General features: G+C 59.9%; 108 protein-coding genes and 1 other RNA gene (2 of these 109 running past the window's edge). 40 read left to right on the forward strand and 69 right to left on the reverse strand.

The features are described 5' to 3' along the window. Nucleotides 1-465, reverse strand: partial view of a dihydrofolate reductase gene (locus tag AOA61_RS10295; protein WP_099601705.1) — the 5' portion only. The gene continues 48 nt to the left of window position 1, outside the view; only the first 465 of its 513 coding nucleotides appear in the window; it begins with the start codon at nucleotides 463-465; its stop codon lies off the left edge, out of view. Nucleotides 466-534: 69 nt separating this feature from the next. On the opposite strand from AOA61_RS10295, the gene AOA61_RS10300 reads away from it, so the two are divergent. After that, nucleotides 535-1914 (forward strand): DUF2868 domain-containing protein, encoded by a 1380-nt coding sequence (locus AOA61_RS10300; protein ID WP_099601706.1) that lies wholly within the window; start codon nucleotides 535-537, stop codon nucleotides 1912-1914. Continuing rightward, the gene (locus AOA61_RS10305) at nucleotides 1907-3274 is read left to right on the forward strand and encodes a DUF3482 domain-containing protein (RefSeq protein WP_032884183.1); all 1368 of its coding nucleotides are present in this window, start codon (nucleotides 1907-1909) and stop codon (nucleotides 3272-3274) included. Before AOA61_RS10300 ends, AOA61_RS10305 begins: the two co-directional genes overlap by 8 nt. On the opposite strand, the gene AOA61_RS10310 is transcribed toward AOA61_RS10305, so the two are convergent. The 7 genes from AOA61_RS10310 to AOA61_RS10340 form a co-directional block, all read right to left on the reverse strand. Next, nucleotides 3271-3825 (reverse strand): phosphonate degradation HD-domain oxygenase, encoded by a 555-nt coding sequence (locus AOA61_RS10310; protein WP_099601707.1) that lies wholly within the window; start codon nucleotides 3823-3825, stop codon nucleotides 3271-3273. The two genes, AOA61_RS10305 and AOA61_RS10310, sit on opposite strands and share 4 nt — an antisense overlap. After that, nucleotides 3825-4958 carry a TIGR03364 family FAD-dependent oxidoreductase gene (locus tag AOA61_RS10315; RefSeq protein ID WP_095185148.1) on the reverse strand — a complete coding sequence of 378 codons (1134 nt, stop codon included), beginning with the start codon at nucleotides 4956-4958 and terminating at the stop codon, nucleotides 3825-3827. Before AOA61_RS10315 ends, AOA61_RS10310 begins: the two co-directional genes overlap by 1 nt. Nucleotides 4959-5093: 135 nt before the next feature. Then, a complete protein-coding gene (locus tag AOA61_RS10320) occupies nucleotides 5094-6116 on the reverse strand; it encodes a putative 2-aminoethylphosphonate ABC transporter substrate-binding protein (protein ID WP_099601708.1) in 1023 nt (340 codons plus the stop codon). A 19-nt stretch (nucleotides 6117-6135) separates the two neighbouring features. Beyond that, nucleotides 6136-7842, reverse strand: coding sequence for a putative 2-aminoethylphosphonate ABC transporter permease subunit (locus AOA61_RS10325; protein ID WP_099601709.1), 1707 nt, complete (start codon nucleotides 7840-7842; stop codon nucleotides 6136-6138). A gap of 1 nt (nucleotide 7843) precedes the next feature. Next, the gene (locus AOA61_RS10330; RefSeq protein WP_032884191.1) at nucleotides 7844-8908 is read right to left on the reverse strand and encodes a putative 2-aminoethylphosphonate ABC transporter ATP-binding protein; all 1065 of its coding nucleotides are present in this window, start codon (nucleotides 8906-8908) and stop codon (nucleotides 7844-7846) included. 237 nt (nucleotides 8909-9145) lie between these two features. Further along, nucleotides 9146-10009, reverse strand: a complete 864-nt coding sequence (locus AOA61_RS10335; protein ID WP_099601710.1) for a LysR family transcriptional regulator — start codon at nucleotides 10007-10009, stop codon at nucleotides 9146-9148. Nucleotides 10010-10025: 16 nt separating this feature from the next. Beyond that, a complete protein-coding gene (locus AOA61_RS10340; RefSeq protein ID WP_032884194.1) occupies nucleotides 10026-12284 on the reverse strand; it encodes a heavy metal translocating P-type ATPase in 2259 nt (752 codons plus the stop codon). A gap of 85 nt (nucleotides 12285-12369) precedes the next feature. Between AOA61_RS10340 and cadR the strand changes: the two genes are divergently transcribed. Further along, nucleotides 12370-12810, forward strand: a complete 441-nt coding sequence (gene cadR / locus AOA61_RS10345) for a Cd(II)/Pb(II)-responsive transcriptional regulator (RefSeq protein WP_032884195.1) — start codon at nucleotides 12370-12372, stop codon at nucleotides 12808-12810. A 55-nt stretch (nucleotides 12811-12865) separates the two neighbouring features. On the opposite strand, the gene AOA61_RS10350 is transcribed toward cadR, so the two are convergent. From AOA61_RS10350 to AOA61_RS10360, 3 genes are all read right to left on the reverse strand, one after another. Next, on the reverse strand, nucleotides 12866-13699 hold the full coding sequence (locus tag AOA61_RS10350) for a thymidylate synthase (RefSeq protein ID WP_015886389.1): 834 nt from the start codon (nucleotides 13697-13699) through the stop codon (nucleotides 12866-12868). A gap of 55 nt (nucleotides 13700-13754) precedes the next feature. Further along, the gene (gene lgt / locus AOA61_RS10355; RefSeq protein WP_032884196.1) at nucleotides 13755-14567 is read right to left on the reverse strand and encodes a prolipoprotein diacylglyceryl transferase; all 813 of its coding nucleotides are present in this window, start codon (nucleotides 14565-14567) and stop codon (nucleotides 13755-13757) included. A 65-nt stretch (nucleotides 14568-14632) separates the two neighbouring features. Continuing rightward, nucleotides 14633-15415 (reverse strand): sulfite exporter TauE/SafE family protein, encoded by a 783-nt coding sequence (locus tag AOA61_RS10360; RefSeq protein ID WP_032884198.1) that lies wholly within the window; start codon nucleotides 15413-15415, stop codon nucleotides 14633-14635. Between the two features lie 121 nt (nucleotides 15416-15536). Between AOA61_RS10360 and AOA61_RS10365 the strand changes: the two genes are divergently transcribed. Next, entirely contained in the window at nucleotides 15537-16283 is a 747-nt protein-coding gene (locus AOA61_RS10365) for an NRDE family protein (RefSeq protein ID WP_099601711.1), read from the forward strand. A gap of 126 nt (nucleotides 16284-16409) precedes the next feature. On the opposite strand, the gene ptsP is transcribed toward AOA61_RS10365, so the two are convergent. Next, on the reverse strand, nucleotides 16410-18689 hold the full coding sequence (ptsP, locus tag AOA61_RS10370; protein ID WP_032884201.1) for a phosphoenolpyruvate--protein phosphotransferase: 2280 nt from the start codon (nucleotides 18687-18689) through the stop codon (nucleotides 16410-16412). Nucleotides 18690-18711: 22 nt separating this feature from the next. After that, nucleotides 18712-19191, reverse strand: a complete 480-nt coding sequence (locus AOA61_RS10375) for an RNA pyrophosphohydrolase (RefSeq protein WP_003176750.1) — start codon at nucleotides 19189-19191, stop codon at nucleotides 18712-18714. Nucleotides 19192-19334: 143 nt separating this feature from the next. Here AOA61_RS10375 and AOA61_RS10380 point away from each other — a divergent pair, with 143 nt between their 5' ends. Then, nucleotides 19335-19994 carry an HAD family phosphatase gene (locus tag AOA61_RS10380; RefSeq protein ID WP_032884204.1) on the forward strand — a complete coding sequence of 220 codons (660 nt, stop codon included), beginning with the start codon at nucleotides 19335-19337 and terminating at the stop codon, nucleotides 19992-19994. 149 nt (nucleotides 19995-20143) lie between these two features. Here AOA61_RS10380 and AOA61_RS10385 read toward each other — a convergent pair whose 3' ends face one another. Both AOA61_RS10385 and ilvA read right to left on the reverse strand, forming a co-directional pair. Next, on the reverse strand, nucleotides 20144-20557 hold the full coding sequence (locus AOA61_RS10385; protein WP_099601712.1) for a DUF2269 family protein: 414 nt from the start codon (nucleotides 20555-20557) through the stop codon (nucleotides 20144-20146). Between the two features lie 42 nt (nucleotides 20558-20599). Further along, nucleotides 20600-22114, reverse strand: a complete 1515-nt coding sequence (ilvA, locus tag AOA61_RS10390; protein ID WP_099601713.1) for a threonine ammonia-lyase, biosynthetic — start codon at nucleotides 22112-22114, stop codon at nucleotides 20600-20602. A gap of 136 nt (nucleotides 22115-22250) precedes the next feature. On the opposite strand from ilvA, the gene rpiA reads away from it, so the two are divergent. Continuing rightward, nucleotides 22251-22922, forward strand: coding sequence for a ribose-5-phosphate isomerase RpiA (gene rpiA, locus AOA61_RS10395; protein ID WP_017253881.1), 672 nt, complete (start codon nucleotides 22251-22253; stop codon nucleotides 22920-22922). 51 nt (nucleotides 22923-22973) lie between these two features. On the opposite strand, the gene AOA61_RS10400 is transcribed toward rpiA, so the two are convergent. From AOA61_RS10400 to AOA61_RS10415, 4 genes are all read right to left on the reverse strand, one after another. Then, a complete protein-coding gene (locus AOA61_RS10400; protein ID WP_032884208.1) occupies nucleotides 22974-23888 on the reverse strand; it encodes an SdiA-regulated domain-containing protein in 915 nt (304 codons plus the stop codon). 120 nt (nucleotides 23889-24008) lie between these two features. Then, the gene (locus AOA61_RS10405) at nucleotides 24009-24935 is read right to left on the reverse strand and encodes an SdiA-regulated domain-containing protein (RefSeq protein WP_032884211.1); all 927 of its coding nucleotides are present in this window, start codon (nucleotides 24933-24935) and stop codon (nucleotides 24009-24011) included. 251 nt (nucleotides 24936-25186) lie between these two features. Further along, nucleotides 25187-25852 carry a fumarylacetoacetate hydrolase family protein gene (locus AOA61_RS10410; RefSeq protein WP_032884213.1) on the reverse strand — a complete coding sequence of 222 codons (666 nt, stop codon included), beginning with the start codon at nucleotides 25850-25852 and terminating at the stop codon, nucleotides 25187-25189. 23 nt (nucleotides 25853-25875) lie between these two features. After that, a complete protein-coding gene (locus AOA61_RS10415) occupies nucleotides 25876-27270 on the reverse strand; it encodes an FAD-binding oxidoreductase (RefSeq protein WP_032884215.1) in 1395 nt (464 codons plus the stop codon). Between the two features lie 205 nt (nucleotides 27271-27475). On the opposite strand from AOA61_RS10415, the gene serA reads away from it, so the two are divergent. Then, nucleotides 27476-28705: a phosphoglycerate dehydrogenase gene (gene serA / locus AOA61_RS10425; protein WP_003176761.1), complete on the forward strand. Its 1230-nt coding sequence runs from the start codon at nucleotides 27476-27478 to the stop codon at nucleotides 28703-28705. Nucleotides 28706-28773: 68 nt separating this feature from the next. Here serA and AOA61_RS10430 read toward each other — a convergent pair whose 3' ends face one another. Then, entirely contained in the window at nucleotides 28774-29214 is a 441-nt protein-coding gene (locus AOA61_RS10430) for a DUF4399 domain-containing protein (protein ID WP_032884216.1), read from the reverse strand. A gap of 134 nt (nucleotides 29215-29348) precedes the next feature. Between AOA61_RS10430 and AOA61_RS10435 the strand changes: the two genes are divergently transcribed. Continuing rightward, nucleotides 29349-29873 carry a transporter substrate-binding domain-containing protein gene (locus tag AOA61_RS10435; protein ID WP_099601714.1) on the forward strand — a complete coding sequence of 175 codons (525 nt, stop codon included), beginning with the start codon at nucleotides 29349-29351 and terminating at the stop codon, nucleotides 29871-29873. On the opposite strand, the gene AOA61_RS10440 is transcribed toward AOA61_RS10435, so the two are convergent. Then, complete coding sequence (locus tag AOA61_RS10440) at nucleotides 29824-30306, reverse strand: DUF523 domain-containing protein (RefSeq protein ID WP_099601715.1); 483 nt, start codon at nucleotides 30304-30306, stop codon at nucleotides 29824-29826. The genes AOA61_RS10435 and AOA61_RS10440 overlap by 50 nt on opposite strands. Nucleotides 30307-30308: 2 nt before the next feature. Beyond that, a complete protein-coding gene (locus AOA61_RS10445) occupies nucleotides 30309-30941 on the reverse strand; it encodes a 2OG-Fe(II) oxygenase (RefSeq protein ID WP_095185157.1) in 633 nt (210 codons plus the stop codon). Between the two features lie 131 nt (nucleotides 30942-31072). Between AOA61_RS10445 and AOA61_RS10450 the strand changes: the two genes are divergently transcribed. Beyond that, a complete protein-coding gene (locus tag AOA61_RS10450) occupies nucleotides 31073-31825 on the forward strand; it encodes a DUF2059 domain-containing protein (protein ID WP_078050614.1) in 753 nt (250 codons plus the stop codon). Between the two features lie 104 nt (nucleotides 31826-31929). Here AOA61_RS10450 and AOA61_RS10455 read toward each other — a convergent pair whose 3' ends face one another. Further along, nucleotides 31930-32871, reverse strand: a complete 942-nt coding sequence (locus AOA61_RS10455) for an alpha/beta hydrolase (RefSeq protein ID WP_095185158.1) — start codon at nucleotides 32869-32871, stop codon at nucleotides 31930-31932. Nucleotides 32872-32975: 104 nt separating this feature from the next. Here AOA61_RS10455 and AOA61_RS10460 point away from each other — a divergent pair, with 104 nt between their 5' ends. Continuing rightward, on the forward strand, nucleotides 32976-33551 hold the full coding sequence (locus AOA61_RS10460) for a DUF6436 domain-containing protein (RefSeq protein ID WP_099601716.1): 576 nt from the start codon (nucleotides 32976-32978) through the stop codon (nucleotides 33549-33551). A 27-nt stretch (nucleotides 33552-33578) separates the two neighbouring features. Then, nucleotides 33579-35933 (forward strand): penicillin acylase family protein, encoded by a 2355-nt coding sequence (locus tag AOA61_RS10465; RefSeq protein WP_099601717.1) that lies wholly within the window; start codon nucleotides 33579-33581, stop codon nucleotides 35931-35933. Nucleotides 35934-35962: 29 nt separating this feature from the next. Here AOA61_RS10465 and AOA61_RS10470 read toward each other — a convergent pair whose 3' ends face one another. Then, the gene (locus AOA61_RS10470; RefSeq protein WP_099601718.1) at nucleotides 35963-36934 is read right to left on the reverse strand and encodes a GlxA family transcriptional regulator; all 972 of its coding nucleotides are present in this window, start codon (nucleotides 36932-36934) and stop codon (nucleotides 35963-35965) included. A 292-nt stretch (nucleotides 36935-37226) separates the two neighbouring features. On the opposite strand from AOA61_RS10470, the gene AOA61_RS10475 reads away from it, so the two are divergent. Beyond that, complete coding sequence (locus AOA61_RS10475; RefSeq protein WP_099601719.1) at nucleotides 37227-37865, forward strand: HD domain-containing protein; 639 nt, start codon at nucleotides 37227-37229, stop codon at nucleotides 37863-37865. Nucleotides 37866-37984: 119 nt separating this feature from the next. Here AOA61_RS10475 and AOA61_RS10480 read toward each other — a convergent pair whose 3' ends face one another. The 8 genes from AOA61_RS10480 to AOA61_RS10515 all read right to left on the reverse strand — a co-directional run bounded on the left by AOA61_RS10480 (nucleotide 37985) and on the right by AOA61_RS10515 (nucleotide 46673). Next, on the reverse strand, nucleotides 37985-38869 hold the full coding sequence (locus AOA61_RS10480; RefSeq protein ID WP_032884233.1) for an ABC transporter permease subunit: 885 nt from the start codon (nucleotides 38867-38869) through the stop codon (nucleotides 37985-37987). Then, the gene (locus tag AOA61_RS10485) at nucleotides 38866-39786 is read right to left on the reverse strand and encodes an ABC transporter permease subunit (protein ID WP_032884234.1); all 921 of its coding nucleotides are present in this window, start codon (nucleotides 39784-39786) and stop codon (nucleotides 38866-38868) included. Before AOA61_RS10485 ends, AOA61_RS10480 begins: the two co-directional genes overlap by 4 nt. Next, nucleotides 39783-40925 (reverse strand): ABC transporter ATP-binding protein, encoded by a 1143-nt coding sequence (locus AOA61_RS10490; RefSeq protein WP_003195240.1) that lies wholly within the window; start codon nucleotides 40923-40925, stop codon nucleotides 39783-39785. Before AOA61_RS10490 ends, AOA61_RS10485 begins: the two co-directional genes overlap by 4 nt. Nucleotides 40926-40992: 67 nt before the next feature. Beyond that, nucleotides 40993-42087 carry a polyamine ABC transporter substrate-binding protein gene (locus tag AOA61_RS10495; RefSeq protein ID WP_032884236.1) on the reverse strand — a complete coding sequence of 365 codons (1095 nt, stop codon included), beginning with the start codon at nucleotides 42085-42087 and terminating at the stop codon, nucleotides 40993-40995. Nucleotides 42088-42295: 208 nt separating this feature from the next. Continuing rightward, nucleotides 42296-43390 (reverse strand): polyamine ABC transporter substrate-binding protein, encoded by a 1095-nt coding sequence (locus AOA61_RS10500; RefSeq protein WP_032884518.1) that lies wholly within the window; start codon nucleotides 43388-43390, stop codon nucleotides 42296-42298. A gap of 181 nt (nucleotides 43391-43571) precedes the next feature. Continuing rightward, complete coding sequence (locus AOA61_RS10505; protein ID WP_032884238.1) at nucleotides 43572-44936, reverse strand: aspartate aminotransferase family protein; 1365 nt, start codon at nucleotides 44934-44936, stop codon at nucleotides 43572-43574. Between the two features lie 58 nt (nucleotides 44937-44994). Next, on the reverse strand, nucleotides 44995-46353 hold the full coding sequence (locus AOA61_RS10510; RefSeq protein WP_032884240.1) for a glutamine synthetase family protein: 1359 nt from the start codon (nucleotides 46351-46353) through the stop codon (nucleotides 44995-44997). Between the two features lie 80 nt (nucleotides 46354-46433). Then, nucleotides 46434-46673: a hypothetical protein gene (locus tag AOA61_RS10515; protein ID WP_099601720.1), complete on the reverse strand. Its 240-nt coding sequence runs from the start codon at nucleotides 46671-46673 to the stop codon at nucleotides 46434-46436. A gap of 278 nt (nucleotides 46674-46951) precedes the next feature. On the opposite strand from AOA61_RS10515, the gene AOA61_RS10520 reads away from it, so the two are divergent. After that, nucleotides 46952-48328, forward strand: a complete 1377-nt coding sequence (locus AOA61_RS10520; RefSeq protein ID WP_003213894.1) for a glutamine synthetase family protein — start codon at nucleotides 46952-46954, stop codon at nucleotides 48326-48328. 220 nt (nucleotides 48329-48548) lie between these two features. After that, nucleotides 48549-49178, forward strand: coding sequence for a TetR/AcrR family transcriptional regulator (locus tag AOA61_RS10525; protein ID WP_032884245.1), 630 nt, complete (start codon nucleotides 48549-48551; stop codon nucleotides 49176-49178). A gap of 128 nt (nucleotides 49179-49306) precedes the next feature. Here AOA61_RS10525 and AOA61_RS10530 read toward each other — a convergent pair whose 3' ends face one another. The 6 genes from AOA61_RS10530 to ssuE all read right to left on the reverse strand — a co-directional run bounded on the left by AOA61_RS10530 (nucleotide 49307) and on the right by ssuE (nucleotide 53980). Continuing rightward, nucleotides 49307-49522, reverse strand: coding sequence for a molybdopterin-binding protein (locus AOA61_RS10530; protein ID WP_003176783.1), 216 nt, complete (start codon nucleotides 49520-49522; stop codon nucleotides 49307-49309). A 28-nt stretch (nucleotides 49523-49550) separates the two neighbouring features. Further along, nucleotides 49551-50357, reverse strand: a complete 807-nt coding sequence (ssuB, locus tag AOA61_RS10535; RefSeq protein WP_032884247.1) for an aliphatic sulfonates ABC transporter ATP-binding protein — start codon at nucleotides 50355-50357, stop codon at nucleotides 49551-49553. Further along, a complete protein-coding gene (gene ssuC / locus AOA61_RS10540; RefSeq protein ID WP_032884249.1) occupies nucleotides 50354-51142 on the reverse strand; it encodes an aliphatic sulfonate ABC transporter permease SsuC in 789 nt (262 codons plus the stop codon). Before ssuC ends, ssuB begins: the two co-directional genes overlap by 4 nt. Before the next feature lie 9 nt (nucleotides 51143-51151). After that, a complete protein-coding gene (ssuD, locus tag AOA61_RS10545; protein ID WP_099601721.1) occupies nucleotides 51152-52300 on the reverse strand; it encodes an FMNH2-dependent alkanesulfonate monooxygenase in 1149 nt (382 codons plus the stop codon). Nucleotides 52301-52325: 25 nt separating this feature from the next. Then, the gene (locus AOA61_RS10550; protein ID WP_032884251.1) at nucleotides 52326-53294 is read right to left on the reverse strand and encodes a sulfonate ABC transporter substrate-binding protein; all 969 of its coding nucleotides are present in this window, start codon (nucleotides 53292-53294) and stop codon (nucleotides 52326-52328) included. A 92-nt stretch (nucleotides 53295-53386) separates the two neighbouring features. Further along, nucleotides 53387-53980: an NADPH-dependent FMN reductase gene (ssuE, locus tag AOA61_RS10555; protein WP_032884253.1), complete on the reverse strand. Its 594-nt coding sequence runs from the start codon at nucleotides 53978-53980 to the stop codon at nucleotides 53387-53389. Here ssuE and AOA61_RS30880 point away from each other — a divergent pair. Continuing rightward, nucleotides 53979-54176 carry a hypothetical protein gene (locus tag AOA61_RS30880; RefSeq protein ID WP_143521203.1) on the forward strand — a complete coding sequence of 66 codons (198 nt, stop codon included), beginning with the start codon at nucleotides 53979-53981 and terminating at the stop codon, nucleotides 54174-54176. The genes ssuE and AOA61_RS30880 overlap by 2 nt on opposite strands. 124 nt (nucleotides 54177-54300) lie before the next feature. On the opposite strand, the gene AOA61_RS10560 is transcribed toward AOA61_RS30880, so the two are convergent. Together AOA61_RS10560 and AOA61_RS10565 are read right to left on the reverse strand one after the other, a co-directional pair. Beyond that, on the reverse strand, nucleotides 54301-54939 hold the full coding sequence (locus tag AOA61_RS10560; RefSeq protein WP_099601722.1) for a peroxiredoxin: 639 nt from the start codon (nucleotides 54937-54939) through the stop codon (nucleotides 54301-54303). A 293-nt stretch (nucleotides 54940-55232) separates the two neighbouring features. Then, nucleotides 55233-56633 carry an OprD family porin gene (locus AOA61_RS10565; RefSeq protein ID WP_099601723.1) on the reverse strand — a complete coding sequence of 467 codons (1401 nt, stop codon included), beginning with the start codon at nucleotides 56631-56633 and terminating at the stop codon, nucleotides 55233-55235. A 370-nt stretch (nucleotides 56634-57003) separates the two neighbouring features. Between AOA61_RS10565 and tauA the strand changes: the two genes are divergently transcribed. Continuing rightward, on the forward strand, nucleotides 57004-57990 hold the full coding sequence (tauA, locus tag AOA61_RS10570; protein WP_095185165.1) for a taurine ABC transporter substrate-binding protein: 987 nt from the start codon (nucleotides 57004-57006) through the stop codon (nucleotides 57988-57990). A 132-nt stretch (nucleotides 57991-58122) separates the two neighbouring features. Here the strand turns inward: tauA and argA are convergent, their stop codons facing one another. Then, on the reverse strand, nucleotides 58123-59424 hold the full coding sequence (argA, locus tag AOA61_RS10575) for an amino-acid N-acetyltransferase (protein WP_099601724.1): 1302 nt from the start codon (nucleotides 59422-59424) through the stop codon (nucleotides 58123-58125). Nucleotides 59425-59559: 135 nt separating this feature from the next. Next, nucleotides 59560-60708, reverse strand: coding sequence for an acetylornithine deacetylase (gene argE, locus AOA61_RS10580; protein WP_099601725.1), 1149 nt, complete (start codon nucleotides 60706-60708; stop codon nucleotides 59560-59562). A gap of 158 nt (nucleotides 60709-60866) precedes the next feature. On the opposite strand from argE, the gene AOA61_RS10585 reads away from it, so the two are divergent. Continuing rightward, nucleotides 60867-62234, forward strand: a complete 1368-nt coding sequence (locus AOA61_RS10585) for an inorganic triphosphatase (RefSeq protein ID WP_099601726.1) — start codon at nucleotides 60867-60869, stop codon at nucleotides 62232-62234. Between the two features lie 88 nt (nucleotides 62235-62322). Here the strand turns inward: AOA61_RS10585 and AOA61_RS10590 are convergent, their stop codons facing one another. Continuing rightward, nucleotides 62323-62787, reverse strand: a complete 465-nt coding sequence (locus AOA61_RS10590; RefSeq protein WP_032884266.1) for an Lrp/AsnC family transcriptional regulator — start codon at nucleotides 62785-62787, stop codon at nucleotides 62323-62325. 127 nt (nucleotides 62788-62914) lie between these two features. Between AOA61_RS10590 and AOA61_RS10595 the strand changes: the two genes are divergently transcribed. From AOA61_RS10595 to AOA61_RS10620, 6 genes are all read left to right on the forward strand, one after another. Next, the gene (locus tag AOA61_RS10595) at nucleotides 62915-63253 is read left to right on the forward strand and encodes a hypothetical protein (RefSeq protein ID WP_032884268.1); all 339 of its coding nucleotides are present in this window, start codon (nucleotides 62915-62917) and stop codon (nucleotides 63251-63253) included. 83 nt (nucleotides 63254-63336) lie between these two features. Then, nucleotides 63337-65016 carry a GspE/PulE family protein gene (locus AOA61_RS10600; protein ID WP_099601727.1) on the forward strand — a complete coding sequence of 560 codons (1680 nt, stop codon included), beginning with the start codon at nucleotides 63337-63339 and terminating at the stop codon, nucleotides 65014-65016. A gap of 77 nt (nucleotides 65017-65093) precedes the next feature. Beyond that, on the forward strand, nucleotides 65094-66014 hold the full coding sequence (locus tag AOA61_RS10605; protein WP_032884271.1) for an SPFH domain-containing protein: 921 nt from the start codon (nucleotides 65094-65096) through the stop codon (nucleotides 66012-66014). Between the two features lie 10 nt (nucleotides 66015-66024). Next, the gene (locus AOA61_RS10610) at nucleotides 66025-66471 is read left to right on the forward strand and encodes an NfeD family protein (protein ID WP_095185168.1); all 447 of its coding nucleotides are present in this window, start codon (nucleotides 66025-66027) and stop codon (nucleotides 66469-66471) included. Between the two features lie 69 nt (nucleotides 66472-66540). Next, the gene (locus tag AOA61_RS10615; RefSeq protein ID WP_003176799.1) at nucleotides 66541-66855 is read left to right on the forward strand and encodes a DUF2388 domain-containing protein; all 315 of its coding nucleotides are present in this window, start codon (nucleotides 66541-66543) and stop codon (nucleotides 66853-66855) included. A gap of 164 nt (nucleotides 66856-67019) precedes the next feature. Then, nucleotides 67020-68159, forward strand: a complete 1140-nt coding sequence (locus AOA61_RS10620) for a DegT/DnrJ/EryC1/StrS aminotransferase family protein (protein WP_099601728.1) — start codon at nucleotides 67020-67022, stop codon at nucleotides 68157-68159. Between the two features lie 46 nt (nucleotides 68160-68205). On the opposite strand, the gene gcvH is transcribed toward AOA61_RS10620, so the two are convergent. The 9 genes from gcvH to AOA61_RS10665 form a co-directional block, all read right to left on the reverse strand. After that, nucleotides 68206-68589, reverse strand: a complete 384-nt coding sequence (gcvH, locus tag AOA61_RS10625; RefSeq protein ID WP_032884276.1) for a glycine cleavage system protein GcvH — start codon at nucleotides 68587-68589, stop codon at nucleotides 68206-68208. A gap of 51 nt (nucleotides 68590-68640) precedes the next feature. Next, nucleotides 68641-69723: a glycine cleavage system aminomethyltransferase GcvT gene (gene gcvT / locus AOA61_RS10630; RefSeq protein ID WP_032884277.1), complete on the reverse strand. Its 1083-nt coding sequence runs from the start codon at nucleotides 69721-69723 to the stop codon at nucleotides 68641-68643. A gap of 156 nt (nucleotides 69724-69879) precedes the next feature. After that, nucleotides 69880-71496 carry an iron ABC transporter permease gene (locus tag AOA61_RS10635; RefSeq protein ID WP_099601848.1) on the reverse strand — a complete coding sequence of 539 codons (1617 nt, stop codon included), beginning with the start codon at nucleotides 71494-71496 and terminating at the stop codon, nucleotides 69880-69882. A 164-nt stretch (nucleotides 71497-71660) separates the two neighbouring features. Beyond that, complete coding sequence (locus AOA61_RS10640; protein WP_032884279.1) at nucleotides 71661-72665, reverse strand: extracellular solute-binding protein; 1005 nt, start codon at nucleotides 72663-72665, stop codon at nucleotides 71661-71663. Nucleotides 72666-72760: 95 nt separating this feature from the next. After that, complete coding sequence (locus tag AOA61_RS10645; protein WP_163033280.1) at nucleotides 72761-73978, reverse strand: 2-octaprenyl-3-methyl-6-methoxy-1,4-benzoquinol hydroxylase; 1218 nt, start codon at nucleotides 73976-73978, stop codon at nucleotides 72761-72763. A gap of 9 nt (nucleotides 73979-73987) precedes the next feature. Next, entirely contained in the window at nucleotides 73988-74473 is a 486-nt protein-coding gene (locus tag AOA61_RS10650) for a DUF4442 domain-containing protein (RefSeq protein ID WP_099601729.1), read from the reverse strand. Next, nucleotides 74466-75653 (reverse strand): 2-octaprenyl-6-methoxyphenyl hydroxylase, encoded by a 1188-nt coding sequence (ubiH, locus tag AOA61_RS10655; protein WP_099601730.1) that lies wholly within the window; start codon nucleotides 75651-75653, stop codon nucleotides 74466-74468. Before ubiH ends, AOA61_RS10650 begins: the two co-directional genes overlap by 8 nt. Continuing rightward, nucleotides 75650-76972, reverse strand: a complete 1323-nt coding sequence (pepP, locus tag AOA61_RS10660) for a Xaa-Pro aminopeptidase (protein WP_099601731.1) — start codon at nucleotides 76970-76972, stop codon at nucleotides 75650-75652. Before pepP ends, ubiH begins: the two co-directional genes overlap by 4 nt. 20 nt (nucleotides 76973-76992) lie before the next feature. Then, nucleotides 76993-77550, reverse strand: coding sequence for a YecA family protein (locus tag AOA61_RS10665; RefSeq protein WP_015886444.1), 558 nt, complete (start codon nucleotides 77548-77550; stop codon nucleotides 76993-76995). 139 nt (nucleotides 77551-77689) lie between these two features. On the opposite strand from AOA61_RS10665, the gene AOA61_RS10670 reads away from it, so the two are divergent. From AOA61_RS10670 to AOA61_RS10685, 4 genes are all read left to right on the forward strand, one after another. Next, nucleotides 77690-77899 (forward strand): TIGR02449 family protein, encoded by a 210-nt coding sequence (locus tag AOA61_RS10670; RefSeq protein WP_007982902.1) that lies wholly within the window; start codon nucleotides 77690-77692, stop codon nucleotides 77897-77899. After that, nucleotides 77896-78213, forward strand: coding sequence for a cell division protein ZapA (locus AOA61_RS10675; protein ID WP_027608375.1), 318 nt, complete (start codon nucleotides 77896-77898; stop codon nucleotides 78211-78213). Before AOA61_RS10670 ends, AOA61_RS10675 begins: the two co-directional genes overlap by 4 nt. Nucleotides 78214-78243: 30 nt before the next feature. Further along, a non-coding RNA gene (gene ssrS, locus AOA61_RS10680) (6S RNA) lies at nucleotides 78244-78422 on the forward strand. Between the two features lie 58 nt (nucleotides 78423-78480). Further along, the gene (locus AOA61_RS10685; RefSeq protein WP_032884520.1) at nucleotides 78481-79110 is read left to right on the forward strand and encodes a 5-formyltetrahydrofolate cyclo-ligase; all 630 of its coding nucleotides are present in this window, start codon (nucleotides 78481-78483) and stop codon (nucleotides 79108-79110) included. Nucleotides 79111-79117: 7 nt separating this feature from the next. Here AOA61_RS10685 and AOA61_RS31540 read toward each other — a convergent pair whose 3' ends face one another. Further along, the gene (locus AOA61_RS31540; RefSeq protein WP_010207387.1) at nucleotides 79118-79267 is read right to left on the reverse strand and encodes a hypothetical protein; all 150 of its coding nucleotides are present in this window, start codon (nucleotides 79265-79267) and stop codon (nucleotides 79118-79120) included. Between the two features lie 194 nt (nucleotides 79268-79461). On the opposite strand from AOA61_RS31540, the gene AOA61_RS10695 reads away from it, so the two are divergent. From AOA61_RS10695 to AOA61_RS10710, 4 genes are all read left to right on the forward strand, one after another. Then, nucleotides 79462-79911 (forward strand): EVE domain-containing protein, encoded by a 450-nt coding sequence (locus tag AOA61_RS10695; protein ID WP_099601732.1) that lies wholly within the window; start codon nucleotides 79462-79464, stop codon nucleotides 79909-79911. 136 nt (nucleotides 79912-80047) lie between these two features. After that, on the forward strand, nucleotides 80048-81013 hold the full coding sequence (locus AOA61_RS10700; RefSeq protein WP_095185174.1) for an HlyD family secretion protein: 966 nt from the start codon (nucleotides 80048-80050) through the stop codon (nucleotides 81011-81013). After that, nucleotides 81010-83727: a ribosome-associated ATPase/putative transporter RbbA gene (rbbA, locus tag AOA61_RS10705; RefSeq protein WP_099601733.1), complete on the forward strand. Its 2718-nt coding sequence runs from the start codon at nucleotides 81010-81012 to the stop codon at nucleotides 83725-83727. Before AOA61_RS10700 ends, rbbA begins: the two co-directional genes overlap by 4 nt. Next, nucleotides 83727-84845, forward strand: coding sequence for an ABC transporter permease (locus AOA61_RS10710; RefSeq protein WP_099601734.1), 1119 nt, complete (start codon nucleotides 83727-83729; stop codon nucleotides 84843-84845). Before rbbA ends, AOA61_RS10710 begins: the two co-directional genes overlap by 1 nt. A 17-nt stretch (nucleotides 84846-84862) precedes the next feature. On the opposite strand, the gene AOA61_RS10715 is transcribed toward AOA61_RS10710, so the two are convergent. Beyond that, nucleotides 84863-85270, reverse strand: a complete 408-nt coding sequence (locus AOA61_RS10715) for a flagellar basal body-associated protein FliL (RefSeq protein WP_032884296.1) — start codon at nucleotides 85268-85270, stop codon at nucleotides 84863-84865. Nucleotides 85271-85420: 150 nt separating this feature from the next. On the opposite strand from AOA61_RS10715, the gene AOA61_RS10720 reads away from it, so the two are divergent. Both AOA61_RS10720 and glpT read left to right on the forward strand, forming a co-directional pair. Continuing rightward, nucleotides 85421-86398: an NADPH:quinone oxidoreductase family protein gene (locus AOA61_RS10720; protein WP_099601735.1), complete on the forward strand. Its 978-nt coding sequence runs from the start codon at nucleotides 85421-85423 to the stop codon at nucleotides 86396-86398. A 291-nt stretch (nucleotides 86399-86689) separates the two neighbouring features. Further along, a complete protein-coding gene (glpT, locus tag AOA61_RS10725) occupies nucleotides 86690-88027 on the forward strand; it encodes a glycerol-3-phosphate transporter (protein WP_032884299.1) in 1338 nt (445 codons plus the stop codon). Here the strand turns inward: glpT and AOA61_RS10730 are convergent. Continuing rightward, nucleotides 88024-88677, reverse strand: a complete 654-nt coding sequence (locus AOA61_RS10730) for a gamma-glutamylcyclotransferase (RefSeq protein WP_099601736.1) — start codon at nucleotides 88675-88677, stop codon at nucleotides 88024-88026. The genes glpT and AOA61_RS10730 overlap by 4 nt on opposite strands. 27 nt (nucleotides 88678-88704) lie before the next feature. Continuing rightward, complete coding sequence (locus AOA61_RS10735) at nucleotides 88705-91092, reverse strand: TonB-dependent siderophore receptor (RefSeq protein ID WP_032884301.1); 2388 nt, start codon at nucleotides 91090-91092, stop codon at nucleotides 88705-88707. Between the two features lie 343 nt (nucleotides 91093-91435). On the opposite strand from AOA61_RS10735, the gene AOA61_RS10740 reads away from it, so the two are divergent. Beyond that, entirely contained in the window at nucleotides 91436-91918 is a 483-nt protein-coding gene (locus AOA61_RS10740; protein ID WP_099601737.1) for a sn-glycerol-3-phosphate transporter, read from the forward strand. A 76-nt stretch (nucleotides 91919-91994) separates the two neighbouring features. Here the strand turns inward: AOA61_RS10740 and AOA61_RS10745 are convergent, their stop codons facing one another. From AOA61_RS10745 to AOA61_RS10765, 5 genes are all read right to left on the reverse strand, one after another. After that, entirely contained in the window at nucleotides 91995-92960 is a 966-nt protein-coding gene (locus AOA61_RS10745; protein WP_032884304.1) for a CDP-6-deoxy-delta-3,4-glucoseen reductase, read from the reverse strand. After that, on the reverse strand, nucleotides 92960-94426 hold the full coding sequence (ubiD, locus tag AOA61_RS10750; protein ID WP_032884305.1) for a 4-hydroxy-3-polyprenylbenzoate decarboxylase: 1467 nt from the start codon (nucleotides 94424-94426) through the stop codon (nucleotides 92960-92962). The genes AOA61_RS10745 and ubiD overlap by 1 nt, the downstream gene beginning before the upstream one ends. A 155-nt stretch (nucleotides 94427-94581) precedes the next feature. Continuing rightward, complete coding sequence (gene rho / locus AOA61_RS10755) at nucleotides 94582-95841, reverse strand: transcription termination factor Rho (protein ID WP_003176825.1); 1260 nt, start codon at nucleotides 95839-95841, stop codon at nucleotides 94582-94584. Nucleotides 95842-96076: 235 nt separating this feature from the next. After that, the gene (gene trxA, locus AOA61_RS10760) at nucleotides 96077-96406 is read right to left on the reverse strand and encodes a thioredoxin TrxA (RefSeq protein ID WP_015886460.1); all 330 of its coding nucleotides are present in this window, start codon (nucleotides 96404-96406) and stop codon (nucleotides 96077-96079) included. Between the two features lie 121 nt (nucleotides 96407-96527). Then, a complete protein-coding gene (locus AOA61_RS10765) occupies nucleotides 96528-97223 on the reverse strand; it encodes a FadR/GntR family transcriptional regulator (protein ID WP_032884308.1) in 696 nt (231 codons plus the stop codon). A gap of 265 nt (nucleotides 97224-97488) precedes the next feature. Here AOA61_RS10765 and AOA61_RS10770 point away from each other — a divergent pair, with 265 nt between their 5' ends. The 4 genes from AOA61_RS10770 to AOA61_RS10785 are packed head-to-tail and all read left to right on the forward strand — an operon-like array spanning nucleotide 97489 to nucleotide 100331. After that, nucleotides 97489-98274, forward strand: coding sequence for a transporter substrate-binding domain-containing protein (locus tag AOA61_RS10770; protein ID WP_017530859.1), 786 nt, complete (start codon nucleotides 97489-97491; stop codon nucleotides 98272-98274). 17 nt (nucleotides 98275-98291) lie between these two features. Beyond that, nucleotides 98292-98960 (forward strand): amino acid ABC transporter permease, encoded by a 669-nt coding sequence (locus AOA61_RS10775; RefSeq protein WP_017736949.1) that lies wholly within the window; start codon nucleotides 98292-98294, stop codon nucleotides 98958-98960. Then, entirely contained in the window at nucleotides 98957-99607 is a 651-nt protein-coding gene (locus AOA61_RS10780) for an amino acid ABC transporter permease (protein WP_095185177.1), read from the forward strand. The genes AOA61_RS10775 and AOA61_RS10780 overlap by 4 nt, the downstream gene beginning before the upstream one ends. Next, complete coding sequence (locus tag AOA61_RS10785; RefSeq protein WP_032884313.1) at nucleotides 99594-100331, forward strand: amino acid ABC transporter ATP-binding protein; 738 nt, start codon at nucleotides 99594-99596, stop codon at nucleotides 100329-100331. Before AOA61_RS10780 ends, AOA61_RS10785 begins: the two co-directional genes overlap by 14 nt. A 4-nt stretch (nucleotides 100332-100335) precedes the next feature. Here the strand turns inward: AOA61_RS10785 and AOA61_RS10790 are convergent, their stop codons facing one another. The 5 genes from AOA61_RS10790 to AOA61_RS10810 form a co-directional block, all read right to left on the reverse strand. Continuing rightward, nucleotides 100336-100908 (reverse strand): hypothetical protein, encoded by a 573-nt coding sequence (locus tag AOA61_RS10790; RefSeq protein ID WP_143499371.1) that lies wholly within the window; start codon nucleotides 100906-100908, stop codon nucleotides 100336-100338. Then, nucleotides 100865-103258, reverse strand: coding sequence for a fimbria/pilus outer membrane usher protein (locus AOA61_RS10795; RefSeq protein WP_099601849.1), 2394 nt, complete (start codon nucleotides 103256-103258; stop codon nucleotides 100865-100867). Before AOA61_RS10795 ends, AOA61_RS10790 begins: the two co-directional genes overlap by 44 nt. Nucleotides 103259-103375: 117 nt before the next feature. Continuing rightward, nucleotides 103376-104092: a fimbria/pilus chaperone family protein gene (locus AOA61_RS10800; protein ID WP_099601738.1), complete on the reverse strand. Its 717-nt coding sequence runs from the start codon at nucleotides 104090-104092 to the stop codon at nucleotides 103376-103378. A 98-nt stretch (nucleotides 104093-104190) separates the two neighbouring features. Next, entirely contained in the window at nucleotides 104191-104889 is a 699-nt protein-coding gene (locus AOA61_RS10805; RefSeq protein WP_032884320.1) for a DUF1120 domain-containing protein, read from the reverse strand. A gap of 87 nt (nucleotides 104890-104976) precedes the next feature. Beyond that, nucleotides 104977-105621, reverse strand: coding sequence for a DUF1120 domain-containing protein (locus tag AOA61_RS10810; protein WP_099601739.1), 645 nt, complete (start codon nucleotides 105619-105621; stop codon nucleotides 104977-104979). 504 nt (nucleotides 105622-106125) lie between these two features. On the opposite strand from AOA61_RS10810, the gene ppx reads away from it, so the two are divergent. Further along, nucleotides 106126-107628 (forward strand): exopolyphosphatase, encoded by a 1503-nt coding sequence (ppx, locus tag AOA61_RS10815; RefSeq protein WP_032884523.1) that lies wholly within the window; start codon nucleotides 106126-106128, stop codon nucleotides 107626-107628. Between the two features lie 127 nt (nucleotides 107629-107755). Here ppx and ppk1 read toward each other — a convergent pair whose 3' ends face one another. Together ppk1 and hemB are read right to left on the reverse strand one after the other, a co-directional pair. Then, nucleotides 107756-109978, reverse strand: coding sequence for a polyphosphate kinase 1 (gene ppk1, locus AOA61_RS10820; RefSeq protein WP_032884322.1), 2223 nt, complete (start codon nucleotides 109976-109978; stop codon nucleotides 107756-107758). Nucleotides 109979-109996: 18 nt separating this feature from the next. Beyond that, complete coding sequence (gene hemB / locus AOA61_RS10825) at nucleotides 109997-111010, reverse strand: porphobilinogen synthase (protein ID WP_032884324.1); 1014 nt, start codon at nucleotides 111008-111010, stop codon at nucleotides 109997-109999. A 207-nt stretch (nucleotides 111011-111217) separates the two neighbouring features. Between hemB and AOA61_RS10830 the strand changes: the two genes are divergently transcribed. Beyond that, on the forward strand, nucleotides 111218-111853 hold the full coding sequence (locus AOA61_RS10830) for a DedA family protein (protein ID WP_032884326.1): 636 nt from the start codon (nucleotides 111218-111220) through the stop codon (nucleotides 111851-111853). On the opposite strand, the gene AOA61_RS10835 is transcribed toward AOA61_RS10830, so the two are convergent. Then, a protein-coding gene (locus AOA61_RS10835) for a sterol desaturase family protein (RefSeq protein WP_099601740.1) crosses the window boundary here: on the reverse strand, nucleotides 111834-112505 show its 3' portion. The gene runs 564 nt beyond the window's last position; 672 of the gene's 1236 nt are visible here — the last part of the coding sequence; the start codon falls outside the window, past its right edge; it ends in the stop codon at nucleotides 111834-111836. The genes AOA61_RS10830 and AOA61_RS10835 overlap by 20 nt on opposite strands.

Consider the following 112505-nt stretch of genomic DNA (forward strand, 5'->3'; position numbering starts at 1 on the left):
GGCTGGGTTTGGCAGATTGGAAACCAACGTCCACTGGTCCGCATCAAACTCCGGAAACCACGCATCCCCTTCCGGACTCAGCGCCACGCGCGTGAGATATAACCGATCCGCCTGCTCCAGCCCCTGCGCATACAGCTGCGCGCCACCGATCAGCATCAACTCATCCACGCCCTGCTCCAGCGCCCAAGCTTCAGCCCGCGCCACGGCGGCATCGAGTGACGGAAAAACTTCCGCACCTTCAAGCTTAAGATCGGTCTGACGGCTGACCACCAGGTTCAAGCGCCCAGGCAGCGGTCGACCCAGAGAATCCCAGGTCTTGCGCCCCATGATGATTGGCTTGCCAAGGGTGGTGGCCTTGAAATATTTGAAATCCCCCGGCAAATGCCAGGGCATGCTGTTATCGACGCCGATCACGCGGTTTTCACCGAGGGCTGCGATCAGGCTTAAAGGGAGAGTTTTTTTCATGGCGACGAGAATACCAGAGCCAAGACCTAGCGGTTATGCTCCAACCTCACTTGCTCAACAGGACGGCGCGTGACTGCACTGAACCCGCTGCAAAAACTCTGGCTGACAGAAACCGTGCGCCTGCGTGAAGAACACGCAGGCGCTCTGGAAGACTTGGAAGCCAACCGCCTGGCCCGCACGGCTGGCGGCGATCTGCCGACGCGCATCCAGCATCGCGCCTTGCATCTGGCCGAGCGCGATGGGCTGACTGCCGCCCTCACCCGCTGGCTGCAAGGTGCGCGTTTGGCACTGGTGCTGCTGGCGCTAGTCGCCGTTATCAGCGGCGCCGGGCTGGCCTTCGCGGCACTGGGCAACGGCTTGACCCCGGTGAATGTGTTCTGGGCCCTGGGCAGCCTGCTCGGTTTGAACCTGATCCTGTTGATAAGCTGGGCACTGGGCCTGCTGTTTGCTGGAGAGCACAGCGCCAGCCTTGGTCGCTTATGGCTGTGGCTCAGTGAAAAACTCGCCCGTGACGCCAAGGCCGCGCAATTGGCCCCGGCGTTATTGCTGTTGTTGCAGCGCCAGAAACTCAATCGCTGGGCAGTCGGTGTGCTGGTCAACGGACTGTGGCTGCTGGCATTGCTCAGCGCGCTGGTCATTCTGCTGACACTGCTCGCCACAAGGCGCTACGGCTTTGTGTGGGAAACCACCATTCTCGGTGCCGACACCTTCGTCGCCGTCACCCAGGCCCTCGGCGCCCTGCCCGCTGTGCTTGGTTTCAATGTACCGACCGTCGAGATGATCCGCGCCAGCGGCGACTCCGCCCTCAATATCGAAAGCGCCCGCCAAGCCTGGGCCGCTTGGTTGGTGGGCGTGTTGCTGGTCTACGGCCTGCTGCCCCGACTCATCCTCGCCCTGTTGTGCCTGTGGCGTTGGAAAGCAGGACGCGCGGCCTTGCGTCTGGACCTGAACCTACCGGGCTATAGCCAACTGCGTGAACGCCTGATGCCAAGCAGTGAACGCCTCGGCGTCAACGACGCCGCGCCCGAGCAACTGCACCAGGTTACCGGCGGCGTCAGCGAGCTGGAAAGCGACGGCGCCCTGCTGGTGGCCATCGAGCTGGACGACCAACACCCCTGGCCGCCCAAGCTACCAGCCCAAGTGAAAAACGCCGGCATCCTCGACAGCCGTGAATCGCGCAACAAGCTGTTGGAACAGCTCACCCGCTTCCCGCCCGCGCGCCTGGCCATCGCCTGCGACCCGCGCCGTTCGCCGGATCGCGGCAGCCTCGCGCTGATCGCCGAACTCGCGCGCAGCGCCGCAGCCACCCGCGTCTGGCTGCTGCAAGCGCCGCCCGGCCAAGCGCTGGATGCCGAACGCCTCGGCGATTGGCACACCGCGCTGCATCAGCTGGAGCTGCCCTTCGCCGACTGCGCGCCGTTGAACTGGCTGGAGACCGGTCATGACTAAACCGCTGAAACTCGCCGTGGTCGGCCACACCAACGTGGGCAAAACTTCGCTGCTGCGCACCCTGACCCGGGATGTGGGCTTCGGTGAAGTCTCCCATCGTCCCAGCACCACGCGGCATGTGGAAGGCGCGCGCCTGTCGGTGGACGGCGAAGCCCTGCTGGAGCTGTACGACACACCCGGCCTGGAAGATGCCATCGCCCTGCTTGATTACCTGGAACGTCTCGACCGACCTGGCGAACGCTTGGACGGCCCGGCGCGCCTGGCGCGGTTCCTCGAAGGCAGCGAAGCGCGCCAGCGTTTCGAGCAGGAAGCCAAAGTGCTGCGCCAACTGCTGGCCTCGGACGCCGGTCTGTATGTGATTGATGCCCGCGAGCCGGTGCTGGCCAAGTACCGCGATGAGCTGCAAGTGCTGGCCAGTTGCGGCAAACCCTTGCTGCCGGTGCTCAATTTCGTCAGCAGCAGCGACCACCGCGAACCGGACTGGCGCGAAGCCCTGGCCCGCCTCGGCCTGCATGCGCTGGTGCGTTTCGACAGCGTCGCGCCGCCGGAAGACGGCGAGCGCCGTCTGTATGAAAGTCTGGCCCTGCTGCTGGAAAACGCACGACCGCAGTTGGAACGCTTGGTCCTTGATCAGCAAGCCCAACGCCAGGCCCGCCAGCAAAGCGCAGCGCGGTTGATCGCCGAATTATTGATCGACTGCGCCGCGTGCAGGCGCAGCGTGGTCACTGAAGATGAGCAGCAAGCCATCGGCGATTTGCGCAAGGCCGTACGCCAGCGCGAACAAAAATGTGTGGAAGCCCTGCTCAAGCTGTTCGGTTTCCGCCCACAAGACGCGGCCGCCAGCGACTTGCCGCTGCTGGATGGCCGCTGGGGCGACGACCTGTTCAACCCGGAAACCCTCAAGCAACTCGGCGTGCGCGTGGGTGGCGGGATCGCTGCCGGCGCGGCGGCGGGTGCCGGCGTGGATCTACTGGTTGGCGGGCTGACGCTGGGCGCCGCTGCCCTGGCCGGTGCCATCGCCGGGGGCGCGCTGCAAACCGCGCGCAGCTATGGCAGCCGCCTGCTGGGCAAGATCAAGGGCCAACGCGAGTTGACCGTCGATGATAGCGTCCTGCGCCTGCTCGCCCTGCGCCAACGCCAGTTGCTCAAGGCCCTGAGCGTGCGCGGCCACGCGGCGATGCACAGCATCAAGGTCGATACGCCCCAGGACAAAACCTGGCGCGAAGGCAAGTTGCCGGAGGCGCTGCACAAGGCCCGTGCCCATCCGCAATGGTCGTCGCTCAACCCCCACGCCAAGCTGAGCCAGGCTGAACGCCAAGAGCAAATCGAGGCCCTCGCCCAACGCCTCGACGAGACCTAAGCTGCCAGCACCTTGCGAGCCTTGGCCTTGAGCACTTCAAGGTCGAGCAGCGGCACGTGCATGTCCTTGGCTTGTTCGTCCCAGTGGCGCATGCGCAGACTGACGTGACAGAGCGGGTCTTGCTCGAAGGCCCGTGCCTCATCGGCCGTCATCACGCCGCCCTGATAAGCCAAGGTTCGACGGCTGGCTTCGCTCAGGCGCGCGTAGTAATCCGGCTGACTGAAGGTCAGGTAGCGCTTGGCCTGCACGTGATATTCCACCAGCCTGGCCATGCGTTCGCTGAACCCTGCCCGACGCAGGTAATCCGCCCCCAACCGCTCATGGCTGACCACGCCATAACCGCCCATGTTCGCGCCGCCCTGGCCGCAGAGATGGCCGATGTCGTGGAAGAACGCTGCCAATACCACTTCATCATCGAAACCTTCTACCATGGCGAACTGCGCGGCCTGGGACATGTGTTCGATCTGCGACACCGGCTCGCCGATGTAGTCCGCCGTGCCGTGCTGTTCGTACAAACCGAAGACGTCGGTAATCACCTGTTCCCGGTTCATCACGCCTCCCCACACAACGCGCGGATATTGCGCTCGGCCATCGCTGGTCCCACGCTCATGCCCACGCCGGTGTGCATCAACGCTGCACTCACGCCTGGCGCCGCCCGCAAGAACGAAAACGGCGCCGGTCCACGCGAGCCATAAACGCCCTGCCAACGCTCCACCACCTGGATCTTGCAGCCCAGGGTCTGCTGGGCCAGTTCGATCATCCAGTCGTCGACCTGTTCGGCGTTGAAGGGCGACGCATCGCTGCCGTACTCGTGGGAATCGCCGATGATCAGTTCGCCGTGAGGCGTCGGGCTGATCAGCAAGTGAATGCCATGCTCATGCAGGTACGGTGCTTCGCGAAGGATCTGCGCCTGCACCGGCGCGGCTTCCGGCAAGTCGGCGAAAGCACCGTAATGCACGCAACTGAGACCGGTGAGCAAGGCGTGTTGCAGGTTCAGGTTGAGCACCGGCCGGGCGCGCAGCATTTGCAGGCGACAGACCTGCGGGTTGAGCGGCGCAATCGATTCGGCCAGCAGGGTTTGGTAATCGTGGCCGGAGCAGACGATGATCTGCTCGCCACGAAAGCTCCCCGCCGTGCTGTGCAGTTGCCCCGGCTCCACGTCGCGCACGAGCGTGGAGAAATGAAACTCCACGTTCAGCGCTTGCGTCAGGTAGTTGATCAGCGCCGGAATCGCCTCGCGCGAATACAGCTGTTGATCGTCCTTGCCGTGCAGCGCGGCGCGGTGGTGGCGGAACTGGCCGCCGTACAGATCCTTCATTGCTGCGCCTTGCAGCAACTCGACGTTATAGCCGTACTCCTGCGCGCGGCCGGCGCAGAAGGCTTCCAGCAGGTGTTCTTCAGCTTCGGTGCGGGCAAACAAGTACGAGCCGTTGCGCTTAAGTTGCAGCCCGGCGACTTGCGCCCACTGCCCCCAGATCGCACGGCTTTCCCGCGCCAGGTCGAGCATCGGCCCCGGTGGTTGGCCGGTGACCAGAGCCTGGCCGAAGTTGCGCACCGAGGCGCCCAACGGCGTGGCGCTGCGCTCGAAGACTTTGACCTTGAGGCCGCGTTTGGCGGCTGCATAAGCGTGGGAAAGGCCGAGGATGCCGGCGCCGATGATCAGCAGGTCGCTGTGGTGTGTCATTTAGTGATGTCCTGTTTTCAAGACCGCCATCGGGGGCAAGCCCCCTCCCACAGTTGACCGCATTCTCATGCAGGAACTCGGTCGACTATGGGAGGGGGCTTGCTCCCGCTAGGGCCATCAGCCCTAACGAAAACCTTACTGACCCGCTACCTTCTCCGACTTGCCGTCATAGCGCTTACGCCATTCAGTCAGGATGCTGTCGCGGTTTTTGGAGGCCCAGCCGAAGTCGTTCTTGATCAAACGCTGCTCGTAGTCCGCTGGCAATTCGGTCTGCGGCTTGGCGATTCCCGGCTGGGCGAGCACGGCAAAGTTGTCCTTGTACAACTCCATCGCCGCAGGGCTGGCAGAAAAGTCCGCCAGTTTCTTCGCCGCGTCGGCATGGGCGCTGCCCTTGATCACGGCAGTCGCTTCAATGTCCCAACCCAGGCCTTCTTTGGGCAGGATGATATCCAGCGGCGCGCCCTGGCGCTTGAGCTGTACCGCCGGGTATTCAAACGAGATACCAATCGGGAATTCCCCCGAAGCCGCCAGCTTGCAAGGCTTGGAACCGGAGTGAACGTACTGGCCGATGTTCTGGTGCAGGTCGTCCATGTACTGCCAGCCTTGTTTCTCGCCGAAGATCTGCAGCCACGCGCTTACGTCCAGGAAACCGGTGCCGGACGATGCCGGGTTGGGCATGACGATCTTGCCCTTGTACTCAGGCTTGGTCAGGTCTTGCCAGCTCACCGGCTTGGTCAGGCCCTGTTTCTCGGCTTCGACGGTGTTGAAGCAGATGGTCGCGGCCCACACGTCCATGCCGACCCAGGCCGGGGGGTTGGCAGCGTCGCGGTAGTTTTTGCCGATCTTGTCCAGGTCCTTCGGCGCGTAGTTGTCGAGCATGCCCTGCTGGTCGAGGATCGCCAGACTGGAGGCCGCCAGTCCCCACACCACGTCGGCTTGCGGGCGATCTTTCTCGGCCAGCAGCTTGGCCGTGATGATGCCGGTGGAGTCGCGTACCCACTTGATTTCAACATCAGGGTTGGCTTGCTCAAAGGCCTTTTTGTAGGTCTTCAACTGCTCGGCTTCGAGGGCCGTGTACACGGTCAGTTCGGTCTTGGCGAAGGCATTCAGGCTGAATGCAGTGAGTACGGCAGCGACCAGCGCCAGGGGCTTGAACATGGAATACCTCCTTTAAGGGTTATTGGCCGGGCGCGGTCTGGCGCCAGGCTTGGGATCGGCGCAGCGCGCCACGTGAGGCCCACGCCAGCAGCAGCGAGACGCCGGCCGAGGTGAACAGGATCAGGGTCGACATGGCCGCCGCGCCGCCCACATTGCCGGCGTCGTCCATGTTCAACACGGCGACGGCGGCGAGGATGGTGTCGGGGCTGTAGAGAAAGATCGCGGCCGATACGGTGGTCATCGCCGACACAAACAGGTAGCGCACGATGTCCAGCAGCGCCGGCAGGCAGATCGGCACGGTTACGCGCAGGTAATGACGGTACAGCGGCGCCTTGAGCGACAGCGCGGCGGCTTCAAACTCGGCGTCCAGCTGGCGCAACGCGGTGGTGGCGGTCATCTGCGCAGTGGTCAAATAGTGAGCAATGGTGCACACCACCAGCAGGGTCATGGTCCCGTAGAACACGTGCAGCGGGTTGCCGTTGAGGTTGAAGAAGAACACGTAGCCCAGGCCCAGCACCAAACCCGGCACGGCCATCGGGACAAAGCTGAGCATGCGCAGCGCCAGGTTCAGGCCCTTCTGACCTTTGGTTTTTTCCATCAGATAGGCGCCGGTGAAGATCAGCACACTGCCAATCAGTGCTGTGCACAAGGCCATGCGCAGGCTGTTGCGATAGGCCAGCCAGCCGCCGCCCGCCGTGTCTTCAAACTGGTAGTGGTTCAGCGACAGCGACAGGTTGTACGGCCAGAATTTCACCAGCGAGGAGTACACCGCCATGCCGAACACCAGCAGCAACACGGCGCAGATCAGTAGGACGATGGCCAGGTAGCAGCCATCCCTTACCCGCGATGGCGTGGGCTGGAACACCTGGGCACGGCCACTCATGGCGTCACCATGACGCCGGCGCAACCACGCATCCACGCCAAAACTGAACAGCGCCGGCAGTAGCAACACCATGCCGATCAACGCGCCGCGACCGAATTGTTGCTGGCCGACCACCGCCTTGTAGGCTTCCAACGCCAGCACCTGGTAATCACCACCGACCACCACGGGCACGCCGAAGTCGGTAATGGTCAAGGTGAACACCAGGCAGAATGCGGCGAACACCGCCTGGCGCGTGGCCGGCCAGGTGATGCTGCGAAACGCCCGTGCCGGGCTGGCGCCCATGCTAGAGGCGGCATCGAACAGCCGCGCATCCGCCAGGGACAGCGCCGACAGCAGGATCATCAACGCGTGCGGGAAGGTGTAGATCACTTCCCCGAGCACAATCCCCCAGAAGCCGTAGATGTTGTCCGAAAGCAGCCCGCGCAGCATGCCCTGATTACCGAACAGATAAACCAGCGCAATGCCCGGCAGCATCGACGGTGCCATCAACGGCAGCAGCGACAGGCCTCGCCAGATCGCCTTGCCTGGAATCAACGTGCGTTGCAGCGCGTAGGCAAACAGGTAGGCCAGCGGTACGACGATGGCCGCCACGCTGAGGGAGACTTTCAGGCTATTGCCCAGCAGCCAGTGGAAGTTCTCGCTGGTGATTAAATCCCGAGCGGCCACAAGGCCACCGCCCTGCCCGGCCTCGCTGCTAAAGCCGCGCCAGAAGATCGCCAGCAGCGGCATCAACACGGCAACACTAAGCAGGCACAGCCAGAGCAGTTTGCCGCCGAGCACAAAAATACGGTCGCCGGTTTCGGCGCGGGAAACTTGCCGCGGCAGGGTCATGACAGCGGCCATCTCAGGCAAACACCTGCAGGCTGCGCGGCGGCAAGGCGACCCAGATGTCTTGGGCGCCCAGGCGCGGCATCGCCTCCGGGGCCAGTTCAGCCAGCAGCGGGTGGCCAGGCAGTTGGTCCAGTTCAAAGCTCATGCGGCAGCGGTTGCCGAGGAAGGTAATCTCGCGGACCTTGGCCGCGAACAGGTTTTCTTCATGCACTGGCGGGTTGACGCTGATGGCTTCCGGTCGGCAGAACAGGCGGCCGGACGTGGCCACACCGGCATCCTCGGCCAAGCGCATGTTCATCCCGCCGACCTGGGCATGGCTGGCACTGTTGCGGCTGAACGGCAGCCAGTTGCCCTGGCCGACAAACTCCGCCACGAACGGCGTGGCCGGGCGGTCGTAAATTTCTTGGGGCGTGGCGTATTGCTCGACCTTACCGTTGTTCATTACGGCAATACGGTCGGCCATCAACATGGCTTCGTCCTGGTTGTGGGTGACCATCAGCGTGGTGATGCCCAAGCGCCGTTGCAGCTGGCGCAGCTCGGTGCACAGGTGCTCACGCACGCGGGCGTCGAGGGCGGACATGGGTTCGTCCAGCAGCAGTAACGAAGGGGCCGGCGCCAAGGCGCGGGCCAGGGCAACGCGCTGCTGTTGGCCGCCGGACAGCTGGCCGGGGTATTTCTTTTCGCTGCCGACCAGACCGACCAGTTCCAGCATCTGCCCGACACGCTGGCGCACTTCATCGCGACCACTGCCGGTGAGGCCGTAGCCGATGTTCGCTTCGATGGTCAGGTTGGGAAACAGCGCGTAGGACTGGAACAGAATGCCGTAGTCCCGCGCCTGAGGTGGCAGCAGGGAAACATCGCGATCACCCAGGTAAAGTTCGCCGCTGTCCTGGCGCTCCAGGCCGGCGATGCAACGCAGCAAGGTGGTCTTGCCGCAGCCAGACGGACCCAGCAGACACACCAGCTCGCCGGCGGCGACGTCCAGGGACACGTGGTCCAGCGCGGTAAAGGCGCCGAAGCGTTTCTGGATACCGCGCACTTTCATTGGCGCGCCGGGTTGGGTCAGGACTGTGTTCATGGTGGCACCTCATCGAACTGATGAAGGCCATGCTAGGCGGGCAATGCGTCCCTCTTGTGGCAAAAAGGCAAAAGGGAGTGATAGTGGTATTGGTGGATTTGTGTAGGTGATTTGGAGGGGTGTGCCTGGTTTACCGCAATCGGGGGCAAGCCCCCTCCCACATTTTAATCTGCGAACACATCCCAAGTGTGGGAGGGGGCTTGCCCCCGATTGGCCCTCAAGGCAGCCACCAAACCTCTAAATTGGCGACATTTCCTGCGCCAACCCTAGAAACGCCGCCGGCAGGCGAGCGCCTTTTCGTTCTTTGAGGCAGTACAGGTACTCCAGAATCTGCGGCGCATTCTCAATGGTCAACACCCGCAACTGCGGATCATGGGGCACTTCCTGTCGAGCAATGATGCTGATACCGATATTGCGCAACACCGCCTCCCGGATTGACTCGCGACTGCCGATCTCCAGCAACGGCCCATAGCTCACCCCAGCACCCTGCAGCATTTCCTCGGTAAGCCGTCGGGTGGTGGAACCTGCTTCGCGCATCAATAAGGTGTGTCCGGCCAGGGCAGTCAATGGCACATGATCAAGCTTGGCCAGGGGATGATTGCGATGCACCGCCAACACCAGAGGATCAGTGCCCAATACGCGGCGGATCAGGCGCGGGTCTTCCAGCAACTGCGAAGAGGCGGCGACGTCTACGCGGTAATCGTCCAGCGCTTCGAGTACCTGCTGAGAATTGCCGATGTCCACCGACACCTCCACATGGGGCAGGCGTTCGCGAAAGGCTTTGACCAGGTCGAGGATGTAATACGGCGCTGTCGCGGCAATGCGCAAAGCGCCCTGGAGTTGACCACTGTTGCGCAGGAAAAACTCGATGTCCGCTTCCTGCTGCAACAACGCCTTGACCATCGGCAGCAACCGGGCGCCGTCGTCACTGACCGTGAGGCGGCGACCACCGCGGTAGAACAGCTCAACGCCGTACTGGCTTTCCAGGTTGCGGATCTGGGTGGTGACTGTGGGCTGGCTCAGGCCGAGTTTTTTCGCCGCCTGGGTAATGCTGCCCAGGCGGGCGACCATAAAAAACGCCTTCAGCTCAGCACTCAGCACACCGCCCTCTCATCGTTTATTTGCGCAACAGGCGCAGGCCATTGAACACCACCAGCAGGCTCACGCCCATGTCGGCGAAGACCGCCATCCACATGGTGGCCATCCCCAGGAAAGTGACCGCGAGGAAGATCGCCTTGATCACCAGCGCCAGGGCGATGTTCTGCTTGAGGATACTCGACGTTTGCCGCGACAAACGAATGAATGCCGGGATCTTGCGCAAATCATCGTCCATCAGCGCCACGTCGGCAGTCTCGATGGCAGTGTCGGTACCGGCGGCGGCCATTGCAAAACCGATCTCTGCGCGGGCCAGGGCCGGGGCGTCGTTGATGCCGTCGCCGACCATACCCACCCGGTGGCCTTGGCCGTAGAGGGTTTCGATGGCTTGCAGTTTGTCGGTGGGCAACAGGTCGCCTTGAGCCTGGTCGATGCCGACCTGGGCCGCAATCGCCTGGGCGGTGTGGGTGTTGTCGCCGGTGAGCATCAGGGTTTTGATGCCCAACTCGTGCAATTGCTGAATGGCCTCGCGACTGCTGTCCTTGACGGTATCGGCCACGGCGAACAGCGCCAGGGGGCCGGACTTATCGAGCAGCAACACCACGGACTTTCCTTGCTTCTCCAGCGCGAACAGCTTTTCTTCCAGCTCAGGCGAGCACAGGCCGAGGTCTTCCACCAGACGGTGGTTACCCAGGTGGTAAGTCTCACCCTTGATATCGCCGCGCACACCACGACCGGCCAGGGCTTCGAAGTTATCCACAACGTGCACCGGCAGGTTTTTATCCACAGCCGCATTCGCAATGGCCAACGACACCGGGTGGTCAGAACGCCCAGCCAAACTGGCGGCGAGGGCCGGTGCGCTGTCCTCGACGTTTGGGAACAACGCCAAGTAATCGGTCTGCACCGGTTTGCCGTGCGTGATGGTGCCGGTCTTGTCCAGCGCCAGGTAGTCGAGCTTGTAACCACCCTCCAGGTACACGCCGCCCTTGATCAGGATGCCTTTGCGCGCCGCCGCCGCCAGGCCGCTGACGATCGTCACCGGAGTGGAGATCACCAACGCGCAGGGGCAGGCAACCACCAGCAGCACCAGGGCGCGGTAGATCCAGTCGAACCAGACACCGGCCATGAACAGCGGCGGAATAATCGCTACACCCAAGGCAAACAGGAAGACGGCCGGGGTGTAGACCTTGGAAAAACTGTCGACGAAGCGCTGGGTCGGAGCCCGTGCGCCTTGTGCTTGCTCGACGGCGTGGATGATCCGCGCCAGTGTGGAGTTATTGGCCGCTGCCGTGACTTTGTATTCCAGGGAGCCGGCTTGGTTAATGGTGCCGGCGAAGACTTTATCGCCCACAGTTTTTTCAATCGGCAGGCTTTCCCCGGTGATCGGCGCCTGGTCGATGGTGGATTGACCTGCGGTGACTTCACCGTCCAGGCCGATGCGCTCGCCGGGTTTAACCCGGACGATGGCGCCCAGTTCGATGCTTTTAACCTCCTGCTCAACCCAGTTACCGTCGGCCTGCTGCACCGTGGCCTGCTCCGGGGTCATCTGCATCAAGCCGCTGATGGCATTGCGCGCACGGTCCAGGGACTTGGCTTCAATCAGCTCGGCGACGGTGAACAGGAACATCACCATGGCGGCTTCCGGCCACTGGCCGATCAGGATCGCGCCCGTCACGGCGATGCTCATTAAGGCGTTGATGTTCAGGTTGAGGTTCTTCAGGGCGATCCAGCCCTTTTTATAGGTGGTGAGGCCGCCGCTGAGAATCGACACCAGCGCCACGAGGGCAATGACCCACGTCGGCGCGGCATTCGTGAAGTGCAGCACTTCGGCGCCCAACGCACCGACGCCGGACAAAGCCAACGGCCACCAGTGTTTTTTGGCAGGCGGTTCGGCAGCCGGGGTACCTTCCTCGATCGGGTCGGCCTGCATGCCCAAAGACTTGATGGCATCGATGATCGGCGCGGTACTCGGCAAGTCGTGGGTGACGCCGAGGATGCGGTTGATCAGGTTAAATTCCAATTGCTGCACACCCGCCAACTTGCCCAGTTTGTTCTGGATCAGCGTTTGCTCGGTGGGGCAGTCCATGGCTTCGATGCGGAAGGTGCTGAGGCGCGAGCCGGCGGTGGGCGCTTCGCTCAATTGCACCAACTCGGGTGCTGGAGTGCCGGAACAGCAGGCACCACCGTGGCCGTGGTTATGCACAGGCGTGAGTTTCTTAGGGCCATGATCATGATCGTGATCGTGATCGTGTTTATGCGGGGTGTGGATGGAGTCGCTCATTCGGTCGCGTCCGTAAAGGTGCCTGTTGCCAAGTAAAGGCCCTGTAGCCACTATAGGGTCAAGCACCCATTTGGAGATTGCTGCGATGAAGATCGGCGAATTGGCCAAACTGACTGACTGTCAGGTGGAAACCATCCGTTATTACGAGAAAGAAGGCCTGCTGCCGCCGCCGGCGCGCACCGACGCCAACTACCGCGTGTACACCCAGGCGCACACCGAGCGGCTGATCTTTATCCGCAACTGCCGCAGCCTCGACATGACCCTCGAAGAAATCCGCAGCCTGCTCAGCCTGCGCGACAGTCCACAGGACCAATGCGAAAGCGTGAATGCGTTGGTCGACGAGCATATCCACCATGTGAAAGCGCGGATCGACGGGCTATTGGCGTTGCAGGTGCAGTTGCTGGACTTGCGCCAACGCTGTGGCGGCGGGGATCACTGTGGGATTTTGCAGCAGTTGGAGGTCAGCGGGAGTATGCAGGCCAGCGAGGCTGAGCCCTCACATGTAGGCAGAAGCCACGGCCATTAAACGGGCCAAATGTGAGAGGGGGCTTGCCCCCTCCCACATTGGACGGCGTCAGACGCTAGATAGCGACATCGGCCTTGATGCTTGGATCAGCGTCATAGCCCACAATCTCAAAATCTTCGAACTTGTAATCGTAGATCGACGCCGGCTTACGCTTGATCACCAACTCCGGCAGCTTCTTCGGCGTACGCGCCAGCTGGGTCCGGATCTGTTCCATATGGTTGCTGTAGGCATGGGTATCGCCAGTGGTGACGATGATCTCGTGAGGGATCAAGTCGCACTGTTGCGCCAACATATGGGTGAGCAACGCCAGGGCAGCGGTGTTGTACGGCAGACCAAGGAATACGTCGGAGCTGCGGATGTACAACTGCATCGACAGATGGCCGTCATGCACGAACGCCTGGTACAGCAGGTGGCACGGTGGCAGAGCTTGTTTGCCGTTGCGCGCGTTTTCCTGTGGGCTCTTGGTTTCGTCCGGCAGGTATTCGACGTTCCAGCCGTGGAACAGAATGCGACGGCTGTTGGGGTTGGTCTTGAGCGTGTGCACCATGTAGTCGATCTGGTTGATCGTGCCGCCGTCTTTGGTCGGCCAGGCAGTCCACTGCTCGCCGTAGACCGGGCCCAGGTCGCCGTCTTCGGTGGCCCATTCGTCCCAAATCTTCACGCCGTTTTCGTTGAGCCACTTGATATTGGTGTTGCCGCTCAACATCCAGATCAGCTCATTGGCGATGCTTTTAAAGTGAAGCTTCTTGGTGGTCAGCAGCGGGAAGCCGTCGGCCAAGTTATGCCGATACTGACGGGCGAACACGGCCTTGGTGCCGGTGCCGGTGCGATCGCCCTTGGTCAGGCCATTGGTCACGACGTCGTTCAGTAGTTCGAGATATTGCTTCATGTAAGTACCCGTATCGTTGAAGCCGGAGCCCGCACGCAGGCCCCGGCATTCGAATTTAAAGCGCGGTGTTCTTCAGCGGCTGCGGGCGATTGTACGCCCACCACAGCAGGCCCAGACCCACGAGGATCATTGGGATGCTCAACACCTGACCCATGGTCAGCCAGCCCCACGCGAGGTAGCCCAATTGCGCATCCGGCACACGTACGAATTCGACGATGAAACGGAAGATGCCGTAAAACAGCGCGAACATGCCGGAAACGGCCATGGTCGGGCGTGGTTTGCGCGAGAAAATGTACAGAATGAGGAACAGTGCCACACCTTCCAGTGCGAACTGGTATAGCTGCGACGGATGGCGCGGCAGTTGTGCCGGGTCGCTGAACGGCGGGAACACCATGGCCCACGGCACGTCGGTCGGCTTGCCCCAGAGCTCGGCGTTGATGAAGTTACCGATACGCCCGGCGCCCAGGCCAATCGGCACCAGCGGCGCAACGAAGTCCATCAGTTGGAAGAACGACTTGCCATTGCGGCGGCCGAACCACCAGGCAGCAATCATTACGCCGATAAACCCGCCGTGGAACGCCATGCCGCCCTTCCACACTTCGAAAATCAGTGTCGGATTGGCGATGTAGGCGGACAGATCGTAGAACAGCACATACCCCAGACGCCCGCCGACGATGACCCCCATGGACAGCCAGAAGACCATGTCGGAGAGTTTCTCCTTGGTCCAGGTCGGGTCGAAACGGTTCAGGCGGCGGGAGGCCAGCAGCCAGGCGCCGCCGATGCCGATCAGGTACATCAACCCGTACCAGTGGATTTTCAGCGGACCGATGGCCAGAGCCACCGGGTCGATCTGCGGGTAAGGCAGCATTGCGACTCCTCGTTAAATCATGCGTTATGGCGACCGGACCATGCCCGGGCGCGATTAAGTCTGCGTTACAGCAAAAAGTTTAAGCCTACGCAAAACAGCAAGCCGGCGAACAACCGCTTGAGCAACCGCGGCGACAACCGATGCGCCAGGCGTGCGCCAAAGCGGGCAAACACCATACTGGTCAGGGCAATGCCCAGCAGCGCCGGTAAATACACGAACCCTAGACTATGAGCGGGCAACAGCGGGTCATGCCAGCCCAGAATCATGAAACTTAATGCACTGGCCAGGGCAATCGGCAGGCCACAGGCGGACGAGGTGGCCACCGCCTGTTGCATCGGCACGCTGCGCCAGGTCAAAAACGGCACGGTCAGCGAGCCGCCGCCGATGCCGAAAATGGCCGAAGCCCAGCCAATCACCGTGCCTGCCAGGGTCAGGCCGACCTTGCCTGGCACCGTGCGACTGGCCTTGGGCTTGACCTCCAGGGCCAGTTGCACGGCGATGATCAGCGCGAACACGCCAATGATCTTCTGCAAATGCGGACCGGAAATCGCCTCGGCGGTCAGCGCACCGAAACCTGCACCGATCAGGATGCCCACGGTCATCCACACAAAGATCGGCCAACGCACCGCGCCACGTCGGTGGTGCTCACGCACGGCATTGACCGAGGTAAAGATGATCGTCGCCAAGGATGTGCCTACGGCCAAGTGAGTCAGCACCTGCGGGTCGAAGCCCTGCAAGGTGAAGCTGAACACCAGCACCGGCACGATAATGATCCCGCCGCCCACGCCAAACAGCCCGGCGAGTACACCCGCACAGGCGCCCAGCAGCAAATACAGCAGAAATTCCATGGGAGCCCCCGAATCAAGTCCGGCATGTTAACGGATGGAAGGCATGCGGCCCAACTGGATACGATGGAACACCGCTGCCGGTGTGGGTAGAGTGGCAAAAAACACAAAAGGGAATCGCCTGATGTGCCTGATTGTTTTCGCCTGGCGGCCGGGCCACGCCCAACCGCTGATCGTCGCGGCCAACCGTGACGAGTTCTATGCCCGCCCCAGTCTGCCGCTGGCCCAGTGGCCGGACGCGCCCGAAATCTATGCCGGTCGCGATCAGGAAGCAGGCGGCACTTGGCTTGGCGTGAATGCCGATGGGCGATTTGCTGCCCTGACCAATATCCGTGATCCCCACCAGCCGCCGGCACGAAAGTCACGCGGCGAACTGGTCGCGCGGTTTCTCAGTGGTTCACTGCCCATTGACGACTACTTGGCCGACGTTAACGGCCGATCGATTGAATACGCCGGGTTTAACCTGCTGGTGGGCACGCGGGATGAGTTGTGGCATTACAACGCCAATCACACCGAGCCCACGCAGTTGAAAGCGGGCGTGTACGGGTTATCCAACGCAGGGCTGGATACGCCTTGGCCGAAACTGCTTAAGGCCAAAGCCGCGCTGAGTGAGTTGCTGAACAATCCGCAACCCGAAGCGCTACTGGAGATTCTGAGCGATCCGCAGATCGCGCCCTTTGCTGAGTTGCCGGATACCGGCGTGGGGTTGGCGACTGAAAGCCTGTTATCGAGCGTATTTATCGCCAGCCCAAGTTATGGAACACGGGCGAGTACGGCGCTGATTGTAAATGCCGATGGCACGCGGCGGATGGTGGAGCGTAGCTTTGGGCCCCATGGTGGCCGACTCGGGGAAGTCGAACTCACGCTCTAGACACACCACAAAACCAATGTGGGAGGGGGCTTGCTCCCGATGGCAGTGTGTCAGTCAGAATATCTGGTACTGACACACCGCCATCGGGAGCAAGCCCCCTCCCACATTTTTGATCGCCGCCAGGCGTTAGAGAGTCTTGGCAGAGGCCGGATTGATCATCCGTGTCAGCCCAAGGTTCTTCAGCGCCAATTGCAGCGAGCTGTGGATAACTTGCGGGTTGTCGATGGTCATCAACTCCGCCAGCAGATCCTTGGCCATACTCAGCTCGACTTGGCGCAACATCCACTTCACCTTCGGCAAGTTGGTGGCGTTCATCGACAGGCTGTCAAAGCCCATCGCCATCAACAGCACCGCCGCCGCCGGATCACCAGCCATTTCACCGCAGATGCTCACCGGCTTGCCTTCGGCATGGGCGTCGCGCACTACGTGTTGCAGCGCTTGCAGCACCGCCGGGTGCAGATAGTCGTAGAGATCGGCTACCCGTGGGTTGTTGCGGTCCACGGCCAGCAGGTATTGGGTCAGGTCGTTGGAGCCGACCGACAGGAAGTCCACCTGCCGCGCCAGTTCTTTGGCCTGGTACACCGCCGCTGGAATTTCGATCATGACGCCAATCGGCGGCATCGGTACGTCAGCGCCTTCGTCGCGCACCTCGCCCCAGGCGCGGTGGATCAAATGCAGCGCCTCCTCCAGCTCATGAGTGCCGGAGATCATCGGCAACAGGATGCGCAGGTTGTTCAGACCTTCGCTGGCCTTAAGCATGGCGCGAGTCTGTACGAGGAAAATTTCCGGGTGGTCGAGCGTGACGCGAATGCCGCGCCAGCCGAGGAAGGGGTTGTCTTCCTTGATCGGGAAATACGACAGCGACTTGTCGCCGCCGATGTCCAGGCTGCGCATGGTCACCGGCAACGGGTGGAAGGCTTGCAGTTGCTCGCGATAAATCGCCAGCTGCTCCTTCTCACTCGGGAAACGCTGGTTGATCATGAACGGCACTTCCGTGCGGTACAGCCCCACGCCCTCGGCGCCGCGCTGCTGCGCCCGGGCCACGTCGGCCAGCAGTCCGGTATTCACCAACAGCGGTACGCGGTGACCATCAGTGGTCACGCACGGCAACTCGCGCAATGAATCCAGGCCCAGCGCCAGTTGTTTCTCTTCTTCCACCACTTCGGCGTATTGCTTGCGCAGCACGTCGCTGGGGTTGGTGAAGACTTCACCACGATGGCCATCGACGATCATGTCGATGCCATCGACCTTGGAGTACGGCAGGTCCACCAGGCCCATCACCGTCGGAATGCCCATGGCGCGGGCCAGGATCGCGACGTGGGAGTTACCCGAACCGAGAACCGAGACCAAGCCCACCAGTTTGCCTTCCGGCACTTCGCCGAGCATGGTGGCGGTCAGTTCTTCACTGATCAGGATGGTGTTGTCGGGGTAGACCAGGTTGGTAGTGCGGTCTTCCTGCAGGTAAGCCAGCAGACGGCGACCCAGGTCGCGCACATCCGAGGCACGCTCGCGCAGGTAGGCGTCGTCCATCAATTCGAAACGGTTGACGTGATCAGTGACCACTTGGCGCAGTGCGCCCTGGGCCCATTGACCGGTCTTGATCACGGTTTTGACTTCGTTCCCGAGGGACGCGTCGTCGAGCATCATCTGGTAAACGTCGAACAGCGCACGTTCTTCAGGGCGCAGCTGGGTGGCCAGCTTTGTCGACAGGTTGCGCATGTCGGCGCGCACGCCTTCCAAGGCGGTCTTGAACAGTTTGATTTCGGCGTCGATGTCGTTGACGGTCTTGTCCGGCACCACATCGAGGTCGGCCGGTGGCAGCATGACCACCGCCGTACCGACGGCAGCACCCGGCGAACCCGGTACGCCGACGAACTTGGCTTCCTGGATGCCCTTGCCCTGACGGCCCAGGCCGCGAATCGAACCCGTGGCCTCGGCGTGGGCAATAACCCCGGCGAGCTGCGCGCTCATGGTCACGAGGAAGGCTTCTTCACCTTCGTCGAACTGGCGGCGTTCTTTTTGCTGGATGACCAACACGCCGACAACGCGGCGGTGGTGAATGATCGGTGCGCCGAGGAATGACGCGTAGCGCTCTTCGCCGGTTTCGGCAAAGTAGCGATAACGCGGGTGATCGGCCGCGTTTTCAAGGTTGAGGGGTTCTTCACGCGTCCCCACCAGGCCCACCAGACCTTCATTGGGCGCCATGCTGACTTTGCCGATGGAGCGCTTGTTCAAGCCCTCCGTGGCCATCAGCACAAAACGGTTGGTCTCTGGGTCCAGCAGGTAAACCGAGCAGACCTGGCTGCCCATGGCTTCCTTGACGCGCAACACAATAATCCCCAACGCCGCCTTGAGATCCTTGGCGGAGTTAACTTCCTGGACGATCTTGCGCAGCGTATTGAGCATGGCTCGGGGTCGAACTCCGTCGTCAGTCGCGCGCTAAAAGGCGCGGGGCAAGCTCTTTGAGAGCGCGACGATAAACCTCGCGCTTGAATGTCACCACCTGGCCCAACGGGTACCAATAGCTGACCCAACGCCAGCCATCGAACTCCGGTTTACCGGTCAAATCCATCCGCACCCGCTGCTCGTTGGAGATCAGGCGCAGGAGAAACCATTTCTGCTTCTGGCCGATGCACAGCGGTTGGCTGTGGGTACGCACCAGGCGTTGCGGCAAACGATAGCGCAACCAGCCACGGGTACAGGCCAGAATCTGCACATCTTCGCGCTCAAGGCCGACTTCTTCGTTCAACTCACGGTACAAGGCGTCTTCAGGGGTTTCGTCGGGGTTGATTCCGCCTTGAGGAAACTGCCAGGCATCTTGGTTGATTCGGCGAGCCCATAGCACCTGTCCGGCATCATTCGTAAGAATAATCCCGACATTAGGACGGAAACCATCGGGGTCGATCACGGCAACAACCTCGCAAACGCATGTCGCCGCATTGTTCCACAAAGGTTGCGCAAGCGGCAACGAGGCTTCTTAGCTTATGTGCACTCTTGTGAAAAGACCGTATTCTGGACGCCTTTTTACAGACTTTTCAGCGAGTAACTGCAATGCGCCTGGCTTTATTCGACTTGGACAACACCCTTATCGGCGGTGACAGCGACCACGCGTGGGGCGATTACCTGTGCGAACGCGGGATTCTCGACCCGGTAGCCTACAAGGCCCGCAACGACGAGTTCTATCAGGACTACCTGGCCGGCAAGCTGGACAACGCCGCCTACCTGAATTTCTGCCTGGAAATCCTCGGCCGCACCGAAATGGCCCAACTGGATGAGTGGCACAACGACTATATGCGCGACTGCATCGAGCCGATCATGCTGCCACTGGCCGTCGAACTGCTGGCCAAGCACCGCGCCGCTGGCGACAAGCTGGTGATCATCACCGCCACCAACCGTTTCGTCACCGCGCCAATTGCCGCACGCCTGGGCGTTGAAACCCTCATCGCCACCGAGTGCGAGATGGAAAATGGCCGATACACCGGGCGCAGCACTGACGTGCCGTGCTTCCGAGAAGGCAAGGTGACGCGCTTGAATCGTTGGTTGGAAGAAACGGGGTATAGCCTGGAAGACAGCTACTTCTATAGCGACTCGATGAATGACCTGCCGCTATTGGAACAAGTGACGCATCCGGTGGCGGTGGATCCGGATCCGAATCTGCGCGCTGAAGCCGAGAAGCGTGGTTGGCCGGTGATTACGCTGCGTAGCGAGTAACCGTGGTGAGCGGGCTTGCCCCGCGCTGGGCTGCGAAGCAGCCCCAAAACCTGCCAACCGGTCTTATCAGGAAAAATGCGGGCCTTTGTCAGGGCCGCTTCGCAGCTCAGCGCGGGGCAAGCCGGCTCACCACAGAAGCCCTCACCGCGTTAAACCGGCTTGGCGCCCATGAGCCCGGCAATCGCCACAAAACCCACCAGGCTCACCACCGCCAGCACCAGGGTGAAATTCAGGCTGCCGCCCTCGCCTTTGCGCAAGCGATTGAGCCGTGCCACCAGCCAGAACCACGCCAGCGCCGCCACGGTATAGAGGATGCTGGAGCCCAGGATCCAGGTCTGCCCCAATGGCCAGCCAGTCAGGTGTACCAGCCACCAGCCGGTGAACGGCATGCTCACCATACAAATACCCATCAGCAGCCACACAAACGCCCACGGGCGCTGCACGGTGACGGCTGGGCCGGCGCTGCGTTTACGCCAGGCCAGTAGCGCCAAGCCAAGGCCGCTGAGCAACACCACCACGGTGGCCGCGATGTGGACAACTTTCAGGGTGATCAGGGTTTCCATGTTTCGTATTCCTTAGAGGCTGCCCCCAATCAGCGTAGTCGCTCAACCGAGGAACAGTTTGTAGGCCGGGTTATCACTTTCATCCCAATACGGGTAGCCAATCGCCTCCAGCGCTGCCGGTACCAGGTGACGCTCGTTCGCCGGCACTTGCAGGCCGGCGACCACACGACCATCAGCCGCGCCGTGGTTGCGATAGTGGAACATCGAGATATTCCAGCGCCCGCCCAACTTGTTAAGAAAGTTGAACAGTGCCCCCGGACGCTCCGGGAACTCAAAGCGAAACACCACTTCATTGCTGACGTGCGCGGCATGCCCACCGACCATATGGCGGATGTGCAGCTTGGCCAGTTCGTTCTCGGTCAGGTCGAGCACCGGGAAACCCTGCTCGGTGAGGCTGGCGATCAGCGCGCTGCGCGGGTCGGTTTCCGGGTGGGTCTGCACGCCGACAAAGATGTGCGCCTCGCTGCCGGAGTGGTAGCGGTAGTTAAATTCGGTGATCTGGCGCTTGCCCACGGCCTCGCAGAACGCCTTGAAACTGCCCGGTTTCTCAGGAATGGTCACGGCGATGATGGCTTCACGGCCTTCACCCAACTCAGCGCGCTCAGCCACGTGGCGCAGGCGGTCGAAGTTGACGTTGGCCCCGGAGTCGATGGCGACGAACGCCTGGCCGCTGACACCACGGGTCTCAACGTACTTCTTGATCCCGGCCACACCCAACGCGCCTGCTGGCTCGGTGATGGAGCGGGTATCGTCGTAGATGTCCTTGATCGCCGCACAGATTTCATCGGTGCTCACGGTGATCACTTCGTCGACATAGTCTTTGCAGATTTCAAAGGTGTGCTGACCGATCTGCGCCACCGCCACGCCGTCGGCAAAGATCCCAACCGTCGGCAAGACCACGCGCTCACCCGCGGCCATGGCAGCTTGCAGGCAGTTGGAGTCGTCCGGCTCGACGCCGATGACCTTGATTTCCGGGCGCAGGTATTTCACGTACGCCGCGATGCCCGCGATCAAACCACCGCCACCCACGGGTACGAAGATCGCATCCAGCGGCCCTGGATGCTGGCGCAGAATCTCCATCGCCACGGTGCCCTGCCCGGCAATGGTGTGCGGATCATCGTAGGGGTGAATGTAGACGTAGCCTTTCTCGTCGACCAGTTTCAGCGAGTAGGCCAGCGCCTCTGGGAAAGAGTCGCCATGCAGCACCACTTTACCGCCGCGAGAGCGCACGCCTTCGACCTTGATCTCAGGGGTGGTCTTGGGCATCACAATAGTGGCCTTGACCCCCAGCACCTTGGCCGCCAGGGCCAGGCCCTGCGCATGGTTGCCCGCCGACGCCGTGACTACGCCGCGTGCGCGCTCTTCAGCCGTCAACTGAGTCAGCTTGTTGTACGCGCCGCGAATCTTGAACGAGAACACCGGCTGCAAGTCTTCGCGCTTGAGCCAGACCTTGTTGCCCAGCCGCTCGGAGAGCTGGCGGGCCGTCTGCAGCGGGGTTTCTACGGCAACGTCGTAAACGCGCGAGGTGAGGATCTTTTTGACGTACTGTTCAAGCATCGGCGGGAATCACTGGGCGAGTTGGGCAGGGCCGAGGAGTCTAACCCGGCTTTTGGCCGTACGACCACACGAATCCCGAGGTTTTGTTGGGTTATACTCGCGCCCCTCTTTACTCCCCGCCCGTTCCGGAGCCCGCATGACCCAGGATCAACTCAAACAGGCAGTGGCCCAGGCCGCTGTCGATTTAATCCTTCCTAAACTCGACGACAAAAGCATCGTCGGTGTCGGCACCGGCTCCACTGCCAACTGCTTTATCGATGCGCTGGCCCAGCACAAGGGTGCGTTCGATGGCGCCGTGGCCAGCTCCGAAGCCACTGCCGCACGCCTGAAAGGCCATGGGATTCCGGTGTACGAGCTCAACACCGTGAGCGACCTGGAGTTCTATGTCGACGGCGCCGATGAGAGCGATGCGCACCTGAACCTGATCAAGGGCGGCGGCGCAGCCCTGACTCGCGAGAAGATCGTCGCGGCCGTGGCCAAGACCTTCATCTGCATCGCCGACGCCAGCAAGCTGGTACCGGTGCTCGGCGCATTCCCGCTGCCGGTGGAAGTCATCCCGATGGCCCGCAGCCACGTGGCCCGCGAGCTGGTGAAGCTGGGCGGCGATCCGGTGTACCGCGAAGGCGTGCTGACCGACAACGGCAACATCATCCTCGACGTATTCAATATGCAGATCACCAATCCGGTGGAGCTTGAAACGCAGATCAATGCCATCGTCGGCGTGGTCACCAACGGCCTGTTCGCTGCGCGTCCGGCGGATGTGCTGCTCTTGGGCACTTCCGAAGGCGTGAAAACCCTCAAGGCCTGAGGACACCACCAATCCAACGTGGGAGGGGGCCTGCCCCCGAATGGCGGTGTGTCAGGGACTGGGTTTCTTGAACACGTAGAACAGGTTCGGCTCGCTGACCAGGTACAACGTACCTTCGTCGTCCATGGCGATCCCTTCGGCCTGAGGCACACGTTTTTTCAGGCCATGGCGCCCATTGAGTAGAGAAAGACTGCTCAATGGGCGACCGTCGATATCCAGTTCCAACACCAAAAATGACTCATCCGACAGCGCCAGCAGATGGCCGCTGCGCTCGTCGTATTGCAGGCTCGACAGATCGCGTACAAATAGCCCGGCGTCACGCTTGGGGTTATTGATCACGTGCACCGAGTAGGTTTTTTCCGGCTTGAAATGAGGAAACCCGTGGACCTCATAGATCAACATCGGATCGCGCTCCTTGGCCACGAACAGGCGCTTGCCCACTGAGTCATAGGCCAACCCCTCAAAGCCCTTGTTGCCACCTACATGCAGGCCCAGGGTCATTTGCTCTGCATCCGCGGCGTCGAGGAACTGGGTGTCGTCGTCAACATGCACCTTGATCAGGCGCTGTTGGCGTTCATCGGTGATGACATAGATGTTGTCGCTGATGAACTCCACGGCCTCGGCATCACCAAATCCCACCAAGGGAATGCGCCGCAGGATCTTGCCGTCCAGCGACAACTCGATCAGTTCGGCGTTTTGATTGGTCACGGTAAACAGGCTTTTGCGCACAGGGTCATAGGTGAGTGCCGATACATCGTCATCGAGCCCCTCGATGACTTGGGCCTCCAGCGTTACCCGGTAATCGGCGAGGCCAATGGAACGCTCATCGGCGGGATGACGCCATGTCTGCCAATTGAACCAAGCGCGCTCGAACAAGCGAAAGTGCTGCCCAGCGACCCCGGCGCAGATCAGGGCGATCAGCACGAACAGAAAAAGAATGGGCTTGGGGCGGGCAAGTCGGCGCATTGGGCGGGCTCAAAATCAAAAGTGGCGAATGAATATCACGCCTGTCTGAATTTAAACTTAAACGCGCCCGGATGTCTGGCGAATGCCGCTGATAGAGAAATATCCGACGTAACTGGTCGATTATTTCTGCTTTTCGAAACGATAGAACAGATTCGGCTCACTCACTATGTACAGAGTGCCTTCCTCATCCATGGTCACCCCTTCCGCACGAGGAATGGTTTTGTTGAGACCATTGAAGCCGCCCAGCAAGGTCATGAAGCTGACTTGTTCGCCCTTCTCGTCCAGCTCCAGCAACAGGTGAGAGTCGGCCGAAAGCGCAAGGAGGTGGCCGGTGCGCGGATCGACAGCCAGGGCCGAGAGGTTGCGCATGTCCAGTTCTTTGCTGGCGAGTTTTTGTTTATCGCCGTTCAGGATCTGGCTGCCGTCGCTTTTCCAGGTAAACAATGCCGGCGGGCGCTCTTCGCCCAACACCAGTTGCTGGTTGCGCTTGTCCCAGGTGATCGCCTCAAAAGCTTTGTTCTGATCTTTGGACGGGCCCAGGTCGTAGGCTTGGAAATCAGCCTTGTTCAACTGTTGGGTCGTCGCGTCGACCTTGACGATGGTAAGGCTGTGCTGGCGCTCGTCGACCACTGCCATCAGCCCGTTTTCCAGGACCGTTACGCCTTCCGGATTTTCCCAGCCATTGAGCGGCATCTTGCGGAGCACATCGCCTTGCAGGCTCAACTCAACGAGGAACGGGTTTTTGCCCATGACGGAAAACAGCGTTTTGGTCTGCGGGTTGTAGGCGACGTCCGAGGCTTCGTCCTTCTCCATTCCCGGTAACACCTTGGCGTCGATGACCGCGTGGTAGTCCGGCAGCCATACGCTTTCACTGCGCTCGGTGGGCGTCTCGAAGCGCTCCAGCAACCACAGCACGCCGCGGTCATCCCAATGCATGGCCCAGGCAACGCCATAAAAGATGGCCCCCGCCAGAAACAGCCAGGAATACCAGCGCAGGGCAAAACGGGAACGCGGCTTGGGTGTGGCGGAGGGCAGGGACACGGCCATGGGGCGCTTTTTCCGGAAAGTCAGCGTTAGGTGATAGCACAGGATCGACGGGCCCGCGCTCTGGAGGCTGGGGATTATCCGGATGGCGTGTGAAAAAAATGCAAAAACCCGGGGCTTTACCGGCCGACACAACTCCAATGTGGGAGGGGGCTTGCCCCCGATAGCAGCGCGTCAGTCAACATCCACTTAACTGATACACCGCCATCGGAGGCAAGCCCCCTCCCACAGGTTTGACCGCGTTGGCCAGGTGCTTATCGAACGCTGCTGTCGAAGCGATTCACGCCCGCCAATTCCAACACCAACTCATCACCCACATTCAGCGGACCCACGCCAGCCGGGGTGCCGGTGAGAATCACATCACCAGCCTGCAGCGAGAAGCAGCCGGCCATGTGCTGGATCATCGGGATGATCGGGTTGAGCATCTGCGAGCTGTTGCCGTCCTGGCGCACTTCGCCGTTGATGGTCAGGCGAATGCCGATATCGGTCACGTCCGGGAAAGTGCTGCCCACCACGAACGGTGCGATCACTGCCGCGCCGTCGAAGGATTTGGCAATTTCCCACGGCAGGCCCTTGGCTTTCAGCTCGGCCTGTTTGTCACGCAGTGTCAGGTCCAGGGCCGGGGCGAAGCCGGAGATGGCGTCCAGCACTTCTTCACGGCTTGGCTTGTTCGACAACGGCTTGCCGATCAATACCGCGATTTCCGCTTCGTAGTGCACCGAACCACGGTCGGCAGGGATGGCAAAACCGCCTTCCAGCGCCACGACACAGCTGCCGGGCTTGATGAACAGCAACGGTTCGGTCGGCACTGGATTATCCAGTTCCTTGGCATGTTCGGCGTAGTTACGGCCAATGCACACCACTTTACCCACCGGGAAGTGGATGTTGGTGCCGTCGACATACTTGTGCTGGTAGCTCATGGAACGACTCCTTCGGGGGGCGGTTAAACAGCGAAGATCTTGCCAGGGTTCATGATCCCGTTCGGGTCGAACACTGCTTTGACGGCCTTCATGTATTCAATTTCGACCGGCGAACGGCTGTACGTCAGGTAATCGCGCTTGGTCATGCCCACGCCGTGTTCGGCGGAGATAGAGCCGTTGTATTTCTCAACGGTCTCGAACACCCATTTGTTCACGGTGGCGCATTTGGCGAAGAACTCGTCCTTGCTCAGGCTTTCCGGCTTGAGAATGTTCAAGTGCAGGTTGCCGTCACCGATGTGGCCAAACCAGACGATTTCGAAGTCCGGATAGTGTTCGCCGACGATCGCGTCGATTTCTTTCAAGAACGCTGGCACTTTGGAGACAGTGACTGAGATATCGTTCTTGTACGGCGTCCAGTGGGAAATGGTCTCGGAGATGTACTCGCGCAGTTTCCACAGGTTGTGCAGTTGGGTTTCGCTCTGGCTCATCACGCCGTCCAGCACCCAGCCCTGTTCGACACAGTGCTCGAAGGTTTCCAGCGCGTGGTTGGCGACCTCTTCGGTGGTGGCTTCGAATTCCAGCAGTGCGTAGAACGGGCACTCGGTTTCAAACGGTGCCGGCACATCGCCACGACCCAGCACTTTGGCCAGGGCTTTGTCGGAGAAGAACTCGAACGCGGTCAGGTCCAGCTTGCTCTGGAACGCGTGCAGCACCGGCATGATCGAGTCGAAGTCGGTGGTGCCAAGCACCATGGCGGTCAGGTTCTTCGGCGCACGGTCCAGGCGCATGGTGGCCTCGACCACAAAACCCAGGGTGCCTTCAGCGCCAATGAACAGCTGGCGCATGTCGTAGCCGGTGGCGTTCTTGATTAAGTCGCGGTTCAGTTCCAGCACATCGCCTTTGCCGGTGACGACTTTCATGCCGGCGACCCAGTTACGGGTCATGCCGTAGCGAATAACCTTGATCCCGCCGGCATTGGTGCCGATATTGCCGCCAATCTGGCTGGAACCGGACGAGGCGAAGTCCACCGGGTAGTACAGGCCTTTTTCTTCGGCGACGTTCTGCAACTGCTTTGTGACCACGCCCGGCTGGCACACGGCGGTGCGGTCGGTGAGGTTCACGTCCAGAATCTGGTTCATATAGTCGAAGGACACGACCACTTCGCCATTGGCCGCAACAGCAGCTGCAGACAGGCCAGTGCGACCGCCAGACGGCACCAGTGCCACCTTGTGCTCATTGGCCCAACGGACAATGGCCTGTACCTGCTCGATGGTCTTGGGGAACACGATGGCGGTAGGCGCGGGTGCGAAGTGCTTGGTCCAATCCTTGCCGTAAGTCTCCAGGGAGTCGGCGTCGGTCAGCACTTTGCCGGGCTCAACCAGGGTCTTTAGCTCATCAATCAGGGCAGGATGGGTCATCGACAGAACTCTCGAACAATTCATGGTCATCCTGAGAACGCTTCACGTCGCAGGAATAGGTGTTTAGCGGGGCGCGTATGCTAGCATACCGCCCCCGCAGGACAGAGCCCAAGGGCGTTTCTGCGGTGACGGCTTTCCTGCCGTCCGGGTCAGCTTGCGCTGCTCGATTCCCTGCCATTTTTCTCCGGGATACAGGTTTACGCAGATGAGCAAGACTTCTCTCGATAAGAGCAAGATCAAGTTCCTTCTTCTGGAAGGCGTCCACCCATCGGCTGTCGACGTTCTGAAAGCCGCCGGGTACACCAGCATTGAGTACATCACCAGTTCTCTGCCGGAAGCCCAGCTCAAGGAAAAGATCGCCGACGCGCACTTCATCGGCATTCGCTCCCGCACTCAGCTGACCGAAGAAATCTTCGATCACGCCAAGAAACTCGTGGCTGTCGGCTGTTTCTGCATCGGCACCAACCAGGTCGACCTCAACGCTGCGCGCGAACGCGGCATCGCGGTGTTCAACGCACCGTACTCCAACACCCGTTCCGTTGCGGAGCTGGTGCTGGCCGAGGCCATCCTGCTGCTGCGCGGCATCCCGGAGAAGAACGCTTCCTGCCACCGTGGCGGCTGGATCAAAAGCGCGGCCAACTCCTTCGAAATCCGCGGCAAGAAGCTGGGCATCGTCGGTTATGGCTCGATCGGCACTCAGCTGTCGGTACTGGCTGAAGGCCTGGGCATGCAGGTGTTCTTCTACGACACCCTGACCAAGCTGCCATTGGGCAACGCTACCCAGGTGTCGAGCCTGACCGAGCTGCTGGGCATGTCCGATATCGTGACCCTGCACGTTCCGGAAACCGCTGAGACCCAGTGGATGATCGGCGAGAAGGAAATCCGCGCCATCAAGAAAGGCGGCATCCTGATCAACGCCGCGCGCGGCACTGTGGTCGAGCTGGACGCCCTGGCCGACGCGATCAAGGACAAGCACCTGATCGGCGCCGCCATCGACGTGTTCCCGGTGGAGCCTCGCTCCAACGACGATATCTTCGAAAGCCCACTGCGTGGCCTGGACAACGTGATCCTGACTCCGCATATCGGCGGCTCCACCGCTGAAGCGCAGGCCAACATCGGCCTGGAAGTCTCGGAAAAGCTGGTCAAGTACAGCGACAACGGTACGTCGGTATCGTCTGTGAACTTCCCGGAAGTGGCCCTGCCGGCTCACCCTGGCAAACACCGTCTGCTGCACATCCACCAGAACATCCCTGGCGTGATGATGGAGATCAACAAGGTCTTCGCGGAAAACGGCATCAACATCTCCGGTCAGTTCCTGCAGACCAACGAGAAGGTTGGCTACGTGGTGATCGACGTCGACGCCGAGTACTCGGACCTGGCGCAAGAGAAGCTGCAGCACATCAACGGCACTATCCGTAGCCGCGTGTTGTTCTAACGCTTTAAACGCTGCACAAAAAAATGGGAGACCCGCAGGGGCCTCCCATTTTTTTGTCTGAACAAATCTTACTTGACGTTAACCGTGATCACTTTCGACGCTACAGTGGGTTCGAACTGGCGATGCACGTTGTCGCCAGCTACCAGCTGCAGGGTGTGCTTGCCTGGAGTCAGGGTCAGTTCGGTTTCGGTTTGCGCCTTGCCGAAGTGAATCGAAGTTGCAGTGGCCGGGATGGCTTCGTCGGCTTTAAGCGACTGCACGTCCTGGTCTACCAGCAAGTGGTGGTGGCCGGCGTTAGGCACTTGCTTGTCGATCGGCTCCAGGTCCAGGCCCTTGACGCCGAATTTGACAGTGAAGGTTTTGTCGACGGTGGCGCCATCTTTGGGCGAGACGATAAACACCTCCGCGCCCTTGGGTGCTGGGGTACGAGGCACATCAGCGGCATTTGCCAACACCGAGGCACCTAGCAACAGGCTGGCAATCGTTGCACGGGACAAAAGGGCTTTCATTCGCTTCTCCAGTTTTTCTGTGAAATCTGTAGGGTTATGACAACTTCGCGATAAATTGCTGTCCAAGTCACTCACCACCATAGCAAAGCGATGCTGAACGGCGTCTCGCACATTCGAATTCTTTAGGAGTGACCATGCGCTTTTCGCCTGGCCTGTTACTTTTGCTTCCCCTTCTGAGCCCCTTGGCTCATGCCGAACTGATCGACGACGTCAATGATCGCGGTGAACTGCGCATCGCCCTTGAAGCCAACACCCCGCCCTATAACTTCAAGGAAGGCGAAAAACTCACCGGTTTTGAAGTCGAACTCGGAGAACTGCTGGCTAAAGAAATGGACGTGCGCCCCTCGTTTATCACCACTGATGGCGCCGACCTGCTGCCAGGGGTTGCCACCGGCAAATACGACGTGGCCATCAACCATATCGCTCTGACTGCCGAGCTTAAGGATCAGTTCGATTTCAGCGAGGCTTATAGCGAGAAACCCGAGCTGGCAATCCCGTTCCAGAAAGGCAACCCGGCGTTCAAGACCAGCCTGGACGGGGCGTTGAAGCGGGTGAAGGACGATGGCCGGTTGAAAGCGCTGTCGCAGAAGTGGTTAGAGGGGGATGCCTCTACAGAAGCGCCAACGCCTTTGCCGCCTCCGGCAACTCCAGCTCACTGAACACCCGCACCCCATGGCGTTTGAGCAGCGCCGCCGTGACGCCCTCGCCGCTCACCTTTACGCCGGTGAAGGTGCCGTCATAGGTCAGCAGATTGCCGCAGGATGGGCTATTGGCCTTTAAGATGGCGACGCGGATGTTGTGGCGCTGCACCAGCGCCAACGCTTGGCGGGCGCCGTCTAGGAAGGCGGCGCTGAAGTCTTCGCCCTCGGCAGTCAGTACTTTGGCGCGACCTTCCCAGACATCGATGCCTTGCCCGCCGGGAATTTCGGCAGAGGGCCTGGGCGTCGGCAAACCGCCCGACACTTCCGGGCAGATCGCAACCACACGGCCTTCGGCCTGCCACGCAGCCAGTTGATCGAACGGCCCGCTGGCTCCGCCGTCATAACGCACCTTGTGCCCGAGCAGGCAGCGGCTGATCAGTATCTTTTGCATGATTAAAACGGCTCGTTGCCCCGCCGCCGAAACCAGCCGGTCAGGGACAGGCGTTCGCGCGTGGCGGGCATAACTTCGTGGGGCACTTCGCCCGACAGGAACACCACCAGGCAACCGCCGGTAGGCACCACATCGTATTCAACACCGTCCTTGAGGTACATGCGCAACTGGCCACCATGCTCGGGCAGCCAGGCGTCATTCAGGTAGATCACCGCCGAAACCATGCGCCGGTCATCGTCGCGGAAACGGTCCAGGTGCTTGAGGTAAAACGCCCCTGGTGGGTACATCGCGAAGTGGCTTTCGAAGTCTTCCAGACCGAGGAACAGCCCTCGATTCATCGCCAGGCGCAGGCTGTCCATCAACGCCATGTAGCTGTCGCAGACGGCGGCGTCGCCTTCCTCCAGCCACTGGATATGGTCGCCGCGAATGCCCTCGCGGATCTCCTGGGATGGTCCGCGCCCCACCGCCGCCGGTGCCAATTCACCCTCGGCCGCACGTTTACGGCACTCAGCCGCCAGTTCCAGGGTCAGAGCCTGGGGCAGGAAGCCGTTCTGCTGCGACCAACCTTTCTCGGCCAGGTCGTCGACAATGCGTTGCAGCAGGGGGTGATCAAGGGGTATTTGCATGGCGCGCATAGTATCCATACGCCTTCAAATCCGACAGCGCCGTCGAGCGTCTCAATACACTTTAGTCAGGTGACTGATAGGACTTCTCGACAAATCCTACGCCCGACACGGACAATAGTGGCCGACTGACAGGAGTCCATATGCGTCGTTTGTTTTTTTCCTTGCTGATGTTCTGCGTTTTGCCCGCTTGGGCAGACGGCCATGACCAGTTGTACAAGGTCGCCGGCTGGGCCGAACAACGTGCGCATTTCAATGACGCCCTCAGTGCCGCCCAGCAGCGCTATCGCAATAGCCTGCCGCCGGCGGTGTACCAGGCGCTGGTGGACAACAGCAATAAGCGCTTTGCCGCCCAGGCCATGGACCAGCGCGCCGAGGCGCAATTGCGCAAGAACCTGGCGGATCCGAAGCCTGCCCTGGCGTTCTTCCAATCACCGCTGGGCCGCAAGATTGTCGCCGCAGAGCTGCTGGCCACCCGCCGCGACCAGCTGGCCAAAAACGCCCAAGGCCTGCCGAAAATCGAAGCCGACGCCACCCGCAGCCTGATCATCGGCCACCTGGCCCAGGCCCTGCCCGCCCGCGAGGCCGGTGCGGAAGTCAGCCTGGCGATTGCCGGCGTGGCGGCCGACAGTTTGAGCCAAATGATTCCCGGTTTGCTGGGCGGTGGTCAGGCGCAGGGCATGTTGAATGGTCAACGTGAACGGCTGATGCAGCAGATCGATAAGGATCTGAACAACACCCTGCTGTACGTCTATCGGGATTTGTCCGACCCGGAGCTGGAAGAGTTCGCCACGTTTGCAGAGTCGCCGGAAGGTAAGGCGTATTACCAGGCGGCGCTGGCAGCTATTCGCGCGGGGCTGGCGGTCGGCCAAAGCACTTCAAGCCTGACGCAGTAGAAAATGTGGGAGGGGGCTTGCTCCCGATAGCGGTGCATCAGTCAGCTTATCTGTAGCTGACCCACTGCCATCGGGGGCAAGCCCCCTCCCACATTTGGATTGTGTTATTTCAAATGGTCTGTCAAATACCGGAAGTACTCTTCACGAATCTCGGGAATCTCATTCGCTAGGTGATGCCTTCCCCGCTTCAGCATCAGCACCTCAGGCTGGTCGAACTTACCCCGAAGCACCTGCAAGTTGTGCTGCCAGTCCACCGTCATGTCTTCCTCACCCTGCACAATCACCGGCCTCCGGGGGCTGCGCGGTGCGGCTTCGATGCGCTTGATCCAGCGCGCCAACGCCCCCACCCAGGCGGTGGGCAGTTGGCGCGGCTGAAGCGGATCGGCCTCCAGGAACGGCTTGAAGGCCGGGTCGTTAGTGTTCTCGCTGAAACGCCGGGCGATACCTTTGACGAACGGACGCAGCAGGTAATAACTGACCTGCGACCACCCCCACGCACGTGGCCGCACTAACGGTGACAGCAGGAAGGTCTTGCCTTGGGCCGGGCTGTCGGCCCCCTGGTTAAGCAAATGGTCCACCACCACCGCGCCGCCCGTGCTCTGCCCAAACAGATGCCAGGGCTGCGGCAATTTCAGCGCCTGGGCTTGGGCGAACAGCGCCTGCACCACCTCCTGGTACACCGCAAAATCATCGATGCTGGCCCGCGCGCCGCTGGACAGGCCATGGCCCGGCAGGTCGCAGGCGATCACCACAAAGCCCTGGTCCAGCGCCCAGTCCACCACGTGGCGGTACAGGCCCATGTGGTCGTAGAAGCCGTGAAACATAAACATCGTCGCCACCGGTTGTGGGGGCGACCACACCTGCCCCACCACCTCGAACCCGCGCACCTCAAAGCGCCCCAGGCGGCTCATAGCCGGCACTTTGCGCGCGGCCAGGTCCAATCCATAAAAGCGCTGGTACACCCGCGCTTCGGCGCTGAGCGGTTGCGCATCCACCAGGGGTCGCAAGCTGTCGCGCAGATGATCGGGGTCAAAGGTAACGGGCATAAGGGGTTCCAGACTTAACGCACAGGGCAGATGAATATCGAGCTGCGATATTCATCTGTCAGGACAAGCATGGCAAGCTACGCGACCTTCGAGGATAGATCCGGATGCGACAACCCTACCGTACCACCCTGTTCGCCAGCCTGATCCTGATCATCTGCGCTGTCGCGCTGTGGGCCGCGTATGACTGGTTCCAGGGCCGCTACCTGCGCGCCTTCAGCGAACACACAGCGGTGTTTTCCGGCGATGCACTGCGCCTGCCCGCCGAGCTGAGCGGGCCTGGCCCAATCCGCCTGGTGCACTTCTGGGACCCAGCCTGCCCGTGCAACGTCGGTAACCAGCAACACTTGGGCGAGTTGATCGAGCAATACGCGCCACAAGGCGTCGAGTTCTACGCCCTGCAAAAACCTGACAGCCACGGCCGTTTGCCAGACAACCTGCGCAGCATGAAGATCCTCACCGCCCTGCCCGGCTCTGACCAAGTACCGGCCAGCCCGGCCGTGGGCATCTGGGATCGCACGGGCAAGCTCGCGTATTTCGGGCCGTACAGCGAAGGCCTGACGTGCAACGCCAGCAACAGTTTTATCGAGCCGATCCTGAAGGCACTCCAAGCGGGGCGCGAAGTGAATGCCACTCACACCTTGGCAGTGGGCTGCTATTGTTCGTGGCCTGAAGATCGTTAGTCACTCCACTCCCGGTAAGGAAAGTTCATGAAGCGCGTCTTGCGGGTTCTCGCGGTTCTGCTGGTGCTGATCGCCCTCGGCGGCGGCTGGTACGTGTACAGCAAGCAGCCCACTCGCCAGGGCTCGGTCACGCTGGCCAACCTGCAAGGCTCGGTCACGGTGCGCTACGACGACCGTGGCGTGCCGCATATTCGCGCCGACAACGAGACAGACCTGTATCGCGCTCTGGGCTATGTGCACGCCCAGGACCGGTTGTTCCAGATGGAGATCATGCGGCGCCTGTCCCGTGGAGAGTTGGCCGAAGTACTCAGCCCCAAGCTGCTGGAGACCGACAAACTGTTTCGCAGCCTGCGCATCCGTGAGCGGGCCTTGAGCTACGTGGAGCAGATGGATCACGAGTCTGCGTCCTGGAAGGCCCTGCAAGCCTATCTGGATGGAATCAATCAGTATCAGGACACCCACGCCAGCCCCATGGAGTTTGACGTGCTGGGCATCCCCAAGCGCCGGTTCACCGCCGAAGACACCATCAGCGTCGCCGGATACATGGCCTACAGCTTTGCCGCCGCGTTTCGCACCGAGCCCTTGTTGACCTACGTTCGCGACCAATTGGGCGGTGACTACCTGAAAGTGTTCGACCTCGACTGGCAACCCAAAGGCGCACTCAACCTGGCTGCCGGCGATTGGCAAACCCTCGGTGCCATCGCGTCCCTGAGCGAACAGGCCTTGGCCGACAACGGCTTGCCGCAGTTCGAAGGCAGCAACGCTTGGGCCATCAGCGGCAGTCGCACCAAGAGCGGCAAGCCGCTACTGGCGGGTGACCCGCATATCCGCTTCTCGGTGCCGTCGGTGTGGTACGAGGCGCACCTGTCGGCGCCGGGCTTTGAGCTGTATGGCTATCACAACGCGCTGGTGCCAGTGGCCTTCCTGGGGCACAACCTGGATTTCGGCTGGAGCCTGACGATGTTCCAGAACGACGACGTCGACCTGATCGCCGAGAAGCTCAACCCGGACAACCCCAACCAGGTCTGGTACCAGGGCCAATGGGTCGACATGACCAGCAGCGAACAACAGATCGCGGTGAAGGGCCAGGCGCCAGTCACCTTCACCCTGCGCCAGTCGCCCCACGGGCCGATTATCAATGACGTACTCGGCGAGAGCGCCGGCAAGACGCCCATCGCCATGTGGTGGGCCTTCCTCGACACCCAGAACCCGATTCTCGACGGCTTTTATCAGCTCAACCGCGCCGACACCCTGACCAAGGCACGTGCGGCGGCGGCCAAAGTGTCGGCGCCGGGGCTGAATATCGTGTGGGCCAACGCCAAGGGCGATATCGGCTGGTGGGCGGCGGCGCAGTTGCCGATTCGTCCGGCCGGCGTCAACCCTGGGTTTATCCTCGACGGCAGCACCGCCCAGGCCGACAAGTTGGGCTTCTACCCGTTCAGCGCCAACCCCCAGGAAGAAAACCCCGCGCGTGGCTATGTGGTGTCGGCCAATGCCCAACCGGCATCACCCACCGGCCTGGAAATCCCCGGCTATTACAATCTGGCCGACCGTGGCCAGCAGTTGAACGCGCAGTTAAGCGACAAAAGCGTGAAGTGGGATGTGAACAACAGCCAGGCCCTGCAACTGGGTACCACTACCGCCTTCGGCCCGCGCCTGCTGGCGCCGTTGTTGCCGGTGCTGCGTGAGGTGGTCAAAGACCCGGCACAGTTGAAACAGGTGGAACAGCTTGCCAGCTGGAAGGGTGACTACCCACTCGATTCCATCAGTGCCACGCTGTTCAACCAGTTCCTGTTCAACCTCGCCGATGCAGCCTTCCACCCGAAACTGGGTGACGCCATGTTCAAGACCCTGCTCACCACCCGCGTAATCGACGCCGCCCTGCCCCGCCTGGCTGCTGACCCGGACTCACCCTGGTGGGACGGCAAGCGCGCCGACACCGTCAAACTCGCCTGGGACAACAGCCTCACGCACCTGAAAGCCACCTTCGGCGATGACCCGACACAGTGGCAGTGGGGCAAGGCCCATACCCTGACCCACGGCCATCCGCTGGGTTCGCAAAAGCCGCTGGACCTGATTCTCAACGTCGGCCCCTTCCCGGCGCCCGGCACTCACGAAGTGCCGAACAATCAGTCGGCCGCCATCGGCCCGGCGCCCTGGCCGGTGACCTACGGCCCTTCGACCCGCCGCCTGATCGACTTCGCCGATGTGGCCCACGCGCTGACGATCAACCCAGTCGGTCAAAGCGGTGTGCCGTTTGACAAGCACTATGGCGACCAGGCAGAGACCTATATCGAAGGCGGTTACGAGCAAGCGCATTTCAGTGATGAGGAAGTCACGGCGAATACGCGCGGCACCTTGAAGCTACTACCGGCGCGGTAGCCCTATGCAAGCCAACGCCTACAGTTGGTCTACGCCGTTGCTGGGGGCGCAAAGTTGAGCCGACACTGCTGCGGCGTCACCCCCAGGCGGCGATTGAACACACTGCGCATGTGCTGGGCATCGCGAAAACCGCATTGGTACGCCACGGTTTTCAATGGCGCGTGAGTGCTTTCAAGCATCACCCGCGCCGCATCCACCCGGGCCCGCTCAACAAATTCCGCAGGCGTAACCTGCGCCTCACGGGCAAACACCCGAGAAAAATTGCGCGCGCTCATATTGGCGGCCCTTGCCAGGTCGGCGATGGTCAGATCCCCGGTCAAATTCGCCAATACATACAGCTGCACCAGCGCTACCGCCGATGTGGTTTCGGCGTGGGGTGTAAGGAACGGGCTGAACTGCGACTGCCCGCCCGAACGCTGGGTGAACACCACCAGGCGCTTGGCCACGCTCAAAGCCACTTCCGGACCGTGGTCCTGGGCCAGCAGGTACAACGACAAATCGATGCCCGCCGTGACCCCGGCCGAGGTGTAGAGGTTGCCGTGCTGGACGTACAGGCGGTCGGCTTCGACCTGGGCCGAGGGGCACAGGCGCGCCAGGTCAGCGGCGTCGTTCCAATGGGTGGTGACGGTTTTTCCGTCCAGCAATCCGGCGCGCGCCAGCATGAAGGCGCCGTTGCAGATCGAGCCAAAACGTCGCGCCCGAGCGGTGGCGCCACGCAGCCAATCATCGAACGACACGCCGAAATCTTCGAACGGCAACTGCGGGCCACCGGCGACCAGCAGCAGGTCATAGGCCTGCAGGGCTTCGCCGTAATGCCGGTGGGCCTGCAATGCCAAACCATTGGAGGCGGCCATGGTGCCGTGGCCCAGCCCGATGACCTCTATCTGATAGTGATCCTGGGGCGGCAGAAAGCGGTTGGCTTCGCAGAACACATCCATGGGGCCGGTCACATCCAGTGACTGGACGCCGGGGAAGATCAGGATGGCGACGGTCTTGTGCATGCTCACAGACACCTTTTTCTAGCGTAATAAAATGCAAACCCTGTGGGAGGGGGCTTGCTCCCGATGGCGCTGTATCAGCCAGCAGATGCAGTGCCTGGTACTCAGTAATCGGGAGCAAGCCCCCTCCCACATTGGGATTTTCGCAGGCTTCAAGAGTGATATCGCCCGCTACACCCTAGTCGATTTCTGCTTGGCACGATGTGTCGGCACATTGGCCGGGATCGCGCCCTCACCGCGATGGCCGCTGCACAGACGAGCGACCAAACTGATTGCTTTCCAGAGGAGAGCAACCATGACCACCACCATCGCCGGTATCAAGATCCCCGACAGCGCCCTGGCCAAGGCCACCACCGAGTACATCCGTGACATCGAATCCGATCTGCTCTACCACCACTCGCGGCGGGTATTTCTATTCGGCGCATTGAGCGGTGAGCGCAAGCAGTTGGCCTATAACCCGGAGTTGCTCTACGTGGGCGCGATGTTCCATGACTTGGGCCTGGTGGAAGGGTATCGCAGCGATAACGAGCGTTTCGAAGTGGACGGCGCCAACGCGGCGGCGGCCTTCCTCAAACCTTACGGGCTCAGCGATGACGATATCGAACAGGTGTGGCTGTCCATCGCCCTGCACACTACGCCAGGTGTGCCGCAGCATCTGCGCCCCACCGTCGCGCTGGTGACTGCCGGGGTGGAGATGGACGTGCTGGGCATGGACTACGCCGCGTTTAGCAGTGTGCAGCGCGAAGCAGTGGTGCATGCGCATCCACGGGGTGAAGGGTTCAAGGAGTGCATCATCTGTGCGTTCGCCGACGGCTTGCGCCATCGCCCGCAGACCACGTTTGGCAACGTGAAGACGGATGTGCTGGTGGATCAGGAGCCGGGGTTCAAACCGATGAACTTTGTCGAGGTGATTCGCCAATCGCCTTGGACCTGAAATGCATCAAATGTGAGAGGGGGCTTGCCCACGATTGCTGAGTGTCAGTCACTACGTCTATTGACTGACCCACTGCCATCGGGGGCAAGCCCCCTCCCACATTTGGACTGCGCAGGCCTTTAGACCGGCGCTGGAGCCCGACGCCTGTCCGGCTGCTGCCAGCCATCGGCAGCGGCTTCTTCGATGGCTTGCTGGATGGCCTTCTTGCGCATCTCTTCGGCACGACGGCTGAAGAACCACACAAGGAAGGTCACCAACGACACCGCCAACAGAATCAGGCTGGCTACGGCGTTGATCTCAGGTTTAACCCCAAGGCGCACCGCCGAGAACACCTCCATCGGCAACGTCGTCGAACCCGGGCCTGAGACGAAGCTGGCAAGTACCAGGTCATCCAGGGACAGCGCAAACGACATCATGCCGCCTGCCGCCAACGACGGCGCGATCATCGGGATGGTGATCAGGAAGAACACCTTCCAAGGCCGCGCGCCGAGGTCCATGGCCGCCTCTTCAATCGACAGGTCCAGCTCACGCAAACGCGCCGACACCACCACCGCCACATACGCCGCACAGAACGTGGTGTGGGCGATCCAGATGGTGACGATGCCACGTTCCTGGGGCCAACCGATCATCTGCGCCATAGCCACGAACAGCAGCAACAGCGACAGACCGGTGATCACTTCCGGCATCACCAACGGCGCGGTCACCAGGCCGCCGAACAACGTGCGGCCCTTGAACTGGCTGATGCGCGTCAGCACAAACGCCGCCAACGTACCCAGCGCAACAGCGGCCACTGCCGTGTAGCAGGCGATTTCCAGGGAGCGTGCCACCGAGCCCATCAACTGGGTGTTGTCCAGCAGGCCCACGTACCACTTGATCGACCAACCGCCCCACACCGTTACCAGCTTGGATTCGTTGAACGAGTAGATCACCAGGATCAACATCGGCAGGTAGATGAACAACAACCCCGCCACCAGCATGAAGCTTGAGAAACTGACGCGCTTCATATCTTGCCCTCCATCTCTTTGGCTTGGCTGCGGTTAAACAGAATGATGGGCACGATCAGGATCGCCAGCATCACTACCGCCAGGGCAGACGCCACCGGCCAGTCACGGTTGTTGAAGAACTCTTGCCACAACACTTTACCGATCATCAGGGTTTCCGGGCCGCCCAGCAGTTCCGGAATCACGAACTCGCCCACCACCGGGATAAACACCAGCATGCAGCCGGCGATGATGCCGTTCTTGGACAGCGGCACGGTGATTTTCCAGAAGCTGTTGAAGGTGCTCGAACCCAAGTCGGATGCGGCTTCCAGCAGGCTCTGATCGTGCTTCACCAAGTTGGCGTACAGCGGCAGGATCATGAACGGCAGGTACGAATAGACCACGCCGATGTACACCGCGATGTTGGTGTTGAGGATCTGCAGCGGTTCGTTGATCAGCCCCATGGACATCAGGAAACCATTGAGCAAGCCGTTATTGCTGAGGATGCCCATCCACGCATACACCCGGATCAGGATCGCGGTCCAGGTCGGCATCATGATCAGCAGCACCAGCACGGTCTGCATCTCTTTGCGCGCAGTGGCAATGGCATACGCCATCGGATAGCCGATCAGCAGGCACAGCAGCGTGCTGAAGAACGCCATCTTCAGCGAGCCCAGGTACGCAGCGATATACAGCTCATCACCTGCCAACAAGCTGTAGTTGGCCAGGTTCAGCACCACTTGCAGCTTTTGTTCAACGTAGGTGTAGATCTCGGTGTACGGCGGGATTGCCACGTCGGCTTCGGCAAAGCTGATTTTCAGGACGATGAAAAACGGCAGGGCAAAAAACAGGAACAGCCACAGGAACGGAATCCCGATGACCACCTGCTTGCCGCTCGGGACGAGGCGGTTCAAGCGCCGCTTGAGCTTTTTTGTGTTCATGAGCGAAGTACCACGCCGCTGTCGTCTTCCCACCACACGTAAACCTGATCACCCCAGGTCGGCCGCTGACCACGGCGCTCGGCGTTGGCGACGAAGGACTGCACCAGCTTGCCGCTCGGCAGTTCCACGTAGAACACCGAGTGGCCGCCCAGGTAAGCGATGTCGTGCACCTTGCCGCTGGACCAGTTGTGCTCGCAGGTCGGCATTTCGGTGGTGACCAGCAGTTTTTCCGGGCGGATGGCGTAGGTCACCGACTTGTCTTCCACCGAGGTGGCGATGCCGTAGCCCACGTAGATGTCGCGGTCCAAGTCCGGGCACTTGAGCACGGCGTGGCCTTCGGCGTCGTCCACCACTTGGGTGTCGAAAATATTGACGTTGCCGATGAACTCGCACACCAGGCGGCTGGTAGGGGTTTCGTAGATATCGATCGGGCTGCCGATCTGTGCGATCCAGCCCAAGTGCATGATTGCGATGCGCTCGGCCATGGTCATGGCCTCTTCCTGGTCGTGGGTCACCATCACGCAGGTCACGCCGACGCGCTCGATGATCTCCACCAACTCCAGTTGCATCTGCGAACGCAGTTTCTTGTCGAGGGCGCCCATGGGCTCATCGAGCAGCAGCAGTTTCGGGCGCTTGGCCAGGGAGCGGGCCAGGGCCACACGCTGACGCTGGCCGCCGGACAACTGGTGCGGCTTGCGTTTGGCGTACTGGCTCATCTGCACCAGCTTGAGCATTTCGGCTACGCGGGCGTCGACTTCGGCCTTGGGGATCTTGTCCTGTTGCAGGCCGAAGGCGATGTTCTGCGCCACGGTCATGTGCGGGAACAGGGCGTAGGACTGGAACATCATGTTGATCGGCCGCTCGTACGGCGGCATGTCGGTGATGTCCACACCGTCGAGGTAGATGCGACCCTCGGTCGGGCGCTCGAAACCTGCGAGCATGCGCAGCAGCGTGGATTTGCCCGAACCCGAACCGCCGAGCAAGGCGAAGATCTCGCCTTTCTTGATTTCCAGGGACACATCGTCCACGGCAATCGTCTCGTCGAACTTCTTCGTGACCCGGTCGATTTTGACCAACACCTTCTTCGGTGTCTGGTCCCCTTCGAGGGCTTTCTTGTAGGCGCCGGAGGCAACTGCCATTTACGAAACTCCCAGAAAAAAAGAGTGCAGAGCGCCCAATACGGACGACCCTTGGATAATTTGAGCCTTACTTGCCCGTCTTGACCTTGGTCCAGCTACGGGTCATTAAACGTTGCACTTTCGGGGGTAGCTCGAAGTTGACGAATGTCCGATCGAGAACCGCCTGCGGTGGGTAAACCGCTTCGTCGGTGCGTATCGATTGCTCCATCAGTTTGTCCGCCCCTGGGTTAGGGTTGGCGTAACCGACGTAATCACTGACCTGGGCGATTACCTCAGGTTGCAGCAAATAGTTGATGTAGGCGTGGGCCTGTTTAACGTTGGTGGCGTCCTTGGGGATCGCCAGCACGTCAAACCACAGGTTGCCGCCTTCTTTCGGAATCGCGTAGGCGATGTTCACGCCCTTGCCTGCCTCAGCCGCACGGGCTTTGGCCTGGAACACATCGCCAGAGAAACCGGCCGCCACACAGATGTTGCCGTTGGCCAGGTCCGAGATGTATTTGGACGAATGGAAGTAAGTCACGTAGGGCCGTACTTTAAGCAGCTTTTCTTCGGCCTTTTTGTAGTCTTCAGGGTTGGTGCTGTTAGGGTCCAGGCCCATGTAGTTGAGCACCGCCGGCAGCATTTCATCTGCCGAGTCCATGAACGACACACCGCAGGTGGCCAGCTTCTTCATGTTTTCCGGCTCGAACAGCACAGCCCAGGAGTCGATCTTGTCGACGCCCAACACTTCCTTCACTTTGTCGACGTTGTAACCGATGCCGTTGGTACCCCAGAGGTACGGCACGGCGTACTGGTTGCCTGGGTCGTTCTTTTCCAGGCGTTTGAGCAAGGCCGGGTCAAGATTTGCGTAATTCGTCAGCAGCGATTTGTCGAGTTTCTGAAACGCCCCGGCCTTGATCTGCTTGCCGAGGAAGTGGTTGGACGGCACGACTACGTCGTAGCCGGTACGTCCGGCCAGCAACTTGCCTTCCAGGGTTTCGTTGGAATCAAACACGTCATACACGGGCTTGATGCCGGTGGCCTTTTCGAAGTTGGCCAGGGTGTCGGTACCGATATAGTCCGACCAGTTATAAATATGCACCGTCGATGCGGCCTGCACGCTGACAGCCAGCGTGACACCTGCGCCCACCAGCATGGCTTTGCGAAATAAAGAAATTGGCAAGTGGAGGTCCTCTTAAATAGTTGGGCCTGAAGTTGTTGCCCGGCAACAAAACCGGCGCGCAACTTACCCTCGATAAACCGATCCGGCAAAACTTTCTGTCATTTAATGTGCGGGAGGTGGTTTACCCCCGATGGCGGTGTGTCAGCTTGCACATGTGTTTCTGATACAACGCCATCGGGGGCAAGCCCCCTCCCACAGGTTTTAAGGCTTACTTGCCCGATTTGATCTTGGTCCAGCTGCGCGTCATTTCACGCTGAGTTGCGGCTGGCAAGTCAGCAATGGCGTAGAGCTTGGCTTGCACATCGGCTGGCGGGTAGATGCCCGGATCGCTGGTGATGTCTTTGTCGACCAGTGCGGTGGCCTTCTCGTTACCGTTCGGGAAACGCACGCTGTTGGTGATCGACGCCATGACTTCCGGCTTGAGCAGGTAGTTCATGAACTTGTAAGCGGCGTCGACGTTTTCGGCATCTTTAGGGATGGCGACCATGTCGAAGAAGCTACCAGCGCCTTCTTTCGGAATGTCGTAGGCAACTTTCACTTTGCCACCGGCTTCAGCCGCGCGGGATTTAGCCTGCTGGATATCACCCGAGTAACCCACGGCCACGCAGATGTTGCCGTTGGCCAGGTCCGAGATGTACTTGGAGGAGTGGAAGTAGCCGATCGAAGGACGGATCTTCAGGAAGAGCGCTTCGGCTTGCTTGAGGTCCTCTTTCTTCTGGCTGTCGGTCGGCAGACCCAGGTAATGCAGCGCGATTGGCAGCATTTCGGTCGGCGAATCGAGGAAGCTCACGCCGCAGCTTTTGAGCTTGGCGATGTTCTCAGGCTTGAGCAGGATGTCCCACGAGTCGATCTTGTCCACGCCCAGCGCAGCCTTGACCTTCTCCGGGTTGTAGCCGATGCCGATCGAACCCCACATGTACGGGAAGGCGTGCTTGTTGTCCGGGTCGCTGACCGACACGGCTTTAAGCAGGGACTTGTTCAGGTTGCTGTAGTTGGACAGCTTGGACGTGTCCAGCTCCTGGTAGACACCGGCCTTGATCTGCTTGGCGAGGAAGTTGTTCGACGGCACGACGATGTCGTAACCGGACTTGCCTGCCAGCAACTTGGCTTCCAGGGTTTCGTTGCTGTCAAAAACGTCGTACACCACTTTAATGCCCGACTCTTTTTCAAAGTTGGCGATGGTGTCCGGTGCAATGTAGTCGGACCAGTTGTAGACGTGCAGCACCTTATCGTCTGCCTGGGCCGCGCCCGCCATTGCGCCCATCAGGGACAAGGCAAGGAGGGTCTTGCCAGCGTTCTTCAAACCTAATGCCTTCATTTGGTGATGCTCCAATTTTTCTTTTTTGGGCCACGTTTTTTCATGTTCTGCGGCCCTTCCAGAGGGCAACAAAACAGGGCGACAGTCTGGCAAGTTCAGGGGCCGGCTTTCAACCAAAGCCCCTACATTTATAACTGCCCAGTGCTCTGCGCACTGAGCCTAGCACTTAGCCCTGCAATGCCGCCAAAGTCAGATCCAGGCACTTGCGCGCCTTGGTCACCAACTCGTCGATCTCAGCCTTGCTGATCACCAGTGGCGGGGAAATGATCATGGTGTCGCCCACGGCGCGCATGATCAGGCCATTGTTGAAGCAGAAGTTGCGGCAAATCATGCCCACGCCTTTGCCTTCATAACGCTTGCGCGTGGCCTTGTCCTGCACCAGCTCAATGGCGCCCAACAGACCCACTCCGCGAACTTCGCCCACCAACGGGTGATCATTGAGCTCGCGCAGACGACGCTGCAAATAGGGTGCCGTTTCGCTGTTGACCTGCTCGATGATTTTTTCATCACGCATGATGCGGATGTTTTCCAGGGCCACCGCTGCGGCCACCGGGTGACCGGAGTAGGTAAACCCGTGGTTGAAATCGCCGCCTTCGTTCAGCACCTCGACCACTTCGTCGCGCACGATCAGGCCGCCCATAGGGATGTAACCCGAGGTCAGGCCCTTGGCGATGGTCATCATGTCTGGCTTGAGGTCGTAGAAATCGCTACCGAACCACTCACCGGTACGGCCAAACCCGCAGATCACTTCGTCGGCCACAAACAAGATGTCGTATTTAGCGAGGATTTCCTTGATGCGCGGCCAGTAAGTGGCGGGCGGGACGATCACGCCACCGGCACCCTGGATCGGCTCGGCAATAAAGGCACCGACGGTGTCCACGCCCAATTCGAGGATCTTCTCTTCCAACTGGTTGGCGGCCCAGATCCCGAACTCTTCGGGGCTCATGTCGCCACCTTCGCCGAACCAGTACGGCTGGGCGATGTGGGTGATGCCCGGGATCGGCAAGTCGCCCTGTTCGTGCATATAAGTCATGCCACCCAGGCTCGCGCCGGCCACGGTGGAGCCGTGGTAGCCGTTCTTGCGGCTGATGATGGTTTTCTTGTTCGGCTGCCCTTTGATCGCCCAGTAGTGGCGGACCATGCGCAACATGGTGTCGTTGCCTTCGGAGCCGGAACCGGTAAAGAACACGTGGTTCATGCCGGCGGGTGCGATGTCGGAAATGGCTTTGGCCAGCTCCAACACCGGCGGGTGAGCGGTCTGGAAGAACAGGTTGTAGTACGGCAGTTCTTTCATTTGCTTGGCGGCGGCGTCAGCCAGTTCATCGCGACCATAACCGATCGCCACGCACCACAGGCCGGCCATGCCGTCGAGGATCTTGTTGCCTTCGCTGTCCCACAGGTAAACGCCGTGGGCTTTGGTGATAATCCGTGGGCCTTTCTCTTTCAATTGCTTGAAGTCGCTGAATGGCGCCAGGTGGTGATCGTTGCTCAAGGCTTGCCATTCACGGGTTTGCGGGTTGTTGCTGGACATACCAATCTCCTAGACTTTTCAGTTAAGGGCGCGCGGGTTACCCCGTGCGCCCGGCGCATCAGACGGCGAAGAGCAGGAATTCCCGCTCCCACGAACTGATCACGCGCTTGAAGTTTTCATGCTCGGCCCGCTTGACCGCGACGTAGCCTGTGATGAATTTCTGACCCAGGTATTTCTCGATGGTCTTGCTGTTTTCCATGCGTTCCAGGGCGTCTTCGATGGTCAACGGCAGACGCAGGTTGCGTCGTTCGTAACCACGACCTACCACCGGTGCGCTCGGGTTATGGCCTTCGACCATACCGATGTAGCCGCACAGCAAACTGGCGGCAATCGCCAGGTAAGGGTTGGCGTCGGCCCCCGGCAGGCGGTTTTCTACGCGGCGGTTCTGCGGGCCGGCATCCGGTACGCGCAGGCCGACGGTGCGGTTTTCTTCGCCCCATTCCACGTTGACCGGCGCCGAGGTGTCGGGGAGGAAACGGCGGAACGAGTTCACGTTGGGAGCAAACAGCGGTAGCAATTCAGGGATGAATTTCTGCAGGCCACCAATATGGTTGAGGAACAGCTGGCTCATGCTCCCGTCTTCATTGGAGAAGACGTTCTTGCCAGTCGCGATGTCGATGATGCTCTGATGCAGGTGCATCGCGCTGCCGGGCTCGCCGGTCATCGGCTTGGCCATAAAGGTGGCCGCCACGTTGTGCTTGAGCGCTGCTTCACGCATCGTGCGTTTGAACACTAGGATCTGGTCAGCCAGGGACAGCGCATCGCCGTGACGGAAATTGATTTCCATCTGCGCGGTACCGTCTTCGTGGATCAGCGTGTCGAGGTCCAGCTCCTGCAGTTCGCACCAGTCGTAGACGTCTTCGAACAGCGGGTCGAATTCGTTGGCGGCTTCTATAGAGAAGGACTGACGACCAGTCTCCGGGCGCCCGGAACGGCCAATCGGCGGTTGCAGCGGGAAGTCAGGGTCTTCGCAGCGTTTGGTCAGGTAGAACTCCATCTCCGGCGCCACGATGGGCTGCCAGCCTTTGTCGGCGTAGAGCTTGAGGACTTTCTTGAGCACGTTGCGCGGCGACAGCTCGATCGGGTTGCCTTGCTTGTCGTAGGTATCGTGGATCACCTGGGCGGTGGGCTCGATGGCCCAAGGCACCAGGAATACCGCGTTCTGGTCGGGGCGGCAGATCATGTCGATATCGGCCGGGTCGAGCAATTCGTAATAGATGTCGTCTTCGACATAGTCGCCGGTCACGGTCTGGAGCAGAACGCTCTCGGGCAGGCGCATGCCTTTTTCGGCGATGAACTTGTTGGTCGGCGAGATCTTGCCCCGGGTGATGCCGGTGAGGTCGCCAATCATGCATTCGACTTCTGTGATCTTGTGGTCTTTCAACCAATCGGTGAGCTGGTCGAGGTTGTTACTCATAAATGCCTCTGGGCTGGGTTTCCTGGCATCCATTAAAGGCCAGGCGTTGGTTGACGCAGCATCCGCGTCGTTTTGTTCATTCAGGGTAGGAGCTTACCTGCCATTTGCTGCAGCGTTGCATTCCTCACGCCAAAGTCGTGCAGAATCATGATCGGTTCCGTGGACGGGAGCCGGTCAGAGGCAGTTGAGGTGGCAAAGAAGAGGTCGGACGGGCCGTCAAGAATATTGGCCGGTGCAGGGACATTCACGCGGGGCGAACGAACTGCGGACAACGCCTGGCTGGAGCAGGCAGAGACGCCGAGCGGCGGCAGGTGAAACATGAAGCACCCCGGTATTATTGCTGTTATGGGTTTGAATCGAGCTTAGCCTTGTTCATTTTTTTACACAACACCCCCGTAAAAAATACAACACGGCCCGCTCAAGCCTGCGAGTCCCAAGCGAATCAAATGCAAAAAACCGCCCCAAAAAGCCCCAAAAATGCCTTCACGGCGCTTTTTTAGGGCAAAAAAGGCCTCGCTTGACTTCGGCATGCCGTTCGGGTTGACTGAAACCAGAAAAGATCAATGATTGATATTTTTAACAACAAAGGTGTTGCATCATGTCGGTACCCCCGCGTGCCGTTCAGCTTAACGAAGCGAACGCGTTCCTTAAGGATCATCCTGAGGTTCTGTACGTAGACCTTCTAATTGCGGATATGAATGGTGTGGTGCGCGGTAAGCGCATCGAACGCACCAGCCTCCACAAGGTTTACGAGAAGGGCATTAACCTGCCTGCCTCTTTATTTGCCCTGGATATCAACGGCTCGACGGTGGAAAGCACCGGCCTGGGTCTGGACATCGGTGATGCTGACCGAATCTGTTATCCAATCCCCGACACCCTGTGCAATGAACCTTGGCAAAAGCGCCCTACCGCGCAATTGTTGATGACCATGCACGAACTTGAAGGTGAACCTTTCTTCGCCGATCCACGCGAAGTGCTCCGCCAAGTTGTAAGCAAATTTGACGACCTCGGTCTGACCATCTGCGCTGCCTTCGAGCTTGAGTTCTACCTGATCGACCAGGAGAACGTGAACGGCCGCCCGCAACCGCCCCGCTCGCCGATCTCCGGCAAACGCCCGCACTCGACACAGGTCTACCTGATCGACGACCTCGACGAATACGTCGACTGCCTCCAGGACATCCTGGAAGGTGCCAAAGAGCAAGGTATCCCGGCTGACGCCATCGTCAAGGAAAGTGCCCCGGCGCAGTTCGAAGTGAACCTGCACCACGTCGCCGACCCGATCAAAGCGTGCGATTACGCTGTACTGCTCAAGCGTTTGATCAAGAACATCGCCTACGACCATGAGATGGACACCACCTTCATGGCCAAGCCTTACCCAGGCCAGGCAGGCAACGGGCTGCACGTACACATTTCGATTCTGGACAAAGACGGCAAGAACATCTTTGCCAGCGAGGATCCCGAGCAGAACGCCGCATTGCGTCACGCGATCGGCGGTGTGCTGGAGACCCTACCCGCCCAAATGGCGTTCCTGTGCCCTAACGTTAACTCCTACCGTCGTTTCGGCGCACAGTTCTACGTGCCGAACTCGCCGTGCTGGGGACTGGATAACCGCACCGTGGCGATTCGCGTACCGACCGGCTCGTCCGACGCCGTACGTATCGAACACCGTGTAGCCGGCGCCGACGCCAACCCTTACCTGTTGATGGCTTCGGTCCTGGCAGGCGTGCACCACGGTCTGACCAACAAGATCGAACCGGGCGCACCCGTGGAAGGCAACAGCTACGAGCAGAACGAGCAGAGCCTGCCGAACAACCTGCGCGATGCCCTGCGCGAGTTGGACGACAGCGAGGTGATGGCCAAGTACATCGATCCTAAATACATCGATATCTTCGTCGCCTGTAAGGAAAGTGAGCTGGAAGAGTTCGAACACTCCATCTCCGACCTTGAGTACAACTGGTACCTGCATACCGTCTAAACGACGGCTGCAGAAAAAAGAGCGCCGCAGACCTTATGGTCTGCGGCGTTTTTTTTGGGTTTCTTCCAGAAGACCGAGCCAGCCTCATCGGGAGCAAGCCCCCTCCCACATTTGAATGTTCACAGATCAAAGTGTGGGAGGGGGCTTGCTCCCGATGGCGGCCTGGAAGACAACACAGACTCCTACTCATACAATGCCCGCTGCCTTGTAGGAGACTTCCATGACCACCCGCCCCGCCGCCCCTCGCAAACCCCGCGCACGCAGCCAGGCGCGGATCGACGCGATTCTCGACGCCGCCCGCACCTTGCTGGCCGCCGAAGGCGTGGCAGGCCTGTCGATCTACAGCGTGGCCGAGCGCGCGCAGATTCCGCCGTCGTCGGTGTATCACTTTTTCGCCAGTGTGCCCGCGTTGCTGGAAGCATTAACCGCTGACGTCCACGCAGCCTTCCGCGCGGCCATCCAGGCCCCCATCGACCATGACTCACTCAAGCACTGGCGGGACCTGTCCTACGTGGTCGAGCAGCGCATGCTCACCATCTACAGCAACGACGCCGCCGCGCGCCAATTGATCCTGGCCCAGCACGGGCTGACCGAAGTAACCCAGGCGGATCGTCAGCATGATCTGGAATTAGGGGATTTGATGCTGGCGGTGTTCAGCCGTCACTTCGAAGTGCCGACCTTGCCGACTGATGTGGATGTATTTGCGCTGGCGTTGGAACTGAGTGATCGCGTCTACGCGCGCTCAGTGCATCAGCATGGGCTGATTACGCCGCGGATGGCCGAGGAAGGGATGCGGGTGTTTGATGCGTATGTGGGGCTGTATTTACCGGCGTATCTGCCTAAGCGCTGAACCCTAGGTTGGCTGGGCGGGCCTCATCGGGGGCAAGTCGAATCGTCGCACCGCCCCTCCCACATATTGATCTGTGAACACATTCAAAATGTGGGAGGGGGGCTTGCTCCCGATAGCGGTCCAAGTGATCACAACTTGGCGATCGACACCTCAGTCGACTTCACGAAGGCAATCACTTCGCTGCCGATCACCAGCTCCAGCTCTTTGACCGAGCGAGTAGTGATCACGGAAGTGACGATACCGGACGCGGTCTGCACGTCGATTTCCGACAGCACGTCGCCGACTACGATTTCCTTGATGGTGCCTTTGAACTGGTTACGCACGTTGATAGCTTTAATAGTCATGGTGTTCTTCCTTCGCGGGACAAGTGAGTTATTGAGCCCAACGCAATTGCGTAGGCAGCGGTGAAACAGGTTCGGGTTCCGGCGGTGTACCGGGCAACGACAGCACACGGTTGAGCACTTCAGCTTCCAGTGCGGCCAGGCGGTGTGAGCCACGGGCACGCGGACGTGGAAGATCAACGATCAGATCGAGGCCGATCTCGCCGTCTTCGATCAGGATCACCCGGTCGGCAATCGCCACCGCTTCGCTGACGTCATGGGTCACCAGCAACACAGTGAAGCCGTGCTTCTGCCAAAGGTTTTCGATCAGTTGCTGCATCTCGATGCGAGTCAGGGCATCCAGAGCCCCCAACGGTTCATCAAGCAGCAGCAGGCGCGGTTGGTGTATCAGCGCACGCGCCAGGGCGACACGTTGCTTCTGGCCACCCGACAGAGCCGCCGGCCATTCATTGGCACGCTCGGCCAGGCCGACCGCTTCCAACGCCTCCAGCGCTTTAGGGCGCCAGTTGCCGGTGAGCCCCAGACCCACGTTGTCGATGATCTTTTTCCACGGCAGCAAACGTGCTTCCTGGAACATCAACCGCGTGTCTTCAATCGCTTCGCTCAGCGGCGCAGAACCGGCCAGCAACTCGCCGCCGCTGGCTTTGTCCAGGCCGGCCAGCAGGCGCAGCAAGGTACTTTTGCCGCAACCGCTGCGGCCGACCACGGCCACGAACTGACCCGCCGGAATGTGCAGATCAATCTCTTTGAGCACTTCACGTGCGCCGAAAGATTTGCGCAATTTGCGCACCGCCAGAGGAATTCCCTTCAGCAGGCGCGGAGGTTGTTGAGCTGTCATGCCGCACCGCCTTTATTCACTTGATACGCCGGATGCCAGCGCAACCAAACCCGCTCCAGACCGCGCGCGGCCAGATCGGCGAGTTTGCCGAGGATCGCGTACATCACGATGGCCAGTACCACCACGTCGGTTTGCAGGAATTCACGGGCGTTCATTGCCAGATAGCCGATGCCCGAGCTGGCGGAGATGGTTTCCGCAACGATCAGCGTCAACCACATAAAGCCCAGAGCAAAGCGCACGCCCACCAAAATCGAGGGCAGCGCGCCCGGCAGGATCACTTGCCAGAAGAGGCTGAAACCGGACAAACCGTAGCTGCGCGACATTTCCACCAGCGCCGGGTCGACGTTGCGGATGCCGTGATAGGTGTTCAGGTAGATCGGGAACAACGTGCCGAGGGCGACCAGGAAAATCTTCGCGGTCTCGTCAATCCCGAACCACAGGATCACCAGCGGAATCAGCGCCAGGTGCGGCACGTTGCGGATCATCTGCACCGAGCTGTCCAGCAGGCGCTCGCCCCATTTCGACAAACCGGTGATAAAGCCCAGCGCCAGGCCGATGCTGCCACCGATCACAAAGCCCAGGCCGGCGCGCCAGCCACTGATGGCCAAGTGCGTCCAGATTTCGCCGCTGGCCACCAGGTGAACACCGGCTTCAATCACCGCACTAGGCGCCGGCAGAATGCGCGTCGACAACCAGCCCGCCGACACCGACAACTGCCACACCGCCAGTAATAGAATCGGCAGCACCCAAGGCGCTACGCGATGGCTCAATTTTTCAAAGTTCATAACGCCGCCTCAGCTCTGTGACGCAGCTTTGGGAAGGATGTCGTTGGCGACCATTTCACCGAACGGGCTGACATAACCGGCGCTTTTCGGCAGTTCGGGACGTTCGATGTCCAAGTGCGGAAACAGCAGTTCAGCCACCCGATACGACTCTTCCAGGTGCGGATAACCGGAGAAGATAAAGGTGTCGATGCCCAGCGCAGCGTACTCCTTGACCCGCGCCGCAACGGTTGGGCCATCGCCCACCAGCGCGGTGCCCGCACCGCCACGCACCAGGCCGACACCGGCCCACAGGTTGGGGCTGACTTCGAGGTTGTCGCGGTTGCCGCCATGCAAGGCAGCCATGCGCTGCTGGCCGACGGAATCGAAGCGCGCCAAGGAAGCCTGGGCACGGGCGATGGTGTCGTCGTCCAAGTGCGAGATCAGTTTGTCGGCGGCTTTCCAGGCCTCATCGTTGGTTTCGCGCACGATCACATGCAGGCGAATGCCGAAGCGCACGGTGCGCCCGAGTTTCGCGGCCTTGGCCCGTACCTGTTCGATTTTCTCGGCGACTGCGGCCGGTGGCTCGCCCCAGGTCAGCACCATCTCCACCTGTTCGGCTGCCAGGTCCTGGGCCGCTTCGGAGGAACCGCCAAAGTACAGCGGCGGACGCGGTTGCTGGATCGGCGGGGAGAGCAACTTGGCGCCTTTGACGCTGATGTGCTCGCCGTCGTAATCCACGGTTTCGCCTTCCAGCACGCGGCGCCAGATGCGGGTGAATTCCACCGAAGCCTGATAGCGCTCTTCGTGACTGAGGAACAAGCCATCACCGGCCAGCTCTTCCGGGTCACCACCGGTCACCAGGTTGAATAACGCACGGCCGCCGGACAGTCGATCCAAGGTCGCGGCCTGACGCGCCGCCACCGTCGGGGAAATGATCCCGGGGCGCAACGCGACAAGGAATTTCAAACGCTGGGTCACCGGGATCAGCGAGGCGGCCACCAGCCACGAGTCTTCGCAGGAGCGACCAGTGGGGATCAGCACCCCGCCGAATCCCAAGCGGTCAGCGGCCTGGGCCACTTGCTGCAGGTAACCGTGATCAACGGCGCGAGCGCCTTCGGCGGTGCCAAGGTAATGGCCGTCGCCGTGGGTAGGCAGGAACCAGAAAATATTGAGGCTCATGGAGTTGTCTCCTGAAGAAGTCGAATTACGGCGCTTTGGCCACAGCGGCGGGTGGCGTCCAGATCACGTCCTTGATGCTCAAGGGTTTGGGGATCAATTTGAGTTGGTAGAAACTGTCGGCGATCTTTTGCTGGGCGGCGACCACTTCAGGGGTCAGGAACAGCGCGCCGTAGCCTTGGCGTTTCACCGAAGTCAGGGTGATATCCGCCGGCAGGCCGAGCAGTGGCGCGACTTGTTCAGTCACTTCCTGGGGGTTGGCCTTGGACCACTCGCCCACGGCGCGCACTTCTTCAATCAGTGCCTTGACGACTTCAGGGTGCTGCTCAGCGTAGGGCTTGGTCGCCAGGTAGAACTGATGGTTGTCGGCGATGCCGGTGCCGTCACGCAGGGTGCGGGCTTGCAATTGTTTCTCGGCGGCAGCTTGGTACGGGTCCCAGATCACCCAGGCGTCTACGCTGCCACGCTCGAACGCGGCGCGGGCATCGGCGGGCGGCAGGAACACGGTTTGTACATCGGTGTATTTGAGGCCGGCGTCTTCCAGGGCACGTACCAGCAGGTAGTGCACGTTGGAGCCTTTGTTGAGCACGATTTTCTTGCCCTTGAGCTCGGCCACCGATTTGATCGTCGAATCTTTCGGTACCAGGATCGCTTCACTGGTGGGCGCTGGCGGCTCGTAGGCCACGTAGAGAAGATCGGCACCGGCGGCCTGGGCGAACACCGGCGGGGTTTCGCCGGTCACGCCGAAGTCGATGGAGCCCACGTTCAGGCCTTCAAGCAGTTGCGGACCACCGGGAAACTCGGTCCATTGCACCTGCACGCCCTGGGCGGCCAGGCGCTTTTCCAGGGTGCCCTTGGCTTTGAGCAGCACCAGCGTGCCGTATTTCTGATAGCCGATCCGCAGGGTCTCGGCGGCTTGAGCTTGAACGATGGCGCCGAAGGACACAGCCGCAGCAAACAGTGCGACCAGACCACGACGCAAGATGACAGTGCGCATGGCGCTCTCTCCAAATATGCGATTAGGGTTTTGGCTGCACCTGCTTGGCCGTTAGCGGCTGAGTAAGGTGAGTGTTTCTTAAAGGGTGAGGCTCAGATGCTCCAGCGAGCAGTCAACAAACGGTCATTCAACACATGGGGGTCCAGCGGTTTAGGGCGGCGGGCCATGGCGCTGTAGAGCGTTTCCAAAGCCTCATGCAAACGGTGTTCAAGCACCGGCACCAGTTGCGCCTGGGCGCTGCCTTCGGCGTAAGCAATCTGGCTATCTTCGGCAAAAATGCCGTGGAGCAATTCCTGGGCTTTCAACGCCGACAACACTGGCTTGAGCGCGTAGTCCACCGCCAACATATGGGCGATGCTGCCGCCGGTTGCCATCGGCAATACGATCTTGTGGGCCAGGGCGCGTTCGGGCAGCAGGTCGAGCACGGTTTTCAGCGCACCCGAGAACGAAGCCTTGTACACCGGCGTGGCGATCACCAGGCCATCTGCATTAGCCACCTGTTGCAGCAAGTCGATGACCTTGGGGCTATCGAAGCGCGCGTGCAGCAAGTCTTCGGCCGGGAAGTCCCGTACCTGATAACTCACCACTTCAACGCCTTTGTCTTGCAACCATTGACGGGTTTTTTCCAGCAAGACCCCGGAGCGGGAACGCTGGCTGGGACTGCCTCCAAGTGTTACGACCAACATGCAGGAATTCCTTGAGCAAGTGCCGGCGGTTCGCTGTGCGGCGATGGCGCCAATATGTGACAGACCTTATCAGCAGATTTATATATCTATAAATCTTATTTTTTCATTTGTTTATTCTTTAAATGCATATGTAGTTCGTAAACCGCCAGGCGAAAAAAAAGGCCGTAAAAACGGCCTGAAAACCCCTGCTATGTGATTCGGTTTGCAACTTGAAATGCAGTCAAAATGTGGTGGCTTGCTCCCGATTACGGTGTGTCAGTGACCAACGAATTGGCTGATCCACCGAAATCGAGGGCAAGCCCCTCCCACACAGTTATGTGCTAACGATTGGGCTGTGGAGTAAGCCGCAGATACGGCTTCACCGCCCGATAACCCTTCGGAAAGCGCTTCTTGATCTCTTCCTCATCCTTGAGCGACGGCACGATCACCACTTCATCACCGTCCTGCCAGTTGGCGGGAGTGGCGACTTTGTAGTTGTCGGTCAGTTGCAGCGAGTCGATGACCCGCAGGATTTCGTGGAAGTTGCGACCCGTACTGGCCGGATAAGTGATGGTCAGGCGAATCTTTTTGTTCGGGTCGATCACGAACAAGGAACGTACGGTGAGGGTGTCACTGGCGTTTGGGTGGATCAGGTCGTAGAGGTCCGAAACCTTGCGGTCGGCGTCGGCGAGGATCGGGAAGTTGACGATAGTGTTCTGGGTTTCGTTGATGTCTTCGATCCACTTGTGGTGCGAATCCACCGGGTCGACCGACAGGGCGATGGCTTTGACGCCGCGCTGGGCGAATTCATCCTTGAGCTTGGCGGTAAAACCAAGCTCGGTGGTGCACACCGGGGTGAAGTCCGCCGGATGGGAAAACAACACACCCCAGCTATCGCCCAACCATTCGTGGAAACGAATCTTGCCGGCGCTGGAATCCTGTTCGAAGTCGGGGGCGATATCGCCCAGTCTTAGGCTCATGGTGTGGCTCCTGGTGAGTGCTTATGGAGCCCACTGTGCATGGATTAGAGATTATTTAAAAAGAATAAATATCGATTTATCTAGACGATAAAGGAATATTAAAAATGTGTTCATTGGACGCCGGAAACGGTGAAGGGCACCATCGTTTCCAAGGGTCGAGAAGGCCTTGAGACGCTGTACAAAGAGGGGTTCAGGAAGGGCTTGCGGGGGTTGAGCCCGACTTGAAAAGCAAGACACCTTGCCCGGCGTTGCGCCGGGCAAGGTTTTTACAGTCTTACAACAGCTTCACGCTACTAGAACAGTGGCAGCGAGTAGCTGACGATCAGGCGGTTTTCGTCCTGATTGCGCTGGCCGGCAATGTCGTTGCGCCACATGGCGTTTTTCCAGGCTACGCCAACGTTCTTCAGCGGACCTTCTGGTACGACGTAGGCAACAGTGATGTCACGTTCCCACTCGCTCGCGCCGTTGGAGTTTGTCTGGACCTGAGCAACACCCACTCGGCCACGGGTATCGATATTGTCGCCACGCAGGTAAACCACACCAGCGGTCAAGCCAGGTACGCCAATCTTGGCGAAGTCATACGCGTAGCGAGCTTGCCAGGTACGTTCGCCAGCACGGGCAAACTTGGCAATCTGCGAGTCAGTGGTCAGATAAGCCGACGCACCATCGCCCTGGTTCAGGAACGGGAAGTCACTGTTGCCGTTGCTGGCCTGGTAACCGCCACCGAAGGTGTGACCTTCAACGGTGTACAGAAACAAGCCGCTGTACAGGTTGTTGTCGACTTTACCTTTGACGATATTAGCGCCGGCGGCGTTAGTACCGTAGTCACCGCTGGTGAAGTAGTTGGCGTCGTTGCTGTTGTTACCGTCAGAGCGGCTATTGAAGTAGCGCAAGTCGGTTTTCAACACGCCAGGACCGATAGCCCAGTTGTGCAGCAGGCCCAGGAAGTGTTGCTTGTAGAACTGGTCCAGATTGCCGTAGTAGTACTGGGCAGTCAGGTCTTTGGTGATCTTGTAGTCGCCACCGGCATAGATGAACTTGTTGCTGTCGCGACCCGCAGCAGTACGACCGTTGGCACCTGCGATGGACAGGTTTTCAACGTTGCTGGAGTTACGACCCTTGGCCTTTTCGATCTGACCCGCTACCAGCGTGAAGTCCTTGATATCGTTGGTAGTAATCTGGCCACCCTGGAAGGTTTGCGGCAGCAGACGACCATCGTTGGTCACCAGAACCGGCAGCTTTGGCTGCAGCGTGCCCAGCTTCAATTCGGTCTGGGAGATCTTGGCTTTGGCAGTCAGGCCCAGGCTGGAGTAGTTATCAACGGCTTCGCCATTGGACTTGCTCGGGAAAACCGTGCCGCCGTAAGAGCCAGCGTTGCCAGTCGACGGAGCAGTGGCGCCGTTGGTGCCGCCGCCCGAATCCAGACGCACGCCCAGCAGGCCGATAGCGTCAAGACCAAAGCCTACGGTGCCTTGGGTGTAACCGGAGATGAAGCGCAGGTCGAAAGCCTGGCCCCACTCTTCCGACTTGTTCTGCGCGCCGGCTGCTTTGGTAGCGTCGTCACGGTTATCAGTGTTGATGTAGAAGTTACGCAGACCCAGTGTGGCCTTGCTGTCTTCGATGAAACCGGCAGCGCCTGCGTGCTGGGCGATTGCGCCCAAAGCTACAGCCAAAGCCAAGGTGGACTTCTTCATGTACCGCTCCTCTCATTTCTAATTTTTGTATTTCTTTGGTCTCGGGTCTGACGCCCTCGATCCACAGATGCGCGATTACCACCGGATAGTGACTGACAAGTCAATCGTAACCTTGTGTGTCTACTACCTTCGTCTAATCGCAGTTGATTTGGTCCCTGCAGGGTAATGAGTTTTTCATACACCCAAAAAGAATTATTTCATTCTTTTTCATACGATCTGGGAATAAGCCTTTGCATGAAAAGGACCGGTCAGAATAGACCACCCGCTCCATAAGCTAATTCCTAAAGGGTATTTATTAGCGCTTTTTTAGATCGATTAGTGTGACGACTCTGCTGCATACGTCACCCACGATCAAAAAGGCGACGCCATCATGGCCAAACGCATATCCTCCCGTCAATTTGTTACAGTTTTTGTGTCACTAATAGTTTCTTTTGCTGTCCAAGCCGCCGATTTGACCATCGGCTACCAAACCGGTATCGATCCCAGCAAGGTCCCACAGGCCGATGGCGCCTATGAAAAGGCCATTGGCGAGAAGATTGCCTGGCGCCGCTTCAACAGTGGTCCGGAAGTCGTAACAGCCATCGCCTCCGGCGATGTGCAAATCGGCAACCTCGGGTCCAGCCCCCTGGCAGCTGCTGCCTCGCGCAATCTACCCATCGTCGCGTTCATCGTATCGGCGCAGATCAATAGTTCTGAAGCCCTGGTAGTTCGCAACGGCAGCGGCATCGATAAACCCGAAGACTTGATCGGCAAGACGATCGCGACGCCCTTTGTCTCGACGTCTCATTACAGCCTGCTCGGCGCCTTGAAGCACTGGGGTCTGGACACCAAGCAAGTCAAAGTGGTCAACCTGCAACCGGCTGAAATTGCCGCTGCGTGGAAACGTGGGGATATCGATGGAGCCTTCGTGTGGTCGCCTGCGCTGGGAGAAATCCGCAAGACCGGCAAAACCCTGACTGACGCGGCCCAGGTGGGCCAGTGGGGTGCTCCGACGTTTGAAGTCTGGGTGGCGCGCAAGGATTTTGCGGAGAAACATCCTGAGGCAGTGGCCAAGTTTGCCAAGGTGACCCTGGACGCGTTCGCCGATTATGCCGCCCATAAAGACAGCTGGACGGTGGACTCGGAGCCGGTGCAGAAAATCGCCAAATTGACAGGCTCTAATGCCGCGGACATTCCCGAGCTGCTGGCAGGCACCACATTCCCGGATGCCCAAGCGCAGCAAACCGATGCACTGCTCAAAGGCGGCACGGCGAAGGCGATTGGGGAGACAGCGAAATTCTTGAAGGAGCAGGGGAAGGTTGAGACGGTGCTACCGGACTATTCAGCCTTTGTGACCGACAAATTCATCAAAGACTAAACTCGGTAAAAAACGTGGGAGGGGGCTTGCTCCCGATGGCGGTGTATCAGTCGACATCTCTCTGACTGATACACCGCCATCGGGAGCAAGCCCCCTCCCACATTTGGATCTCCAGCGCTTTGAAGATCGGGTTTACAGCGCCTTTTCGAAAATCTTCGAATTACGCTGATAGTTGTACAGCGACGCCCGCGCCGACGGCAGTCGGTCCACAGTACTCGGTACAAAACCACGCTCACGGAACCAGTGCGCGGTGCGAGTGGTGAGGACGAACAAGGTCTTCAAGCCTTGGGCACGGGCGCGTGTTTCGATGCGCTCGAGTAACTCATCACCACGACCGCCATGGCGATACTCCGGGTTCACCGCCAGGCACGCCAGCTCACCCGCATCCGAATCGGCAATCTGATAAAGCGCCGCACAGGCGATGATCATGCCTTCGCGCTCGACCACGCTGAACTGCTCGATTTCACGCTCCAGCACTTCCCGCGAACGGCGGACCAGGATGCCCTGCTCTTCCAGCGGGCTGATCAGATCAAGCAAACCACCGACGTCTTCGATCGCCGCTTCGCGCACCAGTTCGAATTGCTCCTGGGCCACCAGCGTGCCGCCGCCATCGCGTGTAAACAGTTCGGTGAGCAGCGCGCCATCTTCGGCGTAGCTGACGATATGGCTGCGCCCTACCCCGCCCCGGCAAGCCTCGGCCGCGGCATCGAGCAGTTCGGCCTGGTAGTTGCTACCGCCCAGGCGTTGCAGGTGAGCCGGTACTTGTTGCGGACGCAGTTCGCGCACCAACCGGCCATTTTCATCGATCAGGCCGAGGTCGGCGCCGAACAGCAACAGTTTGTCGGCTCCCAGGTCGATGGCGGCGCGGGTGGCGACGTCTTCGCAGGCCAGGTTGAAGATTTCACCGGTAGGCGAGTAACCCAATGGCGACAGCAGCACGATGGAGCGCTCGTCCAGCAGGCGATTAATACCTTTGCGGTCGACCCGACGCACTTCGCCGGTGTGGTGATAGTCCACGCCTTCCAACACGCCGATCGGGCGCGCGGTCACGAGATTGCCGCTGGCCACGCGCAGGCGCGAGCCTTGCATCGGCGACGAGGCCATGTCCATCGACAAGCGCGCTTCAATAGCGATACGCAGGTGGCCGACGGCGTCGATAACGCATTCCAGCGTCGGCGCGTCGGTGATACGCATACCTTCGTGATAAGCCGGGATCAGGCCGCGCGCTTCAAGGCGCGCTTCGATCTGTGGGCGCGAGCCATGAACCAGCACCAACCGCACGCCCAGGCTGTGCAGCAGCACCAGGTCGTGGACGATATTGCCGAAGTTGGGATGGTCCACACCGTCGCCAGGCAGCATGACTACAAAAGTGCAGTCGCGGTGGGCGTTGATGTAGGGCGAAGCGTGACGAAGCCAATTGACGTATTCGGGCATAACACCTGGGCCTGTAATAAAAAGCAGCCAAAAAAGGATGAATCGTGAAAACGCACAGCGGGCTGATGGTTATCGTCGGAACAGGCTTGGCGACACGCTCGCTCTCCTTCTATGTACGAATAGGCTGGGGTTAATTTATGCAGGTTTCAGGCAGTAATGGTCGATCAGTTCCCGCAATAGACGCACTGTAGGCGTCAAGCGTGACATTTCGAGGTACTCACCCGGTTGGTGGGCGCAGGCGATGTCGCCAGGGCCAAGCACCAGGGTTTCACAACCAAGGCGCTGAAGATAAGGCGCTTCGGTGCCGAACGCTACTGCTTCGGCACGATGACCGGTCAATCGTTCCGCAACCCGCACCAGTTCGGCGTCTTCCGATTGTTCGAACGGCGGCACCTCGGGGAACAGCGGCGCATAGTCGATCTTGACCTGATGCCGCTCGGCCAAGGGTTCGAGCTTCTGCCGGATGGCTGCACGCAACACCTGTGGGTCCATGCCCGGCAAGGGCCGCAGGTCGAACTCCAGGGAGCACTGACCGCAGATGCGGTTCGGGTTGTCGCCGCCGTGGATACAGCCGAAGTTCATGGTCGGCTGCGGTACGCTGAATTGCGGGTTGCGGTACTCGCGCTGCCAGGCCAGGCGCAGGCCACGCAACTCGCCGATGGCATCGTGCATGGCTTCGAGGGCGCTGTGGCCCAGGCTTGGATCCGACGAGTGGCCGCTGCGCCCAAGGATGTCGATGCGCTCCATCATCACGCCCTTGTGCAGGCGGATCGGCTTGAGCCCGGTGGGCTCGCCGATCACCGCCGCACGGCCCAGAGGGCGCCCGGCTTCGGCCAGCGCGCGGGCGCCGGACATGGAGCTTTCTTCGTCGCAGGTGGCGAGGATCAGTAGCGGTTGCTTGAACGGTTGGTCCAGCAGCGGCAGCACGGCTTCGATGGCCAGGGCGAAAAAGCCCTTCATGTCGCAACTACCCAATCCTACCCAGCGGCCGTCGACTTCCGTCAGCTTGAGCGGGTCGGTTTTCCACAGGGCGGCGTCATAAGGGACGGTGTCGCTATGACCGGCCAGCACCAGTCCACCGGGGCCGCTGCCGAAGGTGGCCAAGAGGTTGAACTTGCCGGGGCTGACTTGCTGGATGTCGATGGCAAAACCCAGATCACCCAGCCAACTGGCGAGCAAATCGATCACGGGCCGGTTGGTCTGGTCGAGAGACGTTTGGGTGCAACTGACCGACGGCGCGGCAATCAAGGCGGCAAACTGCTCTTTCATGGACGGTAACGGCATGCGCGGTCTCTCAACTTCCCGGATGAGCCCCACTATAGAGCCATCTGCACGACACAATAAACCGTTGCGGCACGTTGCCGGGCTCAGTCCTGTACACTGCACGACCTTGGCAGCCACACTTTTCCCCGGCTGCGCTCCCGATCCTGGATTTTCCGGCCATGCAGAAAGAAACCGAAATCAAGCTACGCGTCAGCCGCGAAACACTCGCCGCGCTGCGTGAGCACCCGTTACTGAAAAAACGCAACAAAAGTGGCTGGGAACGCCGTGAGTTGATGAACCAGTACTTTGACACCCCCGAGCGCGACCTGGCCCAGGCAAAAGTCGCCCTGCGCCTGCGCAAAGACGGTGACGACATTATCCAGACCCTCAAGACCCGTGGCCAAAGCGTCGCCGGTTTGTCGGAACGCAATGAGTACAACTGGGACCTGCCCAAAGCCAAGCTCGACGTGAAGAAACTCGACGGCGAATGCTGGCCCGAGCAATTGGCCGAGCTGGACAAGAAGACCCTCAAGCCGATCTTCACCACCGACTTCGTGCGTGAACGCGCTGAAATCGCCTGGGGCCGCGGTAAGGCCAAAGTCGTGATCGAAGCCGCCCTGGACTTGGGCCACGTGGTGGTCGGCAAACAGAAAGAAGAAATCTGCGAGCTGGAGTTGGAACTGCGCGAAGGCGAACCAGCGGCCTTGCTGGAGCTGGCCGCTGAACTGGCCGCGACGCTTGCCCTGATGCCGTGCGATATCAGCAAGGCCGAGCGCGGCTATCGCCTGTACGACGCCAGCAGCTACTCCCTGAGCCTGCCGGCGCCGCAGATCCACGCCGAAATGCCGTTGGACGACGCCTTTGCCGCGATCATGTGGCACCTGTTGGGCAGCAGCCAACGCCTGGCCGAACAATATCGCTTCAATGGCCACTGGCGCCTGCTGCAAGACTGGGTCGACAACCTCGGCGAATTGCGCGCCCTGATCGGCAGCCTCGGCCAGGCCGCACCGCGTCAATCCACCAGCGACCTGCGCAGCGTACTTGATGCCTTGCTGGAAGATTGGCGCCCACTGGTACAAGCCGGTGACGACGATGAAGACATCCGCAAAGCCGCACCGGAGCAATTCGTCGAAGAGTTGGAAGACGTGCGTTGGGGCCTGTTCTCACTGAACCTGTCGCGATGGCTGCTCGCCCGCACTTGGACCGCCGACCGCAACGTGCGTGGCAACCGTCAGGGCGCTGCGCAAATCACCAACTGGCTGCCACGCCTGTTGGCAGAAGATGCCGTCGCCCTGCAACTGCCGCGCTACCAGCAACAACCGGAAGACCTGGCCGAGCAACTGCCGCGTATCGAACGCATCCAGGCCTGGCTGCACCATGCGCGTAACGTGGTGGATATTCCTGAGCTGGACCGTTTGTACGGCGAACTGAACAAGTTGGCGCAATTGGCCAACCAGCCGATCACTGATGAATCGCTGGATGCGCGTATGCATCAGGCGATTGCGGTGTATCAGAACCGTGCCTGGAAGACTCTTCTGCGTCTGTAATACCACCATCGGGGGGCAAGCCCCTCCCACATTTGGACGCGTTTCAACTGTGGGGGGCTTGCCCCCGATGAAGCCCCCGCTGTCAGCGCTAGACTGGCAGGGAAGTGGTGGACTTGATTTCCGACAACGCCACAATCGAATTCACCTCCTGAATCCCCGGCACCATCGACAATTTCTCAAAGAAAAACCGCTCGTACGCCTCGATGTCCGACGTCACGATGCGCAGCAGAAAATCCACCGCCCCCATTAGCACATAGCACTCCAACACTTCCGGAAAGCCGCGAATCGCATCGGTGAACTCAGTGAAGTTGGATCGGCCGTGGGCGTTGAGTTTGACCTCGGCAAAAATCTGCGTGTTGAGGCCGATCTTCTTGCGATCCAACAACGTCACCTGCCCGCGGATCACACCTTCCTCCTTCAGCCGCTGGATTCGTCGCCAGCATGGCGACTGGGACAAACCCACCTGTTCGGCAATCTGTGCACTGGAAAGCGAAGCGTCCTCCTGCAACAGGGCCAGGATGCGACGGTCGTAAGCGTCTAACTCGCTATGCATAGAAATACCTATTATTGAATCGAACTCGAATTGATCTATTCGATTTTTAGCAAAACATGCCCATCTTAGATAAGAAATCTCCGCTGGCGAATGTAAAAATTCCTTCCATCGAATCTGGAGAGTCAGCATGCACGCCGTCGAAACCATCCAACCTGCTGCGCGCGCCGATGCGTGGGCTGTCACCAGCGCCCATTGCCAGGCGCACTACCAGATCGTTGCCGAGGCGGAGCCCGATGTGTTGTGCCGAGTACTCAACTATTTTGCGTTGCAGTTTCTGACGCCTCGGCACGTCGCCGTGAATCGGGAAGACGACCTGCTGAACATCGACATCGTGATCGATGGCCTGAGCTGGCATCGGGCCCAAGTCATCGGTGAAAAGATTCGAAACCTGATCAGCGTGTGCGCGCTGGACATGTGGTCAGCTGATTCCGTGGGGCCTATAGCGGTGGTTGCAGCCGCTCAGTAAAGACCTGCAACACACACTGGGAGGATGAAACTCGGGAGCTGACTAGCCTGAAATTTCGTCCAAGGCTACCCAGGAACACCTTCATGTCTGTTGATCAGCGATTGGAACTGCATGCGTTGCTGCCGGCCTTGGTGGAGGAAGGTTTGATCACTCCCGACGCCGCGCAGCGGTTATCGGCGGCGCACCCCGACAACGCTCAACACCCATTGGAGCGTATCGCCGCCCATGGGCCTTCCCTGGAAACCCTGACCCAATGGCTTGCCCAGCGTGCCCGGCAACCTTATCTGCGTATCGACCCGTTGAAAATAGATGTCGCAACAGTGGTGCCACTGATGTCCCACGCGTTCGCCCAGCGCCACGCCATTCTTGCCGTGGCCGTGGATGCGCATACCGTTACCGTCGCCAGCGCCCAGCCCCACGTCAGCAGTTGGGAATCCGGACTGGCGCAAGTACTCAAGCGTTCGATCAAGCGAGTGGTTGCAAACCCCCAGGACATCCAGCGGTGTATCAGCGAGTTTTACCGGCTGGCGAAGTCCGTCAGCGGGGCCGATCAAAAGGTCGCGGTGCCGGGTAACTTCGAGTTGCTGAACCTTGGCGCCAGCGACCAAGAGCCGGACGCCAATGACGCACATATCGTTAATATCGTCGACTGGCTGTTGCAGTACGCCTTCGCACAGCGGGCCAGCGATATTCATATCGAGCCTGGCAGTGAGCAGGGTCGGGTACGTTTTCGCATTGATGGGTTGCTGCACGACGTCTATCAATTTCCACCCCAGGTGACGATGGCGGTGGTCAGCCGCCTGAAAAGCCTGGGGCGGATGAACGTGGCAGAAAAGCGCAAGCCCCAGGATGGCCGGGTCAAGACCAAAAGCCCGACGGGCGCAGAAGTTGAGTTGCGTCTGTCGACCTTGCCCACAGCCTTCGGCGAGAAACTGGTGATGCGGATTTTCGACCCCCAGGTGCTGCTCAAGGATTTTGACCAGTTGGGTTTATCCACCGAGGACCAGCACCGCTGGCACGCGATGACGCGCCAGACCAACGGCATCATCCTCGTCACCGGTCCTACCGGCTCAGGCAAGACCAGCACTCTTTACACCACGCTCAAGCAACTGGCGACCCAGGAGGTCAACCTGTGCACGGTGGAAGATCCGATCGAGATGGTCGAGCCGGCCTTTAACCAGATGCAGGTGCAGCACAACATCGACCTGACCTTCGCCAGCGGCATCCGCGCTCTGCTGCGCCAAGATCCGGACATCATCATGATCGGCGAGATTCGCGACCAGGAAACCGCAGAAATGGCTATCCAGGCCGCACTGACCGGGCACTTGGTCCTCTCGACGCTGCACACCAACGATGCGCCCAGCGCCATTAGCCGCTTGCAGGAACTGGGCATCGCTCATTATTTGATCAAGGCCACCTTGTTGGGTGTTATGGCGCAGCGCTTGGTACGAGTGCTGTGCCCCCATTGCAAGCGCTCGACGGGCGATGTCCATGAGGCCGTCGGATGTGCGGAATGTCGGAACAGCGGGTACCGGGGACGCGCAGGGGTCTACGAAATCATGGTGTTGAATGAGTCGATCAAAGCACTGATCACGCCCTGCGCCGACGTGCAAACCCTACGCCAGGCAGCCATTGCGCAAGGCATGTGCAGCCTGCGCATGGCCGGATTGAGGAAGACGCAAGCGGGGCTGACCACGATGGCCGAAGTGTTGCGAGTAACGCCTGGGGATTCGGTAACAAATCCTTTGGTTACGGCGCGCTGAAATCGTTCTTATCTGTGACAACACCGTTACACTCGGCCAACCGTCGTTTAACTGACACCATCAGATAGGGAATCGCTATGCAGATCGGAACCGTACTGCTTCTTTTCGTGGGCTTGGCCGCCGCCATATTATTCATGGGCTTCAAGGTGGTGCCTCAAGGCTACCAGTGGACCGTCGAGCGTTTCGGCCGTTATACCAACACCCTCAAGCCTGGCCTGAACATCATCATCCCGGTCATGGATCGCATCGGTCGCAAGATCAACGTGATGGAGAGCGTGCTGGATATTCCACCCCAGGAAGTCATCACCGCCGACAACGCCACCGTACAGATCGACGCCGTGTGTTTTTTCCAGGTGGTCAATACCGCCCAGGCCGCCTACGAGGTCAACAACCTCGAACACGCCATCCGCAATTTGCTGCAAACCAATATCCGCACCGTGCTCGGCTCCATGGAGCTGGATGCCATGCTCAGCCAGCGTGACGGCATCAACGAAAAACTGCTGCGCACCGTGGATGAAGCCACTGCTCCGTGGGGCATCAAGATCACCCGTATCGAGATCAAAGACATCAGCCCGCCCGCCGACCTGATGGCCGCCATGTCCGGCCAGATGAAAGCCGAGCGGATCAAGCGTGCGCAAATCCTTGAGGCCGAAGGCCTGCGAGCATCGGCAATCCTGACTGCCGAAGGCAAGAAGCAGGCACAGATTCTTGAAGCTGAAGGTGGACGCCAAGCCGCATTCCTGGAGTCTGAAGCCCGTGAGCGTCAAGCAGAGGCTGAAGCCCGTGCAACCCAGGTGGTCTCCGAGGCCATCGCCACCGGTAACGTGCAGGCCATCAACTACTTCGTTGCGCAAAAATACATCGACGCCCTGGGCAAACTTGCCTCGGCCAACAACAGCAAGGTCATCCTGATGCCGCTTGAAGCCAGCCAGGTGATCGGTGCGGTGGGCGGCATCGGCGAGATCGTCAAGGCAACGTTCGATAACAAGAAAGGTTGAGGCCGTCGCCATGTGGGATTTCCTGCAGCATCTTTCATTCTGGGATTGGCTGGCGCTGGGTACAGTGCTGTTGATTCTTGAAGTGTTCGGCGCCGGTGGTTACCTGCTATGGATGGGTATCGCAGCAGCAGCCGTAGGCGTTATCAAGTTCCTGGTGCCGCCCCTGGGACCGGAATGGCAACTGCTGCTGTTCGCCGTGTTGTCGATATTGACAGCGGTCTACTGGTGGAAACGCCAGCGAAGCAGCGCAAAGGCCAGCGACCAACCGGGGCTCAACGAGCGCGGCTCGGAGCTGATCGGCCGCACATTTGTAGTGCATCAGGCGATTGCGGGCGGTCGGGGTAAGGTAAAAGTCGGTGATGGCGTATGGATGGTGACCGGTCCTGACAGCCCTGCAGGCGCTCAAGTACGGGTGGTTGGCCTGGATGGCGTGATTTTGAAGGTAGAAACTGTTTAGTCAGTGATGGAACTCGGTTGGGCTAACTACAATCAAACGGTACAGATCACCCACCCGGAGTCACCCATCATGCGTCTCAAATATGCTGTCGCTACCCTTGCTGTGCTTTCCCTTCCTGTCGGTTCAGCCATGGCCGACAGTTTCTGGCGCAATGTCATCTCGTCGGGCGCCACCACCGGCTCGACGTACCTGACCTTCAAGGACCACAAGCTGGTCGTTGCCGCACAAGACGACGCAGGCAGCTTTGTTGCCAGCGACGGCGGCATCCGTGGCCCATACCTGGAAGCCGCCATGCAGAAAGTCCGCGCCGACAATCCTGGCCTGCAGGCCACGGATATGGAGCTGGCTAACGCTATCCTCGCGAAAAACGCCGTCACCGAGTGATTTCCGCACTCTGAAGAATGCCGCTTTTGAAGCGGCATTTTTTTTGCCCGTAACATGACGATTCATTCACAGGTGACAGGCTATATTCAGTCAAGCCGTGCAACCATGCCGGCACTGATACCTCCCGTACTCATCGCCAACCTGAAACGGATGCATTCGTCGTTATGAGCCAACTGCCCTTTCTGCCGTTCTCCAAACCCACCATCGATGAAGCCACCATCTCGGCGGTGGGCGATGTATTGCGTTCGGGCTGGATCACCAGCGGGCCGAAGGTGCAGGCGTTCGAGGCGCAGCTGTCGGAATACTTTGGCGGGCGCCACGTTCGCACCTTCAACTCGGGCACCTGCACCATGGAGATTGCCTTGCGCATCGCCGGTATCGGGCCTGGGGATGAAGTCATCACCACACCGATTTCCTGGGTGGCAACGGCCAACGTGATTCTGGAAGTCGGCGCCACACCTGTGTTCGCCGATATCGACCCAATCACCCGCAATATCGACCTGTCCCAGGTGGAAGCCGCGATCACACCGCGCACCAAGGCCATCATCCCCGTTTACCTGGCCGGGCTGCCGTTGGATATGCCAATGCTTTACGCGCTGGCCAACAAGTACAAACTGCGTATCGTCGAAGACGCGGCCCAGGCCCTTGGCTCCAGTTGGGATGGCGAACGCATTGGCGCCACCGGGGACTTCGTTTCGTTCAGCTTCCAGGCCAACAAGAACATCACCTCGTCCGAGGGTGGTTGCCTGGTTTTGAATAGCGCCGAAGAGGCACGCCTGGCAGAAAAATACCGCCTGCAGGGCGTCACCCGTACCGGCTTCGACGGCCTGGATGTTGATGTGCTGGGTGGCAAGTTCAATATGACCGATATCGCTGCGGCCATTGGCCTGGGGCAGTTTGCCCATATCGAGAAAATCACCGCCCACCGCCAGAACCTGGCGAGGCACTACTTCAAGTGTTTCGGCAGTGACTTTGAAGAGAAGTACGGCGCACAACTGCCACCCGCCGACTTCGAAAACAACAACTGGCACCTGTTCCAGCTAGTGCTGCCGGAGCGTCAGGACGGCCTGCCGGCCCGCGCAACGTTCATGGAACAGATGCAGGCTCATGGCGTGGGCATTGGTTATCACTACCCACCGATCCACCTGCTAAGCCTTTATCGGGCACAGGGTTTCAAGGAAGGCATGTTCCCGGTGGCGGAAAAGGTTGGGCGCTTGATTGTTTCATTGCCGATGTTCACGGCGATGACTGAGGCGGATGTGGAGCGGTCGGTGGCGGCAGTGAAAGCGGTGCTCAAACGCTAACCCTATAGGGGCCGGTTTGCCGGCCCCTATAGGGTTATGTGCGGTGTTACTCGCCGATGGCGGCTTTGTAACCAGCAGCATCCAGCAGTTTTTCCAGGTCAGCCGGGTTGCTTGGCTTGAGCTTGAAGATCCAGGCGCCATACGGGTTGGAGTTCAGCAACTCGGGGCTACCACTCAGTTCCTCGTTGACTGCAATCACTTCGCCTGCAACCGGGGCGTAGATATCCGAAGCGGCCTTGACCGACTCCACCACACCTGCCTGATCAGTCGCGCCAAACTGGGCGCCGACTTCGGCCAACTCAACAAACACCACATCACCCAACGCTTCCTGGGCGTGGTCGGAGATCCCGACGGTCACGGTACCGTCAGCTTCCAGACGGGCCCATTCATGACTCTCGGCAAAACGCAGGTCGGCCGGGATATTGCTCATAGTCTGTGTCCTCAGAAGTAGTGTCAGCGGCCATCGGCCTGCCGGAAATAGTTAGATCAAGGTTTTGCCATGGCGCACGAAGGTCGGTTTGACCACTCGAACCGGGTACCACTTGCCGCGGATTTCCACTTCGGCCCGGTCGGCAGTTGCCGTCGGTACACGCGCCAAGGCAATGGATTTGCTCAGCGTAGGAGAGAAACTACCACTGGTGATCTCACCTTCGCCAACATTGGCGATGCGAACTACCTGATGAGCGCGTAAAACCCCACGTTCTTCCAGTACCAGCCCGACCAGTTTGAACTGCACACCGGCGGCCAGCTCTGCTTCCAGCGCCGCACGCCCGATGAAATCGCGTTCGGCTGGTTCCCAGGCAATACTCCACGCCATGTTGGCCGCCAGGGGCGAAACGTTCTGGTGGATATCCTGGCCGTACAGGTTCATGCCGGCTTCCAGGCGCAGGGTGTCCCGCGCGCCGAGGCCGATAGGTGAGATGCCTGCACCCACCAGATCGTTGAAAAATCCCGGTGCCTGATCGGCAGGCAACACAATTTCCAGGCCGTCTTCGCCGGTGTAACCCGTGCGGGCGATAAACCAATCGCCGTCGGCCTCGCCTTCAAATGGCTTGAGCTGGTGGATCAGGGTGCCGCGAGACTGGGTGACCAACTCGGCGATCTTCTGCCGAGCATGGGGGCCTTGAATGGCGAGCATGGCCAACTCGGGCCGCTCGTGCAGTTGCACTTGATAGCTGCCGAGTTGCGCCTGCATCCAGGCGATGTCCTGGTCACGAGTGGCGGCGTTGACCACCAACCGGTACCCGGCATCAGTGCGATAGACAATCATGTCGTCCACCACGCCGCCCTGCTCGTTGAGCATGGCGCTGTACAACGCACGGCCACAGCCATGCAAACGTTCGACATCATTGGCCAGCAGGTGCTGGAGCCATTCCTTGGCCTGGGGGCCGCTGATATCGATCACGGTCATATGAGATACATCGAACACCCCGCAGTCGCGTCGCACCTGATGGTGCTCTTCAACTTGCGAGCCGTAATGCAAAGGCATATCCCAACCGCCAAAATCGACCATTTTCGCGCCGAGGGCGAGATGCAGGTCATACAGAGGCGTACGCTGTCCCATGGGTTTCTCCTTCCGGGCTTGGCGAAGGTGCGCAGCGTTGCTGTTCGTGCTGAAGACCTTGAATTACAAGGGCTGCAGCCACGTACAGCGACCCGATCCGAAAGGCGGAGCGCACCGAATGCCGCGCATTGTAGCCTCAAGCCGTAGGACTGACACCTAACCGATTGGTCGGGCAGAGCGTCGGATCAGGCCGATCACCGGCAGCAGGCCCACCAGTACCAGTGTCAGTGCCGGCAGCGAAGCCCGTGCCCACTCGCCCTCGCTGGTCATTTCAAAGATCCGCACCGCCAGGGTGTCCCAGCCGAACGGGCGCATCAGCAAGGTTGCGGGCATTTCCTTGAGCACATCCACGAACACCAGCAGCGCTGCGCTGAGGGTGCCGGGTAGCAACAGCGGAAGATACACTTTGCAAAACAGTCGCGGCCCACTCACGCCCAAACTACGCGCCGCTTCCGGCAACGAAGGCCGGATGCGCGCCAGGCTATTTTCCAGCGGCCCGTAGGCCACCGCTAGAAAACGCACCAGATACGCCAGCACCAGCGCCGACAGGCTGCCCAGCAACAGCGGTTTGCCCGCACCACCGAGCCAGCCGGACAGCGGCACCACCAGTTCGCGGTCCAGATAACTGAACGCCAACATGATCGACACCGCCAGCACCGAACCCGGCAACGCATAGCCAACATTGGCCAGGCTGATACCGGAGCGAATCGCCCGGGTCGGCGACAGGCGGTTGGCGAAGGCAAGTACCAACGCCACGCTGACCGTGATCAATGCCGCGATACCACCGAGATAGAGGGTATGGACGATCAGGCCCGAATAGCGCTCATCCAGGTCGAACCGGCCGCGCTGCCAGAACCACGCGATCAACTGCAGCACCGGAATGACAAAGGCGCACGCAAACACCAGCCCACACCAGGCACTGGCGGCTAACGCTTTGAACCCACGCAGGTGGTAGAGCGCCTTGCCCCGAGGCCGCTCATTGCTGGGACGGCTCGCGCCACGGGCACGCCGTTCGCCGTACAGCACCAGCATCACCACCAGCAATAACAGGCTGGCCAGTTGGGCTGCGCTGGAAAGACTGAAAAAGCCGTACCAGGTTTTATAGATCGCGGTGGTAAAGGTATCGAAGTTGAACACCGAGACCGCACCGAAATCCGCCAGGGTTTCCATCAACGCCAGGGCGACCCCGGCGCCAATCGCCGGCCGCGCCATGGGTAGCGCCACGCGCCAGAACGCTTGCCACGGCGATTGCCCCAACACTCGCGCGGCTTCCATCAGGCCTTTGCCCTGGGCCACGAATGCAGTGCGCGCCAGCAGGTAGACGTAGGGGTAGAACACCAGCACCAACACGATGATCACGCCACTGGTGGAACGCACGCGAGGCAGGCGCAGACCGGTGCCGAACCACTCTCGCAGCAGGGTCTGCACTGGGCCTGCGAAATCCAGCAGGCCAACAAAGACGAAGGCAAGCACGTAGGCGGGGATGGCGAAGGGGAGCATCAACGCCCAGTCAAGCCAGCGCCGGCCGGGGAATTCGCAGAGGCTAGTGAGCCAGGCCAGGCTTACGCCCAAGAGGGTCACGCCCAAACCCACCCCAACCACAAGGGTCAGGGTATTGCCCAGCAGCCGGGGCATCTGGGTTTCCCACAGATGGGACCAGATTTGCGCATCGATGCTTTGCCAGGACAGCAACAGCACGCTCAGCGGCAGCAGCACCAGGGCGGCGACGGTGAAAACCGGCAGGTACCAGCGGCGTTGGGCGGGGTGGGCCAAAGGTGGGTTCTCGATAATGAAGATCTTGAAATCACCACAACCCAATGTGGAAGGGGGCTTGCCCCCGATGTCGGAATGTCAGTCGACTCATCGGTGACTGATCCTCCGCCATCGGGGGCAAGCCCCCTCCCACATTTGGATCTGCGGCGTCCTACAAATTGTACTTAGTTCCAGCCGGCGCGATCCATCAAGCGAATGGCTTCAGCCTGGCGCTTACCCGCCACTTCCACCGGCAAGGTGTCCGCAACGAACTTGCCCCAGGTCGCCACTTCGGCCGACGGCGGTACAGCCGGGTTGGCCGGGAACTCCTGATTCACATCGGCAAAGATCTTCTGCGCTTCAGGTGTGGTCATCCATTCCACCAGAGCCTTGGCGGCTTCCGGGTGTGGCGCGTGCTTGGTCAAGCCGATACCCGACAGGTTCACATGCACACCACGGTCGCCCTGGTTCGGCCAGAACAGCTTCACAGCCAGGTCCGGCTTCTGCTTGTGCAGGCGGCCGTAGTAGTAGGTGTTGACGATACCCACGTCGCACTGCCCGGCGTTGATCGCCTCCAGCACGGCGATGTCATCAGAGAACACGTCAGTAGAGAGGTTATTCACCCAGCCCTTGACGATTTCTTCGGTCTTGGCCGCGCCGTGGGTTTCGATCAGGGTCGCGGTGAGCGACTGGTTGTAGACCTTTTTCGCCGTGCGCAGGCACAGACGACCTTCCCACTGTTTGTCGGCCAGGGCTTCGTAGGTAGTCAAGTCACCCGGTTTTACCCGGTCAGTGGAATAGGCGATGGTCCGCGCACGCAGGCTCAAGCCAGTCCAAGCGTGGGCGGATGAGCGGTATTGCAGAGGAATGTTCTTGTCGATCACGGGCGAGGTGAAGGGTTGCAGGATGCCCATTTGCTCGGCCTGCCAGAGGTTGCCGGCATCCACGGTGAGCAACAGGTCGGCGGTAGCGTTTTCGCCCTCGGCCTTGATGCGCTGCATCAGCGGGGCTTCCTTGTCGGTGATGAACTTCACCTGGACGCCCGTCTTTTTGGTGTAGGCATCGAACACTGGTTTGATCAGTTCGTCGATGCGCGAGGAGTAGACCACCACTTCGTCGGCTGCCTGCACAGTCGTGCTGCCGATCAGGGTGAGTGCCAGGGCAGTCAGTAGGCGCTTGGGTGCCAACATGGGTGCGGTCTCTCATTTGCAAAGTGAGCGCAAATGATAGGGACTCACATTTGGTAACGCTCGGTGGAGGCGTTACCAGATGTTGCACAGATGCCTCAGGGTTTCGCGAGTGTTGGCAGATCGCCCGTCAAGCCCAAGGCCTGGCGCACAAATACCGCTTTGGCTTCGGGCATCTGGTCGACCATTTTCAGCCCGGCGTTACGCAACCAACGTAACGGCAGTTGATCGGCCTGGAACAACCGCTCAAAACCTTCCATTGCGGCCATCAGCGCCAAGTTGTGGGGCATCCGACGACGTTCGTAACGGCTCAGCACTTTCACATCCGCCAGACGCTCGCCGCGTTCAGTAGCCGACAGCAACACTTCGGCCAGCACCGCCGCATCGAGGAAACCCAGGTTGACGCCCTGCCCGGCCAACGGGTGGATCACATGAGCCGCATCGCCGATCAACGCCAGGCCCTCGGCCACGTAGCGTTTGGCGTGACGCTGGCGCAACGGTACGCAAACCCGTGGATCAGCACTGACCACAGTGCCAAGCCGCCCTTCAAAGGCGCGCTCCAGCTCACGGCAAAAACTCTCATCATCCAAGGCCATCAGGCGCTCGGACTCAGCCGGTGTGGTGGACCATACGATCGAACACCAATCTTCCTGCCCATCGCGTACCAACGGCAAAAACGCCAACGGGCCGGTGTCGGTAAAGCGTTGCCACGCCGTACGCTGGTGCGGCTGACTGCTACGTACGCTGGTGACGATGGCGTTATGCAAGTAATCCCATTCACGGGTGGCGGTGCCGGTCAGGCGACGCACGGCGGAGTTGGCGCCATCGGCGGCGACCACCAACGGCGCGCGCAAGGTGCGGCCATCGGCCAGGGTCAGCAGCCAGTCATCGCCGGAGCGGCGCATCTGCTCCAACCGCGCGTTGGCCAGCAGGCCCAAGTCGCAGTCGTGCAGGCGATCAAGCAAAGCATCCTGCACCACACGGTTTTCGACGATATGCCCGAGCACCTCGGCGTGCACGCTGGCCGCCGAAAAGTGGATCTGCCCAGTGCCGCTGCCATCCCACACCTGCATCTCGCCGTAAGGGCTGGCCCGGCGCGACACAATGCCGTCCCACACGCCCAAGCGCTCCAGGATGCGCTGGCTGGCGGCCGATAAGGCGCTCACGCGGGGTTCGAAGGCCGCGTCACGGTCGAACGGTTTGACGCTCAGCGGGCTGCCATCGAGCAGCAGCACTTGCAGGCCACTGCCCTGCAACGCCAGCGCCAGCGCGCTTCCGACCATTCCGGCCCCGACAATCAGCACATCTGCGCGCATGTCCATGGTTTAAGCCTGTCTCGCTTGCGGCTTGCGCCGCACGTAAAGGGTTTTGTCGACCCGCGCCACCAGGGTGCCGGAGCCGTCATGAATCTGGACCGTGAGGTGAGGCAGGTATTTCTCGCCGCCTTCGGTCTGTCGGCGCACCTCGTCAAGCAAGGCCTCGTCGATGAAAAATTCGGCGTACACCGGGCCTTTGCCCGGCGAGATAAAGTCGATGCTCGCGGCCTTGTCCCAGACAATGTAGTCGCGGCCCAGATTTTCCATCAGCATCAGCATGTAGAACGGGTCGACCATCGAATACAGGCTACCGCCGAACTGCGTGCCGACGTAATTACGGTTGTACCAACCCAGCCCCATGCGCACTTTGACGTGACGAAAATCCGCGCTCATATGCTGCACGCTGACGCCAGCGCCCAGGTATGGCGGGTACAGGGTCATGATCCAACGCAGCAAGCGCGCCTTGCCCAACCGCGCCACCAGCCACCTACGCATCGGGACGTGTCCCCAAGCCCATGGCTTGACGGGCGAACCAGCGTTTGGCCGGCGGCAACAAATCCAGGCCCAGCAGACCCATATTGCGGCCCAGCGCTACCAGCGGTTGTGCACTGCCAAACAGGCGCGTGACCTGATCGGAGAAACCGACAGTCAACTTCTGGTCCATACGCTGGCGCTCGCGGTACGCCTGTAACGTCGCCAGGTCTCCGGGCACCGCTGGCCCGGCTAGCAGAGCCTCGGCCAAGGCACTCGCATCGCGCAGGGAAAGGTTGAAGCCCTGCCCTGCAATTGGGTGCAGGCTGTGGGCGGCGTTGCCAAGGATCACCAGGTGGGAACGTACCTGCTCTTCGGCCTCCACCAGGGTCAGCGGATACAAATGGCGCGCGCCGACTTGCTTCAAGGTGCCCAGGCGGTAGCCGAACACGCTCTGTAATTCGCTGAGGAAACTGCGTTCGTCGAGGGCGGCCAGGCGCTGGGCGTCCATGCCGATGCGTGTCCAAACCAGCGCGCAGCGGTTGTCTGGCAGCGGCAGCAAGGCCATCGGGCCTTCGTCGGTGAAGCGCTCGAAGGCTTCGCCGTTATGGGCTTCGCTGGGAGTGATGTTGGCAATCAGCGCGCTCTGGTTGTACGGACGGGTCTTCACGCCAATGCCCAATTGCTCGCGCAAGCCGGATCGGCCGCCATCGGCGAGCACGGCGAGGTCGCATTCCAACACGGTTTCATCGTTGAGCGTCAGGCGATAGCCGTCGGGCAGCGGCTCCATGCGGGTGACTTCCGCCGGGCAGCGCCAGCTGACCACGTCTTTGTCCAGGCCTTGCCACAGGCATTGGCCGAGCCAGGCGTTTTCCACTACGTAGCCGAGTGCCGGCACGCCCTCCTCCATGGCGGACAAACGTGCGGTGGAGAATCGCCCACGGTCCGACACGTGAATCTGCTTGATCGGCTCGGCTCGGCGGGAAACCTCCTGCCAGATACCCAGCCGCTGATAAATCTGGCGCGCGCCAAACGACAGTGCCGACGATCGTGCATCGTAGCTCGGCTGGTAGCTGTCGCCCGGAGCGAAGGGTTCGATCAGCATGATCTTCCAGCCCCGCGCCTTGGCCCCGGCCTGCAACGCCAGCGCCAGGCTGGCGCCCACCAGGCCACCGCCGATAATCGCGAGATTGACCCGGCTCATCGGGAGGCCGCCATCAGCGCTTCGATCTCGACGACGGTCTTGGGAACGCCGACGGTCAGGATTTCACAGCCTTGCTTGGTCACTACCACGTCGTCCTCGATGCGTACGCCAATGCCACGCCATTTCTTCGCCACGTTCTGGTTGTCCGGCGAAATATAGATCCCCGGCTCCACGGTCAACGCCATGCCGACTTCCAGCACCCGCCATTCACCGCCCACCTTGTACTCGCCCACATCGTGCACATCCATGCCCAGCCAATGGCCGGCGCGGTGCATATAGAAAGGTTTATAGGCTTCGCTGGCGATCAGTTCGTCAACGTCACCTTGCAGCAGTCCCAACTTAACCAGCCCAGCGGTGATGACCTGCACGGTCGCCTCATGGGCCTGGTTCCAATGTTTATTCGGCGCGATCTCGGCAAAGGCGGCTTCCTGGGAGGCCAGCACAATCTCGTAGATCGCTTTTTGCTCAGGTGAAAACTTTCCGTTGACCGGCCAGGTGCGGGTAATGTCGCTGGCGTAGCAGTCGATCTCGCAACCGGCGTCGATCAGCACCAGGTCCCCATCCTTGAGCAGCGCGTCATTCTGCTGGTAATGCAGGATGCAGCTGTTGCGCCCGGCGGCGACGATGGAGCCGTAAGCCGGCATCTTCGCGCCGCCTTTGCGGAACTCGTAATCCAGCTCGGCTTCCAGGCTGAACTCATGCAACCCAGCGCGGCTGGCCTGCATCGCCTTGACGTGGGCAGCGCAGGAAATCCGCGCGGCCTCGCGCATCACCCTCACTTCTGCCGCCGATTTATACAGGCGCATGTCGTGGAGCAGATGATCCAAGGCAACAAATTCGTTCGGGGGCTGGGCGCCGAGGTGCGCTTTAGAGCGGATCACGTTGATCCACTCCATCACGTGCCGGTCAAATTCAGCGTTGCTGCCCATGGCCGAATACACCCGGTCACGGCCTTCGATCAGGCCGGGCAGGATGTCGTCGATATCGGTGATGGGGAAGGCATCGTCGGCACCAAACTCACGGATTGCGCCTTCGGTACCGGCACGCAGGCCGTCCCACAGTTCACGCTCGGCATTGCGTTCGCGGCAGAACAGCACGTACTCGCCATGCTGGCGACCGGGCATCAGCACGATCACTGCTTCGGGTTCGGGGAAACCGCTCAGGTACTGGAAGTCGCTGTCCTGGCGGTAAACGTGCTCGACATCGCGATTGCGGATGGCCACGGCGGCGGCCGGCAGAATCGCGATGCTGTTGGGTTCCATCTGCGCCATGAGCGCCTTGCGGCGGCGGGTGTATTCCGCTTTGGGGATATGGATCATGGGCAGATGGGCTTCCTTTCTTAGTGCAGCGACGGCTTGGGTGCAGCAGGCTCAGCGGACTTCTTGGTCTCGGTGAACAGCAGCAACGGCGCGACGCGCAGGTATTCCATGACTTCCATGTAGTCGCCTTCGCCGTCTTCGGACTCTTCCAGCGCATCTTGCACTTGGGAGATCGCGGCGAGGTCCTGCAGCACTTCCTTGGCGTCGGTGCTCAGCTCCAGGCCGCCGGCGTTCACGCCGAAACCGTGGAGGAAACCCTGGCACCATTGGCCCAATGCGGCGGCGCGTTCGGTGAGCGGAGCGTCGTCGGTCGGTAGCAACAGGACTACGGTGACGTCATCACCGGTCAGTTCGCCCTTGACCATCTCTTGCAGGCCGATCAGCGCGTTACGCACGTTGTCGGTCGGTTCGGTTTCCAACAGCTCGGCGACATCAGCCAACCAGTTGTCGGCATCAAAGCCAACACCGGTGCAGCTGCGACCCAACAGCACGCCGTGCAGTTCGGCAGGCGAGCATGGGTGGCCGCTGGTGCTCAGCAGTTTGGAAAAAGCATCGTACGGGGAGTTCTGAATGGGCATGGTGAGCTAGGCGCCAGACGGCGCAATGTCTAGAATGGAGCGCTGTATCCTAGCACCGGCAGACGTACCAAGACTATCAAGGGCGTCAGATCGTTTATCCTGCAGTTGCCATTCATCAGACAAAATCCAGTGGAACCCAATGGAAGACACCGACCTGCAAGCGCTGATGGCCAGACTCGAATTGCTAATTACTCGGGTCGAGCAACTTAAGAGTCAAAACGGACTCCTATTAGCTCAGGAAAAGACCTGGCGCGAGGAACGCGCTCACCTCATTGAAAAAAACGAAATCGCCCGGCGTAAGGTCGAATCGATGATTTCGCGCCTGAAGGCCCTGGAGCAAGACTCATGAGTTCAAGCAATAGCGTCACCGTGCAGATCCTCGACAAAGAATATTCGATCATCTGTCCCCAGGAAGAGCGCAACAACCTGGTGAGCGCCGCCCGTTACCTGGATGGCAAAATGCGTGAAATCCGCAGCAGCGGCAAAGTGATCGGCGCCGACCGTATCGCCGTGATGGCCGCGCTGAACATCACCCACGATCTGCTGCATAAGCAGGAACGCCCTGACGTGCAGGCCAGCGGCTCGACCCGCGAGCAGGTTCGCGATCTGCTCGAACGTGTTGATCTGGTGCTTTCCAGCGACACAGAGCAACCCAAGGGCTGATCCCCGCGACTGTTTAAGGTATACTCGCCCCACTCCCTGGCGTGCTTGCCAGTCGGCGATGTCCCGGAGCCGATTCGCACTACCCTGGAAGTTGCACGTTGGGCTGGTGTGCATGTCCGCTAGACGGAAAGCCTTAAAGCCTACTGCTTCTTCCACCTTGAACTTTCGGGTTCAAGGGCTTAGTCGACAGCGGTTCTGTCGGGGAGCCTGAATTCCAAACTCAATGCCAGTCTTAAGGACTGGCATTGTTTTATGAGCCGAAAAACCATGACCGAACCTGCGCCGCTTTCCCGTCCGCAACTTCGACGCATGTTACGCAACGCCCGCCGCGCCCTTACGCCGAGCGAGCAGCGCCAAGCCGCCCACGGCCTGTATCGGCAACTGGCACAGCACCCGCTGTTTCGCCGGGCCAAACATATTTCCTTATATCTACCGACGGACGGTGAAATCGATCCGCGCCTGCTGCTGCGCGCCGCTCAGCGCCGGGGCAAGGCCACCTATCTGCCGGTGCTCAGCGCTTGGCCGCGTACCAAGATGGTGTTCCAGCGCGTGAAGCCTGGGGACAAGCTGCTGCCCAACCGCTTTCGGATTCTGGAACCAAGGGTCAATGCCAAGCGCCAGCGCAAGGTGTGGGCGCTGGACCTGGTGTTGCTGCCGTTGGTGGGGTTCGATGACGCAGGTGGCCGCCTGGGCATGGGCGGCGGTTTCTACGACCGCAGCCTGGCGTATCTGGCACGCCGTCAAAGCTGGCGCAAGCCGACGCTGCTAGGCCTGGCCCATGAATGTCAGAAGGTCGATCGATTGGCACAAGCCAGTTGGGATGTGCCATTGGCTGGCACTGTCACTGATAAGCAGTGGTATGTCGCAAAAACGCCGCTTGAAGCAGCGGCGTCTTGAAGAAGGGTTAACGCTTGAACGGTTGCGGCTGCTGTTGAGCCAGTTCAACGGGAGCATCGGTCTTGTTCGACCACAAGCTTTGGGCATACCCGGTGGTCACGACGCCCAGACCAAACAAAATCACCAAAATCCATAGTAAATCCGGTTTACGTTGCATCGATTGCCCCCCTTCAGGCATCTCGTACACGATGACAACAACGTTCCAAAGTAGTCCGTTGCAGCTGCGTCAAGCTTAAAGGCCGGCATTTTGCGGTAACGTGAACCAACACGCAAACCTTGGCGCCAACCGACTGTCGGTTTGTCATCAAATTGCCTGACAACTTGCCCACTGCCTTTTTCAGGAGCCCAAAAATGGCCTACTGGCTGATGAAATCCGAGCCCGACGAACTGTCCATCAACGGCCTGGAAAAGCTTGGCGAAGCGCGCTGGGACGGCGTACGCAACTACCAGGCGCGCAACTTCCTACGCGCCATGGCCGTGGGCGATGAGTTTTTCTTCTATCACTCCAGTTGCCCAGAGCCAGGCATTGCGGGTATCGGCAAAATTGTCGAAGCAGCCTACCCGGATCCGACCGCACTGGAACCGAACAGCCACTATTTCGACGCCAAAGCCACCCCGGAGAAAAACCCGTGGACTGCGATCAACGTCGCGCACGTCCAAACCTTCCCCAAGGTGCTGGGGCTCGGCTACCTGAAACAGCAAACCGCCCTCGCCGAATTGCCCCTGGTGCAGAAAGGCAGCCGCCTGTCGGTGATGCCGGTCACCGCCGAGCAATGGGCGACGGTGCTGGCGCTGCGCTGACGAGAACCCTGCGGTCACGCGCTCGACGCATGCATCTGCCCCTTAACCGGGTTAGGCTTGCGCTTCATTTGATCGGTATCAACGCCCCTTGGGCAGCACCGATCAAACTAGGATGCTAAAGCCGCAGGATGCACCCATGTCGACCACACCTCGCTCTTCCCACCTATTTGCCGTTCTCTTGATCGCGTTGTTGCTCGGTGCCGGCGGCTTCGGTTACTGGCGCTCCACCCAGGACCGCCTGCCCGAAGGTCTGGGCATGGGCAATGGCCGCCTGGAATCCACCGAAGTGCAGATAGCCGCCAAGATCCCGGGGCGCCTGGCCGAAGTGCGGGTCGACGAAGGCGACAAGGTCCTCAAGGGCCAACTGCTGGCGCGCATGGACACCCGCACGCTGGAAGCCCAGCGCGCCCAGGCCGAAGCCGAAGTGCTGCGGGCCAAGGAGAACTTCGCCGCCGCCGAGGCCAACGTGCAACTGCGCCAGAGCGAACAACTGCTGGCCAACCAGGAACTCAAGCGTACCCAGGAGCTGTACAAACGCGGCTTCGCCAGCGGCCAGTTGATCGACCAGCAGCAAGCCCGCCAGAACACCGGCAACGCCGCCGTGACCGCCGCCCAGGCTCAGGTCAATTCGGCAAAAGCCACCATCGGTGCCGCACAAGCCCAGGTCGCGCAGCTCACCAGTGAAATCGACGACAGCAGCCTGCGCGCGCCTATCGACGGCATTATCCAACTGCGCCTGGCCGAACCGGGTGAAGTGCTTGGCGCGGGCGGGCGCGTGTTGCTGCTGATCGACCCCAATGATCAGTACATGAACCTCTATCTGCCCGCCTCCGTGACCGGACGCCTGACCGTCGGCAGTGACGCGCGGATTCTGCTCGACGCCCTGCCCCAGCAGCCGTTGCCGGCCAAGATCAGTTTTGTCGCCGCCAAGTCGCAGTTCACCCCCAAGGAAGTGGAGACCCGCGACGAACGCCAGAAACTGGTATTCCGCGTCAAATTGCACCTGACTCAACCGAGCGCCGTGCCCCAAGCCAAACCGGGTATGCCCGGCTCCGGCTATGTGCGCACAGCTGATATCGACTGGCCGGCCAACCTGCAATGACCGGCCTGGCGCTGCACGCCAAAGGCATCAACCACCATTACGGCAAACAACAGGCGCTGATCGACATCGCCTTCAGCCTGCCCGCCGGTACACGCTGCGGGCTGATCGGCCCGGATGGTGCGGGCAAGTCGAGTTTGTTGGGGTTGATCGCCGGCGTTAAGAAACTCCAGGCCGGCCAATTGGAGGTGCTCGGCGGCTCCATTCAGGATCGCCGTCACCGCAACAGCCTGTATCCGCGCATCGCCTTCATGCCTCAGGGTTTGGGTGGCAACCTGTACCCCGAGCTGTCCATCAGCGAGAACATCCGCTTCTTCGCCACCCTGTTCGGCCTGTCCAAAGCCGACTGCGACCAGCGCATGCACAACCTGCTGCTGGCCACCGACCTGGCTCGCTTCGCCGAGCGCCCAGCCGGCAAACTCTCCGGCGGCATGAAGCAGAAGCTCGGCCTGTGCTGCGCGCTGATCCACGACCCGGACCTGCTTATCCTTGATGAGCCCACCACCGGCGTCGATCCGCTGTCCCGTCGACGCTTCTGGGAGCTGGTAGAAACCGTACGCAGCGAACGCCCGCAACTGACGCTGCTGGTAGCCACGGCCTACATGGAGGAAGCCGAGCAGTTCGAACATTGCATGATGCTCGACCGCGGCAAACTGATCGCCGACGGTCTCAGTCGCGAACTGGCGGCAGCGACGCCGAGCGGCAAACTGGATGAGGCCTTCACCCACTTCCAGGGCGATGGCGCCCATGACAACCAGCCGCTGGTGATCCCGCCAAGGGAAAACGCCAACGCCGATATCGCCATCGAAGCGCACGAGTTGACCCTGCGTTTCGGTGATTTCACAGCGGTGAACAAGGTTAGCTTTGCCATTGGTCGCGGCGAGATTTTCGGCTTCCTTGGTTCCAACGGTTGCGGCAAGACCACCACCATGAAGGTCCTCACCGGGCTGATGCCGGCCACCGAAGGCAGCGCGACACTGCTGGGCAACCCTGTGAACGCCAAGGACCTGGCCACCCGCAAGCGCGTGGGCTTCATGTCCCAGAGTTTCTCGCTGTACGGTGAGCTCAGCGTGCGCCAGAACCTGGTGCTGCACGCGCAACTGTTCGACCTGCCCAAAGCAGACAGTGGGCCGCGTATCGATGAATTGATCCAACGCTTTGACCTGAGCAAGATAGCCGAGCAACCCTCCGGCGAATTACCCCTCGGTCTGCGCCAGCGCTTGTCTTTGGCCGTGGCCGTGCTGCATCGCCCGGAAGTGCTGATCCTCGATGAACCCACTTCCGGCGTCGACCCGGCAGCTCGGGATGATTTCTGGCGGCTGCTGGTCGAGTTGTCTCGGGAGCAAGGCGTGACCATCTTCCTGTCCACCCACTTCATGAACGAAGCCCAGCGCTGCGACCGCATTTCCTTGATGCACGCCGGCAAAGTGCTGGCCTGCGACACACCGGAGGCACTGCAACAGCAGTTCCACGGCGACACCCTGGAAGCCGCGTTCGTCACCTGCCTGGAACAGGCCCAAGGCGAACCCGAACCCGCTGCACCGGCCAAAACCGTCAGCGAAATCAGTGCGCCGCCCGTGAGCAAACGCGGCTTCAGCCTTTCTCGCCTGTTGGCCGTGGCCAGCCGTGAAGGCAAAGAACTACTGCGCGACAAAGTGCGCATGGCCTTCGCCCTCCTCGGCGCGATGTTCATGATGGTGATCTTCGGCTACGGCATTTCCCTGGACGTGGAAAACCTCGCCTTTGCCGTCTACGACCAGGACCAAAGCCCCCAAAGCCGAGCCTATCTGGAAGCCTTCCGCAGCTCGCGCTACTTCGCCGAACAGGCGCCCATCCAGGATTCCAGTGAGTTGCACCGGCGCCTGCAGCGCTCGGAAATCAAACTGGCCCTGGAGATCCCGCCAGGGTTTGGCCGTGACCTCTACGCTGGCCGCCAACCCACAGTCGCCGCCTGGCTCGACGGCGGCATGCCGTTTCGCGCGGAAACCAGCCGCAACTATGTAGAAGCGGTACACCAGGGCAACCTGCAACAACTGGCCGAACTGAGCAGCCTGCCGCAGACCACCCAGGCCGCCGCCAAGTTGGAAACCCGCTTTCGCTATAACCAGGACGTGGTCAGCGTGAATGCCATCGGCCCAGGGGTGATGGCGCTGATCCTGGCGTTTATCCCAGCGATGCTCACGGCTCTGGGAATCGTGCGCGAGAAAGAACTGGGCTCGATCACCAACTTCTATGCCACACCACTGACGCGCCTGGAGTTCCTGCTGGGCAAGCAGGCACCCTACATCGCCGTGAGCCTGATCAACCTGGCGCTGCTGGTGGCCATGAATCGCTGGCTGTTTAGCGTACCGTTCAAGGGCAGCGGCCTGACGTTGGCCTTTGGCGGACTGCTTTACGTGCTGGCCACCACCAGCATGGGCCTGCTGATTTCCGCGTTCACCCGTACTCAAATCGCGGCGATCCTCGGCACCATGATCATCACCAGCCTGCCGACCATCCAGTTTTCCGGGCTGATCGTGCCGCGCTCCTCTCTGGAAGGCGCGGCGGCACTGATGGGCACGCTGTTTCCAGCCGGGCACTTCCTGGATATCGCAGTCGGCACGTTCACCAAAGCTTTGGACCTACGCCAGTTGTGGCCGCAATGCCTGGCGCTGTTCGGGTTCTTCATCGGATTCACCGGGCTAAGCCTGATCATGCTCAAGAAGCAGGAGGCCTGATGCACACGCTCACTCATATCCTGCGCCTGGGCATCAAGGAACTCACCAGCCTGCGCCACGACAGCGTATTGCTGCTGTTCCTGTTCTACGCCTTCACTGTCGCCATCTATATGCCTGCCGCCGGATCTGTAATTGGCGTACACAACGCCAGCGTCGCCTTTGTGGACGAGGATCACAGCGCGCTCTCCAGGCAGATGGCAGAGGCGCTGCAACCGCCGGAATTCCAGGCGCCTGCGCCGCTGGCCTACGACCAATTGGACAAGGTGATGGACAGCGGCCAATACACCTTCGTGATCAACGTGCCGGCCAACTTCCAGGCTGATCTGCTCGCGGGTCGCCAGCCCGGCGTGCAGGTGAACGTCGATGCCACAGCAATGAGCCAGGCGTTCATGGGCGCGGGCTATATCGGCAGGATTTTCCAACGGGAGTTGCTGAGCTACAGCGGCCAAACCGATACCGCCAGCAAAGCCCCGGCGCTGCTGACCACACGAGCGCTGTTCAATACCAACCTGGAAGGTGGCTGGTTCCTGGCGGTAATCCAGATCGTCAACAACATCACCATTCTCGCCATCGTATTGACCGGCACCGCGCTGTTGCGTGAGCGAGAGCACGGCACCCTCGACCATCTGCTGGTGCTGCCGCTGACCGCGCTGGAAATCATGCTGGCAAAAATCTGGAGCAACATGTTGGTGGTGGTGGTGTGTACTTGGGTGTCGCTGGAGGTGGTGGTCAAAGGCTTGCTCGACGTGCCCCTGGCGGGATCGATGGGCCTGTTTCTATTCGTGACCGCGCTGTACCTGTTTGCCAGCACCGCACTGGGGATCTTCCTCGCCACCCTTGCCCGCTCGACGCCGCAGTTCGGCTTGCTGGCAATCCCGGTGATTATCCCAATGCTGTTGCTATCCGGCGGCAGTACGCCACTGGACAGCATGCCCGAGTGGTTGCAGTGGGTGATGCAGGGCTCGCCGTCGACGCACTTTGTGAGCCTGAGTGCAGCGATCCTGTTTCGGGACGCGGGCGTCAGTGTGGTATGGCCGGACTTGCTGGCGCTGGCGGCAATTGGATTGTTGTTTTTTGCGGTGGCGTTGGTGCGGTTCAGGAAGAGTTTGGCTTCCTGAACCGCCAGCCAGGCTGATTACTGAATGATCAGGTTGTTGAACAACAGGTCTTCCACCACCGGCTTGCCAGTCTCGTCGTTCATCACTTGCTGGGTTTGCTTGAGGGCTTCCTGGCGCAGTTTTTCCTTGCCTTCGACGGTGCTCATGGCCTCGTTGGTTTGCTGGGTAAACAGCGCCACCAACTGGTTACGAATCAACGCATCGTTGGCTTTGACAGCAGCAGCGGCTTCGGTACCGGTCACGCGCAGGGCGATGTCAGCCTTGAACACCTTGAGTTTCGCCGTGCCGTCCAGGCCGTAGTTACCCACGAACGGCGGGCTCAGGCTGATATAGCTGACCTTCGGCGCCTCGCCTTCTTTGGCTTCTTCGGCCTGGGCAGCCATGGGCAAGGTCAGGGCCAGCATCAACAGGATCCACGCTTTCACAGTTCATTCCTCACATTCGGTTGCCGGGTAGCATAACGCTAGCAAGGCAGAGCACAAGCTTATGGCGGCTTATCAGGGCCGGGCATGCTCGTTGACCCACGGGCCTACCCTCCTACACTTATCGGCCACGACACCAAAAGGAATAGCCCGATGAAAGCTGTGCTGTGCAAAGCCTTCGGCCCCGCCGAAACCCTGGTGCTGGAAGAAATCGCCAGCCCGGCGATCAAGAAGAACGAAATCCTGCTGGACGTACACGCGGCGGGGGTGAACTTCCCGGACACCCTGATCATCGAGGGCAAGTACCAGTTCAAGCCGCCCTTTCCGTTTTCGCCGGGTGGCGAGGCGTCGGGCGTGGTCAGCGAAGTGGGTGAGAAGATCAGCCATTTGAAAGTCGGCGACCGGGTCATGGCACTCACCGGCTGGGGCAGCTTTGCCGAGCAGGTCGCGGTGCCGGGCTATAACGTGCTACCGATCCCGCCGAGTATGGACTTCAACACCGCTGCCGCCTTCAGCATGACCTACGGCACCTCGATGCATGCGCTCAAACAACGCGCCAACCTGCAACCGGGCGAAACCTTGCTGGTGCTCGGTGCGTCCGGCGGCGTAGGCCTGGCCGCGGTGGAAATCGGCAAGGCCATGGGCGCCCGTGTGATCGCCGCAGCCAGCAGCGCCGAAAAGCTCGCCGTGGCCAAGGCCGCGGGTGCCGATGAACTGATCAACTACAGCGAAACCAGCCTCAAAGAAGAGATCAAGCGCCTCACCGACGGCAACGGCGCCGATGTGATCTACGACCCGGTGGGCGGTGACCTGTTTGACCAGGCCATCCGCGCCATCGCCTGGAACGGGCGTTTGCTGGTGGTTGGGTTCGCCAGCGGGCGTATTCCAGAGCTGCCGGTGAACCTGGCTTTGCTCAAGGGCGCAGGGGTGCTCGGGGTGTTCTGGGGCTCGTTTGCCCAGCGCCAGCCGCAGGACAATGCGGCGAACTTCCAGCAACTGTTCACTTGGTACGGTGAGGGCAAGCTCAAGCCGTTGGTCTCGCAGGTGTATCCACTGGACCAAGCCGCCCAGGCGATCAATGACCTCAGCCAGCGCAAGGCTGTCGGCAAGGTCGTCGTCCAGACCCGCTAACCGACCTGAAATGCAATCAAATGTGGGAGGGGGCTTGCCCCCGATGGCAGTGGGTCAGCTACAGATAAGCTGGCTGACCTACCGCTATCGGGGGCAAGCCCCCTCTCACATTTGATCTCCTGCGATCTTAAAATCGATAACGACCCACACTTATCCATTTACGACATGTTCGTAAAAGAACATGCAATTGCTCCCATTTCCTGTGTTTGTGCATGAGAAGCGATGCTATTTTCGGTAACGAAACTGTAACATTCGCATCCGCAGTCAAAACAAGAAATTTGGAGCTCTTGAATGTTTGCTTTCTTTCGTCCTGCCGCGCATCAGGCGCCCCTGCCTGAAGAAAAAATAGACAGTACCTACCGACGACTGCGCTGGCAGATCTTCGCCGGTATTTTCTTCGGTTACGCCGGTTATTACCTGCTGCGTAAAAACTTCTCCCTGGCCATGCCCTACCTGATCGACGAGGGTTACACCCGTGGTCAACTGGGCTTGGCGATGTCGGCCATCGCCATTGCCTACGGCCTGTCCAAGTTCCTCATGGGCCTGGTGTCCGACCGTTCCAACCCACGCTACTTCCTGCCTTTCGGCCTGCTGATATCGGCGGGTGTGATGTTCATTTTCGGGTTCGCACCTTGGGCAACGTCCAGCGTGACCATGATGTTCATTCTGCTGTTCATCAACGGCTGGGCCCAGGGCATGGGCTGGCCGCCAAGTGGGCGGACGATGGTGCACTGGTGGTCGCAGAAAGAACGCGGCGGTGTAGTGTCGGTGTGGAACGTGGCGCACAACGTCGGTGGCGGCCTGATCGGTCCGCTGTTCCTGCTGGGCATGGCGTGGTTCAACGACTGGCACGCAGCTTTCTATGTGCCGGCCACTGTGGCCTTGGCGGTAGCAGCCTTTGCCTTCATCACCATGCGCGACACACCGCAATCGGTTGGCCTGCCGCCCATCGAGAAATACAAGAACGACTATCCCGAAGGCTACGACGCCAGCCATGAGGAAGAATTCAGCGCCAAGGAAATCTTCGTCAAATACGTGCTGCGCAACAAAATGCTTTGGTACATCGCCTTCGCCAACGTGTTCGTCTACCTGTTGCGCTACGGCGTGCTGGACTGGGCGCCAACTTATCTGAAGGAAGCCAAGCACTTCGACGTGGATAAAACGTCTTGGGCGTATTTCTTCTACGAGTGGGCAGGCATTCCAGGCACGCTGCTGTGCGGCTGGATGTCGGACAAGATCTTCCGTGGCAACCGTGGCCTGACGGGCGTGGTGTTCATGGCGCTGGTGACCGTGGCAACCCTGGTGTACTGGCTCAATCCGCCGGGCAACCCGATGGTCGACATGATTGCGCTGTTCTCCATCGGTTTCCTGATCTACGGCCCGGTGATGCTGATCGGCCTGCAGGCCCTGGAGTTGGCACCCAAGAAAGCCGCCGGTACGGCCGCGGGCTTCACCGGTCTGTTCGGTTATCTGGGCGGTTCGGTGGCAGCCAGTGCGGCAATGGGCTACACCGTGGACCACTTCGGCTGGGACGGTGGTTTCGTACTGCTGATCGGTGCGTGCCTGCTGGCTATCGCGTTCCTGATCCCAACGCTGTGGCACACCAACAGCGTCAGCTCGGCGCGTTAATCGCCAGAGCAACCCTTTGCACAACGCTTGAGCCGCGCCTCCAGATTCTTATCTGGCATGGCGTGGCTACGCAGGGCGTTTACGGTCTGCTCGACATAATCGCGAGTAGTGCCGTAACGCCCGCAAGCGCTTTGCAGCACATGGTTGAGCACGATATCCGGCAAGTTGCCAGCATAGCTGGGCAAGTGCCGCTCCAGGACAAACCCCAACGCCTGCACCTGACTGCCATCCTCAAGACGGCAGCTGAGCCAGTGCGGCCGGTAGGACGGGTAAGGCATCTCGCGCTGCCACAAGGCGTAAAGCGAGGCCTCCAACTGATCTTCGGGCAAGCGGTAAGCGAACCCGCTGCAAGAGCCACCGCGATCCAACCCAAACACCAACCCTGGCGTTTCCGGCGTGCCCCGATGCTCGTGGGACCACAGGTACAGGCCGCGGTGATAGCCGTGGACCCGCGCCCGCATCCGCTCGGAAGACGAGCATTCAGGACGCCAGATCAGCGAACCGTACGCAAATAGCCAGACCGGCCCACCTTTATGCCGGCCCATGGTGGCCTGCATCGAGCTCATTAACTGTTCGTGAGTGAGTTGCGGCCCCAGATCGAGCCGCGGAGGGTAAGCCAACTGCTGAAGATCGGTTTCTATGGCGGTCATGGCGAAAAGCGGTACGCCTCCTGTGTGTTACCAGTTGTAAGCAACTTTACCGTAATAAAACGCGCCGCTGTAACCGTACGGCGAAAAAGTGCTATAGGCCAAATTGCCACCACTGCTGGCGAAGGCGTTGACCTTCTCTGGGTATTTATCGGTGACGTTGTCGCCGCCCAAGGTGAAGGTCCAGTTCTTCAGCTTGTAGTCAGCCGATAAATCCAGTACCCAGGCGGCCTTGAAAGTCTGGTCGTTGACCTTGTCCGCCTGGTAGCTGGTGAACTCACCATAGCGCACCAAATTGCTGTGCAGTGCCCAATTGCCGTAGGTGAAGTCGTTACCCAAGCTCAGCTTGTGCTGGGGCGTGGTATCGCCGAGCAAACCGATGCGCTCGCGACGGTCCACCCTCACCAGGTTCGCCCCAAGGCTATCGAGGATGGCCGGGTTGGGTTTCACATCGGTCACTTTGGTATGGTTGTAGTTGTAGCCCACGGTGCTGTTCCAGCGGATACCGCTATCGAATTGGTAGCGATAGTTGGCTACCAGATCGACGCCGTCGGTGCTGGTGTCGGTGGCGTTGGTGAAGTAGCGGGCGGTGGTGTAATCAATGTTGCCCACGCCGTTGGCCTGCAGGTAGGCACGCGTCGCCGCGTTTATGCCGAGGTTGGAGGACAGGCTGATACGGTCGCGAATGTCGATACGGTACACATCCACCGTCACCGTCAGGTCATCGGCCGGCTCCAGTACCAGACCAAGGCTGTAGTTGCGCGACTTCTCGGCCTTGAGGTCTTCAGCACCGAGCAAGCGCGCAACCTGGCTGTTGGCCGGGAAGGTACCGGCTTCCTGGATGGTGCTGCCGATCAGCTGCGATGAGGTGTAGGCAAAGTTCTGCTGGGCCAGGGACGGCGCGCGGAAACCGTTGGACACACTGCCGCGCAAGGCCACTTGCGGGGTGAAGTCATAACGGGCTGACAGCGAGCCGCTGACGTTGGAGCCAAAGTCACTGTAGTCCTCATGGCGCACGGCGGCCGAGGCGCTGAGTTTTTCGGTGAAGTTGGTTTCCAGGTCCAGATACTGCGCCCAATTGTGACGAGAGCTGGTGCCCGCGTCGGCATCCCGGAAGCCGCCCAGCCCAGAGCTGCCGGTCTGGAAGTAGGACGCTGGCTCGCCCGCCTCGATTTCATAACCCTGATGCAGGTATTCACCGCCGAACGCCACGGACACCGGGTAAGGCAGCCAGCCCACGTCGAACTCGCGGGACAGGTCCAGGCTGACTTGCTTCTGGTCGTTGCTCAGGGTGCCGTTGTCGAACTTGCGCGGTGTCGCCAGGCCCAGGGAGGTGTTGATGGTTTCAGTGCTGAGTGCGTACTGGTTCTTGCCGTAGTTGGCCGACAGGTCGTAATGCCAGTCGTACGCCAGCAAGCCACGCAGGCCTACCACCAACGACGTGTCTTCAAGGTTGCCCTTGATCAGCGGCAGGTAACCGTTGGGGTTGAGCGCCGGGATGTTGTTGGACGCATTGCTCGCGCGGTAGAACGCCGCCGTCTCGCCACGCCGCTTGCTGTAACCGCCGAAGGTGTAGAACTCGGCCGCGTCGTTGAAGGAATATTCGGAGTTGAACTGGAACTTGCCTTCATTGGTGGCCGGCTCACCTTGGCGGAACACGCGCTGGCCATAGGTGGTAGAGCCGACGCTTCCGGTGCGGTAGTCATCACCGGCGCGGTTGGTGTAGTCGTTGTCAGCCCCTTCGGCCGACAGGTTGATAAAGCCGTTGTCGCCCAATGCCAGGCCGGTGTTGCCGCTGACATTACGCTGGATGCCGTCGCCCTTCTTGTATTCGCCGAACTTGGTGGAGATCGAGCCGCCATGGTCAGCGTGCTTGAGGATCACGTTGATCACCCCGGCAATCGCATCCGAGCCGTAGCGCGCGGAAGCACCGTCTCGCAGCACTTCGATATGGTCCACCGCCGACAGCGGGATCGCATTCAGGTCCGCCGGTGCCGACCCACGGCCCACTGCGCCGCCCAGGTTGACGAAGGCACTGGTGTGGCGGCGCTTGCCGTTGACCAGCACCAGCACCTGATCAGGTGACAGGCCGCGCAACTGTGCAGGCCGCACCAATTCGGCGCCGTCCACCAGGCTTGGGCGTGGGAAATTGATTGATGGAATAAGGCGCGCCAGCACTGCGCCTAGCTCATCGGAGCCGGTGCTGCGCAGACTGTCACCGGAAATCACATCGATGGGTGACAGTGAAGCACTCGCCGTACGCTCCTGAGCGCGGGTGCCGGTGACAATCACGGTGTCGAGTTTGGGTGCATCGGTGGCGGACGTTTCGGCCGCAAAGACTGGATTGAAGCTCACAGCGGTCAGCAAATTGGCCGACAAAATCGCCGAGTACAGCGCGTGTTTCTTGTAGCTCCCCATACCGCTCCCCTTTCCCTTATGAATCAGTAATCAAACATCAGAACGTCAGTGCTCTGAGCTCATACGATCGATCCGGCTGGCGGGCGGTGGCGGTCAGTTGTTGGTGATTGGCAGAAAATCGGTAGTCCGTTGCGATATAGCTTAAAGATATTCATGTAACAAATTAAATACCTTTAAGGAATAAGAGAGTGCATAAGCCCAGGGTCCCCTCCGTCAGGATTATCCGCAGCGATCCCGTTACTTTCAGCCCCGGTTCAGCCTGGGCACGCGCCAAGCCGTCAAAATAGGGTGCACATCACGACCCACTTAGCCGCCCATCAAACCGACTACCGAGGTCGCACCCATGAAGAATTTTCGACTGCCTGGCCTGTTATTGCTGGCCCAGGCCACCACCGCGCTAGCTGGCGAATCGCCCTTCACCGAAGACGACAAGGGCTTCTGGTACGCGCAGACCAGCGTCTACACTCGGCACTTCGCGCCGGACAAGGACCACAACAACAACCAAGACCTGATTGGCCTGGAGCGCAATGAAGCCTCAGGGTTGGTGTATGGCGGGGCAACCTTTCGCAACTCGTTCCGCCAGCGCTCGTACTACGCCTACGCGGGCAAGCGCTATGACATGACCGACTATCCGGTGTACCTGAAGGTCACGGGCGGGGCGATCCAGGGCTATCGCGGCAAGTACCGCGACAAGATCCCATTGAACCGTTTCGGTGTGGCGCCGGTGATTATTCCGTCGGTAGGCACCCATTACGGGCCGGTGGCGGCGGAGTTGGTGTTGTTGGGGTTCAATGCGGCGATGGTGACGACCGGCGTGCGCTTCTAAGCGAGCACTGAGCGGGGCTTTTGTGATGAGCAGGCTTGCCCGCTCACCACAAAAAGCCGGCGGCTCTTGGAATGGATCAGCGCGGCGCGTAGGCGAATACGTCGGCGCGCATCTGATGCGCATCCATGCCGGCGTCGACCAGCGCATCCAGCGTGCCGTAGATCATCGCCGGTGAGCCGCTGGCGTAGACGTGCACGGCCTTGAGGTCGGCGATGTCCTCGCACACCGCTTCATGGAGCAAACCGCAGCGTCCTTCCCAACCGCACAGATCACTGACGACTTTGTGCAGGAACAAGTTTGGCAGTTGCAGCCATTGGTCCCAGTGTTCGATCTGGTAGAAGTCTTCCGGGCGTCGCACGCCCCAGTACAGGTGCACCGGGTGCTTGAAGCCGGAGGCGCGGCAATGTTCGATCAGGCTATGCATCTGTGCCATACCGGTGCCGGCGGCGATCAACACCAGCGGACCGTCCGGCAGTTCAGCCAGATGGGTATCGCCAAACGGCAACTCCACACGGGCCATCTGATTGCGTTGCAGCTGTTCCAGCAGGGCGCGCGCGCTGTCCTCGCGGGCCAGCACATGCAGTTCCAGCTCGCGCCCGGAGTGAGGCGCCGACGCTAGGGAGAATGCGGATTTTTCGCCATTTTCCCGTTCGATCATCAGGTATTGCCCGGCGTGGTAGCGCACCGCCTTGCCGGCCGGGGCCAGCAGGCGCACGCGCCACACATCACCACCGACCTCTACGCATTCACTCAATTGGCACGACAACTTGCGCAACGGCAACTCTCCCGGCGCCAACACGCCATCCCACAACACAATGCAATCTTCCAACGGTTCGGCGATGCAGGTGTAGAACTCACCGTGGTCGCGCACCTCACCTGCTTGCTGCACCCGGCCTTCCACCAGCAGCGCGGCACACACGTGGCAGACGCCATTGCGACAGGCCTGCGGGCATTCGTAGCCCAGGCGGCGCGCCCCTTCGAGGATTCGCTCGCCGGGGACCAGCTCCAGCACGGCGCCGGAAGGTTGCAGGGTTACACGCATCAATCTATTCCCAATTCTTTCCACATCGCATCGACGCGCGCGGTCACGGCTTCATCCTTGACGATCACCCGACCCCACTCGCGGGTAGTTTCACCCGGCCATTTGTGGGTAGCATCCAGGCCCATCTTAGAGCCCAGGCCCGATACCGGCGACGCGAAGTCGAGGTAGTCGATCGGCGTATTGTCGATCATCACCGTGTCGCGCTTGGGGTCCATGCGCGTGGTGATGGCCCAGATCACGTCGTTCCAGTCGCGGGCGTTGATGTCGTCGTCGGTGACAATAACGAACTTGGTGTACATGAACTGTCGCAAAAACGACCACACTCCCAACATGACGCGCTTGGCATGGCCAGGGTACGACTTCTTCATGGTCACGATGGCCATGCGGTACGAACAGCCTTCCGGCGGCAGGTAGAAGTCGGTGATTTCCGGGAATTGCTTTTGCAGGATAGGCACGAACACTTCGTTGAGCGCCACGCCGAGAATGGCCGGCTCATCCGGCGGACGGCCGGTGTAAGTGCTGTGGTAGATCGGCTTGATCCGGTGGGTGATGCGTTCGACGGTGAATACCGGGAAGCTGTCGACTTCGTTGTAATAGCCGGTGTGGTCGCCGTAAGGACCTTCGTCGGCCATCTCGCCAGGGTGGATCACGCCTTCGAGGATGATTTCAGCAGTGGCGGGCACTTGCAGGTCGTTGCCACGGCATTTGACCAGCTCGGTACGGTTGCCACGCAACAGGCCCGCGAAGGCGTATTCGGACAGGCTGTCCGGCACAGGGGTCACAGCGCCCAGGATGGTGGCGGGGTCTGCACCCAAGGCCACGGAAACCGGGAACGGCTGGCCAGGGTGTTTTTCGCACCACTCACGGAAGTCCAGCGCGCCGCCACGGTGACTCAGCCAACGCATGATCACCTTGTTGCGGCCGATCACTTGCTGACGGTAGATACCGAGGTTCTGACGGTCTTTGTTCGGGCCTTTGGTGACGGTCAGGCCCCAGGTGATCAGCGGGCCGACGTCGCCGGGCCAGCAGGTTTGCACCGGGAGCATGGCCAGGTCGACGTCATCGCCTTCGATGACCACTTCCTGGCACACCGCGTCCTTGACCACTTTGGGGGCCATGGCAATGATTTTGCGGAAGATCGGCAGCTTCGACCAGGCGTCCTTCAGACCCTTGGGGGGCTCGGGCTCCTTGAGGAAGGCCAGTAGTTTGCCGATCTCGCGCAGTTCGCTGACCGACTCGGCGCCCATGCCGAACGCCACGCGATCGGGCGTGCCGAACAGGTTGCCGAGCACCGGAATATCAAAGCCGGTCGGGTTTTCGAACAGCAGCGCCGGGCCCTTGCTACGCAGGGTACGGTCGCAAATCTCAGTCATTTCCAGCACTGGGGAAACCGGCACCTGGATACGTTTCAACTCTCCGCGCTGCTCAAGTTGCTGCACGAAATCCCGAAGATCCTTGAATTTCATTAACCATGCCACCCGTAAAATAGGCGTACATCCTACCTGCTCTGAGGCTGGCTGGCAGCTTATCGCGGTGCATTTGACTGCCGAATGCGCTTAAAAAACGCGCAAAAAAAATGGCGCCCCTGGGGGCGCCATTCTTTCGGACCTGAAACGTCGTATTACTTACGCTTCATCGACAGGAAGAACTCGTCGTTGGTCTTGGTGGTTTTCAGCTTGTCGATAAGGAACTCGATGGCTGCAACTTCGTCCATCGGGTGCAGCAGCTTGCGAAGGATCCACATACGCTGCAGTTCGTCGTCGGCAGTCAGCAACTCTTCGCGGCGGGTGCCGGAACGGTTGATGTTGATTGCCGGGAACACGCGTTTTTCCGCGATGCGACGGTCCAAAGGCAGTTCCATGTTGCCGGTACCCTTGAACTCTTCGTAGATCACTTCGTCCATCTTCGAGCCGGTTTCAACCAGCGCGGTGGCGATAATGGTCAGCGAGCCGCCTTCTTCGATGTTCCGCGCGGCGCCGAAGAAACGCTTCGGCTTCTCCAGGGCGTGGGCATCGACACCACCGGTCAATACCTTGCCGGAGCTCGGGATCACTGTGTTGTAAGCACGGGCCAGACGGGTGATGGAGTCGAGCAGGATCACCACGTCCTTCTTGTGTTCGACCAGGCGCTTGGCCTTCTCGATCACCATTTCAGCAACCTGCACGTGGCGGGTTGGCGGCTCATCGAACGTCGAGGCAACCACTTCGCCGCGCACGGTGCGCTGCATTTCGGTCACTTCTTCCGGACGTTCATCGATCAGCAATACGATCAGGTGAACTTCAGGGTTGTTACGCGCGATGTTCGCTGCAATGTTCTGCAGCATGATGGTCTTACCGGCTTTCGGCGGTGCGACGATCAGGCCACGCTGGCCTTTGCCAATCGGAGCGCACAGGTCGATCACACGACCGGTCAAGTCTTCGGTGGAACCGTTACCGGCTTCCATCTTCATGCGCACAGTCGGGAACAGCGGGGTCAGGTTCTCGAAGAGAATCTTGTTTTTCGCGTTCTCTGGACGATCGAAGTTGATCGTGTCGACCTTGAGCAGGGCGAAGTAACGCTCGCCTTCCTTCGGTGGACGGATCTTGCCAACGATGGTGTCACCGGTGCGCAAGTTGAAGCGACGGATCTGGCTCGGCGAGACGTAGATATCGTCTGGGCCGGCGAGATAGGAAGCGTCTGCAGAGCGGAGGAAGCCGAAGCCGTCCTGGAGAATCTCCAGCACGCCATCACCGGAGATTTCCTCGCCGCTTTTCGCGTGCTTCTTGAGCAGGGAGAAAATCACGTCCTGCTTGCGCGAACGGGCCATATTTTCTATGCCCATTTCTTCGGCCAATTGGAGCAGGTCGGTAATCGGCTTTTGCTTGAGTTCAGTCAGATTCATATAGGAATGACGTAATCATTTATGGAGGGGGGGAAATTAAGCTTTTGGCTTAATGAGGCCGCGCCGCAGAGAAGGCGACAGGATCGCGTACTAATCGAAAAGGAATGCGTCGGCGACGGCTTGCAGGGGGCAGTGGAGAAACCAGTGCGGGGCCGAATGTACCACCTGAATTTCGGAGCGTCTAGCCCTGTTTAACGAAAAAGCCCCGCAATTTGCGGGGCCTTTTTGACGACGCTTAGATGTTGGCGTCGAGGAAAGCTTGCAGCTGGGACTTCGACAGCGCACCTACTTTGGTGGCTTCAACGTTGCCGTTCTTGAACAGCATCAGCGTAGGAATACCGCGCACACCGTGCTTGGCCGGGGTTTCCTGATTGTCGTCGATGTTCAGCTTGGCAATGGTCAGCTTGCCTTCGTAAGTAGTTGCAATGTCGTCCAGGACCGGAGCGATCATTTTGCAAGGGCCGCACCATTCAGCCCAGTAGTCAACCAGCACCGGGCCAGCAGCCTTGAGTACTTCGGCCTCAAAGGTCGCGTCGGTGACGTGCTTGATAAGATCGTTGCTCATGGATGTCTCCGGATTGTAAGCAAAAAAAACGTTGCCCATCATAGCCGCCCTTCCCCCGTTCAGGAAGCCGCCTCTGATTGAGTCTTGCTATGGTGATGCATGAGTTTGGGTATAGCCCAATTCAAGACGCGACGGGACTCACAAAGGTAATGCCCGTGCGTAGCGCTGCATTACGTACGTGTTCCTGCATGGTTTTCTGCGCTGTCGCACTCGCACGCCGGGCCAAGGCACGCAAAATTTTGCGATGTTCCTGCCAGGTTTCCATGGCCCGCTCTGGCCGGATGAACGGTAATTTCTGACTTTCCAGGAACACCTCGGCGCTGGCACTGAGAATACTCACCATCGCTTGGTTGCCGCTGGCCAACAGGATGCGTTGGTGAAACTCGAAGTCCAGCCGCGCCGCGGCGTCGAAGTCGCCGGCCTTGAGCACCTTGCGCATCGCCTCAACGTTGTCCTCAAGACTGTCCAGCTCATCGATGGTCAGCGTGACCGCCGCCAGCCCCGCCGCAAACCCCTCCAGCGCATAGCGCAATTGGAAGATATCCAACGGCGTGGCCTGGGCCGCGAAAGGCCAGGCAAAGCCCGGCGCGTCCTCCGCCGCCTGCACGAATACGCCTTTGCCCGGCAGCACGCTGACCACGCCCAACGCACTCAGGGACGATAACGCCTCACGCAACGACGCTCGGCTCACGCCCAACTGCACCGCCAGGTCGCGTTGGGACGGCAACGCGTCGCCTGGCCCGAAGCCCTGCTCCTTGATCAGTTTGCGAATGGCCTGCAGGGCCGCTTCCGGTACGGCTTGGGCGATGGAATTCATAAAAAACTCAAGGTTTCAGTCAGCAGAGCGGCTAGTTGTAAAGCTATTCGCGGCCGGCGGCAAGCCACGCCCCAAAGGGGCTCGCAGGTTTTTGCCGGCGCTCGAAAAGGGTGCGAAAGGCTATGCCACTGTTCAGACCAGTAAGACCAATGAAGCTCAACAAATCCCAGCCTTACAGACGATTTCGAGCCTACTGGCATGGGCTGTGCAATCACGCAAGCAAGCCAAATCCAGAAAATCCTTTCGCCCTTTTCGGAGAGTTGCCATGACTAAGCGCTACAGCGCCCTGCTCACTGCCCTGTTTGCCAGCCTGATGCTGAGCCAGGCACCCGCCCAGGCCAATGGGCTGGACGATATCGTCGCCCGTGGCACCCTTAAGGTAGCCGTGCCCCAGGACTTCCCGCCGTTTGGCTCGGTCGGCCCCGACATGAAGCCGCGCGGCCTGGACATCGATACTGCCAAGCTGCTGGCCGACCAACTCAAGGTCAAGCTGGAGCTGACCCCGGTCAACAGCACCAACCGCATCCCGTTCCTCACCACCGGCAAGGTTGATCTGGTGATCTCCAGCCTGGGCAAAAACCCGGAGCGGGAAAAAGTCATCGATTTCTCCAAGGCTTACGCGCCGTTCTACCTGGCCGTATTCGGCCCACCTGATGCCGCCATCAGCAGCACCGACGACCTTAAGGGCAAGACCATCAGCGTGACCCGTGGCGCCATCGAAGACATCGAGCTGACCGCAGTAGCGCCCAAGGAAGCGACCATCAAGCGCTTCGAAGACAATAACTCCACCATCGCCGCCTACCTGGCAGGCCAGGTCGACCTGATCGCCAGCGGCAACGTGGTGATGGTGGCGATCAGCGAGCGCAACCCGAAACGCGTGCCAGCGCTGAAAGTGAAACTCAAAGATTCGCCGGTGTACGTTGGCGTGAACAAAAACGAGCCGGCGCTGCTGGAGAAGGTCAACCAGATCCTGGTCGCGGCCAAGGCCGATGGCAGCCTGGAAAAGAACGCGATGCAATGGCTGAAAGAGCCGCTGCCCGCCGATCTTTGATACGACGGAGCTGACTCATGGCGTATCAATTTGACTTTGTGCCGGTGCTGGCCAATACCGATCTGCTGTTGCGCGGCGCGTTGTTCACCCTTGAGCTGACGGCCATCGGTGCGATCCTGGGGGTGGCCCTGGGCACCGTCGGCGCGGTGGTGCGGGCGTGGAAGATCCAGCCGTTTGCCTGGTTCTTCGGCGTCTATGTCGAGTTGATCCGCAACACGCCGTTCCTGGTGCAACTGTTCTTCATCTTCTTTGGCCTGCCGTCCCTGGGGCTAAAGATTACCGAGTGGCAAGCCGCCGTATTGGCGATGGTGATCAACCTGGGGGCCTACTCCACGGAGATCATTCGCGCCGGCATCCAGGCCATCCCGCGCGGGCAACTGGAGGCTGCGGCAGCCTTGGCAATGACGCGTTTCGAAGCGTTCCGCCATGTGGTGTTGCTGCCGGCGCTGGGCAAAGTGTGGCCGGCACTGAGCAGCCAGATCATCATCGTGATGCTCGGTTCGGCGGTGTGTTCACAGATCGCCACCGAAGAGCTGAGCTTCGCCGCCAACTTTATTCAGTCGCGTAATTTTCGCGCGTTTGAAACCTATGCCCTGACCACCCTGGTGTACCTGTGCATGGCGTTGATGATTCGCCAGTTGCTCAACTGGATCGGCCGCCGCTTTGTGATGAGGAATAGCCGATGAGTGATTTTTCCTTCTGGGACATCGTACGCAATCTGCTTACGGGCCTGCAGTGGACGCTGTTGCTGTCACTGGTGGCGTTTATCGGCGGTGGCCTGATCGGCTTGCTGGTGATGACCATGCGCATCAGCAGCAAGGCGTTCGCGCGCAATCTTGCGCGCACCTACATCGAGCTGTTCCAGGGCACGCCGTTGTTGATGCAGCTGTTTCTGGTGTTCTTCGGCATCGCGCTGCTGGGGGTGGATATTTCACCGTGGCTGGCAGCGGCGATTGCCCTGACATTGTTTACCAGCGCCTACCTCGCTGAGATCTGGCGCGGTTGTGTCGACTCCATCGCCCACGGGCAGTGGGAAGCCTCGGCCAGCCTGGCGCTGAATCCGCTTGAACAACTGCGCTACGTGATCCTGCCCCAGGCCCTGCGGATCGCCGTGGCGCCAACGGTGGGGTTCTCGGTGCAGGTGGTCAAAGGCACCGCCGTGACCTCCATCATCGGCTTCACCGAATTGACCAAGACCGGCGGCATGCTCGCCAACGCAACCTTCGAGCCCTTCATGGTCTACGGCCTGGTGGCCCTCGGTTACTTCCTGCTTTGCTACCCCTTGTCCCTCAGTGCTCGCTACCTGGAAAGGAGACTGCATGCCTCTGCTTAGAATTTCCGCCCTGCATAAGTATTACGGCGATCACCACGTCCTCAAGGGCATCGACCTGACGGTTGAAGAAGGCCAGGTGGTGGCGATCATCGGCCGCAGCGGCTCGGGTAAATCCACCCTGCTGCGCACCCTCAATGGCCTGGAGTCGATTAACGATGGAGTGATCGAGGTCGACGGCGAATACCTTGATGCCGCCCGCGCTGACTTGCGCAGCCTGCGGCAGAAAGTCGGCATGGTGTTCCAACAGTTCAACCTGTTCCCGCACCTGACGGTGGGTGAAAACGTCATGCTCGCGCCACAAGTGGTGCAGAAAGTACCCAAGGCCAAAGCGGCACAGTTGGCCAAGCAGATGCTGGAACGCGTTGGGCTGGGAGAGAAATTCGACGCTTTCCCAGATCGCTTGTCCGGCGGCCAGCAACAGCGCGTCGCCATTGCCCGGGCCCTGGCTATGTCACCCAAAGTGCTGCTGTGCGATGAAATCACCTCAGCCCTGGACCCGGAGCTGGTCAACGAAGTGCTCAGCGTGGTGCGCCAGCTGGCCAAGGACGGTATGACCTTGATCATGGTGACGCATGAAATGCGCTTCGCCCGGGAAGTCGGTGACAAGCTGGTATTTATGCACCAGGGCAAGGTGCATGAAGTCGGCGATCCAAAACTGCTGTTTGCCAATCCCCAGACCGCTGAGTTGGCAAACTTCATCGGTACAACAGAAGCCCACGCCTGATCGATTAGCCGCCAGGTACCAACTCGAAGCGCCCGCCGCCCTCCAATAACGTTTTATCGCGTACTGAGGCGGCGGCATTCGAGAGATAGGTGTCAATCTGCACCTGCGCTGAAAACACCCGCCCGCTGACAGGCTGCCCTGCCTTCAACAGCACCAGCGCTTGGTCCGGCCTCAGGTGACCACCGCGCTCCGCCCTGTTGTGCATCGGCGCCAACTCTATCGCCTGGCCATCGAGCACTGGCTGCTGCAGCGTCAGGTCAAACCGCCCCTCCCCGCCAAACCTGAAACCTTGACCATCGGCCGGCACGCCCATAAAACGCAGGGCTATAACCCTAGCGTCGGCGCACACCACACTCACACGCACCATGCGTTTACCCAGGAAAACCCCGCGAGCATCAGGCTTTGAAACGGGGCGCAGAAGCCCGTAATCAATTTGCGGTTGGCTCACTGACAGGTGGCACTCAGAAGCCGACGCCTCAAAAACCGTCAATAGGCTCACCACCGCCGCGAGCATCCCTGACGTCAGAGCACTTTTAGCTGCAGACCGCCGCTGTGTTTTCATAAAGTTGGCCTTCATCGATTTGTTCCGACAGTTCGAGTTGCAGTTTGCAGGAGGTCGCGTTCGGCGATGACACGGTCAAGGTTTGTGGCGCGTCGATGTTATTCAGGAAAATCAGGCCGTCTCCGACGACGGAGGTCAGGAATGAATTGTCTGCCGTAAGCACCGAAGCACCTTTGGGTAACGCTTGGCCACTCTGATCGACGGCACGCAACAGCACCCTCCTGACCTTAACCACTTCAAAGTCGACCTTGCTGAATGAGCCTCGTCCAACTTCCAGGGATTGGGTGCCGTTCTTGATATCTACCTGCCGTGGCAGGGATTTGCCTTCCACCTCGACAAGGCTGCTCTGATAAGCGGGCAATCCCGGTATCACCGCCATTCCCCACCGATCGGTCCATACAGGCCCCTGGGGTGTAGTGATACGCGCGCCCGACACATCGCCGACCGATGCAACCCCAAACGTATCCTCGACCCTGTACGGAGACAGCGTCAGCCCCCGCTCATGAGCCACGACCGCGCCTTGCAACTGACCGCTATAGCTGGTGTTGGTAGAGTCCCGGTTGATGCCCAGGCCCAACTGAGCATAACGGGACGTCATGTTCAGCAAACCGCCCTGCGCATGCCGGGCGGCCGTACCAAGGTCGCTGTCAGCGCGCAGTTCATAATTGAGTGTGTCGTCGACGCGTTCGTTGAAGGCTGCGCCAATACTCGATCGACGCCCCTGGTGCCTGGCGGTAGAAGTGAGCGAACGATCACCCCCCAAGGGAACACTGACTTGCAAACGCACGCCTAGCCCATCGTTGTTGTTCTTGTTAGTGCCAGAAGTGCCTACTTGCGAATCCACGCTCAACCCGACATTGGCGTACCTGAACTGCTTGTTCCAGGCCCCATGCACATACTGAGAGGCGCTACTGTTGAAGTTTGCAGCACGGGTGTATCCAATCGTGAACACACCCAATTGCGGGTCCGCCCAGCTGAGACCTGCCGTGTATTGGTTTTTGAACCGCGAGTTCGCCAACTCACCACTGTCAGCGCGCACACTATCGAGCACATCACGATAGCCAGGTGTCTGGGTCGTAGCGCTCAGGGTCATCTGCACGTCACCCGGCAGCACGCTGCCCAACGAAACGCTATTACGCACACCCCGTACGTTGTTCTTGTCGTCCCGTGAGAGGTTGTTACGCAGGCCAACAGAGAATCGCTGCGCGAAACTGCTGTCCAGCGCAAGCCCCACCGAATTGTAATGATCGGTAACCTGCACACCCGAACTGAGGGCCGTGGCGGGGGTGAGCGCCCAGGTCCCGCTTGCCACGGCCAGCATAGGCTCATCGGCACCGCTACGTTCCACATCCCGTATCTTGCCGACGGCCGCGGTATACCCAGACTTCACCGGCATCGCATCGCGAAACGAAGCGGCCGGCACTACAAAGCTACGCTGTCCGCCACGGGTCTCAATGACCCGTACATCAAGATCACTCGTGCCGTTGAGCAACGGCAGGTTGCTCAATGCAAACGGCCCTTCCGGCACGACTGTTGTGTAGATCAGTGCGCCCGACTGGCGTACCTCTATCCGAGACTGACTAAGGGCCTGGCCTTCGACCACTACTCCATTACCGCCGGCACCGCCGTCGACACCGTCTGGAGACAGTTGGAAACCGGTCAGTTGCACCCCGCCGAACACCGGGCTGTTACCGGATATCTGCCCCACCTGGAGGGTCGACGCCAACCGCGCAATATCCCGTTGCGCATAGGCGTACAGGTGCTCGGCCCCAGACCGACCATCGGTAGAGATATAGAGCTGACGACTGCGCGCAATCCAATCGCCTACGTTAAACCCCACCTCCGTGGACGCCGATAGAAAACGGCCCCTGGCATCGCGCGAATGACTGTTGATGCCTTGCACGTCATAGTTGAGCAAGCCCGCCGCTCCACCTCGAGCGAAATAGCCAGTGGCTCGTTGCGGCTCACGGATCGCCTGGGTGGGAACGACGATCGCTACCTCCTCGTTGCCCGGACGCAGGTTCAATTCCGTGCTGGGAAACTCGGTAAGGAAGTCATGACAGGCCTGGTCAGCAGAAACCTGTTTATCTATCACTGAAGCAGGTACACGCAGCCCTGCTCGGTCCAGCAAGCCACGGGTAAAGCACAACGCCCCTTCATGGTTGAACCGCGCATCGGTCAATCCAACGCGATCACCATTGACCGTCAGATCAACAACCCGAACACCTTCAGTGAATCGTGGCGCGTCTCGAAAATAGTGGGCAACCGAAGGATCGAGTCCGCGATGCTGCAAGATAGTCAGATCGAATTCCAGCGGGTGCGCCCCGGGCCCGGCGTAAACGTGTACTGCGGCGCCAGAAAACATCGCTACGCAGGCTGAGAGACTGACTCGGTTGAACTTAAAAGGCGCTGCGGCCTTTTTACCCCCACACCGTTTTTTACCAACAGCGCCGGTAACCTCGTTTATTTTTCCCATACAAGGTCAAGGCATGTTGGCTAGGAGCAAGGCATCGTAGTTGTCTACGGTAAATCCATAAACAGTGGCAGGCATGATGGTGACTGACGTGGCATCAGGGTGGGCGCTTGAAAATTCAGCGCTCAGCACCTCACCCGGCAAGATATAGGTGCGTGAAAGATAGGCTTTGGCTTTTTGCGGGTTCAGTTGCGCCTCGGCGGCCAAACGAACGACATAGGGACTGTCGTTATGCACGCTCAACGTTTTGCCCTGCAGGCGCCAGGTCAGTAACTCCCAAGGCGCATTGTGCTGTGGCAGTCCCTTGGGATGGAGAATCAGCGGCAGGTTTTGTCGCAGGCTGATACCGATCGTCGCACCCGAGCCTGGCTGGGTTTGTGGGATACCCTCGAAGGTGACACGCTTCAAACGCTGAGTCTTGAGCGGTTCCTTGCCAATCAACATGAACCTCACCATTTGCAGTTGGCCACCATCCACCCTTGCAACCGGGGGAGTGACAACCACCAAGGGTTCCAGGTCTTCCGGAACATCTTCAATAGCCGAATGGAGTAGCGCAGGACCGACGTCAGTATTTTTGACGTTAATACTGGCCTCGCCATCGGACTCATTTAGCACAATGACAGTGGTTTCAGGCTCCATGCCATCGGCGTACGCCACACCGCATAAAAGAAAGTTAACGCAAACGCTAAACGCTAAAAATAACTTCGACTTGGAGACGATACACATCCGACGTTTCCTTTACTTCGAACACAGCAAAACAGTCAGAACACGTTAAAACTTCAAACACCTAAAGTTTCAACGTGTGCTGACCGACTCAACATTGCTTACAAGTAACGTAACTCTAAGGTGGCATGGCCATCCAGATTGATACCCTCACCGACGGAGAAAGCAGAGGTCTTGTTGATAACCCCTTGCACTTGCAAGTTTCCGGAAACCACTGAAAGCTTAATCGGCGTAGTGGTCCCAGACGCCCAGCTTGTCAAATGCGGAGGCTGTGCCAGGGCCCCGTCGCCGACGGACCAAGTAACGCCGTTATTGTTCGAACCATTAACCCTGACCGTTTTACCGTCAGCAACGGTATTGGCCATGAACATAACGTAACCGCCAACTTTCTCACCTTTGGATGACGTGCCTAGCCCATAGTTAAAGGTGTCAACATAGGTCTGATTAAATGCACTTCGCATCATACCAGGCACTTTACTGCTTGCACGATTGTCCTGTGTCTTGATGCTTACCAAAGTAGGTGCATCGCATTTGACGGTAAAGGGCGTGCTTTTTTTATCCAACTTTGTGTAATGGGTGGCACTTAGCGAACTCGGTCGAATCATACCGTAATCAAATACCGAGTTGACTATCGTAAAGCTGCAGCTTGCGGGCGCGATGGTTCCTTTAACACGGACATCCGCTGCTTGGGCATTGAGCCCCGTCGCAGCCAAACATACACCCATCATTACAATAATTTTATTTTTCAAACTTATCACCTTTAACAAAAAAATGGATAGCCACAGATAAAACTCGCCCATAGGCCTGGCACTGAAAAAATTTACTGCAGAGCGCCGTCGCCCCGCCGAAAAGCAATCAGCCCCAGTTGACCATTAGGGTAGTTATGTTCAGATGTACTTCAGTTCCAGCGTGGCGTGACCGTCCAGCTTGATTTCATTACTGAGGCTGAGAGCGGATGTCTTATTAAGAATGGCCCGAACGTTTAGCGTACCGGACAGCGTGGAAAACTTTAGCGGTGTAAGGTCACCCGACCACCAGCTGGTCAAGACAGGAGTTTGCGCCATGGCACCGGCGATACCGCGCCAAACGCCACCATTGTCGAATGACTGCATAATATTGACAGCCTTGCCATCAGCTACCGAACTTCTCATGTATAAAATATAACCGCCGACATGTTCACCATTACCGGTATTACCAAGCCCGTAGTTATAGTTATCATTGTACTGCGAGCCATATTGAAGTGTTATGCCACCCACTTTACTTGCCGCACGATTATCCGTTGCACTTATAGCGACCCGAGCTTGTGCAGCACACTTTATGACGAACGGAGTGCTTTTGTTTGGTAACGGATTATATTGGGTGGCGCTTAAAGAGCTCGGATTGATTTTGCCATAATCAATGGTCGAATTTGTGAGTGTAAAACTGCAACTGGAAGGTGCAATGGAGCCTTTGACACGTAAGTCCGCAGCTTGAACGCTCAGGCAAGCAACTGCAAGGAACACGCCCCCAAACAAAGCACTTTTATTTTTCATATACAGTCCACCTTACTATCAAAGATCATTTATCCGCGTACAACTAAAAACTCAAACTATCTAAAAGCCAATCTTACAAGCCCACATTTAAAAGCAGCCCACACCGAACGCTCAACTATAAATAAATAACACCTAGGCAAAATCGCCGGACCGAAGTATTAACACTCCACCCCTTCAATTAAACCGGAAAAAATATCAATGATTGTAAGAGTACTCAGCGGCAGCCATTCCACACTGGAATATTCGTTGTGCGAATCAAAACAACAACTTGGAGGACTAATACAGAAGCATGTAGGAATTAGTTACCAATCCCATAAATAAAGCCCCGGAAATCAAGGACTACGGCATCTGTTAACTTTGTAATGCAATCGTCATGAAAATCTCCTACAACCCGCATCGGCAATTTCCGCTGAAGCCCTGATTGGAAATCCTATGGCGCTACGCGTTGGCGCCAGCGGTCGATCGTGGCACGATGGTCAGGTTATCGACCGAGACCCCCAAACCATGCCGCAATCCCAAGCCAAGAATCTGTCCCTGATCGCCGCCATAGACCTGGGTTCCAATAGCTTTCACATGGTCGTGGCCAAGGCCCAGAACGGCGAAATCCGCATCCTTGAACGGCTCGGCGAGAAAGTGCAACTGGCTGCCGGGATCGACGACGCCCGCCAGCTCAATGAAGAATCCATGCAGCGCGGGCTCGATTGCCTCAAGCGTTTTGCGCAGCTGATTAACGGTATGCCCCTGGGCGCGGTGCGGATTGTCGGCACCAATGCCCTGCGCGAAGCGCGCAATCGCGGCGAATTCATCCGCCGCGCCGAGGAAATCCTCGGCCACCCGGTAGAAGTCATCTCCGGCCGTGAAGAAGCGCGCCTGATCTATCTAGGCGTGTCCCACACCTTGGCCGACACCCCCGGCAAGCGTCTGGTGGCGGACATCGGCGGCGGCAGTACCGAGTTCATCATCGGCCAGCGTTTCGAACCGCTGCTGCGCGAAAGCCTGCAGATGGGTTGCGTCAGCTATACCCAACGTTACTTTAAGGACGGCAAGATCACTCCGGCGCGCTACGCCCAGGCCTACACCGCAGCGCGGCTGGAAATCATGAGTATCGAACACGCCCTGCACCGCCTGACCTGGGATGAGGCCATCGGCTCGTCTGGCACCATCCGTGCTATCGGCCTGGCACTCAAGGCCGGCGGCCATGGCACGGGTGAGGTCAACGCCGAAGGCCTGGCGTGGCTCAAGCGCAAGCTATTCAAACTGGGGGACGCCGAGAAAATCGACTTCGACGGCATCAAGCCCGACCGTCGCACCATTTTCCCGGCCGGCCTGGCGATTCTCGAAGCCATCTTCGACGCCCTCGAACTGCAACGCATGGACCACTGTGACGGCGCCCTGCGCGAAGGTGTGCTCTACGACCTGCTGGGCCGCCATCACCACGAGGACGTACGTGAGCGCACGCTCAGCTCGCTGATGGAGCGTTATCACGTCGACCTGGAACAAGCCGCCCGTGTGGAACGCAAAGCCTTGCACGCGTTCGACCAAGTGGCCGAGGACTGGGACCTGGAAGACGGCGTATGGCGAGAGCTGCTGGGCTGGGCCGCCAAGGTGCATGAGGTAGGCCTGGATATCGCCCACTACCATTACCACAAGCACGGCGCCTACCTGATCGAGCACTCCGACCTGGCCGGTTTCTCCCGGGAAGACCAGCAGATGCTCGCACTGCTGGTGCGCGGCCATCGTCGCAATATTCCCAAGGATAAGTTTGCCGAGTTCGGTGATGAAGGCATCAAGCTGATCCGCCTGTGCGTACTGCTGCGCTTCGCGATCCTGTTCCACCACATTCGCGGCACCCAGGAAATGCCCCAGGTGAGCCTGCGCGCCAATGGCGAGAGCCTGGATGTCGTGTTCCCGAAAGGCTGGTTGGATGAGAACCAACTGACCCAGGCGGACTTCGCCCAGGAAGCGGAGTGGCTGACACGAGTGGGGTTCAGCCTGAACCTGCGCTAGAGAAGACCGGAAACAACTGTGGGAGGGGGCTTGCTCCCGATGGCGGTAGACCAGTCAATGAATCTGTTGACTGACACTCCCTCATCGGGAGCAAGCCCCCTCCCACATTTTCAGACCGCGTCGGTGCTTAGTTCACCGACAGAATCGGACTGCCCAACTTCTCCAGCAACGTCGCCTGCGCACTGCGTGGGTTCTGGTTGCCGGTCGGCGTGTTGCGCACGTAACGGCCGTCGGATTGCAGGCTCCAGCTGTGGGTGTTGTCGGTCAGGTAGCTTTCCAGCTCTTTCTTGACCCGCATGATCAGCTTCTTGCCCTCTACAGGGAAGCAGGTCTCCACACGCTTATCCAGGTTGCGCTCCATCCAGTCGGCACTGGACAGGAACATCTGCTCTTCGCCGCCGTTGAGGAAGTAGAACACCCGCGTGTGCTCCAGGAAGCGGCCGATGATCGAACGCACATGGATATTGTGCGACACGCCAACAATGCCCGGACGCAGGCAGCACATGCCACGCACCACCAAGTCGATACGCACGCCGGACTGGCTGGCCTTGTACAGCGCGCGGATGATCTTCGGATCGGTCAGCGAGTTGAACTTGGCAATGATGTGCGCCGGTTTGCCGTCGAGGGCGAACTGGGTTTCGCGGGCAATCATGTCGAGCATGCCCTTCTTCAGGGTGAACGGCGCGTGCAGCAGCTTCTTCATGCGCAAGGTCTTGCCCATGCCGATTAACTGGCTGAACAACTTGCCGACGTCTTCACACAAGGCGTCGTCGGAAGTCAGCAGGCTGTAGTCGGTATAGAGCTTGGCGTTGCCAGCGTGGTAGTTGCCGGTACCCAAGTGGGCGTAGCGCACGATCTCACCCGCTTCGCGGCGCAGGATCAGCATCATCTTGGCGTGTGTCTTGAAGCCAACCACGCCGTAGATCACCACCGCGCCGGCCGCTTGCAGACGGCTGGCCAGTTGCAGGTTGGATTCTTCGTCGAACCGCGCACGCAACTCGATTACCGCGGTGACTTCCTTGCCGTTGCGCGCAGCGTCCACCAGGGCATCGACGATTTCCGAGTTGGCGCCGCTGCGGTACAGGGTCTGGCGTACGGCCAACACGTGCGGGTCCTTGGCGGCCTGGCGCAGCAGGTCGACCACCGGAGTGAAGGACTCGAACGGGTGCAGCAGCAGGATGTCCTGCTTGCTTACAACGCTGAAGATGTTCTCGCTGTTTTGCAGCAGTTTCGGGATCTGCGGCGTGAACGGCGTGTATTGCAGCTCCGGGTGGCTGTCCAGGCCGGTGATGCTGAACAGACGCGTCAGGTTCACCGGACCGTTGACCTGATACAACTCGGTCTCGCCCAGGTTGAACTGCTTGAGCAGGTAGTCCGACAGGTGTTTCGGGCAGGTGTCGGCCACTTCCAGGCGAACCGCATCGCCGTAGCGCCGCGAGAACAGCTCGCCGCGCAGGGCACGGGCCAAGTCTTCGACGTCTTCAGAGTCGAGCGCCAGGTCGGCGTTACGGGTCAGGCGGAACTGGTAGCAGCCCTTGACCTTCATGCCTTGGAACAGATCATCGGCGTGGGCGTGGATCATCGAGGACAGGAATACATAGTTGTCGCCAGCGCCCCCCACCTCTTCCGGCACCTTGATGATCCGTGGCAGCAAACGCGGCGCCGGGATGATCGCCAGGCCGGAATCGCGACCGAAGGCGTCGATACCTTCCAGCTCAACGATGAAGTTGAGGCTCTTGTTCACCAGCAACGGGAACGGGTGCGTCGGGTCGAGGCCGATCGGCGTGATGATTGGCGCGATCTCGTCACGGAAATAGCGACGCACCCACGTTTTGATCTTGGTGGTCCAGTGACGGCGACGGATGAAGCGGACCTGATGTTTTTCCAGCTCCGGCAGCAGGATGTCGTTGAGGATCGCGTATTGGCGGTCCACATGGCCGTGCACCAGCTCGCTGATGCGCGCCAACGCCTGGTGCGGTTGCAGGCCGTCGGCGCCGGCTTGTTCGCGGGCGAAGGTGATCTGCTTTTTGAGGCCGGCAACACGGATCTCGAAGAACTCGTCCAGGTTGCTGGAGAAAATCAGCAGAAATTTCAGCCGCTCCAGCAACGGGTAGGACTCATCCAGCGCCTGTTCCAGCACGCGGATGTTGAATTGCAGTTGCGACAGCTCGCGGTGGATGTAAAGGCTGCTGTCATCCAGGTTGGTCACCATCGGCACTGGCGCCGGCGCTGGTACTTCGGCCACCACGGCAGGCGGAGCCGGTTCCAGCTCCGGCGGGGTCTCGGCGACTTGTTCAACCACCGGGTGAGCGTCTTTTACTGCAACTTCGGAGAGTCCTTCGGTATTCATCGAGTGTTCCTGTGAGGGCTATTGTTGCTCTCTAAGCAATTGGGCGGCGCGGGCGGCAAAGTAGGTCAGAATGCCATCAGCTCCGGCACGTTTAAAGGCCGTCAGGGATTCCAGAATCACCCCTTCACTCAACCATCCATTCTGTATTGCAGCCATGTGCATGGCGTATTCGCCGCTGACCTGATAGACAAAGGTCGGCACCTTGAATTCATCTTTGACCCGCCAAAGGATGTCCAGGTACGGCATCCCCGGCTTGACCATCACCATGTCAGCGCCTTCGGCCAGATCGGCCGCCACTTCGTGCAAGGCTTCATGGCTATTGGCAGGATCCATCTGGTAAGAGGCCTTGTTGGCCTTGCCCAAATTCAGTGCCGAGCCCACCGCGTCCCGGAACGGGCCGTAGTAGGCGCTGGCGTACTTCGCTGAATAGGCCATGATTCGCACATTGACGTGGCCGGCCAGCTCCAGGGCTTCGCGAATCGCCTGGATGCGGCCGTCCATCATGTCCGAAGGTGCGACCACCTGGGCGCCTGCCGCAGCGTGGGACAAGGCCTGCCTGACCAACGCATCGACGGTGATGTCGTTCTGAACATAGCCGTCTTCGTCCAGGATGCCATCCTGACCGTGGGTGGTGAACGGGTCCAACGCCACGTCGGTGATCACCCCCAACTCAGGGAAACGCTCGCGCAGAGCACGTGTTGCGCGCTGGGCGATCCCTTGCGGGTTCCAGGCTTCGGCCGCATCGAGGGACTTGAGTTCAGCCGGCGTGACCGGGAACAGCGCCAACGCCGGAATCCCCAGTTCGACCCAACCCGCCGCCTCTTCCAGCAGCAGATCAATGGTCAGACGCTCCACCCCCGGCATCGACGCAACGGCTTCCCGACGATTTTCGCCATCGAGCACAAACACCGGCAGGATCAGATCATTCGTCGTCAGTACGTTTTCACGAACCAGACGGCGAGAAAAATCATCACGGCGATTGCGACGCAGACGAGTGGCTGGGAACAGGCGATTGGCAGGGGTAAAGCTCACGACAGACTCCTGAGCCCGGGTTTACGGGCGAGCGTTGCAGTTATAAGCGGCCATTATGACGAAGGTATGACAGTTGTGCTTATCGATGCGACCTGTAGTCGCATTCGTCGTTTATGTAGGAATTGTTCACTTCGTGACACATCTCGATACTTTCATGAATGTTCACGAAGGCGTAGGCTGCGCGTTCATTTCGCCAGCACCCAGACCATGCTTCAACAATTTCTGCATGACTTCGGCTACTTTGCCCTCTTCCTCGGGACGTTCTTTGAAGGCGAGACCATTCTGGTGCTCGCAGGCTTCCTGGCGTTCCGTGGCTATATGGATATCAACCTGGTGGTGGTCGTTGCCTTCTTCGGCAGCTACGCCGGCGACCAGCTTTGGTATTACATGGGGCGCAAGCACGGCCGCAAACTGCTGGCACGCAAGCCGCGCTGGCAACTGATGGGCGACAAAGCACTGGAACATATCCGCAAACACCCGGATATCTGGGTGCTGAGTTTCCGCTTCGTCTACGGATTGCGCACGGTGATGCCGGTCGCGATTGGTCTGTCGGGCTACCCGCCACTGCGCTACCTGATCCTCAACGGGATTGGTGCTGCCATCTGGGCCGCGGCTTTGGGTGCGGCGGCTTATCACTTCGGCGCAGTACTGGAAGGCATGCTCGGCAGCGTCAAAAAGTACGAATTGTGGGTGCTCGGCGCGTTGTTGTTACTAGGCTTTGGCCTGTGGCTGCGGCGCCGCTTCAAGAACGCTCGAATCGCCCGCCAGGCCTGTGCAGATGCCAAGGCCCGGCTCGCGGCCGAGCCTGCCTCGATCGAAGCGCCTAAGACACCAGTCGAGTAAGCCGGCTTCTACAGCAGTAGAGGCCGATCACGCTGAGCAGGCTATAACTCAGCAGCCCAAGCCAGCCCAAGTGGCTGGCCGGCCACAGCCCCACCTGCGGTGCCAGCCACACCAGCGGTACATTCAATGCCAGCCGTACCAGCTCAGCCTTCAAGGTCCACGGGCGATTCTCCAGAGCCACGCCCAACGTAAACAACCCAAACGCCATCGCACCCCAGCCCACAATCAGCGCGGTGGCGGGCAAACCCTCGCCGAAATTCATCAAATAGCTGCCAAACCCCACATACGCGGCAAACTGCAGGGCGATGTACACCTGTTGGCGCGCGTCCAGCGGCACGTCGAATTTGCGGAACTGGCTCAAGTCAGGCTTGGCCAGGGGGTATTTGGCCTTCACGTCCGCAGGGCGCCAGCCGGTGCGCATGAACCAGATGCGCAGCTTGTCCCACTTACTCTCGGTACGCCGTGCATCGCTCCAAAGCTGCGCATAAAACTGCAAGTTGGCCCACAGCGGGTTCCAACTCGCCAAAGGGGTCGTCACACCAAAAACCACCGGTTCGTTGTCGTCTTCTTCCTGGAAGGTGCCGAGCAGCCGGTCCCAAAGAATGAACCCCCCGCCGTAGTTGCGATCCATGTAAAGAGCGTTCTGTGCATG

This window comes from Pseudomonas sp. 2995-1 (genome assembly GCF_002742505.1).
In the GTDB taxonomy this organism is placed as follows: domain Bacteria; phylum Pseudomonadota; class Gammaproteobacteria; order Pseudomonadales; family Pseudomonadaceae; genus Aquipseudomonas; species Aquipseudomonas sivasensis.

Excerpts from the sequence above, each read along its gene's own strand:
- AOA61_RS10305 (WP_032884183.1), top strand. The coding sequence starts at position 1,907 with ATGACTAAACCGCTGAAACTCGCCGTGGTCGGCCACACCAACGTGGGC.
- AOA61_RS10310 (WP_099601707.1), bottom strand. The coding sequence starts at position 3,825 with ATGAACCGGGAACAGGTGATTACCGACGTCTTCGGTTTGTACGAACAG.
- AOA61_RS10315 (WP_095185148.1), bottom strand. The coding sequence starts at position 4,958 with ATGACACACCACAGCGACCTGCTGATCATCGGCGCCGGCATCCTCGGC.
- AOA61_RS10320 (WP_099601708.1), bottom strand. The coding sequence starts at position 6,116 with ATGTTCAAGCCCCTGGCGCTGGTCGCTGCCGTACTCACTGCATTCAGC.
- AOA61_RS10325 (WP_099601709.1), bottom strand. The coding sequence starts at position 7,842 with ATGGCCGCTGTCATGACCCTGCCGCGGCAAGTTTCCCGCGCCGAAACC.
- AOA61_RS10330 (WP_032884191.1), bottom strand. The coding sequence starts at position 8,908 with ATGAACACAGTCCTGACCCAACCCGGCGCGCCAATGAAAGTGCGCGGT.
- AOA61_RS10340 (WP_032884194.1), bottom strand. The coding sequence starts at position 12,284 with ATGAGCGACTCCATCCACACCCCGCATAAACACGATCACGATCACGAT.
- cadR (WP_032884195.1), top strand. The coding sequence starts at position 12,370 with ATGAAGATCGGCGAATTGGCCAAACTGACTGACTGTCAGGTGGAAACC.
- AOA61_RS10350 (WP_015886389.1), bottom strand. The coding sequence starts at position 13,699 with ATGAAGCAATATCTCGAACTACTGAACGACGTCGTGACCAATGGCCTG.
- lgt (WP_032884196.1), bottom strand. The coding sequence starts at position 14,567 with ATGCTGCCTTACCCGCAGATCGACCCGGTGGCTCTGGCCATCGGTCCG.
- AOA61_RS10360 (WP_032884198.1), bottom strand. The coding sequence starts at position 15,415 with ATGGAATTTCTGCTGTATTTGCTGCTGGGCGCCTGTGCGGGTGTACTC.
- AOA61_RS10365 (WP_099601711.1), top strand. The coding sequence starts at position 15,537 with ATGTGCCTGATTGTTTTCGCCTGGCGGCCGGGCCACGCCCAACCGCTG.
- ptsP (WP_032884201.1), bottom strand. The coding sequence starts at position 18,689 with ATGCTCAATACGCTGCGCAAGATCGTCCAGGAAGTTAACTCCGCCAAG.
- AOA61_RS10380 (WP_032884204.1), top strand. The coding sequence starts at position 19,335 with ATGCGCCTGGCTTTATTCGACTTGGACAACACCCTTATCGGCGGTGAC.
- AOA61_RS10385 (WP_099601712.1), bottom strand. The coding sequence starts at position 20,557 with ATGGAAACCCTGATCACCCTGAAAGTTGTCCACATCGCGGCCACCGTG.
- ilvA (WP_099601713.1), bottom strand. The coding sequence starts at position 22,114 with ATGCTTGAACAGTACGTCAAAAAGATCCTCACCTCGCGCGTTTACGAC.
- rpiA (WP_017253881.1), top strand. The coding sequence starts at position 22,251 with ATGACCCAGGATCAACTCAAACAGGCAGTGGCCCAGGCCGCTGTCGAT.
- AOA61_RS10400 (WP_032884208.1), bottom strand. The coding sequence starts at position 23,888 with ATGCGCCGACTTGCCCGCCCCAAGCCCATTCTTTTTCTGTTCGTGCTG.
- AOA61_RS10405 (WP_032884211.1), bottom strand. The coding sequence starts at position 24,935 with ATGGCCGTGTCCCTGCCCTCCGCCACACCCAAGCCGCGTTCCCGTTTT.
- AOA61_RS10410 (WP_032884213.1), bottom strand. The coding sequence starts at position 25,852 with ATGAGCTACCAGCACAAGTATGTCGACGGCACCAACATCCACTTCCCG.
- AOA61_RS10415 (WP_032884215.1), bottom strand. The coding sequence starts at position 27,270 with ATGACCCATCCTGCCCTGATTGATGAGCTAAAGACCCTGGTTGAGCCC.
- serA (WP_003176761.1), top strand. The coding sequence starts at position 27,476 with ATGAGCAAGACTTCTCTCGATAAGAGCAAGATCAAGTTCCTTCTTCTG.
- AOA61_RS10430 (WP_032884216.1), bottom strand. The coding sequence starts at position 29,214 with ATGAAAGCCCTTTTGTCCCGTGCAACGATTGCCAGCCTGTTGCTAGGT.
- AOA61_RS10435 (WP_099601714.1), top strand. The coding sequence starts at position 29,349 with ATGCGCTTTTCGCCTGGCCTGTTACTTTTGCTTCCCCTTCTGAGCCCC.
- AOA61_RS10440 (WP_099601715.1), bottom strand. The coding sequence starts at position 30,306 with ATGCAAAAGATACTGATCAGCCGCTGCCTGCTCGGGCACAAGGTGCGT.
- AOA61_RS10445 (WP_095185157.1), bottom strand. The coding sequence starts at position 30,941 with ATGCGCGCCATGCAAATACCCCTTGATCACCCCCTGCTGCAACGCATT.
- AOA61_RS10450 (WP_078050614.1), top strand. The coding sequence starts at position 31,073 with ATGCGTCGTTTGTTTTTTTCCTTGCTGATGTTCTGCGTTTTGCCCGCT.
- AOA61_RS10455 (WP_095185158.1), bottom strand. The coding sequence starts at position 32,871 with ATGCCCGTTACCTTTGACCCCGATCATCTGCGCGACAGCTTGCGACCC.
- AOA61_RS10460 (WP_099601716.1), top strand. The coding sequence starts at position 32,976 with ATGCGACAACCCTACCGTACCACCCTGTTCGCCAGCCTGATCCTGATC.
- AOA61_RS10465 (WP_099601717.1), top strand. The coding sequence starts at position 33,579 with ATGAAGCGCGTCTTGCGGGTTCTCGCGGTTCTGCTGGTGCTGATCGCC.
- AOA61_RS10470 (WP_099601718.1), bottom strand. The coding sequence starts at position 36,934 with ATGCACAAGACCGTCGCCATCCTGATCTTCCCCGGCGTCCAGTCACTG.
- AOA61_RS10475 (WP_099601719.1), top strand. The coding sequence starts at position 37,227 with ATGACCACCACCATCGCCGGTATCAAGATCCCCGACAGCGCCCTGGCC.
- AOA61_RS10480 (WP_032884233.1), bottom strand. The coding sequence starts at position 38,869 with ATGAAGCGCGTCAGTTTCTCAAGCTTCATGCTGGTGGCGGGGTTGTTG.
- AOA61_RS10485 (WP_032884234.1), bottom strand. The coding sequence starts at position 39,786 with ATGAACACAAAAAAGCTCAAGCGGCGCTTGAACCGCCTCGTCCCGAGC.
- AOA61_RS10490 (WP_003195240.1), bottom strand. The coding sequence starts at position 40,925 with ATGGCAGTTGCCTCCGGCGCCTACAAGAAAGCCCTCGAAGGGGACCAG.
- AOA61_RS10505 (WP_032884238.1), bottom strand. The coding sequence starts at position 44,936 with ATGTCCAGCAACAACCCGCAAACCCGTGAATGGCAAGCCTTGAGCAAC.
- AOA61_RS10510 (WP_032884240.1), bottom strand. The coding sequence starts at position 46,353 with ATGAGTAACAACCTCGACCAGCTCACCGATTGGTTGAAAGACCACAAG.
- AOA61_RS10515 (WP_099601720.1), bottom strand. The coding sequence starts at position 46,673 with ATGTTTCACCTGCCGCCGCTCGGCGTCTCTGCCTGCTCCAGCCAGGCG.
- AOA61_RS10520 (WP_003213894.1), top strand. The coding sequence starts at position 46,952 with ATGTCGGTACCCCCGCGTGCCGTTCAGCTTAACGAAGCGAACGCGTTC.
- AOA61_RS10525 (WP_032884245.1), top strand. The coding sequence starts at position 48,549 with ATGACCACCCGCCCCGCCGCCCCTCGCAAACCCCGCGCACGCAGCCAG.
- AOA61_RS10530 (WP_003176783.1), bottom strand. The coding sequence starts at position 49,522 with ATGACTATTAAAGCTATCAACGTGCGTAACCAGTTCAAAGGCACCATC.
- ssuB (WP_032884247.1), bottom strand. The coding sequence starts at position 50,357 with ATGACAGCTCAACAACCTCCGCGCCTGCTGAAGGGAATTCCTCTGGCG.
- ssuC (WP_032884249.1), bottom strand. The coding sequence starts at position 51,142 with ATGAACTTTGAAAAATTGAGCCATCGCGTAGCGCCTTGGGTGCTGCCG.
- ssuD (WP_099601721.1), bottom strand. The coding sequence starts at position 52,300 with ATGAGCCTCAATATTTTCTGGTTCCTGCCTACCCACGGCGACGGCCAT.
- AOA61_RS10550 (WP_032884251.1), bottom strand. The coding sequence starts at position 53,294 with ATGCGCACTGTCATCTTGCGTCGTGGTCTGGTCGCACTGTTTGCTGCG.
- AOA61_RS30880 (WP_143521203.1), top strand. The coding sequence starts at position 53,979 with ATGCAGGAATTCCTTGAGCAAGTGCCGGCGGTTCGCTGTGCGGCGATG.
- ssuE (WP_032884253.1), bottom strand. The coding sequence starts at position 53,980 with ATGTTGGTCGTAACACTTGGAGGCAGTCCCAGCCAGCGTTCCCGCTCC.
- AOA61_RS10560 (WP_099601722.1), bottom strand. The coding sequence starts at position 54,939 with ATGAGCCTAAGACTGGGCGATATCGCCCCCGACTTCGAACAGGATTCC.
- AOA61_RS10565 (WP_099601723.1), bottom strand. The coding sequence starts at position 56,633 with ATGAAGAAGTCCACCTTGGCTTTGGCTGTAGCTTTGGGCGCAATCGCC.
- tauA (WP_095185165.1), top strand. The coding sequence starts at position 57,004 with ATGGCCAAACGCATATCCTCCCGTCAATTTGTTACAGTTTTTGTGTCA.
- argA (WP_099601724.1), bottom strand. The coding sequence starts at position 59,424 with ATGCCCGAATACGTCAATTGGCTTCGTCACGCTTCGCCCTACATCAAC.
- argE (WP_099601725.1), bottom strand. The coding sequence starts at position 60,708 with ATGCCGTTACCGTCCATGAAAGAGCAGTTTGCCGCCTTGATTGCCGCG.
- AOA61_RS10585 (WP_099601726.1), top strand. The coding sequence starts at position 60,867 with ATGCAGAAAGAAACCGAAATCAAGCTACGCGTCAGCCGCGAAACACTC.
- AOA61_RS10590 (WP_032884266.1), bottom strand. The coding sequence starts at position 62,787 with ATGCATAGCGAGTTAGACGCTTACGACCGTCGCATCCTGGCCCTGTTG.
- AOA61_RS10595 (WP_032884268.1), top strand. The coding sequence starts at position 62,915 with ATGCACGCCGTCGAAACCATCCAACCTGCTGCGCGCGCCGATGCGTGG.
- AOA61_RS10600 (WP_099601727.1), top strand. The coding sequence starts at position 63,337 with ATGTCTGTTGATCAGCGATTGGAACTGCATGCGTTGCTGCCGGCCTTG.
- AOA61_RS10605 (WP_032884271.1), top strand. The coding sequence starts at position 65,094 with ATGCAGATCGGAACCGTACTGCTTCTTTTCGTGGGCTTGGCCGCCGCC.
- AOA61_RS10610 (WP_095185168.1), top strand. The coding sequence starts at position 66,025 with ATGTGGGATTTCCTGCAGCATCTTTCATTCTGGGATTGGCTGGCGCTG.
- AOA61_RS10615 (WP_003176799.1), top strand. The coding sequence starts at position 66,541 with ATGCGTCTCAAATATGCTGTCGCTACCCTTGCTGTGCTTTCCCTTCCT.
- AOA61_RS10620 (WP_099601728.1), top strand. The coding sequence starts at position 67,020 with ATGAGCCAACTGCCCTTTCTGCCGTTCTCCAAACCCACCATCGATGAA.
- gcvH (WP_032884276.1), bottom strand. The coding sequence starts at position 68,589 with ATGAGCAATATCCCGGCCGACCTGCGTTTTGCCGAGAGTCATGAATGG.
- gcvT (WP_032884277.1), bottom strand. The coding sequence starts at position 69,723 with ATGGGACAGCGTACGCCTCTGTATGACCTGCATCTCGCCCTCGGCGCG.
- AOA61_RS10640 (WP_032884279.1), bottom strand. The coding sequence starts at position 72,665 with ATGTTGGCACCCAAGCGCCTACTGACTGCCCTGGCACTCACCCTGATC.
- AOA61_RS10645 (WP_163033280.1), bottom strand. The coding sequence starts at position 73,978 with ATGCGCGCAGATGTGCTGATTGTCGGGGCCGGAATGGTCGGAAGCGCG.
- AOA61_RS10650 (WP_099601729.1), bottom strand. The coding sequence starts at position 74,473 with ATGCGTAGGTGGCTGGTGGCGCGGTTGGGCAAGGCGCGCTTGCTGCGT.
- ubiH (WP_099601730.1), bottom strand. The coding sequence starts at position 75,653 with ATGAGCCGGGTCAATCTCGCGATTATCGGCGGTGGCCTGGTGGGCGCC.
- pepP (WP_099601731.1), bottom strand. The coding sequence starts at position 76,972 with ATGATCCATATCCCCAAAGCGGAATACACCCGCCGCCGCAAGGCGCTC.
- AOA61_RS10665 (WP_015886444.1), bottom strand. The coding sequence starts at position 77,550 with ATGCCCATTCAGAACTCCCCGTACGATGCTTTTTCCAAACTGCTGAGC.
- AOA61_RS10670 (WP_007982902.1), top strand. The coding sequence starts at position 77,690 with ATGGAAGACACCGACCTGCAAGCGCTGATGGCCAGACTCGAATTGCTA.
- AOA61_RS10675 (WP_027608375.1), top strand. The coding sequence starts at position 77,896 with ATGAGTTCAAGCAATAGCGTCACCGTGCAGATCCTCGACAAAGAATAT.
- AOA61_RS10685 (WP_032884520.1), top strand. The coding sequence starts at position 78,481 with ATGACCGAACCTGCGCCGCTTTCCCGTCCGCAACTTCGACGCATGTTA.
- AOA61_RS31540 (WP_010207387.1), bottom strand. The coding sequence starts at position 79,267 with ATGCAACGTAAACCGGATTTACTATGGATTTTGGTGATTTTGTTTGGT.
- AOA61_RS10695 (WP_099601732.1), top strand. The coding sequence starts at position 79,462 with ATGGCCTACTGGCTGATGAAATCCGAGCCCGACGAACTGTCCATCAAC.
- AOA61_RS10700 (WP_095185174.1), top strand. The coding sequence starts at position 80,048 with ATGTCGACCACACCTCGCTCTTCCCACCTATTTGCCGTTCTCTTGATC.
- rbbA (WP_099601733.1), top strand. The coding sequence starts at position 81,010 with ATGACCGGCCTGGCGCTGCACGCCAAAGGCATCAACCACCATTACGGC.
- AOA61_RS10710 (WP_099601734.1), top strand. The coding sequence starts at position 83,727 with ATGCACACGCTCACTCATATCCTGCGCCTGGGCATCAAGGAACTCACC.
- AOA61_RS10720 (WP_099601735.1), top strand. The coding sequence starts at position 85,421 with ATGAAAGCTGTGCTGTGCAAAGCCTTCGGCCCCGCCGAAACCCTGGTG.
- glpT (WP_032884299.1), top strand. The coding sequence starts at position 86,690 with ATGTTTGCTTTCTTTCGTCCTGCCGCGCATCAGGCGCCCCTGCCTGAA.
- AOA61_RS10730 (WP_099601736.1), bottom strand. The coding sequence starts at position 88,677 with ATGACCGCCATAGAAACCGATCTTCAGCAGTTGGCTTACCCTCCGCGG.
- AOA61_RS10735 (WP_032884301.1), bottom strand. The coding sequence starts at position 91,092 with ATGGGGAGCTACAAGAAACACGCGCTGTACTCGGCGATTTTGTCGGCC.
- AOA61_RS10740 (WP_099601737.1), top strand. The coding sequence starts at position 91,436 with ATGAAGAATTTTCGACTGCCTGGCCTGTTATTGCTGGCCCAGGCCACC.
- AOA61_RS10745 (WP_032884304.1), bottom strand. The coding sequence starts at position 92,960 with ATGCGTGTAACCCTGCAACCTTCCGGCGCCGTGCTGGAGCTGGTCCCC.
- ubiD (WP_032884305.1), bottom strand. The coding sequence starts at position 94,426 with ATGAAATTCAAGGATCTTCGGGATTTCGTGCAGCAACTTGAGCAGCGC.
- rho (WP_003176825.1), bottom strand. The coding sequence starts at position 95,841 with ATGAATCTGACTGAACTCAAGCAAAAGCCGATTACCGACCTGCTCCAA.
- trxA (WP_015886460.1), bottom strand. The coding sequence starts at position 96,406 with ATGAGCAACGATCTTATCAAGCACGTCACCGACGCGACCTTTGAGGCC.
- AOA61_RS10765 (WP_032884308.1), bottom strand. The coding sequence starts at position 97,223 with ATGAATTCCATCGCCCAAGCCGTACCGGAAGCGGCCCTGCAGGCCATT.
- AOA61_RS10770 (WP_017530859.1), top strand. The coding sequence starts at position 97,489 with ATGACTAAGCGCTACAGCGCCCTGCTCACTGCCCTGTTTGCCAGCCTG.
- AOA61_RS10775 (WP_017736949.1), top strand. The coding sequence starts at position 98,292 with ATGGCGTATCAATTTGACTTTGTGCCGGTGCTGGCCAATACCGATCTG.
- AOA61_RS10780 (WP_095185177.1), top strand. The coding sequence starts at position 98,957 with ATGAGTGATTTTTCCTTCTGGGACATCGTACGCAATCTGCTTACGGGC.
- AOA61_RS10785 (WP_032884313.1), top strand. The coding sequence starts at position 99,594 with ATGCCTCTGCTTAGAATTTCCGCCCTGCATAAGTATTACGGCGATCAC.
- AOA61_RS10790 (WP_143499371.1), bottom strand. The coding sequence starts at position 100,908 with ATGAAGGCCAACTTTATGAAAACACAGCGGCGGTCTGCAGCTAAAAGT.
- AOA61_RS10795 (WP_099601849.1), bottom strand. The coding sequence starts at position 103,258 with ATGTTTTCTGGCGCCGCAGTACACGTTTACGCCGGGCCCGGGGCGCAC.
- AOA61_RS10800 (WP_099601738.1), bottom strand. The coding sequence starts at position 104,092 with ATGTGTATCGTCTCCAAGTCGAAGTTATTTTTAGCGTTTAGCGTTTGC.
- AOA61_RS10805 (WP_032884320.1), bottom strand. The coding sequence starts at position 104,889 with ATGGGCGAGTTTTATCTGTGGCTATCCATTTTTTTGTTAAAGGTGATA.
- AOA61_RS10810 (WP_099601739.1), bottom strand. The coding sequence starts at position 105,621 with ATGAAAAATAAAAGTGCTTTGTTTGGGGGCGTGTTCCTTGCAGTTGCT.
- ppx (WP_032884523.1), top strand. The coding sequence starts at position 106,126 with ATGCCGCAATCCCAAGCCAAGAATCTGTCCCTGATCGCCGCCATAGAC.
- ppk1 (WP_032884322.1), bottom strand. The coding sequence starts at position 109,978 with ATGAATACCGAAGGACTCTCCGAAGTTGCAGTAAAAGACGCTCACCCG.
- AOA61_RS10830 (WP_032884326.1), top strand. The coding sequence starts at position 111,218 with ATGCTTCAACAATTTCTGCATGACTTCGGCTACTTTGCCCTCTTCCTC.